The 113,611-nt window shown below is 72.2% G+C and carries 104 protein-coding genes, 1 tRNA gene, 1 pseudogene and 1 riboswitch (1 of these 107 cut by a window edge); of the genes and pseudogenes, 39 read left to right on the top strand and 67 right to left on the bottom strand.

Translation table 11 applies throughout. The features are described from left to right. Nucleotides 1-271: the 3' portion of an NAD(P)H-dependent flavin oxidoreductase gene (locus JK359_RS23040; protein WP_201838778.1), read on the top strand. 788 nt of this gene lie to the left of the window's left edge; only the last 271 of its 1,059 coding nucleotides appear in the window; its start codon lies beyond the left edge, outside the window; its stop codon occupies nt 269-271. A gap of 193 nt (nt 272-464) precedes the next feature. Here the strand turns inward: JK359_RS23040 and JK359_RS23035 are convergent, their stop codons facing one another. Genes JK359_RS23035 through JK359_RS23025 form a run of 3 tightly spaced genes read right to left on the bottom strand, consistent with a single transcriptional unit; the run spans nt 465 to nt 3,120 of the window. Then, nucleotides 465-1,622 carry an acetyl-CoA C-acetyltransferase gene (locus JK359_RS23035; protein WP_201838776.1) on the bottom strand — a complete coding sequence of 386 codons (1,158 nt, stop codon included), beginning with the start codon at nt 1,620-1,622 and terminating at the stop codon, nt 465-467. Nucleotides 1,623-1,651: 29 nt separating this feature from the next. After that, the gene (locus tag JK359_RS23030) at nt 1,652-2,308 is read right to left on the bottom strand and encodes a TetR/AcrR family transcriptional regulator (protein WP_201838774.1); all 657 of its coding nucleotides are present in this window, start codon (nt 2,306-2,308) and stop codon (nt 1,652-1,654) included. A 26-nt stretch (nt 2,309-2,334) separates the two neighbouring features. Beyond that, a complete protein-coding gene (locus tag JK359_RS23025) occupies nt 2,335-3,120 on the bottom strand; it encodes an SDR family oxidoreductase (protein WP_201838772.1) in 786 nt (261 codons plus the stop codon). Nucleotides 3,121-3,179: 59 nt separating this feature from the next. On the opposite strand from JK359_RS23025, the gene JK359_RS23020 reads away from it, so the two are divergent. Together JK359_RS23020 and JK359_RS23015 are read left to right on the top strand one after the other, a co-directional pair. After that, nucleotides 3,180-4,319, top strand: a complete 1,140-nt coding sequence (locus JK359_RS23020) for an acyl-CoA dehydrogenase family protein (RefSeq protein WP_201838770.1) — start codon at nt 3,180-3,182, stop codon at nt 4,317-4,319. Continuing rightward, entirely contained in the window at nt 4,319-5,272 is a 954-nt protein-coding gene (locus JK359_RS23015; RefSeq protein ID WP_201838768.1) for an acyl-CoA dehydrogenase family protein, read from the top strand. The genes JK359_RS23020 and JK359_RS23015 overlap by 1 nt, the downstream gene beginning before the upstream one ends. A 44-nt stretch (nt 5,273-5,316) precedes the next feature. Here JK359_RS23015 and JK359_RS23010 read toward each other — a convergent pair whose 3' ends face one another. The 4 genes from JK359_RS23010 to JK359_RS22995 form a co-directional block, all read right to left on the bottom strand. Further along, nucleotides 5,317-6,042 carry a vWA domain-containing protein gene (locus JK359_RS23010; protein ID WP_201838766.1) on the bottom strand — a complete coding sequence of 242 codons (726 nt, stop codon included), beginning with the start codon at nt 6,040-6,042 and terminating at the stop codon, nt 5,317-5,319. Nucleotides 6,043-6,193: 151 nt separating this feature from the next. After that, a complete protein-coding gene (locus JK359_RS23005) occupies nt 6,194-7,657 on the bottom strand; it encodes a glutamate synthase subunit beta (protein ID WP_201838764.1) in 1,464 nt (487 codons plus the stop codon). After that, complete coding sequence (gene gltB, locus JK359_RS23000; RefSeq protein ID WP_201838756.1) at nt 7,650-12,242, bottom strand: glutamate synthase large subunit; 4,593 nt, start codon at nt 12,240-12,242, stop codon at nt 7,650-7,652. Before gltB ends, JK359_RS23005 begins: the two co-directional genes overlap by 8 nt. 518 nt (nt 12,243-12,760) lie before the next feature. Further along, nucleotides 12,761-13,492: a VIT1/CCC1 transporter family protein gene (locus JK359_RS22995; RefSeq protein WP_201838754.1), complete on the bottom strand. Its 732-nt coding sequence runs from the start codon at nt 13,490-13,492 to the stop codon at nt 12,761-12,763. 265 nt (nt 13,493-13,757) lie between these two features. Here JK359_RS22995 and JK359_RS22990 point away from each other — a divergent pair. The 7 genes and pseudogenes from JK359_RS22990 to JK359_RS22960 all read left to right on the top strand — a co-directional run. Further along, nucleotides 13,758-14,751: pseudogene (locus tag JK359_RS22990) on the top strand (ADP-ribosylglycohydrolase family protein); the annotation flags it as partial. Between the two features lie 391 nt (nt 14,752-15,142). Next, the gene (locus tag JK359_RS22985; RefSeq protein ID WP_201838752.1) at nt 15,143-16,261 is read left to right on the top strand and encodes an ADP-ribosylglycohydrolase family protein; all 1,119 of its coding nucleotides are present in this window, start codon (nt 15,143-15,145) and stop codon (nt 16,259-16,261) included. Nucleotides 16,262-16,269: 8 nt separating this feature from the next. Beyond that, a complete protein-coding gene (locus tag JK359_RS22980; RefSeq protein ID WP_201838744.1) occupies nt 16,270-17,472 on the top strand; it encodes an ADP-ribosylglycohydrolase family protein in 1,203 nt (400 codons plus the stop codon). After that, complete coding sequence (locus JK359_RS22975; protein ID WP_201838742.1) at nt 17,460-18,821, top strand: ADP-ribosylglycohydrolase family protein; 1,362 nt, start codon at nt 17,460-17,462, stop codon at nt 18,819-18,821. Before JK359_RS22980 ends, JK359_RS22975 begins: the two co-directional genes overlap by 13 nt. Further along, a complete protein-coding gene (gene rbsK, locus JK359_RS22970; protein WP_201838740.1) occupies nt 18,818-19,711 on the top strand; it encodes a ribokinase in 894 nt (297 codons plus the stop codon). The genes JK359_RS22975 and rbsK overlap by 4 nt, the downstream gene beginning before the upstream one ends. Further along, nucleotides 19,708-20,913, top strand: a complete 1,206-nt coding sequence (locus JK359_RS22965; RefSeq protein ID WP_201838738.1) for a CaiB/BaiF CoA transferase family protein — start codon at nt 19,708-19,710, stop codon at nt 20,911-20,913. The genes rbsK and JK359_RS22965 overlap by 4 nt, the downstream gene beginning before the upstream one ends. Further along, complete coding sequence (locus JK359_RS22960) at nt 20,910-21,722, top strand: HpcH/HpaI aldolase/citrate lyase family protein (RefSeq protein ID WP_201838736.1); 813 nt, start codon at nt 20,910-20,912, stop codon at nt 21,720-21,722. The genes JK359_RS22965 and JK359_RS22960 overlap by 4 nt, the downstream gene beginning before the upstream one ends. Before the next feature lie 170 nt (nt 21,723-21,892). Here JK359_RS22960 and lgt read toward each other — a convergent pair whose 3' ends face one another. From lgt to hisI, 11 genes are all read right to left on the bottom strand, one after another. Beyond that, nucleotides 21,893-22,882 carry a prolipoprotein diacylglyceryl transferase gene (gene lgt / locus JK359_RS22955; protein ID WP_201838734.1) on the bottom strand — a complete coding sequence of 330 codons (990 nt, stop codon included), beginning with the start codon at nt 22,880-22,882 and terminating at the stop codon, nt 21,893-21,895. Between the two features lie 84 nt (nt 22,883-22,966). Beyond that, nucleotides 22,967-23,746 (bottom strand): DsbA family protein, encoded by a 780-nt coding sequence (locus JK359_RS22950; protein WP_201838732.1) that lies wholly within the window; start codon nt 23,744-23,746, stop codon nt 22,967-22,969. A gap of 96 nt (nt 23,747-23,842) precedes the next feature. Next, a complete protein-coding gene (trpA, locus tag JK359_RS22945) occupies nt 23,843-24,679 on the bottom strand; it encodes a tryptophan synthase subunit alpha (protein WP_201838730.1) in 837 nt (278 codons plus the stop codon). After that, nucleotides 24,676-25,959: a tryptophan synthase subunit beta gene (trpB, locus tag JK359_RS22940; protein ID WP_201838728.1), complete on the bottom strand. Its 1,284-nt coding sequence runs from the start codon at nt 25,957-25,959 to the stop codon at nt 24,676-24,678. The genes trpA and trpB overlap by 4 nt, the downstream gene beginning before the upstream one ends. 69 nt (nt 25,960-26,028) lie before the next feature. Next, nucleotides 26,029-26,229, bottom strand: a complete 201-nt coding sequence (gene trpM, locus JK359_RS22935; protein ID WP_201838726.1) for a tryptophan biosynthesis modulator TrpM — start codon at nt 26,227-26,229, stop codon at nt 26,029-26,031. Nucleotides 26,230-26,251: 22 nt separating this feature from the next. Then, nucleotides 26,252-27,061 carry an indole-3-glycerol phosphate synthase TrpC gene (gene trpC / locus JK359_RS22930; RefSeq protein ID WP_201838718.1) on the bottom strand — a complete coding sequence of 270 codons (810 nt, stop codon included), beginning with the start codon at nt 27,059-27,061 and terminating at the stop codon, nt 26,252-26,254. A 134-nt stretch (nt 27,062-27,195) separates the two neighbouring features. Next, complete coding sequence (locus JK359_RS22925) at nt 27,196-27,663, bottom strand: DUF2752 domain-containing protein (protein ID WP_201838716.1); 468 nt, start codon at nt 27,661-27,663, stop codon at nt 27,196-27,198. A gap of 110 nt (nt 27,664-27,773) precedes the next feature. Continuing rightward, complete coding sequence (locus JK359_RS22920; protein ID WP_201838715.1) at nt 27,774-28,031, bottom strand: HGxxPAAW family protein; 258 nt, start codon at nt 28,029-28,031, stop codon at nt 27,774-27,776. Nucleotides 28,032-28,236: 205 nt separating this feature from the next. Continuing rightward, on the bottom strand, nt 28,237-28,875 hold the full coding sequence (locus JK359_RS22915) for a TIGR02234 family membrane protein (RefSeq protein WP_201838713.1): 639 nt from the start codon (nt 28,873-28,875) through the stop codon (nt 28,237-28,239). Between the two features lie 61 nt (nt 28,876-28,936). Continuing rightward, nucleotides 28,937-30,415 (bottom strand): anthranilate synthase component I, encoded by a 1,479-nt coding sequence (locus JK359_RS22910; protein ID WP_201838711.1) that lies wholly within the window; start codon nt 30,413-30,415, stop codon nt 28,937-28,939. An 11-nt stretch (nt 30,416-30,426) separates the two neighbouring features. Next, the gene (gene hisI / locus JK359_RS22905) at nt 30,427-30,861 is read right to left on the bottom strand and encodes a phosphoribosyl-AMP cyclohydrolase (RefSeq protein WP_201839038.1); all 435 of its coding nucleotides are present in this window, start codon (nt 30,859-30,861) and stop codon (nt 30,427-30,429) included. Nucleotides 30,862-30,998: 137 nt separating this feature from the next. On the opposite strand from hisI, the gene JK359_RS22900 reads away from it, so the two are divergent. Then, nucleotides 30,999-31,634, top strand: a complete 636-nt coding sequence (locus JK359_RS22900) for a TIGR03085 family metal-binding protein (RefSeq protein ID WP_201838709.1) — start codon at nt 30,999-31,001, stop codon at nt 31,632-31,634. Nucleotides 31,635-31,656: 22 nt separating this feature from the next. Beyond that, nucleotides 31,657-32,055, top strand: a complete 399-nt coding sequence (locus tag JK359_RS22895; protein ID WP_201838707.1) for a VOC family protein — start codon at nt 31,657-31,659, stop codon at nt 32,053-32,055. A 3-nt stretch (nt 32,056-32,058) separates the two neighbouring features. On the opposite strand, the gene JK359_RS22890 is transcribed toward JK359_RS22895, so the two are convergent. The 10 genes from JK359_RS22890 to hisD form a co-directional block, all read right to left on the bottom strand. Then, the gene (locus JK359_RS22890; protein WP_201838698.1) at nt 32,059-33,312 is read right to left on the bottom strand and encodes an MFS transporter; all 1,254 of its coding nucleotides are present in this window, start codon (nt 33,310-33,312) and stop codon (nt 32,059-32,061) included. Nucleotides 33,313-33,334: 22 nt separating this feature from the next. Then, on the bottom strand, nt 33,335-33,922 hold the full coding sequence (locus JK359_RS22885) for a helix-turn-helix domain-containing protein (RefSeq protein WP_201838696.1): 588 nt from the start codon (nt 33,920-33,922) through the stop codon (nt 33,335-33,337). 143 nt (nt 33,923-34,065) lie between these two features. Next, nucleotides 34,066-34,821, bottom strand: coding sequence for an imidazole glycerol phosphate synthase subunit HisF (gene hisF / locus JK359_RS22880; protein ID WP_201838694.1), 756 nt, complete (start codon nt 34,819-34,821; stop codon nt 34,066-34,068). Nucleotides 34,822-34,827: 6 nt separating this feature from the next. Then, entirely contained in the window at nt 34,828-35,220 is a 393-nt protein-coding gene (locus tag JK359_RS22875) for a RidA family protein (RefSeq protein WP_201838692.1), read from the bottom strand. After that, complete coding sequence (gene priA / locus JK359_RS22870) at nt 35,217-35,942, bottom strand: bifunctional 1-(5-phosphoribosyl)-5-((5-phosphoribosylamino)methylideneamino)imidazole-4-carboxamide isomerase/phosphoribosylanthranilate isomerase PriA (protein ID WP_201838689.1); 726 nt, start codon at nt 35,940-35,942, stop codon at nt 35,217-35,219. Before priA ends, JK359_RS22875 begins: the two co-directional genes overlap by 4 nt. Before the next feature lie 3 nt (nt 35,943-35,945). Further along, the gene (gene hisH / locus JK359_RS22865; protein ID WP_201838687.1) at nt 35,946-36,590 is read right to left on the bottom strand and encodes an imidazole glycerol phosphate synthase subunit HisH; all 645 of its coding nucleotides are present in this window, start codon (nt 36,588-36,590) and stop codon (nt 35,946-35,948) included. Continuing rightward, on the bottom strand, nt 36,581-36,745 hold the full coding sequence (locus JK359_RS22860) for a CG2302 family histidine operon protein (protein ID WP_201838685.1): 165 nt from the start codon (nt 36,743-36,745) through the stop codon (nt 36,581-36,583). The genes hisH and JK359_RS22860 overlap by 10 nt, the downstream gene beginning before the upstream one ends. A gap of 3 nt (nt 36,746-36,748) precedes the next feature. Continuing rightward, nucleotides 36,749-37,342 carry an imidazoleglycerol-phosphate dehydratase HisB gene (gene hisB, locus JK359_RS22855; RefSeq protein WP_030743584.1) on the bottom strand — a complete coding sequence of 198 codons (594 nt, stop codon included), beginning with the start codon at nt 37,340-37,342 and terminating at the stop codon, nt 36,749-36,751. Beyond that, nucleotides 37,339-38,475 carry a histidinol-phosphate transaminase gene (locus JK359_RS22850; protein WP_201838683.1) on the bottom strand — a complete coding sequence of 379 codons (1,137 nt, stop codon included), beginning with the start codon at nt 38,473-38,475 and terminating at the stop codon, nt 37,339-37,341. The genes hisB and JK359_RS22850 overlap by 4 nt, the downstream gene beginning before the upstream one ends. Continuing rightward, the gene (hisD, locus tag JK359_RS22845) at nt 38,472-39,797 is read right to left on the bottom strand and encodes a histidinol dehydrogenase (protein WP_201838681.1); all 1,326 of its coding nucleotides are present in this window, start codon (nt 39,795-39,797) and stop codon (nt 38,472-38,474) included. Before hisD ends, JK359_RS22850 begins: the two co-directional genes overlap by 4 nt. A gap of 189 nt (nt 39,798-39,986) precedes the next feature. Here hisD and JK359_RS22840 point away from each other — a divergent pair, with 189 nt between their 5' ends. From JK359_RS22840 to ybaK, 4 genes are all read left to right on the top strand, one after another. Beyond that, the gene (locus tag JK359_RS22840; protein WP_201838679.1) at nt 39,987-41,564 is read left to right on the top strand and encodes an oxidoreductase; all 1,578 of its coding nucleotides are present in this window, start codon (nt 39,987-39,989) and stop codon (nt 41,562-41,564) included. 213 nt (nt 41,565-41,777) lie between these two features. Beyond that, the gene (locus tag JK359_RS22835) at nt 41,778-42,830 is read left to right on the top strand and encodes a hypothetical protein (RefSeq protein ID WP_236678278.1); all 1,053 of its coding nucleotides are present in this window, start codon (nt 41,778-41,780) and stop codon (nt 42,828-42,830) included. Between the two features lie 11 nt (nt 42,831-42,841). Continuing rightward, the gene (locus tag JK359_RS22830; RefSeq protein ID WP_201838675.1) at nt 42,842-43,582 is read left to right on the top strand and encodes an LON peptidase substrate-binding domain-containing protein; all 741 of its coding nucleotides are present in this window, start codon (nt 42,842-42,844) and stop codon (nt 43,580-43,582) included. A gap of 16 nt (nt 43,583-43,598) precedes the next feature. Next, nucleotides 43,599-44,102 carry a Cys-tRNA(Pro) deacylase gene (gene ybaK, locus JK359_RS22825; protein WP_201838673.1) on the top strand — a complete coding sequence of 168 codons (504 nt, stop codon included), beginning with the start codon at nt 43,599-43,601 and terminating at the stop codon, nt 44,100-44,102. 109 nt (nt 44,103-44,211) lie between these two features. Here ybaK and JK359_RS22820 read toward each other — a convergent pair whose 3' ends face one another. The 4 genes from JK359_RS22820 to JK359_RS22805 form a co-directional block, all read right to left on the bottom strand. Further along, the gene (locus JK359_RS22820) at nt 44,212-44,850 is read right to left on the bottom strand and encodes an AAA family ATPase (protein WP_201838669.1); all 639 of its coding nucleotides are present in this window, start codon (nt 44,848-44,850) and stop codon (nt 44,212-44,214) included. Nucleotides 44,851-44,884: 34 nt separating this feature from the next. Further along, nucleotides 44,885-45,706 carry an ABC transporter permease gene (locus JK359_RS22815; protein WP_201838667.1) on the bottom strand — a complete coding sequence of 274 codons (822 nt, stop codon included), beginning with the start codon at nt 45,704-45,706 and terminating at the stop codon, nt 44,885-44,887. An 82-nt stretch (nt 45,707-45,788) separates the two neighbouring features. Beyond that, nucleotides 45,789-46,802 carry an ABC transporter ATP-binding protein gene (locus JK359_RS22810; RefSeq protein ID WP_201838665.1) on the bottom strand — a complete coding sequence of 338 codons (1,014 nt, stop codon included), beginning with the start codon at nt 46,800-46,802 and terminating at the stop codon, nt 45,789-45,791. 58 nt (nt 46,803-46,860) lie between these two features. Next, complete coding sequence (locus JK359_RS22805; protein WP_201838663.1) at nt 46,861-48,084, bottom strand: NYN domain-containing protein; 1,224 nt, start codon at nt 48,082-48,084, stop codon at nt 46,861-46,863. A 225-nt stretch (nt 48,085-48,309) separates the two neighbouring features. Between JK359_RS22805 and JK359_RS22800 the strand changes: the two genes are divergently transcribed. Next, nucleotides 48,310-48,483, top strand: a complete 174-nt coding sequence (locus tag JK359_RS22800) for a hypothetical protein (RefSeq protein ID WP_201838661.1) — start codon at nt 48,310-48,312, stop codon at nt 48,481-48,483. A 152-nt stretch (nt 48,484-48,635) separates the two neighbouring features. Here JK359_RS22800 and dnaE read toward each other — a convergent pair whose 3' ends face one another. Continuing rightward, a complete protein-coding gene (gene dnaE / locus JK359_RS22795) occupies nt 48,636-52,175 on the bottom strand; it encodes a DNA polymerase III subunit alpha (protein ID WP_201838659.1) in 3,540 nt (1,179 codons plus the stop codon). Between the two features lie 303 nt (nt 52,176-52,478). Between dnaE and JK359_RS22790 the strand changes: the two genes are divergently transcribed. The 4 genes from JK359_RS22790 (at nt 52,479) to JK359_RS22775 (ending at nt 57,229) form a co-directional block, all read left to right on the top strand. Then, on the top strand, nt 52,479-53,804 hold the full coding sequence (locus tag JK359_RS22790; RefSeq protein WP_201838658.1) for a DUF2252 domain-containing protein: 1,326 nt from the start codon (nt 52,479-52,481) through the stop codon (nt 53,802-53,804). Between the two features lie 68 nt (nt 53,805-53,872). Next, the gene (locus JK359_RS22785; RefSeq protein WP_201839031.1) at nt 53,873-54,553 is read left to right on the top strand and encodes a hypothetical protein; all 681 of its coding nucleotides are present in this window, start codon (nt 53,873-53,875) and stop codon (nt 54,551-54,553) included. Between the two features lie 66 nt (nt 54,554-54,619). After that, nucleotides 54,620-55,468 carry a thioredoxin domain-containing protein gene (locus JK359_RS22780; RefSeq protein ID WP_201838656.1) on the top strand — a complete coding sequence of 283 codons (849 nt, stop codon included), beginning with the start codon at nt 54,620-54,622 and terminating at the stop codon, nt 55,466-55,468. Nucleotides 55,469-55,558: 90 nt separating this feature from the next. Beyond that, nucleotides 55,559-57,229 (top strand): alkaline phosphatase D family protein, encoded by a 1,671-nt coding sequence (locus JK359_RS22775; protein WP_201838654.1) that lies wholly within the window; start codon nt 55,559-55,561, stop codon nt 57,227-57,229. Between the two features lie 64 nt (nt 57,230-57,293). Here JK359_RS22775 and JK359_RS22770 read toward each other — a convergent pair whose 3' ends face one another. Beyond that, nucleotides 57,294-57,863 carry a dienelactone hydrolase family protein gene (locus tag JK359_RS22770; RefSeq protein WP_201838647.1) on the bottom strand — a complete coding sequence of 190 codons (570 nt, stop codon included), beginning with the start codon at nt 57,861-57,863 and terminating at the stop codon, nt 57,294-57,296. Between the two features lie 107 nt (nt 57,864-57,970). Here JK359_RS22770 and JK359_RS22765 point away from each other — a divergent pair, with 107 nt between their 5' ends. Further along, nucleotides 57,971-59,077 (top strand): mechanosensitive ion channel family protein, encoded by a 1,107-nt coding sequence (locus JK359_RS22765; protein ID WP_201838638.1) that lies wholly within the window; start codon nt 57,971-57,973, stop codon nt 59,075-59,077. Nucleotides 59,078-59,177: 100 nt separating this feature from the next. Here JK359_RS22765 and JK359_RS22760 read toward each other — a convergent pair whose 3' ends face one another. The 5 genes from JK359_RS22760 to JK359_RS22740 form a co-directional block, all read right to left on the bottom strand. Beyond that, complete coding sequence (locus tag JK359_RS22760) at nt 59,178-60,764, bottom strand: Na+/H+ antiporter (RefSeq protein WP_201838632.1); 1,587 nt, start codon at nt 60,762-60,764, stop codon at nt 59,178-59,180. 287 nt (nt 60,765-61,051) lie between these two features. Then, nucleotides 61,052-61,519, bottom strand: a complete 468-nt coding sequence (locus tag JK359_RS22755; protein WP_201838625.1) for a GNAT family N-acetyltransferase — start codon at nt 61,517-61,519, stop codon at nt 61,052-61,054. Continuing rightward, nucleotides 61,516-62,460 carry an RluA family pseudouridine synthase gene (locus tag JK359_RS22750; protein ID WP_201838623.1) on the bottom strand — a complete coding sequence of 315 codons (945 nt, stop codon included), beginning with the start codon at nt 62,458-62,460 and terminating at the stop codon, nt 61,516-61,518. Before JK359_RS22750 ends, JK359_RS22755 begins: the two co-directional genes overlap by 4 nt. Nucleotides 62,461-62,571: 111 nt before the next feature. After that, a complete protein-coding gene (gene lspA, locus JK359_RS22745; protein WP_201838621.1) occupies nt 62,572-63,213 on the bottom strand; it encodes a signal peptidase II in 642 nt (213 codons plus the stop codon). A 67-nt stretch (nt 63,214-63,280) separates the two neighbouring features. Continuing rightward, entirely contained in the window at nt 63,281-64,186 is a 906-nt protein-coding gene (locus tag JK359_RS22740; protein ID WP_201838619.1) for a TraR/DksA C4-type zinc finger protein, read from the bottom strand. 606 nt (nt 64,187-64,792) lie between these two features. Between JK359_RS22740 and ileS the strand changes: the two genes are divergently transcribed. Then, nucleotides 64,793-67,936, top strand: coding sequence for an isoleucine--tRNA ligase (gene ileS / locus JK359_RS22735; protein ID WP_201838617.1), 3,144 nt, complete (start codon nt 64,793-64,795; stop codon nt 67,934-67,936). Nucleotides 67,937-68,009: 73 nt separating this feature from the next. Here ileS and JK359_RS22730 read toward each other — a convergent pair. The 17 genes from JK359_RS22730 to rsmH all read right to left on the bottom strand — a co-directional run bounded on the left by JK359_RS22730 (nt 68,010) and on the right by rsmH (nt 86,131). Further along, nucleotides 68,010-68,084: transfer RNA gene (locus tag JK359_RS22730), tRNA-Ala, on the bottom strand. A gap of 291 nt (nt 68,085-68,375) precedes the next feature. Further along, nucleotides 68,376-69,494: a DivIVA domain-containing protein gene (locus JK359_RS22725; RefSeq protein WP_201838609.1), complete on the bottom strand. Its 1,119-nt coding sequence runs from the start codon at nt 69,492-69,494 to the stop codon at nt 68,376-68,378. Between the two features lie 52 nt (nt 69,495-69,546). Continuing rightward, nucleotides 69,547-69,837: a YggT family protein gene (locus tag JK359_RS22720; protein WP_161298001.1), complete on the bottom strand. Its 291-nt coding sequence runs from the start codon at nt 69,835-69,837 to the stop codon at nt 69,547-69,549. Between the two features lie 59 nt (nt 69,838-69,896). Then, nucleotides 69,897-70,538 (bottom strand): cell division protein SepF, encoded by a 642-nt coding sequence (locus JK359_RS22715; RefSeq protein ID WP_201838603.1) that lies wholly within the window; start codon nt 70,536-70,538, stop codon nt 69,897-69,899. Nucleotides 70,539-70,666: 128 nt separating this feature from the next. Continuing rightward, the gene (locus tag JK359_RS22710; RefSeq protein WP_201838601.1) at nt 70,667-71,386 is read right to left on the bottom strand and encodes a YggS family pyridoxal phosphate-dependent enzyme; all 720 of its coding nucleotides are present in this window, start codon (nt 71,384-71,386) and stop codon (nt 70,667-70,669) included. Nucleotides 71,387-71,392: 6 nt separating this feature from the next. Next, on the bottom strand, nt 71,393-72,142 hold the full coding sequence (gene pgeF / locus JK359_RS22705; protein ID WP_201838592.1) for a peptidoglycan editing factor PgeF: 750 nt from the start codon (nt 72,140-72,142) through the stop codon (nt 71,393-71,395). Next, on the bottom strand, nt 72,139-73,347 hold the full coding sequence (ftsZ, locus tag JK359_RS22700; protein ID WP_201838584.1) for a cell division protein FtsZ: 1,209 nt from the start codon (nt 73,345-73,347) through the stop codon (nt 72,139-72,141). Before ftsZ ends, pgeF begins: the two co-directional genes overlap by 4 nt. A gap of 279 nt (nt 73,348-73,626) precedes the next feature. After that, on the bottom strand, nt 73,627-74,421 hold the full coding sequence (locus JK359_RS22695) for a cell division protein FtsQ/DivIB (RefSeq protein WP_201838582.1): 795 nt from the start codon (nt 74,419-74,421) through the stop codon (nt 73,627-73,629). 26 nt (nt 74,422-74,447) lie between these two features. Beyond that, nucleotides 74,448-75,536, bottom strand: a complete 1,089-nt coding sequence (gene murG, locus JK359_RS22690) for an undecaprenyldiphospho-muramoylpentapeptide beta-N-acetylglucosaminyltransferase (protein WP_201838580.1) — start codon at nt 75,534-75,536, stop codon at nt 74,448-74,450. 6 nt (nt 75,537-75,542) lie between these two features. Continuing rightward, nucleotides 75,543-76,904, bottom strand: a complete 1,362-nt coding sequence (gene ftsW / locus JK359_RS22685) for a putative lipid II flippase FtsW (protein ID WP_201838579.1) — start codon at nt 76,902-76,904, stop codon at nt 75,543-75,545. Nucleotides 76,905-76,972: 68 nt separating this feature from the next. Next, complete coding sequence (gene murD / locus JK359_RS22680; protein WP_201838577.1) at nt 76,973-78,406, bottom strand: UDP-N-acetylmuramoyl-L-alanine--D-glutamate ligase; 1,434 nt, start codon at nt 78,404-78,406, stop codon at nt 76,973-76,975. Next, nucleotides 78,388-79,461: a phospho-N-acetylmuramoyl-pentapeptide-transferase gene (gene mraY, locus JK359_RS22675; protein WP_201838575.1), complete on the bottom strand. Its 1,074-nt coding sequence runs from the start codon at nt 79,459-79,461 to the stop codon at nt 78,388-78,390. Before mraY ends, murD begins: the two co-directional genes overlap by 19 nt. Further along, nucleotides 79,458-80,873 (bottom strand): UDP-N-acetylmuramoyl-tripeptide--D-alanyl-D-alanine ligase, encoded by a 1,416-nt coding sequence (locus JK359_RS22670; RefSeq protein WP_201838573.1) that lies wholly within the window; start codon nt 80,871-80,873, stop codon nt 79,458-79,460. Before JK359_RS22670 ends, mraY begins: the two co-directional genes overlap by 4 nt. Before the next feature lie 4 nt (nt 80,874-80,877). Further along, entirely contained in the window at nt 80,878-82,398 is a 1,521-nt protein-coding gene (locus tag JK359_RS22665; protein ID WP_201838571.1) for a UDP-N-acetylmuramoyl-L-alanyl-D-glutamate--2,6-diaminopimelate ligase, read from the bottom strand. A 163-nt stretch (nt 82,399-82,561) separates the two neighbouring features. Continuing rightward, nucleotides 82,562-84,526 (bottom strand): peptidoglycan D,D-transpeptidase FtsI family protein, encoded by a 1,965-nt coding sequence (locus JK359_RS22660; RefSeq protein WP_307788240.1) that lies wholly within the window; start codon nt 84,524-84,526, stop codon nt 82,562-82,564. A 5-nt stretch (nt 84,527-84,531) separates the two neighbouring features. Continuing rightward, the gene (gene ftsL / locus JK359_RS22655) at nt 84,532-85,125 is read right to left on the bottom strand and encodes a cell division protein FtsL (protein WP_201838567.1); all 594 of its coding nucleotides are present in this window, start codon (nt 85,123-85,125) and stop codon (nt 84,532-84,534) included. Nucleotides 85,126-85,174: 49 nt separating this feature from the next. Then, nucleotides 85,175-86,131, bottom strand: coding sequence for a 16S rRNA (cytosine(1402)-N(4))-methyltransferase RsmH (gene rsmH, locus JK359_RS22650; protein WP_201838565.1), 957 nt, complete (start codon nt 86,129-86,131; stop codon nt 85,175-85,177). A 357-nt stretch (nt 86,132-86,488) separates the two neighbouring features. Here rsmH and JK359_RS22645 point away from each other — a divergent pair, with 357 nt between their 5' ends. The 4 genes from JK359_RS22645 (at nt 86,489) to JK359_RS22630 (ending at nt 92,168) form a co-directional block, all read left to right on the top strand. Beyond that, nucleotides 86,489-87,100 carry a beta-class carbonic anhydrase gene (locus tag JK359_RS22645; RefSeq protein ID WP_201838563.1) on the top strand — a complete coding sequence of 204 codons (612 nt, stop codon included), beginning with the start codon at nt 86,489-86,491 and terminating at the stop codon, nt 87,098-87,100. Nucleotides 87,101-87,364: 264 nt separating this feature from the next. Then, on the top strand, nt 87,365-88,441 hold the full coding sequence (locus JK359_RS22640; RefSeq protein WP_372445460.1) for an AAA family ATPase: 1,077 nt from the start codon (nt 87,365-87,367) through the stop codon (nt 88,439-88,441). Further along, nucleotides 88,441-89,802, top strand: a complete 1,362-nt coding sequence (locus JK359_RS22635; RefSeq protein ID WP_201838561.1) for a DUF58 domain-containing protein — start codon at nt 88,441-88,443, stop codon at nt 89,800-89,802. Before JK359_RS22640 ends, JK359_RS22635 begins: the two co-directional genes overlap by 1 nt. Next, a complete protein-coding gene (locus tag JK359_RS22630; RefSeq protein ID WP_201838559.1) occupies nt 89,799-92,168 on the top strand; it encodes a transglutaminase TgpA family protein in 2,370 nt (789 codons plus the stop codon). Before JK359_RS22635 ends, JK359_RS22630 begins: the two co-directional genes overlap by 4 nt. Before the next feature lie 102 nt (nt 92,169-92,270). Here JK359_RS22630 and JK359_RS22625 read toward each other — a convergent pair whose 3' ends face one another. From JK359_RS22625 to JK359_RS22615, 3 genes are all read right to left on the bottom strand, one after another. Further along, entirely contained in the window at nt 92,271-92,654 is a 384-nt protein-coding gene (locus tag JK359_RS22625) for an SCO2097 family morphological protein (RefSeq protein ID WP_201838557.1), read from the bottom strand. Nucleotides 92,655-92,930: 276 nt separating this feature from the next. After that, entirely contained in the window at nt 92,931-93,701 is a 771-nt protein-coding gene (locus tag JK359_RS22620; protein WP_201838555.1) for a class I SAM-dependent methyltransferase, read from the bottom strand. 139 nt (nt 93,702-93,840) lie between these two features. After that, complete coding sequence (locus JK359_RS22615) at nt 93,841-94,407, bottom strand: SAV_6107 family HEPN domain-containing protein (protein ID WP_201838553.1); 567 nt, start codon at nt 94,405-94,407, stop codon at nt 93,841-93,843. A gap of 166 nt (nt 94,408-94,573) precedes the next feature. Here JK359_RS22615 and JK359_RS22610 point away from each other — a divergent pair, with 166 nt between their 5' ends. The 5 genes from JK359_RS22610 to JK359_RS22590 all read left to right on the top strand — a co-directional run bounded on the left by JK359_RS22610 (nt 94,574) and on the right by JK359_RS22590 (nt 100,804). Further along, nucleotides 94,574-95,497 (top strand): ATP-binding cassette domain-containing protein, encoded by a 924-nt coding sequence (locus JK359_RS22610; protein WP_307788238.1) that lies wholly within the window; start codon nt 94,574-94,576, stop codon nt 95,495-95,497. Next, nucleotides 95,469-97,553: a YhgE/Pip domain-containing protein gene (locus tag JK359_RS22605; RefSeq protein ID WP_201838542.1), complete on the top strand. Its 2,085-nt coding sequence runs from the start codon at nt 95,469-95,471 to the stop codon at nt 97,551-97,553. Before JK359_RS22610 ends, JK359_RS22605 begins: the two co-directional genes overlap by 29 nt. A gap of 47 nt (nt 97,554-97,600) precedes the next feature. After that, the gene (locus JK359_RS22600) at nt 97,601-98,230 is read left to right on the top strand and encodes a TetR/AcrR family transcriptional regulator (protein ID WP_201838536.1); all 630 of its coding nucleotides are present in this window, start codon (nt 97,601-97,603) and stop codon (nt 98,228-98,230) included. Between the two features lie 401 nt (nt 98,231-98,631). Further along, a complete protein-coding gene (locus tag JK359_RS22595; RefSeq protein WP_201838534.1) occupies nt 98,632-99,234 on the top strand; it encodes a DUF4126 domain-containing protein in 603 nt (200 codons plus the stop codon). Nucleotides 99,235-99,292: 58 nt separating this feature from the next. Then, nucleotides 99,293-100,804, top strand: coding sequence for a phytoene desaturase family protein (locus JK359_RS22590; RefSeq protein ID WP_201838532.1), 1,512 nt, complete (start codon nt 99,293-99,295; stop codon nt 100,802-100,804). 46 nt (nt 100,805-100,850) lie between these two features. Here the strand turns inward: JK359_RS22590 and JK359_RS22585 are convergent, their stop codons facing one another. The 6 genes from JK359_RS22585 to JK359_RS22560 form a co-directional block, all read right to left on the bottom strand. Beyond that, nucleotides 100,851-101,792 (bottom strand): SCO2102 family sporulation regulator, encoded by a 942-nt coding sequence (locus JK359_RS22585; protein ID WP_201838530.1) that lies wholly within the window; start codon nt 101,790-101,792, stop codon nt 100,851-100,853. 56 nt (nt 101,793-101,848) lie between these two features. After that, entirely contained in the window at nt 101,849-102,772 is a 924-nt protein-coding gene (metF, locus tag JK359_RS22580) for a methylenetetrahydrofolate reductase [NAD(P)H] (protein ID WP_201838528.1), read from the bottom strand. Nucleotides 102,773-102,879: 107 nt separating this feature from the next. Beyond that, nucleotides 102,880-103,527, bottom strand: a complete 648-nt coding sequence (gene thiE / locus JK359_RS22575) for a thiamine phosphate synthase (RefSeq protein ID WP_201838526.1) — start codon at nt 103,525-103,527, stop codon at nt 102,880-102,882. A 91-nt stretch (nt 103,528-103,618) separates the two neighbouring features. Next, nucleotides 103,619-103,984 (bottom strand): Rv2175c family DNA-binding protein, encoded by a 366-nt coding sequence (locus JK359_RS22570; RefSeq protein WP_201838524.1) that lies wholly within the window; start codon nt 103,982-103,984, stop codon nt 103,619-103,621. A 124-nt stretch (nt 103,985-104,108) separates the two neighbouring features. Next, the gene (locus JK359_RS22565) at nt 104,109-105,341 is read right to left on the bottom strand and encodes an NAD(P)/FAD-dependent oxidoreductase (RefSeq protein ID WP_201838523.1); all 1,233 of its coding nucleotides are present in this window, start codon (nt 105,339-105,341) and stop codon (nt 104,109-104,111) included. A gap of 32 nt (nt 105,342-105,373) precedes the next feature. Then, nucleotides 105,374-105,724, bottom strand: a complete 351-nt coding sequence (locus JK359_RS22560) for an avidin-fold protein (protein WP_201838521.1) — start codon at nt 105,722-105,724, stop codon at nt 105,374-105,376. 53 nt (nt 105,725-105,777) lie between these two features. Further along, nucleotides 105,778-105,889: riboswitch (TPP riboswitch) on the top strand. Here JK359_RS22560 and thiO point away from each other — a divergent pair. The 6 genes from thiO (at nt 105,887) to JK359_RS22530 (ending at nt 111,906) form a co-directional block, all read left to right on the top strand. Further along, a complete protein-coding gene (thiO, locus tag JK359_RS22555; protein ID WP_201838519.1) occupies nt 105,887-107,056 on the top strand; it encodes a glycine oxidase ThiO in 1,170 nt (389 codons plus the stop codon). It overlaps the preceding riboswitch by 3 nt. After that, a complete protein-coding gene (thiS, locus tag JK359_RS22550; protein WP_201838517.1) occupies nt 107,053-107,265 on the top strand; it encodes a sulfur carrier protein ThiS in 213 nt (70 codons plus the stop codon). Before thiO ends, thiS begins: the two co-directional genes overlap by 4 nt. 3 nt (nt 107,266-107,268) lie before the next feature. Further along, nucleotides 107,269-108,063, top strand: coding sequence for a thiazole synthase (locus JK359_RS22545; RefSeq protein WP_201838515.1), 795 nt, complete (start codon nt 107,269-107,271; stop codon nt 108,061-108,063). A gap of 239 nt (nt 108,064-108,302) precedes the next feature. Then, nucleotides 108,303-110,231, top strand: coding sequence for a Stk1 family PASTA domain-containing Ser/Thr kinase (gene pknB, locus JK359_RS22540; protein WP_201838509.1), 1,929 nt, complete (start codon nt 108,303-108,305; stop codon nt 110,229-110,231). 178 nt (nt 110,232-110,409) lie between these two features. Continuing rightward, nucleotides 110,410-111,291 carry a deoxyribonuclease IV gene (locus JK359_RS22535; protein WP_201838507.1) on the top strand — a complete coding sequence of 294 codons (882 nt, stop codon included), beginning with the start codon at nt 110,410-110,412 and terminating at the stop codon, nt 111,289-111,291. A 75-nt stretch (nt 111,292-111,366) separates the two neighbouring features. After that, a complete protein-coding gene (locus tag JK359_RS22530; RefSeq protein WP_201839027.1) occupies nt 111,367-111,906 on the top strand; it encodes a DUF4396 domain-containing protein in 540 nt (179 codons plus the stop codon). A gap of 18 nt (nt 111,907-111,924) precedes the next feature. Here the strand turns inward: JK359_RS22530 and JK359_RS22525 are convergent, their stop codons facing one another. Beyond that, nucleotides 111,925-112,557 (bottom strand): sulfite oxidase-like oxidoreductase, encoded by a 633-nt coding sequence (locus JK359_RS22525; protein ID WP_201838505.1) that lies wholly within the window; start codon nt 112,555-112,557, stop codon nt 111,925-111,927. Between the two features lie 176 nt (nt 112,558-112,733). Here JK359_RS22525 and bfr point away from each other — a divergent pair, with 176 nt between their 5' ends. Then, the gene (gene bfr / locus JK359_RS22520; RefSeq protein ID WP_201838503.1) at nt 112,734-113,213 is read left to right on the top strand and encodes a bacterioferritin; all 480 of its coding nucleotides are present in this window, start codon (nt 112,734-112,736) and stop codon (nt 113,211-113,213) included. 10 nt (nt 113,214-113,223) lie between these two features. On the opposite strand, the gene JK359_RS22515 is transcribed toward bfr, so the two are convergent. Next, nucleotides 113,224-113,448, bottom strand: a complete 225-nt coding sequence (locus JK359_RS22515) for a (2Fe-2S)-binding protein (protein ID WP_201838494.1) — start codon at nt 113,446-113,448, stop codon at nt 113,224-113,226. Nucleotides 113,449-113,611: the final 163 nt, after the last annotated feature.

Genomic DNA, 113,611 nt, shown 5'->3' with positions numbered 1-113,611 from the left:
GGGGCTGACCTGGCGGCAGCTGGTCCGTGACGGTCTCGCCCTCCGGCACGGCAAGGAGCTGTCCTGGAGCCAGGTCCTGCTCGCCGCGAACACGCCGATGCTGCTGAGGTCGGCGATGGTGGACGGCCGTACGGACCTCGGGGTGATGGCGGCCGGGCAGGTCGCCGGGGTGATCGACGACCTGCCGTCCTGCGCGGAGCTGGTGGAACGGATCATGAAGGAGGCGGAGGATGTGCTGACCGGACTGGCGGGGCTCGGACCGGTCCGTTGACCGTCACCGTGGTCGGCGGCGTCGTCAGCGGCGCCGGTTTCCGATCCCCGGTCGGGGCGGCGGACGGCCGCGGCGCGGTCCCCGCCGTCCGGCCACCCTTCGCACCGGTCACCGGCGTTCGACGAACGCCTCCCCGTCACCGGCGTTCGACGAACGCGTCACCGTCACCGGCGTTCGGTGAAACGGGTCTCCGTCAGAGGCGTTCGATGACGGTCACGTTGGCCTGGCCGCCGCCTTCGCACATGGTCTGGAGGCCGTACCGGCCGCCGGTGCGCTCCAGTTCGTGCAGGAGGGTCGTCATCAGGCGGGCGCCGGTCGCGCCGAGGGGGTGGCCGAGGGCGATCGCTCCGCCGTTGACGTTGACCTTGCCGGGGTCGGCGCCGGTCTCCTTCAGCCAGGCGAGGACGACCGGGGCGAACGCCTCGTTGATCTCGACGAGGTCGATGTCGTCGAGGGTCAGGCCGGTCTTCTTCAGGGCGTGCGCGGTGGCCGGGATGGGCGCGGAGAGCATGCGGATAGGGTCCTCGCCGCGCGCCGAGAGGTGGTGGACGCGGGCGCGGGGGCGCAGCCCGTGCTGCCGGACGGCCCGCTCGGAGGCGAGCAGCAGCGCCGCTGCCCCGTCGGAGACCTGGGAGGAGCAGGCGGCGGTGATGGTGCCGCCGTCGAGGACGGGCCGCAGTGCGGCCATCTTCTCCGCGGAGGTGTCCCGGCGCGGGCCCTCGTCCACAGTGACCTCACCGTGGGGGACGGTCTCGCGGTCGAAGCGGCCGGTGTCGATCGCCCAGATCGCGCGCCGGTGCGAGCGCAGGGCGAACTCCTCCTGTTCCTCACGGCCGATGCCCCACTGGGCGGCGATCATCTCGGCGCCGGCGAACTGGTTGACGGGCTGGTCGCCGTAGCGGGCGCGCCAGCCGGTGCTGCCGAGGAAGGGACCGTCGGTGAGGCCGAGCGGGACGGCCGCCTGCCGGGAGGCGAAGGCGATGGGGACCTGGGACATGTTCTGCACCCCGCCGGCGACCACCAGGTCCTGGGTGCCGGAGAGCACGGCCTGCGCGGCGAAGTGGACGGCCTGCTGCGAGGAGCCGCACTGCCGGTCGACGGTCACGCCCGGCACCTCCTCGGGAAGGCCGGCGGCCAGCCAGCAGGTGCGGGCGATGTCCCCGGCCTGCGGCCCCACCGTGTCCAGGCAGCCGAAGACCACGTCCTCGACGGCGGCCGGGTCGATCCCGGAGCGCTCGACCAGCGCCGTGAGGACGTGCGCGCCCAGGTCGGCCGGGTGGACCCCGGCGAGCCCTCCCCCGCGCCGCCCGACGGGCGTGCGGACCGCTTCGACGATGTAGGCCTCGGCCATGGCGACTCCCTCGACGGAGAAGGGGGGTGTTATCGGTGCTCTTCCGGTCCGCTCTGTTCGGCTCGGCCGTGCCGCTCGTCGCGCACGGCGATCCCGTCCAGCACCATCGACAGGTACTGGCGGGCGATCTCCTCGGGGGTGTGCCGGCCGCCGGGCCGGTACCAGGAGGCGGCGACCCACACGGTGTCCCGGACGAACCGGTAGGTGAGCCGGACGTCCAGGTCCGCGCGCAAGACGTCCTCGGCGACCCCGCGTTCCAGGGTGCTGAGCCAGGCCTTCTCGAACCGGCGCTGGGACTCGGCGAGGAACGCGAACCGGTCCTGGGCGGCGAGTTGCCTGCTCTCCTTCTGGTAGATGGCGACGGCGGCGCGGTGCCGGTCGATCTCCCGGAAGGACTCGGTGACCAGGGCCTCCAGCGTCTCGCGGGGACCGAGTCCGGAGGCGAGGACGGTGTCGTAGCCGTCCCACAGTTCGTCGAGGAAGGTCCGCAGGATCTCCTCGAGCATCGACTCCTTGGAGTCGAAGTGGTAGTAGAGGCTGCCCGCGAGCATCCCGGCGTGGTCGGCGATCCTGCGGACGGTGGTGGCGTTGTAGCCGTGCTCGGCGAACACCTCGGCAGCGGTGTGGAGGAGTTCGCCGCGCCGGGCCGCAGCCGCGGTCACCTGGGGCTTCTTCTTGGTCGGCACGCACCCATTGTGGTCTGCTCCGCTCGTCAGGCGTGCTGGCTGCTGACGGCGACGACCTCGCCGGTCATGTAGGAGGAGTAGCCGGAGGCCAGGAAGACGATCACGTTGGCGACCTCCCAGGGCTCCGCGTACCGTCCGTAGGCCTCCCGTCCGGTCAGTTCGGCGAGCAGTTCGGCGGAGGTGACCTTCGCCAGGTGCGGATGCATGGCGAGGCTGGGGGCGACCGCGTTGACCCGTACGCCGTACGCGGCGGCCTCGATCGCCGCGCACCGGGTCAGCGCCATCACGCCGGCCTTGGCGGCGGCGTAGTGGGCCTGGCCGGCCTGGGCGCGCCAGCCGATGACGGAGGCGTTGTTGACGATCACCCCGCCGCCGGTCCCGCGCAGGGCGCGCAGGGCGGCGCGGGTGCACCGGAAGGTGCCGTTCAGGGTGACGTCCAGGACCCGGGACCACTGTTCGTCGGTCATGTCGACCAGTGCGGAAGTCCCCCCTAGCCCGGCGTTGTTGACGATGACGTCCAGCCGGCCGTGGGCGGCCACGGCGGCGTCGAACAGCGCCTGCACCTGTGTCTCGTCGGTGACGTCGCACGGTATCGCCGTGACCGCGCCCGGGAACTCCCGGGTCAGTTCGGTCTCGTGCTGCTTCAGCCGGCGCGTGTGGGCGTCGCTGATCAGCACCCGCGCGCCCTCCTCCAGGAAGCGGCGCGCGGTGGCCCCGCCGATGCCGGCGCCGGCCGCCGCGGTGATGACGGCGGTGCGGCCCCGGAGCAGTCCGTGCCCGGGGACGTAGGCCGGGCTCTCGACGCCTGTCATAGGCCCACGCTAACCTACCAAACACTTGTTAGGGAAGGTGCGGAAGGAAGGCGGCGCCCGTGGACCTGACCCACTCACCGGCCGACGAGGAGTTCCGCGCCGAGGCCCGGGCCTGGCTGCGGGCGCACGTCCCGCGCACGCCGCTGCCGTCCCTGGAGACGGAGGAGGGCTTCGCCGCGCACCGCTCGTGGGAGGCCGAACTGGCGGCGGACCGCTGGTCGGTGGTGTCGTGGCCGGAGCGGTTCGGGGGGCGGGACGCCGGGCTGCCGAGGTGGCTGGTGTTCGAGGAGGAGTACTGGGCGGCGGGCGCGCCGGGCCGGGTCGGGCAGAACGGCGTCAGCCTGCTGGCGCCGACGCTCTTCGAGCACGGCACGGAGGAGCAACGCGCACGCGTGCTGCCGCCGATGGCCACGGGCGAGGTGGTCTGGGCGCAGGCCTGGTCGGAGCCGGAGGCCGGCTCGGACCTGGCCGCGCTCACCTCCCGGGCGGTCCGCGCGGACGGCGGCTGGCGGCTGCGCGGGCAGAAGACCTGGTCGTCGCGGGCGGCCTTCGCGGACCGGGCCTTCGGCCTGTTCCGCAGCGACCCGGCGGCGGCCGAGCCGCACCAGGGCCTGACGTACCTGATGTTCGACCTGCGGGCCCCGGGCGTCACCGTCCGCCCGATCGGCCGGCTGGACGGCAGGCCGGCCTTCGCGGAACTGTTCCTGGACGACGTGTTCGTGCCGGACGAGGACGTGATCGGCGCGCCCGGCGACGGCTGGCGGATCGCGATGTCCGCCGCGGGCAACGAGCGCGGGCTCACCCTGCGCTCGCCGGGCCGCTTCCTCGCCTCCGCCGCCCGGCTGCGGGATCTGTGGCGGGCGCAGGGGTCCCCGGAGCACGCCCGCGCCCGGGTGGCCGACGCCCTGATCGCGGCCCGGGCCTACCAGCTGTTCACGTACTCCGCCGCTTCCCGGGTCCTGGACGGCGCCCGGCTCGGCCCGGAGTCCAGCATGAACAAGGTGTTCTGGTCCGAGCTGGACCTCGCCCTGCACGAGACGGCGCTCGACCTGCTCGGCGCGGAGGGCGAACTGGCCGACGGCGCCTGGTCCGAGGGGTACGTCTTCTCCCTGGCCGGACCGATCTACGCGGGCACGAACGAGATCCAGCGGGACATCGTCGCCGAGCGGCTGCTCGGCCTGCCGAAGGGACGCCGCTGATGCGCTTCCTCCTCGACGCCGAGCAGCGTTCCTTCGCGGAGTCGCTGCGTGCGATGCTGACCGCCGCGGGCACTCCGGCGGTGATCCGGGACTGGGGCCGGGGCGAGCACGCGGGCGGGCGGGCGCTGTGGGCGCGGATCGCCGAGGCGGGCGTCTTCGGTCTCGCGGTGCCCGAGGAGTACGGCGGGCTGGGGCCGCACCCGGTGGAACTGGCGGTGGCGTTCGTGGAACTGGGCCGGCACGCGGTGCCGGGGCCGCTCGCGGAGACCGTCGGAGCGGCCGTGCTCCTCGGCGAACCCCCGCTCGCCGAACGCTTCCTGCCCGCGCTGGCGGCGGGAAAGGACCTGGCGACCGTGGCCGCGCCCTGCGGTCACGCCGTCGACGGCGACGCGGCCTCCGTGCGTCTGGCCCCTGCGCCCGAGGGCCTGTACCTGTCCACGGCGGCCGCCGGCCCGGTGCGCCGGTCCCTTGACCCGGCCCGCCGGCTGGCCCGGCTCGCCCCGGGCGGCGAACTCCTCACCCCCCGCCCGCCGTACGCCGAGGCGCTCACCTGGATCCGGCTGGCCACCGCCGCCCAGGCCCTCGGGGTCGGACTCGCCCTGCTCGACCGGACCGTGGCCCATGTGAGGCAGCGCACCCAGTTCGGGGTCTGCGTCGGCTCCTTCCAGGCCGTCAAACACCGTCTGGCCGACGCGAAGACGGCCCTGGAGTTCGCCCGCCCCCTCCTCTTCGGCGCGGCGGTCTCGCTGCGCCCCGCGGAGGTGGCCGCGGCCGAACTCACGGCCTGCGAGGCGGCGTACTCCACGGCCCGCACGGCGCTGCACCTGCACGGAGCCATCGGCTACACGGCGGAGTACGACCTGTCCCTGTGGCTGACCAAGGCACGGGCGCTGCGCTCGGCCTGGGGGACGCCGGAGGAGTGCCGGGACCTGGTACTGGCGGAAGGGCTCTAGGAGACGGCCCGGCCGGCGCACCGCGCCCGGTGCCGGACGGTGGCTCAGCCGGGCCGTACCACGCCCGCCGCTCGTGCGGCCGACAGCCACCTCGGGAACTCGCCGACGAGACGGTCGTACAGCTCGGCGTCGGTCACCTGCCGGGGGTCCTGGCCAGCGTGGAAGAAGCCGGCGTTGTCCACGGCCCGCTTGCCGGGTACCGCCAGTTCGTCCAGCTTCCGCAGGAACTCGAACTGCCGGCTGCCCGGGTCGCCGAAGCCGACGAATTGCCAGAACAGCGGGAGCTTCGCGGCCTTGCACAGGTAGCGCTCGGCGGCGAGCTTGTTGATCGGGCCGCCGTCGGTCTGGAAGACGACGAGGGCGGGGGCGGTGGCGCCGCTGTCCAGGTAGTGGTCGATGACGGCGTCCATGGCCAGGTGGTAGCTGGTCCTGCCCATGTGCCCGAGCCCGGCCGCGATCCGCTCGATACGGCCCTGGTGGCCGTCGAGGGCGATGTCGGTGACCGCGTCGACGTCGGTGGAGAAGAACACCACGGGCACGCGGCCGTCGTCGTCCAGGTGTGCCGACAGGCCCAGCACCCGGTCGGCGAGCGCCTGCACGCTGCCGTCCTTGTAGTACGGCTTCATGGAGCCCGAGTGGTCGACGACGAGGTAGACGGCGGCACGGAGGTCGTCCAGGCCGCGTTTGCGCAGTGACACGCCCGCCGCCCGGTAGGCGCCGACGAGCGCGGGTGCGGTCTCCTCCACCTTGTGCAGGCTGATGGCGGCCATGGTCCCCCCTTGGCTGTTCAGGCGCCCGAGCGTACATGCAACGACGCCTGCCCAGGCGTCCGGTCGGGGACAGGCGGGCAGGCGTCGTCAGTGTTCCGCACGCCTTTGTACGGGACGTCTGTCGGGGGACCCCAGGTCCCCGGTGTGCGCGTCAGACCGCCAGGGCGCGGTCCGTCGGGCGGATCGGGGCCGGCAGGTCGCTGGCTCCGATCAGGTGGCGGTCGACCCCGCGGGCGGCCGAGCGGCCCTCCGCGATCGCCCAGACGATGAGGGACTGGCCGCGGCCGGCGTCACCGGCGACGAACACACCCGGCACGTTGGTCTGGAAGTCGGCGTCGCGGGCGATGTTACCGCGCTCGTCGAGGTCTAGACCAAACTGCTCCACCAGGCCGTTCTCCCGGTCGGTGCCGGTGAAGCCCATGGCCAGGGTCACCAGCTGGGCCGGGATCTTGCGCTCGGTGCCCGGCTTCGAGGTCAGCTTGCCGTCGACGAACTCCACCTCGGCCAGGTGCAGCCACTGCACGTTGCCGTCCTCGTCGCCCTCGAAGTGGGTGGTCGAGGCGGAGTAGATCCGCTCGCCGCCCTCCTCGTGGGCCGAGGTGACCTTGTAGAGGAGCGGGAAGGTCGGCCAGGGCTGGTTCGTCGCGTGCCGCTCGTCGTTCGGGCGGGGCATGATCTCCAGCTGGGTGACGGAGGCCGCGCCCTGGCGGTGGGCGGTGCCCACGCAGTCCGCGCCGGTGTCACCGCCGCCGATGACGACGACGTGCTTGCCCTCGGCCGAGATCGGAGTGGTGACGTAGTCGCCCTCCTGGACCTTGTTGGCCAGCGGCAGGTACTCCATCGCCTGGTGGATGCCCTTCAGCTCGCGGCCCGGCACCGGCAGGTCGCGGGCCGTCGTGGCACCGGCGGCGATCACGATGGCGTCGTACCGCTTCTTCAGGTCGCGGGCGTTGATGTCCCGGCCGACCTCGACACCGGTGCGGAAGCGGGTGCCCTCCGCGCGCATCTGCTCGATACGGCGGTTGATGTGCCGCTTCTCCATCTTGAACTCGGGGATGCCGTAGCGGAGGAGGCCTCCGATGCGGTCCGCGCGCTCGTAGACGGCGACCGTGTGGCCGGCCCGGGTCAGCTGCTGGGCGGCGGCGAGACCCGCCGGGCCGGAGCCGATGACCGCGACCGTCTTGCCGGACAGGCGCTCGGGGATCTGCGGGGCCACGTCCCCGGTCTCCCACGCCTTGTCGATGATCGAGACCTCGACGTTCTTGATGGTGACCGGCTGCTGGTTGATGCCCAGCACACACGCCGACTCACAGGGAGCCGGGCAGAGGCGGCCGGTGAACTCCGGGAAGTTGTTGGTCGCGTGCAGCCGCTCCTGGGCCGCGGCCCAGTCCTCGCGGTAGGCGTAGTCGTTCCACTCGGGGATCAGGTTCCCCAGCGGACAGCCGTTGTGGCAGAACGGGATGCCGCAGTCCATGCACCGGCTGGCCTGCTTGCTGATGATCGGCAGCAGCGAGCCGGGGACGTAGACCTCGTTCCAGTCCTTGACGCGCTCACCGACGGGACGGGTCTTGGCGACCTCACGGCCGTGGTTCAGGAAGCCCTTCGGGTCAGCCATTGATCGCCGCCTCCATCATCTTCTCGGTGATCTCGGTCTCCGTGAGACCGGCTCGCTCGGCGGCGTCCTTGGCGGCGAGCACTGCCTTGTACGTGCTGGGGATGATCTTGCTGAACCGCTCCACGGCCGCGTCCCAGTCGGCGAGCAGCTTCCCGGCGACCGTCGAGCCCGTCTCCTCGGCGTGGCGGCGCACCACGTCGTGCAGCCACTGCTTGTCCGTGTCGTCCAGCGCCTCGACCGACCCGGCGTTGCCGACGTTGACGTTGTCGCGGTCGAGGTCGATCACGTACGCGACACCGCCGGACATGCCCGCCGCGAAGTTGCGGCCGGTCGGGCCGAGGACGACCGCGTGACCGCCGGTCATGTACTCGCAGCCGTGGTCGCCCACGCCCTCGGAGACGACCAGCGCGCCGGAGTTGCGGACGCAGAACCGCTCACCGGTACGGCCGCGCAGGAACAGCTCGCCGCCGGTGGCGCCGTAGGCGATGGTGTTGCCCGCGATGGTGGAGTACTCGGCGAGGTGGTCGGCTGCCCGGTCCGGGCGGACGACGACCCGGCCGCCGGACAGGCCCTTGCCGACGTAGTCGTTGGCGTCGCCCTCCAGGCGCAGCGTGACACCGCGCGGCAGGAACGCGCCGAACGACTGGCCGGCCGAACCCGTGAAGGTGATGTCGATGGTGTCGTCGGGCAGACCCGCGCCACCGAACTTCTTGGTCACCTCGTGGCCGAGCATGGTGCCGACCGTGCGGTTGATGTTGCGGATGGCGACCTGCGCGCGCACCGGCTGTGCCTCGGTCGCGTCGTTCGCGGACAGGGCGTCGGCGGCGAGCTTGATCAGCTCGTTGTCCAGCGCCTTCTCCAGGCCGTGGTCCTGGGCGATCGTCTGGTGGCGGACGGCGCCCTCGGGCAGGTCCGGCACGTGGAAGAGCGGCTCCAGGTCCAGGCCCTGCGCCTTCCAGTGGTCGACGGCACGCTCGACGTCCAGCACCTCGGCGTGGCCGACGGCCTCCTCGATGGAACGGAAGCCCAGCTCGGCGAGCAGTTCGCGGACCTCCTGCGCGATGAACCGGAAGAAGTTCACCACGTACTCGGCCTTGCCGGTGAAGCGGTCGCGCAGGGTCGGGTTCTGGGTGGCGATGCCGACCGGGCAGGTGTCCAGGTGGCAGACGCGCATCATGATGCAGCCGGAGACGACGAGCGGAGCGGTGGCGAAACCGAACTCCTCGGCGCCGAGCAGCGCGGCGATGATCACGTCACGGCCGGTCTTCAGCTGGCCGTCGGTCTGCACGACGATGCGGTCGCGCAGGCCGTTGAGCAGCAGGGTCTGCTGGGTCTCGGCGAGGCCCAGCTCCCAGGGGCCGCCCGCGTGCTTGAGCGAGGTCAGCGGGGAGGCACCGGTGCCGCCGTCGTGACCCGAGATCAGGACCACGTCCGCGTGCGCCTTGGACACACCGGCCGCGACCGTGCCGACGCCGACCTCCGACACCAGCTTCACGTGGATACGCGCCGCCGGGTTGGCGTTCTTGAGGTCGTGGATCAGCTGCGCCAGGTCCTCGATGGAGTAGATGTCGTGGTGCGGCGGCGGCGAGATCAGGCCGACGCCCGGCGTCGAGTGACGCGTCTTCGCGACCCACGGGTAGACCTTGTGGCCGGGCAGCTGGCCGCCCTCGCCGGGCTTGGCGCCCTGGGCCATCTTGATCTGGATGTCGTCCGCGTTGACCAGGTACTCGGAGGTGACGCCGAAGCGGCCGGAGGCGACCTGCTTGATGGAGCTGCGCCGCGCCGGGTCGTACAGGCGCTCCGGGTCCTCGCCGCCCTCACCGGTGTTGGACTTGCCGCCCAGCTGGTTCATGGCGATGGCGAGGGTCTCGTGCGCCTCCTTGGAGATGGAGCCGTACGACATGGCGCCGGTGGAGAAGCGCTTGACGATCTCGCTGACCGGCTCGACCTCGTCGACGGGGATCGGCTGCCGGTCCGACTTGAAGCCGAACAGGCCGCGCAGCGTCATCAGACGCTCGGACTGCTCGTTCACACGGGTCGTGTACTTCTTGAAGATGTCGTACCGGCCGGTGCGCGTGGAGTGCTGGAGCCGGAAGACGGTGTCCGGGTCGAACAGGTGCGGCTCGCCCTCGCGGCGCCACTGGTACTCGCCGCCGATCTCCAGCGCGCGGTGCGCCGGGGCGATGCCGGAGGCCGGGTAGGCCTTGGCGTGGCGGGCGGCGACCTCCTCGGCGATGACGTCGATGCCGACGCCGCCGATCTTGGTGGCGGTGCCGTTGAAGTACTTCTCCACGAAGGCCTCGTCCAGGCCGACGGCCTCGAAGACCTGGGCGCCGCGGTAGGAGGCGACGGTGGAGATGCCCATCTTGGACATGACCTTCAGGACGCCCTTGCCGAGGGCGTAGATCAGGTTCTTGATGGCCTTCTCGGGCTCGATGCCGTTGATGAAGGTGCCGGCGCGCAGCAGGTCCTCGACCGACTCCATCGCCAGGTACGGGTTGACGGCGGCGGCACCGAAACCGATGAGCAGGGCGACGTGGTGGACCTCGCGGACGTCACCGGCCTCGACCAGCAGGCCCACGTGGGTGCGCTGCTTGGTACGGATGAGGTGGTGGTGGACGGCCGCGGTGAGCAGCAGCGAGGGGATCGGCGCGTGCTCGGCGTCCGAGTGCCGGTCCGACAGGACGATCAGCCGGGCGCCGTTGTCGATGGCCGCGTCGGCCTCGGCGCAGATCTCCTCGATGCGCGCGGCCAGCGAGTCACCGCCGCCGGAGACCCGGTACAGACCGGAGAGGGTCGCGGCCTTGAAGCCGGGCATGTCGCCGTCGGCGTTGATGTGGATGAGCTTGGCCAGCTCGTCGTTGTCGATCACCGGGAAAGGCAGCACGACGGACCGGCAGGAGGCGGCGGTCGGGTCCAGCAGGTTGCCCTGCGGGCCGAGCGAGCTGCGCAGGGAAGTGACCAGCTCCTCCCGGATCGCGTCCAGCGGCGGGTTGGTGACCTGCGCGAACAGCTGGGTGAAGTAGTCGAAGAGCAGCCGGGGGCGCTCGGACAGGGCCGCGATCGGCGAGTCGGTGCCCATGGAGCCGATCGGCTCGGCTCCGGCCTTGGCCATCGGGGCGATGATGACGCGCAGCTCCTCCTCGGTGTACCCGAAGGTCTGCTGGCGGCGGGTGACCGAGGCGTGGGTGTGGACGATGTGCTCGCGCTCGGGCAGGTCGCCCAGCTCGATCTCGCCGGCCTCCAGCCATTCGGCGTACGGCTTCTCGCCGGCCAGGGCCGCCTTGATCTCGTCGTCCTCGATGATGCGGTGCTCGGCGGTGTCGACGAGGAACATCTTGCCGGGCTGCAGGCGGCCCTTGCGGACGACCTTGGCCGGGTCGATGTCGAGGACGCCGACCTCGGAGCCGAGGACGACGAGGCCGTCGTCGGTGACCCAGTAGCGGCCCGGGCGCAGACCGTTGCGGTCGAGGACGGCGCCGACCTGGGTGCCGTCGGTGAAGGTGACGCAGGCGGGACCGTCCCAGGGCTCCATCATCGTGGAGTGGAACTGGTAGAAGGCGCGCCGGGCCGGGTCCATGGAGTCGTGGTTCTCCCACGCCTCCGGGATCATCATCAGCACGGAGTGGGGCAGCGAGCGGCCGCCCAGGTGCAGCAGCTCCAGCACCTCGTCGAAGGACGCCGAGTCGGAGGCGTCGGGCGTGCACACCGGGAAGATGCGCTCGAGGCCGCGGTCGCCGAAGAGGTCGGAGACGAGCTGGGACTCGCGGGCGCGCATCCAGTTGCGGTTGCCCTTGACGGTGTTGATCTCACCGTTGTGCGCGACGAAGCGGTACGGGTGCGCGAGCGGCCACGACGGGAAGGTGTTCGTGGAGAACCGGGAGTGCACGAGCGCGACGGCGGAGGCGAAGCGGCGGTCGGACAGGTCCGGGAAGAAGGGCTCCAGCTGGCCGGTGGTCAGCATGCCCTTGTAGACGATGGTGCGCGCGGAGAGGGACGGGAAGTAGACGCCCGCCTCGCGCTCGGCGCGCTTGCGCAGTGCGAACGCCTTGCGGTCCAGCGCGATGCCCTCGCTGGCGCCGTCGCCGACGAAGATCTGCCGGAAGACCGGCATGGTCGAGCGGGCGGTGGCACCGAGCAGTTCCGGGGCGACCGGGACCTGGCGCCAGCCGAGGACGCTGAGGCCCTCCTCGCCCGCGATCGTCTCGATACGTGAGACGGCGTCCTCGGTCCCGCCCTCCGGCAGGAAGGCGATGCCCACGGCGTAGGAGCCTGCCGCGGGCAGGTCGAATCCGGCCACTTCCTGGAAGAAGGCGTCCGGCACCTGGGAGAGGAGACCCGCACCGTCGCCGGAGTCGGGCTCGGAACCGGTGGCACCCCGGTGCTCCAGGTTGCGCAGGACGGTGAGCGCCTGATCGACCAGGGTGTGGGACGCCTCGCCGGTGAGGGTGGCGACGAAACCGACGCCGCACGCGTCGTGTTCGTTGCGGGGGTCGTACATACCCTGCGCAGCAGGGCGAGCATCCATGAAGGACCAGTTCTGGCCATTCGCGGAATGCTGGGACGGCTGGCGCGGCGTACGCATCGGCTCTCCCGTCGTCGTCATGTGGCATGTGGCAGGTGCCGAGGGACGACGTTGGCCCTCTGCGGAGATCAAAATTTCGTGCAGATTACATGATGGGGCGATCCCCGGGAACCGGATACTCCGTTCCATCATGCGGACGCCGCGGTGGCGACGGAGCGCCGCGCGAACGCGGCGGGTGCCGTGCGACGACGGCGGCACCGTACGGGTGCGGCGGCGCCGTACGGGTGCGGCGATGCCGCGTGGTTGCGGCGGCGCCGTGCGGGTGACGGCAGGGGGTGCCGTGCGGTGACGGCGGGTGCCACGCGGTGGCGGCCAACGTTCTGGGGGGCGTGGCGGACAAGATCGGTCGGATCGGTGTCCGTCGGCCCGGGGGGCCGGGGAGAGCGTCATCGCCCACCCCGCAGGGGTGCGGCGGGCGTCGTTGCCCACAGCGCTTACGGCTCATGCCCGGTGGTCACGCACTCGAAACCAGCGAGTAACGGCTACTTATGCGGCCCATCGCATAGGTACCAGTCGGGCTATCCTACGGCCGTTCCGAACAGGCTGCCCAGGGCGTACGTCACACCGGCCGCCGCACCGCCCAGCGCGAGCTGACGGAGACCGCTGTACCACCAGCTGCGTGCGGTCACCTTGGCCACGACGGCACCGCATCCGAAGAGTCCGGCGAGGGCGAGAAGCACCGCGGGCCACAGCGCGGTCGCGCCGAGCAGGTACGGCAGGACGGGAAGCAGCGCGCCGAGTGCGAACGACCCGAAGGACGACACGGCGGCGACCAGCGGCGACGGCAGGTCTCCGGGGTCGATGCCCAGCTCTTCGCGGGCGTGTATCTCCAGGGCCTGCTCGGGATCCCTGGACAGCTGCCGGGCGACCTCGCGGGCCAGCTCCGGCTCGACCCCGCGCGCCACGTACAGCGCGGCCAGCTCGTTCTCCTCGTCCTGGGGATGTCTGCGCAGCTCACGGCGCTCGACGTCCAGCTCGGCCTCGACGAGTTCGCGCTGCGAGGCGACGGAGGTGTACTCGCCGGCCGCCATGGAGAAGGCACCGGCGGCGAGGCCCGCGAGCCCGGTGATGACAATGGTGTGCTGGCTCACCGCTCCGCCGGCCACGCCCGTCATCAGGGCGAGGTTGGAGACCAGTCCGTCCATCGCGCCGAAGACGGCGGGCCGCAGCCAGCCGCCGTTCACGTCCCGGTGGGTGTGGTTGTCGCGGTGCGCCTCGTGCAGCGCGGCCTCGGTCTCGATGATGGCCATGCGGGCCCCCCAGGGAAGCTAAGCCAAAGCTAACTTTGGATCCGTTCTACTTTTCGACAGTGCAGAATCTACGCCGATAATTCCCGTCCCGCCAGCAAGGAAAGGCTGGGCTAACCTGCACCTTTGCCAGTAGAAGCTCACATGTGCGAATGCTGGCTCAGATGCCGAGCGGGTGACACCGGCCCGCGCCGCGTACGCGCGCGCACCTCCCGTGGGACACATCCGCAAAGGGGTCCCGAGCGGCCCGCGCGAAGGAGGCCCGCCCATGGCATCGATCGCCTGCACTCCCCCGGTCCCGGCACCCGGGGACGCCCCAGGCCTCCGCGAGCGGGCCCGGGGTGCGCTGCTCGGCCTGGCCGTCGGCGACGCGCTGGGGGCACCGGCGGAGAACCTCAAACCCTCCGAGATCCGGGCCCGCTGGGGGCGGATCACCGGGTACGTGGCCGAGCGGCCCTGCGGCACGGACGACACCGAGTACGCGATCTTCTCCGGTCTGCTGCTCGCCCGGCACGGCTCGGCGCTCACCCCGGCGCAGGTGGAGGCAGCCTGGCACAAGTGGATCGCCGACCGGGCCGAGGGCCCCTTCCGGGGCGCCGGTTTCAGTGAACGCGGCACCCTGGAGAACCTCCGCCGGGGTCTCGCGGCGCCCATCTCGGCCCAGCACCGGCACGCCTGGAGCGACGGGCTGGCGATGCGGGCGGCGCCCTTCGGGGTCTTCGCCGCCGGGCGCCCCGCCGAGGCGGCCCGCCTGGTCGCCGTCGACGGCTCGGTCAGCCACGAGGGCGAGGGCATCTACGGCGGCCAGGCGGTCGCGGCGGGCGTGGCCGCGGCGATGACGGGCGCGCCGGTGCCGGTGGTGATCGCCGCCGCCCTCGCGGTGGTCCCGGAGGACTCCTGGACGGCCCGCTCCCTGCGGCGCGCGGTGGCCGCGGCCCACCACGGCGAACGTGCGGTCCGCCGCGCGGTCGTCATCGGCGGCTATCCCTGGACCGACCTCGCGCCGGAAGCCGTCGCCCTCGCGTTCGGCGCGTACGCGGCGGCCGACGGCGACTTCCGGGAAGCGGTCCTGACGGCCGTCAACATGGGCCGTGACGCCGACACGACGGCGGCGGTGGCCGGTGCACTGTCCGGAGCGTCCCAGGGCATCTCCGCGATCCCCGCGTCCTGGGCGGCGGCGATCGGACCGGCCCGGGGGCGTTGCCTGCCGTCCATGGCGGGCCACCACGTCCTGGACGTCGCGGAACTGCTCGTGCCGGAGGAGGGCGGGAAGTGGGGGGCGGACGTGGCGATGCCGGATCCGCTGCGGGAACTGCTCCGAACGACGGAAACGGCCCTGCCCCCGCCCCCCGCCCACCCCGACACCAGCACCCCCCAGCCGGCCGAACCACCCGCACTCCACCCCCCGGTTCCCGAGCCGGCCGAACCGGCCCCGCTCCCGCCCGCCGCCACCCCTCACCCCACCGAACCACCCGCCCTCCAACCACCCCTCCAACCCCCAGCCCCGCAGCCGGCCGAGCCGGCCCCGCTCCCGGCCGCCACCGCTCGACCCGGCGAGTCGGGTGAGGGGTGGGCGGAGGGCCGGGGGTCCAGGGGGCGGAGTTCCCTGGTCGGGGCCGGGAACGCCGGGCACCAGGAGAGCGAGGGGCGGCCATGACACGGCGCCGTATCGAGGGCCTCCTCCTCGGCCTCGCCGCCGGGGACGCCGCCGGCTGGCCCGCGGCCCGGCACCGCGCCGCCCGCATGCCCGAGTGGACCCGCAGGCTCACCCGCGAGCTGGACACCTTCGCGGAGCAGAACGCCACCACCACCCTCCCGGTGCCGATCGCGCTCAACCAGCCGCCCGAACCCCTGCGCCTCGGCCCCTCCGACGACGCCGAGTGGGCGGTGTTCGCCGCCGAGGCGGTCCTGCGCGCCGGCGACGACGACGTCCTGGGCGACCTGAGCCGGGCCCGCCGGGTACGCGCCGCCATCGACCTCACCTGGACCGCCGTGGCCTCCGAGGTCGCCGCCGCGGCGGACCGCGCCCCGGAGGTCGAGTCGGCCGTGCTCCCGCTGCGCGCCCGGATCTCCGTCCGCGCCGGACTCGGCAACCTCGCCACCGGTCTGCGCCCGCCCGCCACCGGCCACGACAACCCGCACTACTTCGACGACGCCGCCTGCGTCCGCGCCTGTGTCCTCGCCGTGGCCCACCCCGGCGACCACCGCGAGGCCGCGGCGCTGGCCGAGTTCGACGCCCGGTACACCCAGGACGGCGACGGCGTGCACGGCGCCCGTGCCATGGCCGCCGCCCTCTCGCTGGCCCTCGCGGACGCGGACACGGACACCTGTGTGACGGCCGCGCTCGCCGAGCTTCCCCCGGACACGGAGATCGGCCGCAACGCCCGGCACGCGCTCGCCCTCGCCGAGGACAGCGACTCCGCCTTCGCCCTCGTACCCCTGCTGGAACACCAGATCGTCGACCACGTCTACAGCTACGGCATCGCCGCCGCCGAGACCGTTCCCGTCGCCCTGGCCCTCGCGACCGCCGCCCGGGGCCGTATCGCCGAGGCCGTGCCCGCCGCCGCCTGCCTGTCCCGGGTCGCCGACTCCGCCCCGGCCCTCGCCGGCGCACTGACCGGAGCCCTCAGCGGCGGCGCGGCCGTCCCGCAGCCCTGGCGGGAAGCCTGCCGCACCCTGTCGGGCTGCGCCCTGCCCCGGCTCACCGGCACCGACCTGGTGGAACTCGCCGGACTCCTGGAAGCCGCGCAACCGGCCCGTCCAGGAGGATGATTCGGGGCATGACGCCCAAGGAGCCCAAAGGACTCGAAGAAGAAGAAAACGGTGGGCCCTCCCCGCACGGTCTCGCCGACCGCATCACCGGCGCCCTGGTCGGCGCCGCCGTCGGGGACGCCCTCGGCGGCCCGGTCGAGGGCTACTCCCCCGACCAGATCGCCGAGCGCCACGGCGGCCGCGTCCGCGGCGTCGTCGGCCCCTGGCACGGCGACGCCTGGCGCACCGCCCGCCCCCTCGCGCCGTACCACAAGGGCGACGGCCACGTCACCGACGACACCTTGATGACCCACGCCCTGGTCCGGGTCTACGAACGGGTCCGCGACCACCTCGACGCGTACGCGATCGCCGACCACCTGGTCCCGGACCTGATGACCAACCCGCGCTGGATCCCGGAGCTGGAGGCCGAGGCGCTGCCGCTGCACCGGGTCTTCCTCGCCGAGAAGTGGCTCGTGGCCCGGCTGGCCTACGGACACGCCGACCCCCGGGAAGCGGGCGTCGGCAACATCGTCAACTGCGGCGCGGCGATGTACATGGCCCCGGTCGGGCTGGTCAACGCGGCGAACCCGGCCGCCGCCTACGCGGAGGCGCTGGACGTCGCCGGCGCGCACCAGTCGTCGTACGGCCGTGAGGCGGCCGGTGTCCTGGCCGCGGCCGTCGCCGCCGCGGCCACGCCCGGCGCGACCCCCGACTCGGTCGTGGCCGCCTGTCTGTCCCTGGCGCGGGACGGCACCCGCACGGCGATCGAGAAGGTCTGCGAAGTCGCCTCCCGGCACCGGGACTTCGAGTCGGCGCTCGGTCCGCTGCGTACGGCGGTGGCCCCGTACGACACGGTCGGACCCGACTACCGCGCCCCCTCCCTCGACGCCCGCCGCCCCTCCCGGCTGCACAGCATCGAGGAACTCCCCGTCGCCCTGGGCATGCTGGTCGTCTCCGGGGGCGACTACCGGCACGCCGTCCTCGGCGCGGTCAACTACGGCCGGGACTGCGACTCGATCGCCACCATGGCCGGTGCCCTCGCGGGCGCGCTCGGCTCGCCCGTGCCCGAGGAGTGGGCCAAGACGGTCGCGGACGCCAGCCGCCTGGACCTGTGGGCGCCGGCCCGCGCGCTCACCGAGGTCACCGGTGAGATCTTCGCCCGGGACGTGCGCCGCCGGCGCGCCCACGAGCGGGCCTTCACCGCACTCGGAGGCGGCCCATGCTCCGACTGACCTGGGTGCAGCCGGAGGACCTGCTGGGCCACGAGATCCGCCAGGCCCGGCTGGACGGCCGGGAGCCGTCGCGGATCGAGGCCAGGTGGCGGGCGGCCGGAGGGACCGAGGCCCCGGAACGAGCCGGCGCCTCACCGGTCCCGGCGTCGCGCTATCTCCGCCTCCTGGCCGAGGACCTGCTGGACGAACTGGCGGACCTGCCGAGCAGACTGGCGGACGACGAGCCGACGGACCTGGCCGGGATCAGGGCCCTCTGCCCGGACTGGCCGCCCCGGGCGGGCGCCCCGGCCCCCGCCGCGCGCGCCCTGGAGGCCGCCTGGCTGGGCCGGGCCATCGGCTGTCTGCTCGGCAAACCCGTCGAGAAACTCCCCCTCGACGGCATCCGCGCGCTGGCCCGTGCCGTCGGCAACTGGCCGCTGAACGGCTACTTCACCGCCCGGGGCGTCCCGCGGGAGCTGCTCGACGCCCACCCCTGGAACCGCCGCTCGGCCGCCACTTCACTCGCCGAGAACATCGACGGCATGCCCGAGGACGACGACCTCGACTACCCGCTCCTGAACCTCCTCCTGCTCCAGCGCCACGGCAGGTCCTTCAGCACCGACGACGTCGCCCGGCTGTGGCTGGAGGAACTCCCGCCCGGCCGCACCTTCACCGCCGAGCGCCTCGCCCACCGCAACCTCCTCGCCGGCATCGAGCCCCCGCTCACGGCCCGCCACCGCAACCCGTTCCGCGAGTGGATCGGCGCCCTGATCCGTGCCGACGTGCACGGCTGGACCAACCCGGGCGACCCGGCCGCCGCCGCCTCACAGGCGCACCGCGACGCGGTCCTCACCCACACCGCCAACGGCGTCTACGCGGCGATGTTCACGGCCGCCGTGATCGCCACCGCCGCCACGGGACGCCACGACATCCACGACTGCCTCCGCGCCGGCCGCACCGTGGTACCGCCCCGCTCCCGCCTGGCGCAGGCAATCGACCACGCCGTCCGGCTGGCCCGGGCCGAGGAGAACTTCGACGACGTCGTGGACCAGCTCCACGCCCGCTACGGCCCCACCCACCACTGGGTGCACGCCCTGCCCAACACCGCCCTGATCGCCGCCGCCCTGACCCACGCCGACGGCGACTTCACCGGCTCCGTCTGCCGTGCCGTCTCCGGCGGCTGGGACACCGACTCGAACGGGGCGACCGCGGGCAGCGTCGCCGGCCTCCTCGCCGGCACCCCCACCGCGATCCCCGACCGCTGGCGGACCCCGCTGAAGAACCGGCTCGCCAGCACCGTCGCCGACTTCGACGGCAGCGGCTTCGACACCCTCGCCCACCTCACCCACCTGGAGGCGACCCGCTCATGACCCACATCGCCGTCCTCGGCAGCACGAACATGGACCTCGTCGCCTACGTCGGCAAGGCCCCGCAGCGCGGGGAGACGGTGACGGGACGGGAGTTCCGTACGATTCCCGGCGGCAAGGGCGCCAACCAGGCGATCGCCGCGGCCCGCGCGGGCGCCACCGTCTCGATGATCGGCGCGGTCGGCAACGACGCCTTCGGTGTGCGGCTGCGTGACACCCTCGAACACTCCGGCGTGGACACCGACTTCCTGCGCACGGTCGAGGGCCCCACCGGTACCGCGCACATCGTGGTGGACGACGAGGGCGGCAACGCGATCGTCGTCGTCCCCGGCGCCAACGGCACCGTCGACCACCTATCGCCCGGTGACGAAGGCGTGATCGCCTCCGCCGACGCCCTGCTGCTGCAGCTGGAGATCCCGACGGCCGCGGTCGTCGCGGGCGCCGAGGCCGCCCGCCGGCACGGCGTCCGTACGATCCTCACCCCGGCCCCTGCCCAGCCACTCCCACCCGAACTCCTCGCCGCCACCGACCTGTTGGTGCCGAACGAGTACGAGGCGGTCACCCTCACCGGACGGACCGACCCGCGCGAGGCGGCAGCCGCCCTGGTGGACCTGGTACCGGAGGTCGTCGTCACCCTCGGCGCGACGGGCTGCCTGTACCTGGCCCGGGGCACCGAACCGCTCGTGGTTCCCGCACCCCGGGTGACCGCCGTCGACTCCACCGGGGCGGGCGACACCTTCGCCGGCGCGCTCGCCGTGGCCCTCGCCGAGGAGAAACCGGTACGCGAGGCCCTGTCGTGGGCGGCCGCCGCCGCGGCGATCTCCGTCCAGCGGGCCGGGGCATCGGCGTCGATGCCGTACCGCCCGGAGATCGACGCGCAGTTCACCGCATGAGTACGACGACACGGACGCGCCCCGCCCTGGACGGCCTGCGCGTGCTGGACCTCGCCACTCTCTTCGCCGGCCCGATGGCCGCCACCCTGCTCGGTGACTTCGGCGCCGAGGTGATCAAGGTCGAGCATCCCCGGCGTCCCGACCCGTCCCGGGGCCACGGCCCGGCGAAGCACGGCGTCGGCCTGTGGTGGAAGGTGCTCGGCCGCAACAAGCGGACCGTCACCCTCGACCTGTCCACCGCCGGCGGCCGGACCACCCTGCTCCGGCTCGCCGCCACCGCCGACGTGGTGATCGAGAACTTCCGCCCGGGCACCCTGGAGAAGTGGGACCTCGGCTGGCCGGAGCTGTCGGCGGCCAACGCCCGGCTGGTGCTCGCCCGGGTCACCGCGTTCGGCCAGTTCGGCCCCTACGCGCACCGGCCCGGCTTCGGCACCCTCGCCGAGGCGATGAGCGGCTTCGCCGCGGTCACCGGCGAACCGGACGCGCCCCCGACGCTGCCACCCTTCGGTCTCGCCGACTCGGTCGCCGGCCTGGCGACCGCGTACGCCGTGCTGACGGCGCTGGCCGCGCGCGAGCACACCGGCCGGGGGCAGGTCGTCGACATGGCGATCATCGAGCCGATCCTCGCCGTCCTCGGCCCGCACCCGACCTGGTACGACCAGCTCGGCCACGTCCAGGAACGCACCGGGAACCGGTCCGCGAACAACGCCCCGCGCAACACCTACCGCACTGCCGACGGCTGCTGGGTCGCCGTCTCCACCTCGGCGCAGTCGGTCGCCGAACGAGTGCTGCGGCTCGTGGGCCGCCCCGATCTGGTCGAGGAGCCGTGGTTCGCCACCGGCGCGGACCGGGCCGCCCACGCCGATGTGCTGGACGAGGCCGTCGGCTCCTGGATCGCCGCCCGCGACCGGACCGAGGTGCTCGCGGCCTTCGAGAAGGCGGAGGCAGCGGTGGCTCCGGTCCAGGACGTCCGGGGCGTGCTGGCGGATCCGCAGTACCGGGCGCTGGGCACGGTCACCACGGTCGCCGACCCGGAGCTGGGCCCGGTGCGCATGCAGAACGTCCTCTTCCGGCTCTCCTCGACGCCCGGCGCGATCCGCTGGGCCGGCCGGCCGCACGGTGCCGACACGGAGGCCGTGCTCACCGAGCTGGGCCTGACCCCGGCCGACATCGCGGCGCTGCGCGCGGAGGGTGCCCTGTGACCCGGTTCCCGCTGACCTGGCTCTACGTCCCCGGCGACCGCCCGCACGTGGTGGCCAAGGCGCTGGTGGCGGGCGCCGACGTGGTGGTGGTCGACCTGGAGGACGCGGTCGCCCCGGACCGCAAGGAGTACGCCCGCGCGGCCACCGCGGAACTCCTCGCCGAGCCGCAGCCGGTTCCGGTGCACGTCCGCGTCAACGCCCTGGACACCGACTGGGCGGCCGCGGACCTGACCATGCTGGCGGCCCTGCCGGGCGTGTCCGGACTGCGGCTTCCGAAGGTGACGTCCCCGCGCGAGATCAGGCAGGTCGCCGCGGCGACCCCCCTCCCCCTGTACGCCCTGCTGGAGTCGGCGGTGGGCATCGAATTCGCCTACACCATCGCGACCGCCCACCCGTCGCTGCGGGGCATCGCCCTCGGCGAGGCGGACCTCAGGGCCGACCTGGGGGTGCGGGCCGAGACGGGCCTCGACTGGCCGCGCTCCCGGGTGATCGTCGCCGCGCGGGCGGCGGGCCTGGCCCCACCCCCGCAGACGGTCTACCCGGACATCCGTGACCTCGACGGCCTGTCCTCTTCCTGCGCCCACGGCCGCGCCCTGGGCTTCCTGGGCCGCGCCGCGATCCACCCGCGCCAGCTGCCGGTGATCGAACGGGCCTACCTGCCCACGGAAGCGGAGATCGAGCACGCCGAGACGATCATCAAGGCGGCCTCGACGAACGAGGGCGCCCAGGCCCTCCCCGACGGCCGCTTCATCGACGCGGCGGTGGTGGCCCTGGCCCGGCGGACCCTCTCCCTGACCGCCAGGGACTGAGCCGCGCCCGTGACGGTCGCCGAGAGGGCGCCGGCGTACGAGGTGATCCTGCCGTCGGTGGTGTAGATCAGCTCGGTGGGGCGGTGCCGAAGCCGGCGGGGCACGCACCTCCGTACACGCCGAGGGCGCCCGGAGTGATCCGGGCGCCCTCGGCGTCGTGGAAGCGGCGGTCAGCTCTTCTTCGTCGCCGACTCGGCCTCGTTCTTCGTCCCGGCCTCGGCGTCGGCTCCGCCCGGGTCCGGCTCCGTGGCCTTCTCCTCGTCCTCGGGGGCGGTCTCCGCGCTCTCCGCGGCGGGCTCCACGCCCTCGGCGACAGCCTCCGCGCCGTCGGCCGGACCGCCGGGGGCTCCCGGCTCGACGACCTCTTCCCGGCCCGGACGCTTCTTCGCCGACACCACGATGTACGCGACGGCGAGCAGGAAGACGATCAGCGCGGTCCAGACGTTGAGGCGGAGGCCCAGGATGTGGTGGGCGTCGTCCACCCGCAGGTACTCGATCCAGCCGCGGCCCAGGCAGTACGCGGCGACGTACAGGGCGAACGCCCGGCCGTGGCCCAGCCTGAAGCGGCGGTCGGCCCAGACGACGAGCAGGGCGACACCGACGCACCACAGGGACTCGTAGAGGAACGTCGGGTGGTAGTAGCCCGGTACCCGGCCGCCCTCGGAGGAGGTGATGTGCAGCGCCCACGGCACATGCGTCTCACGGCCGTACAGCTCCTGGTTGAACCAGTTGCCCCAGCGGCCGATGGCCTGTGCGAAGGCGATGCCGGGCGCGACGGCGTCGGCGTACGCCGGCATCGGGATGCCCCGGCGCCGCGCACCGATCCACGCGCCGAGCGCGCCGAGCGCGATGGCGCCCCAGATGCCCAGGCCGCCCTCCCACACCTTGAAGGCGTCCACCCAGTCACGGCCCTCGCTGAAGTACAGCTCGTAGTCCGTGATCACGTGGTAGAGCCGGCCGCCGACGAGGCCGAACGGGACGGCCCAGACGGCGATGTCGGCAACCGTGCCGGACTGCCCGCCGCGGGCGATCCAGCGCTTGTTGCCGAACCAGACGGCGACGAAGACGCCGATGATGATGCAGAAGGCGTAGCCGCGCAGCGGGATGGGGCCGAGATACAGCACCCCGTGCGACGGGCTGGGGATGTAGGCAAGGTTCATGGCAAGTCCGACGCTACCGTGCCGGGCCGCGGGGACGGCAAGCAGCCCGGCTACGGGTCCATAACGGGGGCGTGAGAATCCCCCTTACCCGCGGTTGGCCGCCTCCACCATCTCCTTGAGCTTGGCCGGGGTCATCGACTGGTCCTGGTAGATGTTCTTGCCGCCGAACAGGACCGTGGGCGTGCCGCCGAAGTGCCCGGCCTCGAAGGCCTGGTGCGATTTGTTCACCCAGCTGTTGTGGGTGCCGTCCTTGACGCACTTGCGGAAGGCGGGGGTGTCCAGGCCCTGCACCTTGCCCGCGAGTTCGATCAGCCGGTCGTCGCTGCCGAAGGCGTCGTCGCTCTCCTCGGGCTGGTTCGCGTAGAGCACGTCGTGGTACTCGCGGAACTTTCCGGCGTCCTGGGCGCAGGCCGCGGCGTTGGCCGCGCGCAGCGAGCCGCTGCCACCGAGGTTGCCGTCGATCAGCCGGACCAGGTGGTACTCGACTCTGAGCTTGCCGGCGTCGGCCAGTTCGTGGAGCGTCGGCCGGTACGCCGCCTCGAAGGCCTGGCAGGCCGGGCAGCGGAAGTCCTCCCAGACGGTGAGCGTCGACTTGGCGCCGTCCTTGCCGACCGGGATGGCGAGGCTGTCCTTGCCCTGCGCGCCCGAAGGCGCCACGACCGGGCCCGCCTCCTCGCTTCCCTTCTTGTCCTTGCCGGCGTTCGCGGCGAGCACGCCGATCACCGCCGCGAGGCCGAGGACGCAGACGACACCGGCGCCCACGATCAGCGTGCGCCGCCGCTTCTCCGCGGACTTCTGCTTCTCGCGCTCGACCGCCAGCCGCTCCCGGGCGGTGCGCTTTCCGTCACGGTTCTTCTCGCTCACACCCCCAGAACGAACCGGGGAGGCGCAGCGTGCCTCCCCGGCCCCAGGTCCACCCGATCGGGTGATCGAATCAACCACGGGGGACATCACCGGCGGTCACGCCCGGCCGCGCACGCCCTTCGCCAGCTCACCGGCCAGCTCACGGACCGCCTCGAGGCCGGACGCGTGGTCCGGGGCGTCCAGCATCCGCTTCACGAACGCCGAGCCGACGATGACCCCGTCGGCGAAGCCGGCGACCTCGGCGGCCTGGGCCGCGTTGGAGACGCCGAGTCCGACGCAGACGGGCAGCGGGGTACCGGTCGCACGCGTGCGCTCGACCAGGTTCTGGGCCTGCGTGCCGACGGACTCGCGGGTGCCGGTGACGCCCATCAGGGAGGCCGCGTAGACGAAGCCGCTGCCCGCCGCGGTGATCTCGGTGAGCCGCTCGTCCTTGCTGCTCGGCGCCACGACGAAGACCGTCGCCAGGCCGTGCTTGGTGGCGTGCTCGCGCCACAGCGCCGACTCCTGGACCGGCAGGTCGGGCAGGATGCAGCCCGCGCCGCCCGCCTCGGCCAGCTCGGCGGTGAAGCGCTCCACGCCGTACCGGTCGATCGGGTTCCAGTAGGTCATGACCAGCACGGGCTTCCCGGTGGCCAGGTGCGCCTCGCGGACCGTCCGCATGACGTCGGCGATCTTCACACCGCCGCGCAGGGCGATGTCGTCGGCGGTCTGGATGACCGGGCCGTCGAGCACCGGGTCGCTGTGCGGCAGACCGACCTCGACGATGTCGGCACCGCCGTCGAACACGGCCTTGATCGCCTCGATGCCGCCGTCCACGGTCGGGAAGCCGGCCGGGAGGTAGGCGATGAGCGCCGAGCGGCCCTCGGCCTTGGCACCCGCGAGGGTGTCCGACAGCAGCTGTGCCCTGCCGCCGCTGAATGCGGTCCCGCTCACTTCGCGTCCCCCTCGATCTCGGCGGTGTCGGCCTCGTTGGCGGCCACCTCGGCGTCGGTGTCGTACAGGCCGAAGTAGCGGGCGGCGGTGTCCATGTCCTTGTCGCCGCGGCCGGAGAGGTTGACCAGGATCAGGCCGTCCTTGCCCAGCTCCTTGCCGACCTCCAGGGCGCCGGCCAGGGCGTGGGCGCTCTCGATGGCCGGGATGATGCCCTCGGTGCGCGACAGCAGGCGCAGGGCCTGCATGGCCGCGTCGTCGGTGACCGCGCGGTACTCGCCGCGGCCGGAGTCCTTCAGGTAGGAGTGCTCGGGGCCGATGCCCGGGTAGTCCAGACCGGCCGAGATCGAGTACGGCTCGGTGATCTGGCCCTCCTCGTCCTGCAGGACGTAACTGCGTGAGCCGTGCAGGATGCCCGGCTCGCCCGCGGTCAGGGTGGCCGCGTGCTCGCCGGTCCCGATGCCGTGCCCGGCGGGCTCGCAGCCGATGAGGCGGACGCTCTCGTCGGGGATGAAGGCGTGGAAGAGGCCGATGGCGTTGGAGCCGCCGCCGACGCAGGCGACGGCCGCGTCGGGGAGGCGTCCGGCGCGTTCCAGGAGCTGCCGGCGGGCCTCGACGCCGATGACCCGGTGGAAGTCGCGGACCAGGGCCGGGAAGGGGTGCGGGCCCGCGACCGTACCGAACAGGTAGTGGGTGTCGTCGACGTTGGCGACCCAGTCGCGGAACGCCTCGTTGATGGCGTCCTTGAGGGTGCGGCTGCCGGACTTCACGGCGACGACCTCGGCGCCGAGCATGCGCATCCGGGCGACGTTCAGGGCCTGGCGCCTGGTGTCGACCTCGCCCATGTAGATGGTGCAGCCGAGTCCGAACAGTGCGCAGGCGGTGGCGGTCGCGACACCGTGCTGGCCGGCGCCGGTCTCGGCGATGACCCGGGTCTTGCCCATGCGCTTGGTGAGCAGGGCCTGGCCGAGGACGTTGTTGATCTTGTGGGAGCCGGTGTGGTTGAGGTCCTCGCGCTTGAGGAACACCCGGGCGCCGCCGGCGTGTTCGGCGAACCGCGGCACCTCGGTCAGCGCGCTGGGCCGGCCGGTGTAGTTGACCATCAGCTCGTCGAGTTCCCGGGCGAACTCCGGGTCGGCCTTGGCCTTCTCGTACTCGACGGCGACCTGGTCCACGGCGGCGACGAGGGCCTCCGGGATGAACTTGCCGCCGAATGCGCCGAAGTAGCCCGCGGCGTCGGGCACCTGACCGGCGGGGTCAGGGAAGAAGAAGTTGCTGGGCATACCGAAACCTCACGGTGAGTGCGTGGAAAGACACTGTTCGCCGTGGGGGCGGGGATTCGCTGCGGGCCGTCAGCGGGTGCGCGCGCTGTTCCCCGCGCCCCTGAAGGTCGGCCGCTGCCATCGCATGCCGTTCACCTGCCCGGGCTCGTCACCGATGACGTAGCGCACCCTGCGGCCGTGGACACGCCGGGCCGGGGCACGACAGCCCCTCGGACGGCAGCCGCGCGCCAGGCGGGCGTACCGGTCCACGGTCGTCACGGTGAGAGTCATCGGTGTCAGCCTAGCGGGTGATCTAGCTCCGGCCGTGCCGCAGCGCGGGGTGCTCGCCGGCGGCGACCAGGTCCGCGACGGCGGCCTTCGGGTCGCGGCCGGTCACCAGGGACTCGCCGACCAGGACCGCGTCGGCGCCGGCGTTGGCGTAGGCGATCAGGTCGTGCGGGCCGCGGACGCCGGACTCGGCGACCTTCACCAGGTGGCCGGGGATCTCCGGGGCGACCCGCTCGAACGTGCCGCGGTCGACCTCGAGCGTCTTCAGGTTGCGCGCGTTGACGCCGATGATCTTGGCGCCCGCGTCCACCGCACGCTCGACCTCGTCCTCGTCGTGCACCTCGACGAGGGGGGTCAGGCCGATGGACACCGCACGCTCGATCAGTGACTCCAGGGCCGGCTGGTCCAGGGCGGCCACGATCAGCAGCGCCAGGTCGGCGCCGTAGGCCCGGGCCTCCCAGAGCTGGTACGAGGTGACGATGAAGTCCTTGCGCAGCACCGGGATGTCCACGCGCGCGCGGACGGCCTCCAGGTCCGCGAGCGAGCCGCCGAAGCGGCGCTGTTCGGTGAGGACGGAGATGACGGCCGCGCCGCCCGCCTCGTAGTCCGCGGCCAGCCCTGCCGGGTCGGCGATCGCGGCCAGCGCGCCCTTGGAGGGGCTGGAGCGCTTGACCTCGCAGATCACCTTGACGCCGTCGCCCTTGAGCGCGGCCACCCCGTCCTTGGCGGCGGGAGCCTTGGCCGCGCGCTCCTTGAGCTCGTCGAGGCTGACGCGTGCCTGCCGCTCTGCGAGGTCGGCACGGACTCCGTCGATGATCTCGTCGAGCACACTCACGCGAGCGGCCCCCTTCCGGACGGTGGTTCCTTCAGGTTCTGAAAACCTCTGGTCACTGCGATGGTATCCGCAGCAGAGCCGAGGCCTCGCATCCGGTGGACCACGGTCCCACTACCTGGACGTTCCCTCTTCGATCAAGGGTGGAGCCAGCCCCCGGCCGGCAGGTTCCGGACCACCGTGAACATCGTGAGCAGCGCGCCGGCGGCCCACAGCCGGGCCGGGGTGACGGCGATCCGCAACGGCCGGCCGCGGACCGAACGGACCACCCAGACGGCCCACAGCAGGGCGAAGCCGAGGTAGGCGGCGACGCCCGGCGCGTTGTCGCGCAGGGCGGCGAGCAGGTCGCCGTGGACGAAGGCGTGCGCGCTGCGCAGTCCGCCGCAGCCGGGGCAGTACAGGCCGGTGAGCCGGTACAGGGGGCAGGCCGGGTAGTGGCCGGGCTCGTTGGGGTCGACCGCGCCGACGTAGGCGAAGGCCCCGGCCACGGCCGTGAACGCCGCTGCGGGGAGCGCGAGCCGCCGCCAGAGGGGCGGGCGGGGCGGCTCCGGCTGCGGGAGGGCCCGCCGGGCCTGGGGCGGGACCGTGGGGCTGTCGGCGTTCACGCGGGCATTGTGACCTGCCGGCCGCCGGCCCGCGCGCCCGCCGCCCCGAACGCGAGGGGCGGTCCGTCCCCTCTCCGGGTGACGGACCGCCCCTCGCGGAAAACCCCGGTTCAGCTCTCGGCGCCGGCCGGCTCCCGGGTCACGGCGGGAGCGGTGTGCGGGAGCGCACGGGCCTGCCTGGGCTGGCCGAGGCCCATCGCGCGCATGACGGCGCCGACCACGCCGCCGAGCACCACGATCACCATGCCGGCCCAGAAGCCGAGCGGCTGGGCCATCACCATGAAGGCGCCCGAGACGCAGAAACCGATGAAGGCGATGATGACACCGGTCCAGGCGGCCGGGGTGTGACCGTGGCTGCTGCCCGCCATGACTTGCTCCTCGTTGCTGTGTACGTGTCGTGGTACGCGTCGTACGTCGTGTCCCGTACGGTGCTGAGCCCGCCCGTCACTGTCCGAGCCGGACGCTCGTCCTCCATTGTCCCGTACGCACGGGTGTGCCGGACGCTGGGGTGGGGTCTGTTACGCCACATCCGGCGGACGTCCGGCGGACGTCGGGGGTGTGCCCGGCTCCGGTTCAGGCGCCGGTCGGGTCCTCGCCGCGGTCCAGGGCCTTCCAGATCTCCTCGGGCCGCTCCGGGTCGGCCGGCCGGGCCGTGCGCCGCGGGCGGGCGGTGCCGCGTTCGTAGCGTCCGGACATGGCGGGCCACAGGCTGCCGTAGCGCAGGGCCAGCAGGCCGGCGAGCAGGATCAGCAGGCCGCCGGCGGCCGCGACGTAGGGCCAGCCGGTGTGGCTGAGCGCGTCGACCGTGGCGGAGGTGTCACCGCTGGCCTGGGCGGCCTTCTCGTCCAGGGCGGAGCTGTCGGAGGCGGCCCCGAGGGCCGCGGCGACGATCCCGGCGCCGGACAGCGCGAGCAGCCCGGAGACGACGAGGCGGCCGGCCCTGCGGACGGCGAAGACGGCGACGAGCGCGGCGAGGCCCACTACGGCGAGGGCCGCGGGCACGCCCGTGACGTCGCTGCCCTTGACGGTGAGCGGGAACGCGCCGCCGGCCACCGTCGCGGTGCCCTCCGCCCAGCGCTGCCGGCTCGCGAGCAGCGCCACGGCCGCGCCGAGGGCACCGCACAGGAGGGCCACGGCGAGGCTCCGCCGGCCGGACCGGGCGGGTGCGGCGGCTTCGGAACGGGGGTGAGGTGCAGCAGTCACGTAGTCCACTATCGCCTGAACCCCGGGCGAACCGTCACCCGGGGTTCCGATGAGAGGCGTGAGAAGCGCCCTATTGCGCCAGGCGGTTCGCCGTGTGCACCGCCCGCAGCACCGCGGCCGCCTTGTTGCGGCACTCCTGGTCCTCGGCGACGGGGTCGGAGTCGGCGACGATGCCGGCGCCCGCCTGGACGTAGGCCGTGCCGTCGCGGAGCAGGGCCGTGCGGATGGCGATCGCGGTGTCGGAGTCTCCGGCGAAGTCCAGGTAGCCCACGCAGCCGCCGTACAGCCCGCGCCGGGACGGCTCCAGCTCGTCGATGATCTGCATGGCCCGGGGTTTGGGGGCGCCGGACAGGGTGCCCGCCGGGAAGCACGCGGTGAGCACGTCGAAGGCCGTGCGGCCGGCGGCCACCTTGCCGGTGACGGTCGAGACGATGTGCATCACGTGCGAGTAGCGCTCGACGGACATGAAGTCGACCACCTCGACCGAGCCGGGCTCGCAGACCCGGCCCAGGTCGTTGCGGCCGAGGTCGACCAGCATCAGGTGCTCGGCGCGTTCCTTGGGGTCGGCGAGCAGTTCCTCGGCGAGGGCCTGGTCCTCCTGCGGCGTGGCGCCGCGGTGCCGGGTGCCGGCGATGGGGTGGACCATCGCACGCCCGTCCTCGACCTTGACCAGGGCTTCCGGGGACGAGCCGACGACGTCGAAGCCCTCCAGGCGGAAGAGGTACATGTACGGCGAGGGGTTGGTGGCCCGCAGGACCCGGTAGACGTCCAGGGCGCTCGCCGTGCACGGGGTCTCGAAACGCTGGGAGGGCACGACCTGGAAGGCCTCGCCCGCGCGGATGCGCTCCTTGACGTCCTCGACGGCCCGCTGGAAGTCGGGGCCGCCCCACAGGGCGGTGTACTCGGGCAGCTCGGAGGGCGGCAGGTGGGCCGGGGGCTGGGCGACCGGCCGGGACAGGTCCGCCTCCATGGCGTCCAGCCGGGCCACGGCGTCCGCGTACGCCTCGTCCACGCCGGTGTCGAGGTCGTTGTGGTTGATCGCGTTGGCGATCAGCAGGACCGAGCCCTCCCAGTGGTCCATCACCGCGAGGTCGCTGGTCAGCAGCATGGTCAGCTCGGGCAGCCGGAGGTCGTCGCGCTCGCCGGGGCCGATCTTCTCCAGGCGGCGGACGATGTCGTAGCCCAGGTAGCCGACCATGCCGCCGGTGAAGGGCGGCATGCCCTCCTGGTGCGGGGTGTGCAGGGTCTGGAGGGTGGCGCGCAGGGCGTGCAGGGGGTCGCCGTCCGTGGGGACGCCGACGGGCGGGGTGCCGAGCCAGTGGGCCTGGCCGTCCCGCGCGGTGAGCGTGGCGGCGCTGCGGACGCCGACGAACGAGTACCGGGACCAGGACCGGCCGTTCTCCGCGGACTCCAGCAGGAAGGTGCCGGGGCGCTCGGCGGCGAGCTTGCGGTAGAGCGCGACCGGGGTGTCGCCGTCGGCGAGGAGCTTGCGCGTGACGGGGATGACGCGCCGGTCGGCGGCCAGCTTGCGGAAGGTCTCGAGGTCCATGCCCGCTGACCTTACTGATCGGAGCCGGTCGGGCCGGAACCGGCGTCCTTGACCAGCACGTCCTCGTCGAAGCAGGTGCGCGCGCCGGTGTGGCAGGCCGCGCCGACCTGGTCGACCTTGACGAGCACGGTGTCGGCGTCGCAGTCCAGTGCGACCGACTTCACCCACTGGAAGTGGCCCGAGGTGTCGCCCTTGACCCAGTACTCCCGGCGGCTGCGCGACCAGTAGGTGCAGCGGCCGGTGGTCAGGGTCCGGTGCAGCGCCTCGTCGTCCATCCAGCCGAGCATGAGCACCTCTCCGGTGTCGTACTGCTGGGCGATGGCGGGCAGGAGGCCGTCGGCGCTGCGCTTCAGGCGCGCGGCGATCTCCGGGTCGAGGCTGCTGGGGGGAACACGGTGGTGCGAAGCGCCTCGATCGGGGGCGGTGGCCGGGTGACGGGCGGGCATACCGGTCGGACTGGTCATGGGTGCCATTGTGCCGCGCCGGCCCGGCGGCGACGGTCCGTGTCCACGGGCCGGACCGTCGGACGCTGTTCGGCGGGTGCCCGCTGGGCGGAGCCGGTACCGGGTCGTAGGCTGACTCCATGTCGACCTTCGCCAAGCGTGAACGGCTGCTGCTCGCCGACCTCTTGGAAACCGTCGGTCCGGACGCCGAGACCCTCTGCGAGGGCTGGCGGACCCGGGACCTGGCCGCGCACGTGATCGTGCGCGAGCGACGCCCGGACGCGGCGGGGGGCGCGCTGATCAAGCAGCTCGCGCCGCGCCTCGAGAAGGTGATGGCCGAGTACGCCGCCAAGCCGTACGACGAGCTGATCCAGCTCATCCGTACCGGCCCGCCGCGCTTCTCGCCCTTCCAGCTCAAACAGGTCGACGAGGCGGCCAACATCGTCGAGTTCTACGTCCACACGGAGGACGTCCGCCGCGCCCAGCCGGACTGGAGCCGGCGCGAGCTGGACCCGGTCTTCCAGGACGCGCTGTGGTCCCGGCTGGAGCGCACCGCACGGCTGATGGGCCGGGGGGTGCCGACGGGGCTGGTGCTGCGCCGTCCGGACGGCCAGACGGTGGTGGCGCACCGCGGCACGCCGGTGGTGACGGTGACCGGCGAGCCGTCGGAGCTGCTGCTGTTCGCGTTCGGCCGGCAGAGCGCGGCCAAGGTCGAGGTGGAGGGCGACGCGGAGGCCATCGACAGGCTGCACGAGTCCAAGCGGCTGGGCATCTGACGCATCCGGGAGGGTCTCATCCATGATCAAGGTCGCGATGACCAGCGTGTACGTGGACGACGTGGCCCGGGCCCACGCCTTCTACACGGAGGTCCTGGGCTTCGAGACCCGCCTGCACATGGATCTCGGCGGCGGAACGCTCTTCGTCACGGTCGGGGCGTGCGAGGGGGCCCAGCCGGATCTCCAGCTGCTGCTGGAGCCCGGTGAGGGCCCGATCGCGGAGCCGTACCGCAGGGCGCTGCACGAGGCGGGGCTGCCGTGCATCGTGTTCTCGGTGGACGACATCCGGGCCGAGTACGAGCGGCTGACCGGGCTCGGCGTCAGGTTCACGCATCCGCCGCAGGAGCAGGGGCCGATGCTGGCGGCGGTGTTCGACGACACGGTGGGCAACCTGGTGCAGCTGCTGCAGCCGGTGGGGTGAGGGTCAGCGGGGGAGTTCGGCGTGGCGCAGGGCCGGCACGAGGAGGGCGACGACCCCGCCGAGGCCGCAGACGGCCGCGCTGGCGACGAAGACCGGCGCGAGGCCCCAGGCGCCGATCGCGGCAGCCGCGAACGGCATGCTCAGGGGGGCCAGACCGAGGCTGACCAGGCTGGCGACGGCGCTGACCCGGCCGAGGTAGGCGGGGTCGGACTGGGTCTGCAGCAGGGCCCCGCACAGGGCGCCGCTGAGGCCGGCCAGCAGGCCGACGAGCAGGGCCACGCCGACGGCGGCGGGGAGCGCGGGGACGAAGGCGAGGGCGCCGACGGCGACGGAACCCGCGACGCAGGCGCAGCCGGTGACCAGACCCGCCCGGGGCATCCGGCCACGCACGGTCAGCAGCAGGGAGGCGGCACCCGCACCGACGCCGAAGCCGGCGAGCACCCAGCCCATTCCGGAGGCGCCCCAGCCGCGCCGGTCGGCGAGCAGGGTCAGACCGACGTTCAGCGGGCCGACGAAGCCGAGGTCGCCGAGGGCGATGGCCACCATCAGCGGGGCGAGGACCCGGTGGCGCCGGATGTGCCGCAGACCGGCCGTCAGATCGGCCCAGGCGGTGCCGGGCGTGGCCGTCCCGGAGTCCGCGGGCAGCTCTTTGACGCGCACGGATATCAGCAGCGGTACGGAGACGGCGATGAGCAGGCCGGCGACGGCGAAGGCGGTGGGTGCTCCGCCGACCGCCACACCGAGGCCGCCGAGCGGGGCGCCGGCCACGTTGGAGAACCGGATGGCGAGGCCGCGCATGCCCTGGACGCGGGCGAGCTGGTCCTTACCGGTGATGCGGGCCGGGAGGGCTCCGACGGCGGGCATGAAGACGGCGTCGACGGTGCCGAAGACCAGGGCCAGCCCGGCGAGCGGCCACAGTCCGGGGCTGGTGAGGAACAGCAGGGCGGCCACGGCGAGGACCGCGGCGCAGCGCACGGCGTCGCTGCCGATGACCACCCGGCGCGGCCCCAGCCGGTCGGCGATCACTCCCCCGCCCAGCAGCAGGACGGCTCTCGGCACCGCGCTGACCGACATCACCAGGCCGGCCTGCGCGGGGCTTCCGGCCTGGACGGCGGCCCAGGACAGGGCGATGTAGTAGACGCTGTCGCCGAGCATCGAGGAGGTGTAGGCGCCGAGCCAGCGCAGGACGTTGGGGTCGCGGTGGGCGGCGGGGCCGTCGGTGACGGCGGTGGCCGGGGCTGTGGCGGTGACGGTCATGGCGGGGCCTCTCGGGCTCGGGTCAGACGCGGAAGGGGAAGCCGTACATGTACAGCGCGACGTGTTCGCGCTCCTCGGTCCCGCCCTCGGCTTCGGCGGCCCGGCCCTGCTCGTCGTACCGGCGCAGCAGCGCCACCAGTTCTTCCTTCAGTGCGGTGAGTTCCGCCGGGGTCAGTCGCATCCAGGACTCGTTGTCCATCACCGCGGCGTTCCACTCGGCGCTCCACGTGGGGCGTTCGTCCAGGTAGCGGCTGTAGTGGCGGGCTCGCTGGTCGTGGAAGAGGCGGGTGGCCGCCAGATGGGCCGCGGCCTTGCCCGGCTCCCCGCGGAAGTCGGCGTCCCGGATGGACACGCCGTCCGATGCGGGCTGCCACCAGCGTTCCCGGGCGTCCCCGGTCTGCGGCTGCGCCTCCTCGATCAGCCCGTGCTGGGCGAGCTTGCGCAGGTGGTAGCTGACCAGGGACACGGCCTCGTCGACGTGCTCGGCGAGCTGGGACGCCGTGGCGACGCCCTCGAGGCACAGCAGGCGGTACAGGTCGGCGCGCAAGGGGTGGGCGAGGGCCTTGAGGGTGCCCACGTCCGTGATCCTGCGGTTCTCTTCGCTCGGCATGACTCCAGCCTAGATACGAAAGAAAAGTTGCGCAACAAATTTTGCGCAACTTTCCTTTTGCATCTGGGCGTGGGGCGGGCGTCCGGGCACGAGAAAGCCCCGGTCGCCCGCAGGGGCGGCCGGGGCCGAAACTCGGCGGCGCGTCACCGCACCGGGTGGCCGGCTTCCCGCAGTGTCTGCTTGACCTCGCCGATCCGCAGGTCACCGAAGTGGAACACCGACGCGGCCAGCACCGCGTCCGCGCCCGCCGTGACGGCCGGCGGGAAGTGGGCCAGCTCGCCGGCTCCGCCCGACGCGATCACCGGGACGGTCACGTGCTTGCGGACCGCCGCGATCATCTCCAGGTCGTAGCCGTCCTTCGTGCCGTCCGCGTCCATGGAGTTCAGCAGGATCTCCCCCGCGCCCAGCTCCGCCGCCCGGTGCGCCCACTCCACCGCGTCGATGCCGGTGCCGCGCCGGCCGCCGTGGGTGGTCACCTCGAACGAACCCGACTCGGTGCGCCGGGCGTCCACCGACAGCACCAGCACCTGCCGGCCGAACCGCTCGGCGATCTCGCGGATCAGGTCGGGGCGGGCGATGGCCGCGGTGTTCACGCCGACCTTGTCGGCGCCCGCCCGCAGCAGCTTGTCCACGTCCTCCGCGGTACGGACACCCCCGCCGACCGTCAGCGGGATGAAGACCTGCTCGGCGGTGCGGCGCACCACGTCGTAGGTCGTCTCCCGGTTGCCGGAGGACGCGGTGATGTCCAGGAACGTCAGCTCGTCGGCGCCCTCGGCGTCGTACACCTTGGCCATCTCGACGGGGTCGCCCGCGTCGCGCAGGTTCTGGAAGTTGACGCCCTTGACGACCCGGCCGTCGTCCACGTCCAGGCAGGGGATGACTCGGACCGCCAGGGTCATGACTGCTCAGGCTCCTCTGAATGCTTCGAGTTCTACTTCGACCAGGATGCGGGGATCCACGAACCCCTCCACGACCAGCAGGGTCGAGACGGGGCGCACCGAGTCGAACATCTCCTTGTGCGCCCGGCCCACGGCGTCCACGTCCCGCACATGGCTCAGGTACATCCGCGTACGGATCACGGACCCGATGCCGAGCCCGAACTCGGCGATCGCCTCCAGGGCGCTCGTGAAGGCCACCTTGGCCTGTTCGTACGGGTCGCCCTCCCCGTACAGCACGGTGCCCCTGAAGGACGTCGTGCCCGCCACCAGGACGCGGTCGCCCGCCGCGACGGCGCGCGCGAAACCGAAACTCTCTTCCCAGGGACTTCCGCTCTGCTCGCGCCGTACGGCACCACTCATGACGACACAGCCTCCAAGGCCTCTTCCAGGGTGAACGCCTTCGCGTAAAGGGCCTTCCCGACGATGGAGCCCTCGACACCGAGGGGTACCAGCTCGGCGATGGCCCGCAGGTCGTCCAGCGACGACACGCCGCCGGAGGCCACGACCGGGCGGTCCGTCGCGGCGCAGACGTTCCTGAGCAGCTCCAGGTTCGGGCCCTGGAGCGTGCCGTCCTTGGCGATGTCGGTGACGACGTAGCGGGCGCAGCCCTCCTTGTTCAGCCGCTCCAGCGTCTCGTACAGGTCACCGCCGTCGCGGGTCCAGCCGCGCCCGCGCAGGGTGGTGCCGCGCACGTCCAGGCCGACCGCGATCTTGTCACCGTGCTCGGCGATGACCTTGGCGACCCACTCCGGGGTCTCCAGGGCGGCCGTGCCGAGGTTCACGCGCGTGCAGCCGGTGGCGAGGGCGGCCGCCAGGGAGGCGTCGTCGCGGATACCGCCGGACAGCTCCACCTTGATGTCCATCGCGCGTGCCACCTCGGCGATCAGCTCCCGGTTGTCACCGGTGCCGAACGCGGCGTCCAGGTCGACCAGGTGCAGCCACTCCGCGCCGGAACGCTGCCAGGCGAGGGCGGCCTCCAGCGGGGAGCCGTAGGAGGTCTCGGTCCCGGACTCGCCGTGGACGAGGCGTACGGCCTGGCCGTCGCGGACGTCGACGGCGGGGAGGAGTTCGAGCTTGGCCATGGTCTACAGGCTTCCGATCCAGTTGGTGAGGAGCTGGGCGCCGGCGTCGCCGGACTTCTCGGGGTGGAACTGGGTGGCCCACAGGGCGCCGTTCTCCACGGCGGCCACGAACGGCTTGCCGTGCGTGGACCAGGTGACCTTGGGGGCCTCGATCAGCGGATTGTGGGTCTCCAGGGTCCAGTCGTGGACCGCGTAGGAGTGCACGAAGTAGAAGCGGGCGTCGGTGTCCAGGCCCGCGAACAGCTGGGAGCCGGCCGGGGCGTCGACGGTGTTCCAGCCCATGTGGGGCACGACGTCGGCCTGGAGCGGCTCGACCGTGCCGGGCCACTCGTCCAGGCCCTCGGCCTCCACGCCGTGCTCGATGCCGCGCGCGAACAGGATCTGCATGCCGACGCAGATGCCCATGACCGGGCGTCCGCCGGACAGCCGGCGGTCCACGACCCAGTCACCGCGGGCGGCACGCAGGCCGTCCATGCAGGCCGCGAAGGCGCCGACGCCCGGCACCAGCAGGCCGTCGGCGTCCATCGCCTTGTCGAAGTCGCGCGTGATCTCGACCTCGGCGCCCACCCGCGCGAGGGCGCGCTCGGCGGACCGGACGTTGCCGAAGCCGTAGTCGAAGACCACGACCTTCTTGGTGCTCAATTCCACACCTCCAGCCGCAGGACGCCCGCGACCAGGCACATGCCCGCGCCGATGGAGAGCAGCACGATGAGGCTCGTGGGCATCTTCTGCTTCACGAAGGAGACGATGCCGCCGACCAGGAAGAGGCCGACGACGATCAGGAGGGTCGACAGACCGTTCATGGGTTAGAGCGCGCCCTTCGTGGAGGGGAGGATGCCGGCCGCGCGCGGGTCGCGCTCGGAGGCGTAACGGAGCGCCCGGGCGAGCGCCTTGAACTGGCACTCCACGATGTGGTGCGCGTTGCGCCCGTACGGCACGTGCACGTGCAGCGCGATCTGCGCCTGGGCGACGAAGGACTCCAGGATGTGCCGCGTCATCGTCGTGTCGTACTCGCCGATCATCGGCGCCATCTTCTCGGGCTCGGTGTGCACGAGGTAGGGGCGGCCGGACAGGTCGACGGTGACCTGGGCGAGGGACTCGTCCAGCGGGACCGTGCAGTTGCCGAAGCGGTAGATGCCCACCTTGTCCCCGAGCGCCTGCTTGAAGGCGGCGCCCAGCGCGAGGGCGGTGTCCTCGATGGTGTGGTGGGAGTCGATGTGCAGGTCGCCGTCGGTCTTCACGGTCAGGTCGAACAGACCGTGCCGGCCGAGCTGGTCGAGCATGTGGTCGTAGAAGCCGACGCCGGTGGCGATGTCGGTCCGCCCGGTGCCGTCGAGGTCTATCTCGACCAGGACCGAGGTCTCCTTGGTGGTGCGCTCCACGCGTCCTACGCGGCTCATGCCTCAAGCTCCTTCGGGGGCGTGGGGGTGTCCCCCACAAAACTCTGCACGTCACGGACCGCGTCCAGGAACGCGTCGTTCTCGGCCGGCGTGCCCGCGGAGACCCGCAGCCATCCCGGTACGCCGTTGTCCCGGACCAGGACGCCCCGCTCCAGGATCTTCTGCCAGGCCTCGTGGGCGTCGGCGAACCGGCCGAACTGCACGAAGTTCGCGTCGGACTCCGTGACCTCGAAGCCGATCGCGCGCAGCTCGGCGACCAGCCGGTCCCGTTCCGCCTTCAGCTGCTCCACGTAGCCCAGCAGCGTGTCGGTGTGCTCCAGCGCGGCCAGGGCGGTCGCCTGGGTGATCGCCGACAGGTGGTAGGGCAGCCGGACCAGCTGTACGGCGTCCACGACCGCCGGGTCGGCGGCCAGGTAGCCGAGGCGGAGCCCGGCGGCCCCGAACGCCTTCGACATGGTGCGGGAGACGACCAGGTGCGGGCGGCCCGCCAGCAGCGGCAGCAGCGAGTCGCCGTGGCTGAACTCGACGTACGCCTCGTCCACGACCACCATCGACGGCTTCGCGGCCTGGGCCGCCTCGTACAGCGCGAGGACCGTCTCCGGCGGGACGGCGTTGCCGGTGGGGTTGTTGGGGGTGGTGATGAAGACGACGTCGGGCCTGTGCTCGGCGATGGCACGCTCGGCGGCGGCGAGGTCGATCGTGAAGTCCGCGCCGCGCGGACCGGAGATCCAGCCGGTGCCGGTGCCGCGCGCGATGAGCGCGTGCATCGAGTACGACGGCTCGAAGCCGAGGGCCGTGCGGCCCGGTCCGCCGAAGGTCTGCAGCAGCTGCTGGATGACCTCGTTGGAACCGTTGGCGGCCCACACGTTCTCGGTGCCGAGCGGGTGCTTGCCGGTCTTCGTCAGGTAAGCGGCCAGCTCGGTGCGCAGCTGCACCGCGTCCCGGTCGGGGTAGCGGTTCAGGTCGCGGGCGGCCTCCCGCACCCGCTCCGCGATCCGCTCGACCAGCGGCTCCGGCAGGGGGTAGGGGTTCTCGTTCGTGTTCAGCCGTACGGGGACGTCCAACTGGGGCGCGCCGTAAGGGGACTTGCCGCGCAGCTCGTCCCGTACGGGGAGATCGTCGATGCGGGTCACTTGCTCTCGGGTACCTTCCAGCCGAACCTCGCCTTGATCGCCGCGCCGTGCGCGGGCAGGTCCTCCGCCTCCGCCAGCGTGACCACGTGGTGCGCGACCTCGGCCAGCGCGTCCTTCGTGTAGTCGACGATGTGGATGCCGCGCAGGAAGGACTGGACGGACAGGCCGGAGGAGTGGCAGGCGCAGCCGCCGGTGGGCAGGACGTGGTTGGACCCGGCCGCGTAGTCGCCGAGCGAGACGGGGGCCCAGGGGCCGATGAAGACCGCGCCGGCGTTCTTCACCCGGTCGGCGACGGCGGCGGCGTCGGCGGTCTGGATCTCCAGGTGCTCGGCGCCGTACGCGTCGACCACCCTCAGACCCTCCTCGATGCCGTCCACGAGGACGATCGCGGACTGCGGGCCCTTCAGCGCGGGCACGATCCGGTCCTCGACGTGCTTGGTGGCGGCGACCTGCGGCTGCAGCTCCTGTTCCACGGCGTCCGCCAGCTCGACGGAGTCGGTGACCAGGACGGCCGCCGCGAGCGGGTCGTGCTCGGCCTGGCTGATCAGGTCCGAGGCGACGTGCACCGGGTCGGCGGTGGAGTCCGCGAGGACCGCGATCTCCGTGGGGCCGGCCTCGGCGTCGATGCCGATCTTGCCGGTGAAGTAGCGCTTGGCGGCGGCGACCCAGATGTTGCCGGGGCCGGTGACCATGTTGGCGGGCGGGCAGGACTCGGTCCCGTGCGCGAACATCGCGACGGCGGTGGCCCCGCCGGCCGCGTACACCTCGTCCACGCCGAGCAGTGCGCACGCGGCGAGGATGGTGGGGTGCGGCAGACCGCCGAACTCGGCCTGCGGCGGCGAGGCCAGCGCGATGGACTCGACCCCGGCCTCCTGGGCCGGTACGGCGTTCATGATCACGGACGAGGGGTAGACCGAGCGGCCGCCGGGCGCGTACAGACCGACGCGCTCCACCGGCACCCACTTCTCGGTCACCGAGCCGCCGGGCACGACCTGCGTGGTGTGCGTCGTACGGCGCTGCGCGCGGTGGACCAGACGGGCGCGGCGGATGGACTCCTCCAGCGCGGCGCGCACGGCCGGGTCGAGGGCCGCCAGCGCGTCGGAGAGCGCCTGGGCCGGCACACGGACGGATTCCAGCCGTACTCCGTCGAATTTCTCGGCGAAGTCGATCAGCGCCGCGTCGCCACGATGATGCACGGCTTCGCAGATCGGACGCACCTTCTCCAGGGCGGCCGAGACGTCGAAGTCGGCTCGGGGCAGCAGGTCGCGCAGGGCGGGGCCCTCGGGGAGGGCGTCGCCGCGCAGATCGATTCGGGAAATCACAGTCCCAATTCTCTCAGACCGGTGTCCGCGGCCGTCCGCGCGTATCAATGGCTGATACAGAACGTGGGCCAATGCCTGGTACATAGGCTGGCCGGAACCCGGAAGATCACCTTCACGTGTGGTGTTCCGGGGGTCACGCAGCGGGCATGAACGGCTGTACGAAAACGACTGAACCGGGAGAGGAGTGCGGTGACCGAGGGGGCCGGCATCCGCGCCGGGGACCTGCCGGACGACCTGACCGCGGCCGAGGCGGGCATGTGGCAGGCCTTCCGCAACGGCAGCCTGTACGACCTGAGCAGCGGCGACGCCGTCGTGGACGATCCGCACGGCGGTCATCCCTGGGGTCCCGAGCGGACCGTGCGGGCACGCATGGTCTGCTGGCTGCTGCTGGACGGCCCGCCGGCGCTGGCGGGACGGGTGTCCGCGCTGAAGCTCGTCGGCGTGCGCGTCACCGGCGCGCTGGACCTGGCGGGCGGCCAGGTCACCCCGTACGTGGAGCTGCGCGGCTGCCGTTTCGACGAGGAGATCCGGCTGCCGGAGGCCGGCTTCACGACCGTGCGCCTGGTGGACTGCTCGGCCCCGCGCCTGGAGGCGGCCCGGGTGCACACCGAGGGCGATCTGCACCTGCCCCGCTGCCGCTTCCCGGGCGGCATCCGGCTGACCGACGCGCACATCGGCACCGATCTGCTGCTCAACCAGGCGATCGTGGGCCGGGACCGCGGCGGCCGGTCGATCGCGGGGGACGGCATGACCGTCGGGCAGGACCTGCAGGCGGAGATGCTGGAGTCGCACGGCGAGCTGAGTCTGCGCGGCGCCAAGGTCGGCGTCTCGCTGAGCCTGCGCGGCGCCAAGCTCGCCAATCCGTACGCCCGGCTCGCCCTGAACGCCCCCCAGCTGACCGTCGAACGCACCCTGTACCTGACCCCGGCCGGTGTCGGCAGCCCGCTGCTGAGCGGCACGACACCCGCCCGCGGGACACGCATCCAGCGGTTCGAGTGCCGGGGCGGGATCCGGCTGGACGACGGGCGGTTCGGGGACGCCGTCGACCTGGAGCGGGCGCGGTTCGTCCTCGGCGACGGCCAGGAGCTGTCGCTGCGCCGGGTGCAGACGCCCGAGCTGCGCTTCCTCGGGGACAAGCCGCAGCGCGGCAAGGTGGTGCTGTCCGGAGCCCGGATCGTGACCCTGGTGGACCGGGCGAACAGCTGGCCGGACCCGGGCAACCTGCACATGGGCGGCTTCGCCTACGAGAACCTGGTGCCGCAGGGACCGTTCCCGCTGGCCCGGCGCCTGGACTGGGTGGCGGCGGCCACCGCCGAGTACGCCCCGGAGCCGTACGAGCGGCTGGCCGCGGTGCTGCGCGCCGCCGGCGAGGACGAGGACGCGCGCGAGGTGCTGCTCGCCAAGCAGCGCCGGCGGCGCGAGACGCTGCCGCCGGCCGGCAAGGTCTGGGGGTTCGTGCAGGACTGGACCGTGGCCTACGGCTACCGGCCGGGCCGGGCCGCGGTGTGGATGGCGGTGCTGTGGGCGGCCGGCACCCTGGCGTTCGCCCACGCGGACCATCCACCGGTGAACCCCGGCGGGCATCAGGCCTGGAGCCCGGCGCTGTTCACGCTGGACCTGCTGCTGCCGGTGATCGATCTCGGCCAGGCCGGCCAGTGGCAGCTGCGCGGCGCGTGGCAGTGGCTGGCGGCCGCGATGATCCTGCTCGGCTGGGTCCTGGCCACCACGGTCGCGGCGGGCGCGACCCGCCTGCTGCGCCGGAGCTGATCCGGCTGCTGCCCCATAGCTGATCCGCCTGCCGCGCCGCAGCTGATCCGCCTGCGGCGCCGGAGCTGATCCGGCCGCGGCGCCGGAGCTGGTTCGCCACGCTGAGTCACCAAAAGGCCGGACATCACCTTTTACCCGTCCTTGACCTTGTGCCGTACAACCTTCCGCGACTTCCGCGGGCCCTCTGGCGCGCTCCCGAGCTGCGGACTTTCAATGGTCGACACCATGGCTCTGCTGCCCTCGTTCATCCGCCCCACCCGGATGACCAAACGCTCCGCGTCCCCGGCCGGCCGACCGCCGGCCGGGGACGAGGCCGTGCTCGACGCGCCCGACGACCGGCTCTCGCCCGCGCTGGTCGCGGCCGGCCGGGGCGAGCACACCGCCGCGGCCGGCCTGCTGGCCACCACCCGCACCGCGGCCGAGTGGGAGAACCGGGACCGGTACGCACGGCGCCTGGCCGCCTTCGCCCGCTCGCGCCCGGAGTGGTTCCAGTCCTGGCGCGCGGCCGCCCCCGACGACCCCGACGCGCTGCTCGTCGGGGCCCAGCTGGCGGTGGACCACGCCTGGCCCTCACCGGCCCGCGCCGAGCTGCTGCGCGAGGTCAGCCCGCACATCACCGCCGCCGCCCGCGCCGACGACCGCGACCCCGTCCCCTGGCGCATCGCGCTGGACCACGCGCGCGGCTCCCGGGCCGGGCACCGCTACTTCGAGGAGCTGTGGGAGGCGGCCGTCCGGCGCGCCCCGCACCACTACGGCTGCCACGTCGCCGCCCTGCGCTACCTCGCCGCCTCCTGGCACGGCTCACACCACGCGTGCTTCGACTTCGCCGACACCGCGGCCCAGGACGCCCCGGCCGACTCGCTCGTGCAGGCCCTGCCCGCCCGGGCGGCCTTCGGCTATCTGACCGACGGCTGCGGTCCCGAGGTGCCCCGCGCCCGCCTGGACGCGGCGGCCGACCGCGCCATCGCCCTGTCCGGACGGTTCCCGGCGGCCGACCCGTGGCCCGCCGAGGTCCGCAACAAGCTGCTGTACGTCCTGCTGCGGCTGGACCGCCGGGACGACGCCCGCGCCCAGCTACGCCTGATCGGCCCGTACGCCACGTCGTTCCCCTGGGAGCGGTTCTCGGACGACCCGCTCGGCCACTTCCTGCGGCTGCGCGAGCACCTGCTGGCGGCGGGCCCGCGGCCGGTCCCGGCCGGGCTGATACCCCAGCCGCCGGTCCCGCTGCGTGAGCACGGCGGACACGTCGCCGCCGGTGACCATTAGGCTGGGGCGCCGTGACCACCGTCCGTCTCCCGCTCTTTCCGCTGAACTCGGTGCTGTACCCGGGGCTCGTGCTGCCGCTGAACGTCTTCGAGGAGCGTTATCGCGCCATGATGCGCGAGCTGCTGAAGACCCCCGAGGACGAGCCGCGCCGGTTCGCCGTCGTGGCCATCCGCGACGGCCACGAGGTCGCGCCGAGCGCCCCCGGCATGCCGGATCCCACCGCCCAGCCCGAACGCGGCCCGGCCGCCGGCTTCGGCCCCGACCCGGTCCGTGCCTTGCACGGGGTGGGGTGCGTGGCGGACGCGGCGACCATCCGGGAGCGGGCCGACGGCACGTTCGAGGTGCTGGCGACGGGCACGACCCGGGTCCGCCTGCTCTCCGTGGACGCCTCGGGCCCCTTCCTGACGGCGGAGCTGGAGGAGCTGCCGGAGGAGCCCGGCGACGAGGCCGGCACACTGGCCGAGGGCGTGCTGCGCTCCTTCCGCCAGTACCAGAAGCGCCTCGCCGGTGCCCGGGAGCGCTCCCTGTCCTCGAGTACGGAGCTGCCGGACGATCCGAGCGTGGTGTCGTACCTGGTGGCGGCGGCGATGGTGCTGGACACGCCGACGAAGCAGCGGCTGCTCCAGGCCCCGGACACCGCCTCCCGGCTCCGGGACGAGCTGAAACTCCTGCGCGCCGAGACGGCCATCATCCGTAGTCTGCCGTCGTTGCCCGCGTTCGAGCTGACGCGGACGCCGACCAGCATGAACTGAGGGAACCGCACTCCTGATGGCGAAGAAGCCGAAGAAGCAGCAGCAGTCCGGGGGCACGCCGGCGACGGTGGCCCTGAGCGCGGCGGGCGTGGACTTCATGGTCCACGCCTACGACCACGACCCGTCCCACCCGTCCTACGGCGAGGAGGCGGCCGAGGCGATGGGCGTCTCCCCCGACCGCGTCTTCAAGACCCTGGTGGCCGACGTGGACGGCTCCCTGGTGGTCGGCGTGGTCCCGGTGGCCGGCTCCCTCGACCTCAAAGCCCTCGCGGCGGCCGTGGGCGGCAAGCGCGCCGCCATGGCCGACCCGGCCCTCGCCGAACGCACCACGGGCTACGTCCGCGGCGGCATCTCCCCCCTGGGCCAGCGCAAGAAGCTCCGCACGGTCATCGACGACTCCGCGGACTCGCACGGGACGATCTGCGTCTCGGCGGGCCGCCGGGGCCTGGAGGTCGAACTGTCCCCCGGGGACCTGGCGGTACTGACGAACGCGGTACTGGCCCCCATCGGCAGGGGTTGACACAGCACGCCGCCTCCCGCCAGGGGCCGGCGCCTTGTACGTGCGGGTGGCCGGGGCGGTCTCTCCGTGCGCCACCCGGCCGGCCGAACCGGGCGGGCGGCCCGGAAAGCTACTGCTGCGGGTACGGCGGCTCGGGATCCCGGGGCCCGAACAGCGCGGTCAGTCCGAGGTGCACCAGCAACCCGGCGAACGGCCACGCCAGCAACGCCCCTTTCGCCGACAGCTTCAGCGGCGCCGAGAACGTCACCCCCTTGCCCACGGCCTGCGCACGCGCGAGCACGTCGGACTCCGGTCCGAGCCACACCCCGAGCCGCCACGCCAGCAGCGACCCGAGCAGCCCGCCGACGCCCAGCGCAACGGCCAGCGGCACCCCGCCACGCCGCCGCAGCAGGAACACGGCCACCGCACTGACCAGCCCGAAGGCCAGCCCCAGCAGGGCGAACGTGCCGTCCACCCCGGCCGCCTGCTCCCCCTCGGTGTCCTTGAAGTAGACCACCCAGCTCTTGTCGATCTCGTCACCGACCAGCGGCACGTGCGGCGCCAGCCACCACCACAGCAGCCCCAGCAGCACCCCGCCGAGCGCCACCACCACCGTGATGACGGCGGCCTCCCGCACTTCGGTCTTCATCCCGGGGCCGTCCTGTTCGTACAAGCCCGCGCCCGGCGTCCCGGCGGGCGGCGGGGCCTCCCAGACCTGGTGCGGGGAGTGGTCGTGCGGTGGCGTCGGCGGAGTCAGCGGTGCGGTCACCCTGACATCGTGCCAGGTCGCCCTGTGGGCCGCGTCACCGGACGGCGGCCCTGCGGTACGCCCGGGTCGCCACCGCCAGCGAGATGACTCCGACACCCGCGCACACCCCCAGGTCGGCAAGGACGACTGCCCAGTCCGGGTGTGCCCCGAACGTGCGCGCGTACGCCTCCACGCCGTAGGTGGACGGCAGCAGATCACGGGCCAGCCGTACGACCCCCGGCATCCGGTCGGCCGGCAGCACACCCAGCAGCAGCGCCGCCGACATGCCCAGCTGGCCGAGCAGGGTGGCCAGCTCGGGCCGGGGCGCGAGCAGCCCGCAGGCGGCACCGAGCCCGGCGAGCGCGGCCCCCGCGAGCGGGATGACGGCCACCAGGATCCACAGGTTGGACAGCGGCAGCCCGAACAGCACGCAGCCGAAGACGGCGGTCACCAGCGTCCCCGGCACGGTGAAGGAGGCGTACGCCGCCGCCGCGCCGAGCACCACCGCCGCCGGCGGCACCGGCAGGGTGGCGTAGTGGTCGAGGCCGCCGCTGGCCCGCAGCTGCCCGAAGTACTGGGAGAGCAGGTTCAGTGCGACGTACGCCACCACGAGCACCGAGGAGCCCGCCACCACGGACTGTGCCTCGCCGCCGCTGTCGACGACGCCCCGCATCATCACGGTGATGCCGACGGACTGGAAGGTCGCCACGAACAGCAGCGGGATCCTGGCCACCCGGGCCCGGGACAACTGCGCCCGGTAGACGGCCACCAGCGACGGCCACAGCCGCGCGGGCGGCCCCAGCTCGGCCGCGCCGGGCGCCGTCTGCGGAACGGCCCGGGCGCCGCCCGGCAGAACCTCGGCGGGTACGACACTCACGACGAGCTGCTCCTCTTCCCTACGGCAGTCGCGTTCCCCACGGCAGTCGTGCACATCCTCAGGCGTACGGCGGCCCGCGTGCTCATGCCTTCACCAGACCCTGCCGGGCCGCGCCGCCGAGCGCCAGATAGACGTCCTCCAGGCTGGGCGTGGCGAGCGTGAAGTCGTCCAGGGCGGCGAAGGCGGTCCCGCCGGTCACCGTGGCGACGACGGCGCGGGCCTCCTCGGGCGCGAGCCGGAGCGTCCAGCGCCGGCCGGACTCCACGGCCCGCTCGCGCAGCGCCGCGACCTCGGGCACCTCCAGCGGCGCCCGCTCCCGCCACACCAGCTCCACCCGCACCTCGCCGGCGACCTGCGCCTTGAGCCCGGCCGGGGTGTCGCAGGCGATGACCCGGCCCTGGTCGAGCACGGCGACCCGGTCGAGCACGGTCTCGGCCTCGATGACGTTGTGGGTGACCAGCAGCACGGTCGTGCCGCGCTCGGCCCGCCGCCGGTCGACGGCGGCCCACACGGCGCGCCGGGCCACCGGGTCCATGCCGGTGGTCGGCTCGTCCAGCACGAGCAGCGGCCGCTCCCCGACGAGGGCGGCGGCGAAACAGGCGAGCCGCCGCTGCCCGCCGGACAGCTTCTTCAGGGCCCGTCCGGCGAGCGGGGTGAGTCCCAGCTCCTCCAGTACGGCGTCCCGCTCGGCCCGCGCCCGCCGTACGTCCAGGCCGCGCAGGCGTCCGGTGGTCTCGACGGCGAGCGACACGGTCAGCTCGTCCAGGGCGGAGGACTCCTGGCCCAGGTAGGCGAGGATCCGCGCGGCCCGCTCGGGATGCTTCACGATGTCGTGGCCGAGGATCTCGACGCTGCCCGTGTCCGGCCGCAGCAGCCCGGTGAGCTGCCGTACGAGGGTGGACTTGCCGGCGCCGTTCGGCCCGAGCAGCCCGAAGACCTCCCCGCGCCGCACCTCCAGCCCGACGTCGTCGGTGGCCCGCACCTCGGGCGTCCCGGGCGTGCCCCGGCGGCCCTTCACGGCCGGATAGGTCTTGCCGAGTCCGCGCACGCGTACGACCTCGTCGTACCGAAGTGCCTGTCCCGCGCGCGTACTCACAAGGGACGAGCCTACGGGGTCCCGGGGCCTTGCTCGCCCTCGGGGGCGGCTACCCGGTTCAATCGGCGGCGGGCGCGTGCTGTTCGCCGGCGGCCGGAACATCGATCTCACGCCAGAACCCCGCCCGAATGGCGTAACGGTCGTGCTCGTCGATCTGGTCGTCCTTGTGGGCCAGCAGCCCGAACCGGGCCGCGTACCGCAGCAGCTCCCCGTCGATGCGGTGCGGGATGCGCGGGTAGAGCTGCGCGAGCTTCTGCAGGTGGACCTGGTCGCCGAGCCGGGAGATCCAGCGGCGGGCGAAGACCTGTCCCACCTCGTACGGGTCGCCGCCGACGGTGGTGATGTCCTCCTCGCGGTCGGCCCACCGCTGCTCGGCGGTGGTGAGCTGGGCGAGCGTCGGCATGGAGGCGACGTCGGGCGGCTCGGCGACCACGCCCGGCCGGTCGACCCAGCCCTTGTCCGAGGACCAGCGCAGGGTCGCGGACGCCGGGTGCTGCGCGGGCTGGGCGCCGGGTGCGCGCAGCGCGGCGAGGTCCTTGGGGGTGGGGACACCCTTGGGCGCGGGGACCCGCTCGGGCGTGCCGGTCCCCGCCGCCGTGGCGGCCGGCGGGTGCCCGGGCTGCTCGGCGGGCCGCTCGGCGGTGGTGGCGAGCGCGGACTCGGGCAGCGGCGCGGAGAGGATCGCGGCGATCTCGGGGCGGGGGGCCGGCGGCGGCGCGCAGACGCCGGTCAGTTCCTTGGCGCGGACGGCCTTGGTGATCCAGGCGCGGTCCAGCACGCGCCGTTCGTCGGCCTCGGCGACCAGGTCCTCGGACTGGTTGTAGTCGCCGTCGGCGGCCTGGACGGCCCACAGATGGACGGCGACGCCGTGCTCCTTGGCGGCCATCATGCCGGGCAGCAGGTCGCCGTCGCCGGTGACGAGGACGACGTCGGAGCAGGCGCGGTTACGGGCCAGCTCGGTCAGCTCGGCGTGCATGGCCGCGTCGACGCCCTTCTGGGCCCAGCGTCCGTCGCTGCGGGTCAGGGCGCCAAGCCGGACGGTGACCCGGGGCATCACGCGCAGCCGGCGGTGCTCCGGCTGGGGGACCCGGTCGGGGGCGCCGTCGAACCAGTAGATCCGTAGCAGCGGTCGCTCGGTGTCGGACTCCGCGCGTTCGCGCAGCGCCTGGATCAGTGCGGCATGGTCGACGGTGATCCGGGACCGCGAGGGCTCACCGGCGAGGAGGCTGGCGGCGGCACCCAGCAGATACCCGGCGTCCACCAGGACGATGCAACGGTCCACGCGACTCACCCTCTTCCCGGGAGGTTTTGCTTCGGACTTCCTTCGAGTCTGCCCGACCGCGCGGGGGTTAACGGCCCGAACTCGATCTTCGGCGTGGCGTTTGCGGATCCCGTCCGCCCAGCTGCCCTGTCACACACGGTAATTATCCGACATGCGCTTGATGTCAGCTTATGTGAATCTGGTCCCGGCCCTGGCCCCTAGATCCCCCACAGGAGGCAGATCACCATGGCCAAGAACAAGAACAACCGCAAGCAGGCCGGCCCGCAGAACCGCGCTCAGCAGAACGAGCACGCACAGCGCTCCTCGGCCGAGGAGCACGAGCCGCCGATGGCGCACACTCCGGGCAGCCCGTCTGAAGTTGCGCGTGGCAAGAAGCAGAAGAGCTTCGGCCACAACTAACGGGCAGTTGTAGCCCAGGCACACGGAAGGGGCGCACCCGCCATGGGTGCGCCCCTTCTCGCTGCCGTTTCCGGCGCTGCTCTCGCCGTTGCCCCGGTACTGCTCTCGCCGTTGCCCTCGGTACTGCTCTCGGCGCCGCGTGCCGCGGGGTCTCAGCCGGCCAGACAGGACGGGCCGAGCAGCACCTTCAGGTCGCCGAAGAGCGCCGGGTCGGGCTTGACCCGGTGCCGGTCCAGGCGCAGTACGGTCGTCTTGCGCGGGCCCTGGAGCTTGATCCGGACCTCGCTGTCGCCCTTGTGGTGGCTGAGGATCTCGCCGAGCCGGCTGACCATGGGCGGGGTGACCCGGGTGGCCGGGATGGTGAGGATCACCGGTGCGTTGGTGCCCGCGTTGGACAGGTCCGGGACCATCAGTTCCATCGCCACCAGGCGCGGCACGTCCTCGCGCTTGTCCAGGCGCCCCTTGACGAACACGACGGCGTCCTCGACCAGTTGGGTCGACACCAGCTGGTAGGTCGCCGGGAAGAACATGCACTCGATGGAGCCGGCCAGGTCCTCGACGGTGGCGATCGCCCAGGCGTTGCCCTGCTTGGTCATCTTGCGCTGGAGGCCCGAGATGATGCCGCCGATCGTGACGACCGCGCCGTCCGCGTGCTCGCCGCCGGTGAGCTGCGCGATGCCCGCGTCGGCCTTGTCGGACAGCACGTGCTCCAGGCCGAACAGCGGGTGGTCGGAGACGTACAGACCGAGCATCTCCCGCTCCTGGGCGAGCAGATACGTCTTGTCCCACTCCTCGTCGGTGAACTGCACGTCGAGTCCGAAGCCGGGCTCGCTGCTGGTCTCCTCGCCCATTCCGCCGAAGAGGTCGAACTGGCCCTCGGCCTCCTTGCGCTTGACCGCGACCACGTTGTCGATCATCGGCTCGTACTGCGCGGTGAGCCCCTTGCGGGTGTGGCCCATCTCGTCGAAGGCGCCGGCCTTGATCAGCGACTCCGTGGTGCGCTTGTTGCAGACCACCGCGTCGACCTTGTCGAGGTAGTCGGGGAAGGAGGTGTACTTCCCCTTGGCCTTGCGGCACTTGATGATCGACTCGACGACGTTGGTGCCGACGTTGCGGACGGCGGAGAGGCCGAAGAGGATCACGTCGTCGCCCTGGGCGGCGAAGTTCGCCTCGGACTCGTTGACGTTCGGCGGGAGCACCCGGATGCCCATGCGGCGGCACTCGTTGAGGTAGACCGCGGACTTGTCCTTGTCGTCCTTGACGGAGGTCAGCAGCGCGGCCATGTACTCGGCGGGGTGGTTCGCCTTGAGGTACGCCGTCCAGTAGGAGACGAGGCCGTACGCGGCCGAGTGCGCCTTGTTGAAGGCGTAGCCGGCGAAGGGGACCAGCACGTCCCAGAGCGCCTGGATCGCCTCGTCGCTGTAGCCGTTCTTGCGGGCGCCGGCCTGGAAGATGACGAAGTTCTTCTCCAGCTCCTCGGGCTTCTTCTTGCCCATCACGCGCCGGAGGATGTCGGCCTCGCCGAGCGAGTAGCCGGCGATGATCTGGGCGGCCTTCTGCACCTGCTCCTGGTAGACGATCAGGCCGTAGGTGACGTCCAGGACCTCCCTGAGGGGCTCTTCCAGCTCCTTGTGGATCGGCGTGATCTCCTGCTGCCCGTTCTTGCGCAGCGCGTAGTTCGTGTGGGAGTTCATGCCCATCGGGCCCGGGCGGTACAGGGCCGACACGGCGGAGATGTCTTCGAAGTTGTCGGGCTTCATCAGCCGCAGCAGGGACCGCATGGGGCCGCCGTCGAACTGGAAGACGCCGAGGGTGTCGCCGCGCTGGAGCAGTTCGAAGGTCGTGGGGTCGTCGAGCGGGAGCGACAGCAGGTCGATGTCGAGGCCCTTGTTGGCCTTCACCATCTTGACCGCGTCGTCCATGATCGTGAGGTTGCGCAGGCCCAGGAAGTCCATCTTCAGCAGGCCGAGCGACTCGCAGCTCGGGTAGTCCCACTGCGTGATGGTCACGCCGTCGGTGTGCCGGACCCAGACCGGGACGTGCTCGGTGATGGTCTCGCTGGACATGATCACGCCGGCCGCGTGCACACCCATCTGCCGGACCAGGCCCTCCACACCGCGGGCGGTGTCGATGACCTTCTTCACGTCCGGCTCGTTCTCGTACATCCCGCGGACCTCGCCGGCCTCGCTGTAGCGGGGATGGCTGGAGTCGGTGATGCCGGAGAGCGGGATGCCCTTGCCGAGGACGTCGGCGGGCATGGCCTTGGTGATGCGGTCGCCCATCGCGTACGGGTAGCCCAGCACGCGCGCGGAGTCCTTGATCGCGTTCTTGGCCTTGATGGTGCCGTACGTGCCGATCATGGCGACCTTGTCGGCGCCGTACTTCTCGGTCACGTACCGGATCACCTCGACGCGCCTGCGCTCGTCGAAGTCGATGTCGACATCGGGCATCGAGATGCGCTCGGGGTTGAGGAACCGCTCGAAGATCAGGCCGTGCGGGATGGGGTCGAGGTCGGTGATGCCCATGGCGTAGGCCACGATCGAGCCGGCCGCGGAGCCTCGGCCGGGGCCGACCGCGATGCCCTGCTTCTTGGCCCACATGATGAAGTCGGCGACCACGAGGAAGTATCCGGGGAAGCCCATCGAGATGATGGTGTCCATCTCGTAGTCGGCCTGCTTCTGGCGGTCCTCGGGGACGCCGCCCGGGTAGCGGCGCTCCATGCCGCGGCGGACCTCCTCCTTGAACCAGGTGACCTCGGTGTACCCCTCGGGGATGTCGAACTTGGGCATGAGGTCGCGCTTCTCGAACATGCCGTCGGTGTCCACCATCTCGGCGACGAGGAGCGTGTTGGCGCAGCCCTCCTGCCAGGCGTCCGAGGAGTCGATGGCGTACATCTCGTCCGTGGACTTCAGGTAGTAGCCGGTGCCGTCGAACTTGAAGCGGTCCGGGTCGGAGAGGTTCTTGCCGGTCTGGATGCACAGCAGGGCGTCGTGGGCGCCCGCCTCGTGCGCGTACGTGTAGTGCGAGTCGTTGGTGACCAGCGGGGGGATGCCGAGCTTCTTGCCGATCTCCAGCAGGCCGTCACGGACCCGGCGCTCGATCTCGATGCCGTGGTCCATCAGCTCCAGGAAGTACTTGTCCTTGCCGAAGATGTCCTGGTACTCGGCGGCGGCCTTCAGGGCCTCGTCGAAGTGGCCGAGGCGCAGCCGGGTCTGCACCTCGCCGGAGGGGCAGCCGGTGGAGGCGACGATGCCCTCGGACCACTTCGCGATGGTCTCCTTGTCCATCCGGGGCCACTTCTGCAGCCAGCCCTCGGCGTAGGCGTCGGAGGAGAGCCGGAAGAGGTTGTGCAGGCCGGTCTTGTTCACGGCCCACATCGTCTTGTGGGTGTAACCGCCGGAACCGGAGATGTCGTCCCGCTTCTGGTGCGGCTGGCCCCAGAGGATCTTGCGCTTGTTCCGCCGGGACTCGGGGGCGACATACGCCTCGATCCCGATGATCGGGGTGACTCCGGCCTTCTTCGCGGAGTGGAAGAAGTCGTACGCCCCGTGGAGGTTGCCGTGGTCGGACATGGCGATGTGCGTCATGCCCATTTCATTGCAGGCGTTGAACATGTCCTTGAGCCGCGCGGCACCGTCCAGCAGCGAGTACTGGGTGTGGACGTGCAGGTGCGTGAAGGGCGGCTTTGACACGGTTTCGGCCTCCGAGATCGAACAGGTGCGGCGCGAAGCGCCTCGTTGCGGGGCGGTGGTCGGGAGACGGGCGGGCAGGCGCCGACGATCTTCCGACCGGCTGCTGACCGACTGCGGACAGTCTGGGGGACAACGTCGAATCCTATGCCCCGCCACTGACACCCGCGGGCGATCCGGACGTACCTTCGTGCGGGAACCGGGCACTCCCGCGTGGCGTCGCCCGTTGGAGACGGCGGAAGCGCCGTCCCCACCGTTCCCGCACATTTCACGCACCACCCGTCCTGCACCAGGAGGCACCCCGCGATGTCGTTCCCCCAGCTCAACGAGGAGCAGCGCGGCGAGGAGATCCTCGCCGTCTTCGACACCGCCTTCGGCCGGCTCCTGGCCGCCGACCCGGCCGCGTTCCGGGTGAAGTTCCGGAAGATGGCGGCCTCGGCCTTCGCGTTCTACCGGGGCACGGCGGCCCTCTTCTACCACGATCTCGACGCCGAGAAGCGCGGCGGCCCGTACCTGGACGACCGCACCTCGCGCGTGTGGATCCACGGCGACCTGCACGCCGAGAACTTCGGCACGTACATGGATTCGAACGGCCGTCTGGTCTTCAACGTCAACGACTTCGACGAGGCCTACGTCGGCCCCTTCACCTGGGACCTGAAGCGCTTCGCCGCCTCCGTCGCGCTCATCGGGTACGCGAAGGCGCTCGGCGACGAGCAGATCACCGAGCTGGTGACGGTCTACGCGGCCGCCTACCGCGAGCGCATCCACGCCCTGGCCACGGGCGCCAAGCGGGACGAGGTGCCGCCGTTCACGCTGGACACCGCCCAGGGTCCGCTGCTGGACGCGCTGCGTGACGCCCGCTCGCTGACCCGCTTCGCGCTGCTGGACTCGATGACCGAGATCCGTGACTTCGAGCGCCGCTTCGCCCCGGGCGGCGGCTCCATCGAGCTGGACGCGGCCACCCGCTACAAGGTCCTGGCCGCCTTCGACGGCTACCTGGAGACCCTCCCGGACTCCTCCCTGGCCCGCCCGGACTCGTACCGGGTCAAGGACGTCGTGGGCCGCCGGGGCATCGGCATCGGATCGGCCGGTCTGCCGTCCTACAACATCCTCCTGGAGGGTCACAGCGACGCCCTGGAGAACGACGTCGTGATCTACATCAAGCAGGCCCAGACCCCGGCCGTCTCCCGGCACATCACGGACCCGGCGATCGCGGAGTACTTCCGGCACGAGGGCCACCGCACGGTGATCTCCCAGCGCGCACTGCAGGCGCACGCCGACCCGTGGCTCGGCTGGACCGAGCTGGACGGCGCGGGCCAGCTGGTCGCCGAGGTCTCGCCGTACGCCGTGGACCTGGACTGGGGCGACATCGACGACCCGGAGGAGATCGCCGCCGTCGTCGCCGACCTGGGCCGGGCCACGGCCACGATGCACGCGGCGGCGGACGACACCTCCGGCGAGTCCCTGGTGCCGTTCTCCACCGAGCGGGCCATCGACGCGGCGATCGCGGCCGACGAGGAGGGCTTCGCGCCCCTGCTGGTGGACTTCGCGCACGGCTACGGCGCACGCGCGCGTGCCGACCACCAGATCTTCGTCGACCTGTTCCGCAACGGCCGGATTCCGGGGCTGTAACCCCCGCGCATTCACAGGCACCCTTTAGGGGTCTCTTACTCACGAACGTGACAGACTCTCCTCTCGCTATGGACATGTCCGGGACTCAGCTCAGGGCCGTGCGCGCGGCGCTGTTCACGGCCTTCGTCGTGACGCTCAGCACCGCGTCGCACGTCCTGCTGTCCCGCGCGCCGCTGCCGCCGGTCACGGTGGCCGCGGTCGCGGCGGGAGTGTTCGTCACCGCGTACGCGCTGGCGGGCCGCGAGCGCGGCTTCGGCCGGATCGCGGCCCTGCTGATCCCGCTGGAGCTGGCCGCCGACACGGTGTTCACCACCGGTCAGCACACCTGCTACGGCCGTGCGGGCGGCCCGGTCGCGGGCCCCCTGCGCGCCGTCGGCCTGGACGTGCTGTGCGAGGGCCCGGTCGGCAGCCCGCTGGCCCGGGTCACCGGCGGCCCGGAGCACGCCGGCGCGCTGCTCGCCCACGCCAGCCCGGCCGCCGCCTGGCTGCTGCTCGCCGCGCACGTCGGCGTGGGCCTGCTCGCCGCAGCCTGGCTCCGCCGGGGCGAGCGGGCACTGACCCAGCTGCTGCGTGCGGTCGCCGCCACCACGTTCCGGCCACTGCTGCTGGCGGTGGCCGCGGTCGCGGTACGGCCGCTCCCGACCCGCCGGCCGCCCCGCCCGGCCCCGCGCCGTACGGCAGCCCGCGACCGGCTCCTCGTGCACTCCCTGGGACGGCGTGGACCGCCGTGCTCACCGGCATTCGCCTGAGCACGACCAGTCCCCCGCACGTATCCCGCGTACCAGGTGTGCGCGTCCCCTATGGAGATCACCATCATGAGCAAGCGGAACAGCCAGGCGGCGAAGACGGCGGCCCGGGAGCGGCTGCGCCAGGAGCGCGAGCGGCAGGCCAAGCGCGACAAGGCCAAGCGCCAGGCCGTCGTGGCCGCCTCGGTCGTGGCCGTCCTGGCCGCCGCCGGCGGCATCGGCTACGCCGTCGTCCAGGCCAACAAGCCCGGCTACTGGGAGGGCGTGACGGACGCCAAGGTCACCGCCCCGGCCAACACCACGGGCACGAACGGCACCACGGTCGTCATCGGCAAGGACACCGCGAAGAAGACCCTGAAGCTCTACGAGGACCCGCGCTGCCCGGTGTGCGCGGCGTTCGAGCAGACCGTCGGCCCGACCCTGAAGAAGGATCTCGACGCCGGCAAGTTCAAGGTCCAGTTCATCGGCGGCACCTTCCTCGACGGCGACGGCGACGAGAACGGGAAGATCCGGATCGGCTCGCGCGGCGAGGGTTCCAAGAACGCGATGAGTGCCCTGGGCGCGGCGCTGAACGTGAGCCCCGAGGCCTTCCTCGCGTACAAGGAAGCCCTGTACTCGTCGAAGTATCACCCCGAGGAGTCGGACGACAAGTTCAAGGATGACGACTACCTGATCGAGGTCGCCGACACGGTGGGCGCCCTCAAGGGGAACGCCAAGTTCCAGAACGCCGTGAAGAAGGGCACCTACGACGCCTGGGCGCTGGCCATGTCGCAGACCTTCAACACCAACAAGGACGGCATCAGCGGAACGCCGAACCTCGTCATGGACGGCAAGAAGCTCACCGGCGCGGACGGGCAGAACGCCCCGATGTCGGTGGCCGATTACAACAAGGCGATCGACGCGGCGCTCAAGGGCTAGCGCGCGCCGGGTGGCCCGTCCTTGAAGAGCGGGCGAACTTTTTGCGAGTTCGCCCGCTCTGGCGTGTACCGATCAGTAACCTGATCGGTCGTGACCAGTCGATACAGATCAGCCGAGGCCTCTCGCGGCCTCGACTCGCTTTCGCCCCGCCGCCGTTCGGTCGTCAAGGCCGCGGCGGCGACCGCTGTCCTGGCCGGCCCGTTCGCCGCCGCCCTGCCGGCGCGCGCCGCCACGGACGCCCCCGCCTTCCTGCACGGTGTCGCCTCCGGCGACCCGCTGCCCGACGGCATCCTGCTGTGGACCCGCGTGACCCCGGTCCCGGAGGCGATACCCGGCTCCGGGACCGGCCCGGACACCGAGGTGAGCTGGGTCGTCGCCAAGGACAAGAGCTTCGGCACCGTCGTCGCCAAGGGCTCCACCACCGCGACGGCCGCCACCGACCACACCGTCAAGGCGGACATCCGCGGCCTGGAACCGGCCACCGACTACTGGTTCCGCTTCTCGGCCGGCGGCACCGACTCCCCGGTGGCGCGCACCCGCACCGCGCCGGCGGCGAACGCGGACGTACCGGGTCTGCGCTTCGGCGTGGTCTCCTGCGCCAACTGGGAGGCCGGCTACTTCTCCTCCTACCGCCACCTGGCCGCCCGCAACGACCTGGACGCCTGGCTGCACCTCGGCGACTACATCTACGAGTACAAGTCCGGCGAGTACGGGACCCGGGGCAAGGTCGTCCGACCGCACGCCCCGGCGAACGAGATCCTCACGCTCGCCGACTACCGGATCCGGCACGCGAAGTACAAGACCGACCCCGACCTGCAGGCCCTGCACCTGAAGGCGCCGGTCATCGCGATCTGGGACGACCACGAGTTCGCCGACAACGCCTGGTCGGGCGGCGCGGTCAACCACACCGAGGGCGCCGAGGGAACCTGGGCGGCCCGTCAGGCCGCCGCCAAGCAGGCCTACTTCGAGTGGATGCCGGTCCGTCCGGCCGTCGCCGGCACCACCTACCGGCGACTGCGCTTCGGCAAGCTCGCCGATCTGTCGCTGCTGGACCTGCGTTCCTTCCGGTCCCAGCAGGCGTCCACGGCGAGCGGTTCGGTGGACGACCCCGACCGCACGCTCACCGGCCGCGCCCAGCTCGACTGGCTGAAGGCCGGGCTGAAGGCCTCCGACACCAAGTGGCGGCTGGTCGGCAACTCCGTGATGATCTCGCCGTTCGCCGTCGGCTCGCTCTCCGCCGACCTGCTCAAGCCGCTCGCCAAGCTGCTCGGGCTGCCGCAGGAGGGCATCGCCCTCAACACCGACCAGTGGGACGGCTACACCGACGACCGCCGCGAGCTGCTGGGCCACCTGCGCTCCAACGCCATCGGCAACACCGTCTTCCTGACGGGTGACATCCACATGGCGTGGGCCAACGACGTGCCGGTGGACGCGGGCACCTATCCGCTGTCGGCGTCGGCGGCCACCGAGTTCGTGGTGACCTCGGTGACCTCCGACAACCTGGACGACATCGTGAAGGTGCCCGAGGGCACGGTCTCCGCGGTCGCCTCGCCGCTCATCAAGGCCGCCAACCGGCACGTCCACTGGGTGGACACCGACCGGCACGGCTACGGCATCCTGGACATCAACGCCGCCCGGGCGCAGATGGACTACTACACCGTGTCGGACCGCACCGACCCGAACGCCGGCTCCAGCTGGGCGCGTTCGTACCGCACCCGCAGCGGAACGCAGAAGGTCGAGCGGACTTACGACCCCGTGTGACCGGCCCTCTAGGGCTGGACCGGTGTGACCGGCCCCTACGGGCTGGACCCGTTGTGACCGGCCCCTACAGGCTGTCGAGGAAGCCGAGTGCCACCCGCCAGGTGGCCTCGGCGGCCTCGGCGTCGTAGTCCGGCAGCCCGGGGTCGGTGTAGAGGTGGCCGGCCCCGGCGTACCGGTACACCTCCACATCGGCGCCCGCGCGGCCCATCTGGAGATACCACGCGTTCAGCCAGTCGTCCGTCTCGAACGGGTCCGGCTCGGCCACGTGCAGCTGCACGGGCAGCTCGTCCACGTGCACGTTCGGTGCGATGTCCGACGTGCCGTGCAGGAGCAGCAGACCGCGCGTCTTGTCGTCGCCGAGCGCCAGGGTCTGGGCGACGGACGCACCCAGCGAGAACCCGGCGTACACCAGTCCCCGGTCCGAGTACGGCGCCGCCGCCAGCACGGCGCGCTTCAGCAGCTCCTCCTTGCCGGTCTTCTCCTTGAACTCCATGCCGTCCTCGACGGTGTCGAACGTGCGCCCCTCGAAGAGATCCGGCGTCCACACCTCGTGGCCCGCCTCGCGCAGCCGGTCCGCGGCCTCGCTCACCGCGGGCCTGAGTCCGTACGTCGAGTGAAAGAGCATGATGTTCATGAGGCCATGGTGCCAGCCGGGCCGGCCGGAGCCGTACCGCGACCGTACCCAGGCGCGCCCCGAAGTCACATGTTCATGGTCCGCCGAAGCCGGTTAGGTTCGGAGACATGGAGACCGTACTCCGCCCCGTGATCGTGGTCGGCGGTTCCGTGTTCCTGACCGTACTCATCGGCTGGGCCACGGACGTGCTGCTGCGCAAGGCCGATGCGCGCCACAGCGAGACACCGCTGTGGGGCCTGCTGCGACGTGCCCGCGTGCCGTACCAGATGGTGCTGTGCGCGGCCCTGCTCAGAGGCTCGTACGACCAGGCAGAGCTGCTTCAGGAGCACCGGATCGGCATCGGCCGGACCCTGACCCTGGTGCTGATCGGCGCGGCGGCCTGGCTGGTGATCCGTATCGCGGCGGCCGTGGTCGAGACGACGTACAGCCGCTACGCACGCGCCCACCACGACCCCGCCCGGGTCCGGCGGGTGCGCACCCAGGTGACGCTGATCATGCGCGTCGTGTCGGCGATCGTCGGCGTGGTGGCGGTGGCGGCGATGCTGCTGACGTTCCCGGCGATGCGCGCGGCCGGCGCGTCCCTGCTGGCCTCCGCCGGCGTCCTCGGCATCGTGGCCGGCGTCGCGGCCCAGTCGACCCTGTCGAACATGTTCGCCGGGCTGCAGATCGCCTTCGGGGACATGGTCCGGCTCGGCGACACCGTCGTCGTGGACGGGGAGTGGGGCACGGTCGAGGAGATCACCCTGACCTTTCTGACGGTACGGACCTGGGACGAGCGCCGGATCACCATGCCGGTGTCGTACTTCACGTCCAAACCCTTCGAGAACTGGTCCCGCGGCACCCCGCAGATGACCGGGATCGTCTACTGGCACCTCGACCACAGCGCACCCGTCGAGGCGATGCGCGAGAAGCTGCGGGACATCCTGCGGGCCTGCCCGGCCTGGGACGGCCGTGCCTGCACCCTGCAGGTGACGGACACCACACCGAACACCATCCAGGTGCGGGCCCTGGTGACGGCGAAGGACGCGGACGACATCTGGACGGTACGGGTCGCGGTCCGCGAGCAGATGATCACCTGGCTGTCCACGGAGCACCCGTACGCGCTGCCCCGGGTGAACACCGCGGAGTCGGTGCTCCCGCCGCACCAGATCCCCTCTCCGGACGGCGCCTCACTCCGCCGGGCGTACGACTTCCCCCGCACGGGCCGCCACTGACCCTGCCGGGACCGGGCCGAGCGGAGCCGATCCGAGGGGGGCCGCGCCCGCCGGAGGCGGGCCGGATCCGGGTCGGAGGCGGGCCCGGTCCCGTGGGAGGTCACCGCAGGCTGCGCACGTCGAGATGGCGGAGGACCCGGTCCACGATCTCCGGGTCCGCCCCCGCCTCGCTGCGCGCGGCCAGCACCTCGTGCCGCGCCGCGCTCAGCATCTCCCCCTGGATGCGCCGCACTCTCTTCAGCCGCCTGACCCGCTGGTGCTGCGCCTCCCTCCGCTCCTCCTCCCCCATGTCCGGACTGATCCGGATGCCGATCTCGAAGGCCTGCCGCAGCATCTGCTCCGACAGCTCCTCGGGCAGATCCTCCACCTGCTCGATCTCGCGCAGCCTGCGCTTGGCCGCCTTGGCCGCCCGCACCGCCAGCTCCTTCTCGAACTCCTTCTCCCGCTCGGAGTCGGCCCGCACCCCCAGCCGCCTCACCAGCCAGGGCAACGTCATCCCCTGCAGCACCAGTGTGACGATGATCACCCCGAACGCGATGAAGACGATCTCGTCCCGCTTGGGGAACGGCGCCCCGTCGTCCGTCTTGAGCGGCACGGCCAGCGCCAGCGCCACCGAGGCCACCCCGCGCATCCCGGACCACCACATGACCACGGTCTCCCGCCAGCTCACCGGGATCTCCTCGTCGTAGTCCCGGCGGGCGTGCAGCCGCTTGGTCAGCCAGGTGGCCGGGAGCAGCCACAGCAGCCGTACGACGATCACCACGCCCACGACGGCGGCCGCCCAGCCGAGCATCTCGCCCCACCGGCCCTCTGCCGTGCGGATGGCGATGTGCAGCTCCAGGCCGATCAGCCCGAAGGCGACGCCCGTGACGAGGGTGTCGATGATGTCCCAGAAGGCGTGCCCGGCCAGCCGGGTCATCACGTCGTCGGCGTCGGTGGCGTACTCGGCGAGGAAGAGCGCCGTCGTGAGTACGGCCAGCACCCCGGAGCCCTGCAGCTTCTCGGCCAGCACGTACGAGGCGTACGGCACCAGCAGGGTCATGCCGATCTGCAGGGTCGGGTCGCCCAGCAGGTCCATCAGCCGGTTCGCGCCCCAGCCCAGCGCCAGACCGACGGCCAGCGCGACGACGGCGGACAGCACGAGGTCCAGCCCGGCCTTCCAGGGCGAGAAGCTGCCGCTCACGACCGCGGCGACGGCGACGTGGTACAGCACGATGGCCGTGACGTCGTTGAACAGCCCTTCGCCCTCCAGGATCGACACCAGCCGGCGCGGCAGGCCGAGCTGACCGGCGACGCTGGTCGCGGCGACCGGGTCGGGCGGCGCGATCAGCGCGCCCAGGGCGACGGCGGCGCCGATCGGCAGCCCGGGCACGATCGCGTTGGCGACCAGCGCCACGCAGACCATCGTCACGAACACCAGGGCGACGGCCAGCAGGAAGATCGGCCGCACGTTGGCCGCGAACTGGCGCCAGGAGGTCCGGCGGACCGCGGCGTAGAGCAGCGGCGGCAGCAGGGCGGGCAGGATCAGGTCGGGCGGGATGTCCACGTCGGGCACGAAGGCGGCCACCGCCAGGACCCCGCCGAACAGGGTCATCAGCACCGGCGCCGGCAGCCCGAGCCGGTCCCCCACCGGGACGCTCACCAGGGCCCCGAGCAGCAGTACGAACAACAGAGCCAGCTGATCCACGGACGGCGCTCCGGGGGTTGACGATCACACGGCGGATCTCAAGTCTGCCATCGCGACCTGCGGCTTCCCCGCGATCGACGGCCCCCGTCGACGGGACGCCCCGGCCGGCCGGGCGACGCGCCCACCGCGTACCCCGGCCCCGTGCCGGGCCGCATCCCCGCGGACCCCGGCCCCGTGCCGGGCTGGTCCTCCGCCCGCCCCCTCGGCCGTTCGGAGCCGCTCCTCCGCCCGAACCCTGCCGCCCTTTCCGGCCTGCTCCTCCGCCCCCCGGCGACGGTGCCGGGCCGCTACAGGGCGCGGCGCATCGCGCGGTGCGGTATGCCGGCGTCCGGGAACCGGGGGCCGTAGGCCTCGTAGCCGAGGCGTTCGTAGAAGCCGAGGGCGTGGGTCTGCGCGTGCAGGTCCACCGCCGTGAGACCCCGCGCGCGTGCCACGTCCTCGATGGCGCGGACCAGGGCCGCGCCGACCCCGAGTCCGCGTGCCTCCCGGGAGACGGCGAGCCGCCCCAGGGAGCCCACGTCCGGGTCGCCGCCGGTCTTCGCGGCAGCCGCCGCGCCGTGCAGCAGCCGTCCGGTGCCCAGCGGCACACCGTCCTCGCGGATCGCCAGCACATGGACGGCCACGGCGTCGTAGGCGTCGTACTCGATGTCCTCGGCGACGCCCTGCTCGGCCACGAAGACCTCCTTGCGGACCGCGAAGCACGCCTCACGGTCGGCGAGGTCCCCGGCGATGCGGACGGTGTACGGCCCGCTCACCCGTACGTCTCCTCCCGGACCTGGTCGAGGGCCTTCTGCAGGTCCTCGGGGTAGTCGCTGGCGAACTCCACCCAGGTGCCGTCCGCGGGGTGCTCGAAGCCGAGCCGTACGGCGTGCAGCCACTGGCGGGTCAGGCGGAGCCGCTTGGCGAGGGTCGGATCGGCGCCGTAGGTGAGGTCGCCGACGCAGGGGTGGCGGTGGGCGGACATGTGGACGCGGATCTGGTGGGTGCGGCCGGTCTCCAGCTTCACGTCCAGCAGGGAGGCGGCGCGGAAGGCCTCGATGAGGTCGTAGTGGGTCACGGACGGCTTGCCGTCCGCCGTGACCGCCCACTTGTAGTCGTGGTTCGGGTGGCGGCCGATCGGGGCGTCGATCGTGCCGCTCGTCGGGTCCGGGTGGCCCTGGACCAGCGTGTGGTAGCGCTTGTCGACCGTGCGCTCCTTGAACTGGCGCTTGAGCGACGTGTAGGCACGCTCGGACTTGGCGACCGCCATCAGGCCGGAGGTGCCGACGTCCAGGCGGTGCACGATGCCCTGGCGCTCGGCGGCACCCGAGGTGGAGATCCGGTACCCGGCGGCGGCCAGGCCGCCGATCACGGTCGGCCCGGACCAGCCCGGCGACGGGTGCGCGGCCACGCCGACCGGCTTGACGATCACGACCACGTCGTCGTCGTCGTGCACGATCTCCATGCCCTCGACCGGCTCGGCGACCACCTGCACCGGCGCGGGCGCCTGCGGCATCTCGACCTCGAGCCAGGCGCCACCGCGCACCCGCTCGGACTTGCCGACCACCGCACCGTCGACCTGGACCTTGCCGGCCGCGGCCAGCTCCGCCGCCTTCGTGCGGGAGAAGCCGAACATGCGCGAGATGGCGGCGTCGACGCGCTCGCCCTCCAGGCCGTCGGGCACGGGCAGGGTACGGATCTCGGGAATCGTGCTCACCCGACGAGTATGCCGGACCGCTCGGACACACCCGAACGAGCCTGTGGACAACCGCCCCGGCCCCGGTGCCCGTGGACTCCCGCCCTCGGCCGGCGCGGACGCCCCCGGCGCTCAGTCCTTGTGGACCGTCCCGTCCGGGTCCAGGCCGCGGAAGGACAGCAGCACGATCAGGATGCCGCCGCACACGATCGCCGAGTCGGCCAGGTTGAACACCGCGAAACCCTTGGGCGCGATGAAGTCCACGACCTCACCCTCGAAGATCCCCGGCGCCCGGAAGATCCGGTCGGTGAGGTTGCCGAGCGCACCGCCGAGCAGCAGGCCGAGCGCGATCGCCCAGGGCAGGCTGTACAGCTTGCGGGCCAGCCGGATGATCACCACGATCACGGCCGCCGCGATCAGCGTGAAGATGATCGTGAAGGCCGCGCCGAAGCCGAAGGCGGCGCCCGGGTTGCGGATGGCGTGCAGCTCCAGCCAGTCCCCGACGAGCCGGATCGGCGCGTGGCCCTCCAGCCGGGAGACGACGAGCATCTTGCTGATCAGGTCGAGGGCGTACGCGAACGCGGCCATCGCGAAGAGCACGGCGATCCGGCGCCCGCGGCCGGTCCGCTGCCGCGCCGGGGCCTGCTGCTCGCCCGTGCCGGACGCACCGGCCGTGCCGGACGCGGCCGAGCCGGCGGGTGCTCCGGCCACCGCCTGCTCGTCGCTGTCGTCCGGGGTGTCCGGCGTACCGATGATGCGCTCCGCCTCTGCCACGTGAGTCCCTCAACCTAGGTGCCTGACTGAGGACGAGAGTACGGCACGCCCCTGCGGGCCCTCACGCTCAGGAGCGACGTTCCTGCTTCTGCTTGCACTCCACGCACAGGGTGGCCCTCGGGAACGCCTGCATCCGGGCCTTGCCGATCGGGTTGCCGCAGTTCTCGCACAGGCCGTAGGTGCCCGCGTCCAGCCGCTCCAGGGCACGCTCGGTCTGGGTGAGGGTCTCGCGCGCGTTGGCGGCGAGCGCCAGCTCGTGCTCGCGCGTGATGTTCTTGGTGCCGGTGTCCGCCTGGTCGTCGCCGGCGCCGTCCCCGGAGTCCCGCATCAGGCCGACGAGCGACGCCTCGGACGAGCTGATCTCCTCCCGCAGCCGCTCCATCTCGGACTGCAGCTCCGCGCGGGCCTCCTCGACCTCTTCCGGGGTCCAGGGGTCCTCACCCGGGCGCACCGCCAGGTCGCCGGGCTCCGCCGCGGCGACCCGCGCCTTGGGAACGGGGCTCTGGGCCGCCGTGGCCGTGCCAGGAGTCTTCTTCGCAACCACTGTCGTGGCTCCCGTCTGCTTCGCGGCCCGCGCCGCACCCGCCTTCTTGGCCGTGCTCTTCCCGGCCGCGGTCCTCTTGGCCGCCGTCTTCTTGGCCGCCGTCCTCTTCGCAGCCGTCCCCTCGGTCGGTGCCTTCCCGGTGGCCGCCTTCCCCCCGGCCGCCTTCCTGGTGACCGTCTTCCCGCTGTCGGCCTGTTTCGTCGCGGCTTTCTTCGTCGCCGCCTTCTTCGCCACGGCCTTCTTCGCGGGAGCCTCCTCGACCGCCGTCTTCTTCCCGGCCGTCTTCTTCCCGGCCGCGTTCTTCACGGCCGTGTTCTTGACGGCCGTGTTCTTGACGGCCGTGTTCCCCGCAGCCGTCTTCCTGGTGGCAGGCCTCGCGCCGGTTTTCCCGGTCGCCGGCTGCTGTACGGCGGTCTTCTTCGCCACCATGGCCGCGGCCCCTTCACATATTGTGATCTCGCTCGCGAATCGTGCTGGGACGATAAATCGACTTGAGTCCCGCGGCAACGGGGCACACCGCCCGATTCGCCCGCCCGCACCCCCCGAGCCACGGGCCTGCATCCGTTGTGCCCAGCTCCCCGCCGGGTAATCCGGCCGGGCGGGCCCCACGCGGACCCGAACATCCGCACCCTCGCCATTCGGGTCATCCGGCCCGCTCGCCCGGGCCCGGTCCGCGCCGCGCGGAAAACCGGTCCGCCGCTGTCCGCGCGGCGCCGTACACTGGGCGGAGCGAAAAGCGTGGATGGGGACGAGTAGCGGCGTACGCAGCCCAGAGCGACCCGGGGACGGTGTGAGCCCGGGGGCGAGCGCGACGTGAAGATCACCCCGGAGCCGCCGGAGGAAAACCGCAGCCGACAGGCGCAGGTCAGTAGAACCGGCTTCGCGACCCCAATGAGGGGGCTCACCGGCGCGTACGGCGCGGCGGAGGGCCAAGGAGGGTGGTACCGCGGGAGCGCGCCGCACACGGCGTAGACAGGAACGAAGGCTCTCGTCCCTCCGACGGAAGGCAGCAAGTCCGTTGGAGGATGCTCGCAGATGACAGCGCCGACGTACCGCCAGGTGCCCGCACAGGTCGACCTGCCCGCTCTTGAGCACGCCGTGCTCGACTTCTGGCGCGAGCAGAAGATCTTCGCCAAGAGCCTGGAGCAGTCCGAGGGACGCCCGGAGTGGGTGTTCTACGAGGGCCCGCCCACCGCGAACGGCATGCCCGGCGCCCACCACATCGAGGCACGCGTCTTCAAGGACGTCTTCCCCCGCTTCCGCACCATGCGCGGCTACCACGTGGCCCGCAAGGCCGGCTGGGACTGCCACGGCCTGCCCGTCGAGCTGGCCGTCGAGAAGGAGCTGGGCTTCTCCGGCAAGCAGGACATCGAGGCGTACGGCATCGCCGAGTTCAACGCCAGGTGCCGCGAGTCCGTGACCCGCCACACCGACGCGTTCGCCGAGCTGACGACCCGCATGGGCTACTGGGTCGACCTGGACGACGCCTACCGGACCATGGACCCCGAGTACGTGGAGTCGGTCTGGTGGTCGCTGAAGGAGATCTTCGGCAAGGGCCTGCTGGTCCAGGACCACCGTGTCGCCCCCTGGTGCCCGCGCTGCGGCACCGGCCTGTCCGACCACGAGCTGGCACAGGGCTACGAGACGGTCGTCGACCCGTCCGTGTACGTCCGTTTCCCGCTCACCTCGGGTCCGCTCGCCGGCCAGGCCGCGCTCCTGGTGTGGACGACGACCCCCTGGACTCTCGTGTCCAACACGGCCGTCGCCGCGCACCCGGAGGTCACCTACGTCGTCGCGACCGACGGCGAGGAGAAGCTCGTCGTCGCCGAGCCGCTCGTCGCCAAGGCGCTCGGCGAGGGCTGGGAGACCACGGGCCAGACCTTCACCGGCGCCGAGATGGAGCGCTGGACGTATCAACGTCCGTTCGAGCTGGTCGAGTTCCCGGAGCCGGCGCACTACGTGGTGAACGCCGAGTACGTCACGACCGAGGACGGTACGGGTCTGGTCCACCAGTCCCCCGCCTTCGGTGAGGACGACCTCAAGGTCTGCCGCTCCTACGGCCTGCCGGTCGTGAACCCGGTCCGCCCGGACGGCACCTTCGAGGAGGACGTCCCGCTCGTCGGCGGCGTCTTCTTCAAGAAGGCCGACGAGAAGCTGACCGAGGACCTCCAGCAGCGCGGCCTCCTCTTCAAGCACATCCCGTACGAGCACAGCTACCCGCACTGCTGGCGCTGCCACACCGCGCTGCTCTACTACGCGCAGCCCTCCTGGTACATCCGTACGACGGCGATCAAGGACCGCCTGATCCAGGAGAACGAGAAGACCAACTGGTTCCCGGAGACGGTCAAGCACGGCCGCTTCGGCGACTGGCTGAGCAACAACATCGACTGGGCGCTGTCCCGCAACCGCTACTGGGGCACCCCGCTGCCCATCTGGCGCTGCGAGGACGACCACCTCACCTGCGTCGGCTCCCGCGCGGAGCTGTCCGAGCTGACCGGCACCGACCAGTCCGGCCTGGACCCGCACCGGCCGTACATCGACGACGTCACCTTCGCCTGCCGCCACGACGGCTGCGGGCAGACGGCCACGCGCGTGCCGGAGGTCATCGACGCCTGGTACGACTCGGGTTCCATGCCGTTCGCGCAGTGGGGCTACCCGTACAAGAACAAGGAGCTGTTCGAGAGCCGGTACCCGGCGCAGTTCATCTCCGAGGCGATCGACCAGACCCGCGGCTGGTTCTACACGCTGATGGCCGTCGGCACCCTCGTCTTCGACAAGTCGTCGTACGAGAACGTCGTCTGCCTGGGCCACATCCTCGCCGAGGACGGCCGCAAGATGTCCAAGCACCTGGGCAACATCCTGCAGCCGATCCCGCTCATGGACCAGCACGGCGCCGACGCGGTGCGCTGGTTCATGGCAGCCGGCGGCTCCCCCTGGGCGGCCCGCCGGGTCGGCCACGGCACGATCCAGGAGGTCGTCCGCAAGACCCTCCTGACGTACTGGAACACGGTGGCCTTCCAGGCGCTGTACGCCCGTACGTCCGACTGGGCGCCGTCCGCGGCCGACCCGGCGCCGGCCGAGCGCCCGGTCCTGGACCGCTGGCTGCTCTCCGAACTGCACGCGCTGACCGACCAGGTGACCCAGGCGCTGGAGGCGTACGACACCCAGCGCGCCGGCAAGCTGCTGTCCGCGTTCGTGGACGACCTGTCCAACTGGTACGTCCGCCGCTCGCGCCGCCGCTTCTGGCAGGGCGACAAGGCCGCGCTGCGCACGCTGCACGAAGTGCTGGAGACGGTCACCAAGCTGATGGCGCCGATCACCCCGTTCATCACCGAGCGGGTGTGGCAGGACCTGATCGTTCCGGTGACCCCGGGCGCCCCCGAGTCCGTGCACCTGGCCGGCTGGCCGGAGGCGGACCTGTCGGCGATCGACCCCGAGCTGTCGAAGCAGATGGTCCTGGTCCGCCGGCTGGTGGAGCTGGGCCGCGCCACGCGCGCGGAGTCGGGCGTCAAGACCCGCCAGCCGCTGTCCCGTGCGCTGATCGCGGCGACCGGCTTCGACACCCTGCACCGCGAGCTGCACACGCAGATCACCGAGGAGCTGAACGTCGAGGGGCTCGCCTCCCTCAGCGAGGTCGGCGGCAGCCTGGTCGACACGACCGCGAAGGCCAACTTCCGGGCGCTCGGCAAGCGGTTCGGCAAGCGCGTCCAGGACGTGGCGAAGGCCATCGCGGGCGCGGACGCGGCTGCCCTCTCCGTCGCCCTGCGCGAGGGCACGGCGTCCGTGGAGGTCGACGGGGAGACGGTCGTCCTCGCCCCGGACGAGGTGATCATCACGGAGACCCCGCGGGAAGGCTGGTCGGTGGCCTCCGACTCCGGTGCCACGGTCGCGCTGGACCTGGAGATCACGGAGGAGCTGCGGCAGGCGGGCCTCGCCCGGGACGCGATCCGGCTGATCCAGGAGGCCCGCAAGAACAGCGGCCTGGACGTCGCCGACCGGATCGCCCTGCGCTGGACGTCCACGGACCCGGCGGTCGTCGCGGCCCTCACCGAGCACACCGGGCTGATCGCCGACGAGGTCCTCGCGCCCGACTTCGCCCAGGGCGAGGCGGACGGCACGTTCGGCGAGCCCTTCACCGACGAGGGTCTGTCGCTGACGTTCCGCCTGCGCAAGGCGTAGCCACCGGACGCCCCGAAGGCCCGGCCCACGTGGGGCCGGGCCTTCGGCGTCACGGAAGAGCGAGCGGGTGCGCCGGGGCGGGCCGGATTCGAACCGGCGTCCTCCTAGATGCCATCGAGGCGCGACGACCTTCTGCGCTACGCGCCCCGGCGCACGGAGAAGACTACCGGGAACGATCAGTGCGGCCGACCGGATCCCGGCGGCCGAGCCCTCCGGCCCCTGCGCGCCGGCCCCGGCCGCCGCCGCCCGCGCGGTGGAGCGGCCCGTCGATCGGCCTCGCGCCTCCACCGGCGTGCGACGCGTCCCCGAAGAAGTGCGACGCACCCGGCACACGCGTGGCAACCCGCGTAAAAAGGGCGGGCCCCCGGGACCGAAGTCCAAGGGGCCCGCCCTATTCAGACGCTGCCGACGCCGTTGTCGTACTGGTCTCAGTGACCGGTCAGTTGTCGTCCTCGTCGATCAGGAACCCGCGCATCGGCGAGGGCGCCTGTCCCATCGGGGACGGACCCTGCGGACGGACCGGAGCCATGGGCTGGGTCATGGCCGGGGTCATCTGCTGCTGACCGCCGTAGGACGGGGCGGACGGCGCAGGGGAGCCACCCATCGTCTGGTTGCCGCCGTAGGACGGGGCGCTCGCGCCGGCCGGGGCCATGGAAGGCGCCGGGGACGGCGGGAGGGACGCGGCGGCCGGGGTGCGCGGCGGGGCCAGGGAGTCGTCGGCCTGGGTCTCCAGCTGGCGCAGCTGGGACTCGAGGTACGACTTCAGGCGCGTGCGGTACTCGCGCTCGAAGCCGCGCAGGTCCTCGACCTTGCGCTCCAGCGTGGCGCGGGCGGACTCCAGCGAGCCCATGGCGACGCGGTGCTTCTCCTGCGCGTCCCGCTCCAGGGCGTCGGCCTTGGCACGGGCATCACGCTCCAGACCCTCGGCGCGGCTGCGGGCCTCGCCGACGATCTTGTTGGCCTCGGAGCGGGCCTCGGCGATCGCCTGGTCGGCGGTCTGCTGGGCCAGCGAGAGGACACGGGCGGCGCTGTCGCCGCCGGGACCCTGACCGGGGCCGCCCATCGGACCGCCCATGGGGCCGCCCATCGGACCACCCATCTGCTGCTGCATGGGCGGCTGGCCGCCCATCGGGCCCTGACCCATCGGACCCTGGCCCATCGGGCCGGGACCCTGCGGGCCGCCCTGACCGCCGGGGCCGGCGGGCAGCTGCGGGGCACCGCTCGGCAGCTGGGGCGGGCCACCCATGGGGCCGCCCATCTGCTGCTGCGGCGGGCCCGATATGCCGGCGGGCACCGGCGCGCCGGGACCTCGCATGCCCTGCTGCTGAGGATGCTGCTGGTCCTGCTCCGGGGGCTTGCGCATGTTCTGCTGGTTCTGGGCAGCAGCGCGCGTGGCCGCGGCCAGCTTGGCGCGCAGGTCCTCGTTCTCGCGGAGCAGACGGGTCAGTTCGGCTTCGACCTCGTCGAGGAAGGCATCGACCTCGTCCTCGTCATAGCCTTCTCGGAGGCGGACGGTCGTGAACTGCTTGTTCCGCACGTCCTCGGGGGTCAACGGCATCTCTTCACCTCAACGTAGTCATCGGCAGTCGGCAAGACCGGATCGTCCACCCTCATCTCACGAAATTCTGCGCAATGGAGATGAGAATGTAGACGATGATCATCAGTACGAAGAAGGACAGGTCGAGCGCCACGCCCCCGAGACGCAGCGGCGGGATGAACCGCCGCAGAAGCTTCAGCGGTGGATCGGTGACAGTGTAGGTGGCCTCCAGTACGACCACCATCGCCTTGCCGGGTTGCCACGAGCGGGCGAACTGGAAGACGTAGTCCATGACCAGTCGGAAAATGAGCACGACGAGGAACACCATCAGCGCGATGTAGATCACCTGCGCGAACACGCTCATGGCCTGCTGTTCCCTCTCCCCTGTCCATGCTCTTCCGTACTGCGATCAGGTCGTGCGTCTCAGCTCTGGTTGAAGAACCCGCCCTCTGCGATGCGGGCCTTGTCCTCCGCCGTGACATCGACGTTAGCAGGAGACAACAGGAACACCTTCTGCGTCACCCGCTCGATGCTGCCGTGAAGACCAAACACCAAACCGGCCGCAAAGTCGACAAGTCGCTTCGCGTCTGTGTCATCCATCTCAGTCAGATTCATGATCACCGGGGTGCCTTCACGGAAGTGTTCCCCGATGGTACGGGCCTCGTTGTAGGTCCGGGGGTGAAGTGTGGTGATCCGGTACGGCTCTCGTTCCGACACGACCTTGGGCATGATCACCGGTGCGTTCTTCTCCAGGGACTGGCGTTCTTGTGTGATGGATGCCACGGGCGCGATCCGCGCGGGGCGCCCGGATTCCGCGGCGAGCGAAGTCGCACGGGCCACCGGTTCACGGGGCGCGGGCGGCTGCACGATTCGCACCTCTTCGTCCCTTTGGGACTGATGTGCACCGTGCGACTGGTGTGACGGTTCGTGTCGTCGGTGGTCCCGCTCGGGCTCCGGGTCCAACTCGGGCTCGAAGTCGTCGTCGGGGTCGAATCCGCGGCCGTCGTACCCATCGTCCTCCACGAGGCCGAGGTAGACCGCCATCTTGCGCATCGCGCCGGCCATGCTCTGAGTCCTCCGCTCTGTGGTGGATCGACTGACGACTGCCAAGTGCCCGCGATCCACGTGGTCGTTGTGCCCGACTTGGCGAGCACTGACCATATTTTCTGCTGTGGTCCGACTTCCTGGCGACGTTACCCGAGCCTGGGGCGGACTCCGAGTACCGCGGTGCCGACGCGTACATGTGTCGCACCGGCGGCCACGGCCTGTTCGAGGTCCGCACTCATCCCTGCCGACACCATGGTTGCAGCCGGATGGGTCCGGCGCAGGTCAGTCGACAAATCCATGAGGTACCCGAAGGCCGCCCGTTCGCGTCCCGCGTACTCGCCGGTGAGCGGGGCGACGGTCATCAGCCCGTCGAGCCGCAGCCCGGGCGCGCCGGCGACGAGGTCGGCCAACTCTTCGATTCCCCCGGGCGCCACACCGCCGCGGTCGCCGCGGCCGTTCGCGCCCGCGTCGAGGGCGACCTGGACGAGGCAGCCCACCTCGCGCTCCGCCCGCACCGCCTCCTTCGACAGCGCGGTGACGAGCCGGGAACGGTCGACGGACTGCACGACATCGGCATAACCGACCACGGAGCGCACCTTGTTGGTCTGCAGCTGACCGACGAAGTGCCACTTCAGGGGCAGGTCCGCACAGGCGGCGGCCTTCGGGGCCGCGTCCTGGTCGCGGTTCTCGGCGACGTGGCGCACTCCGAGTTCCGACAGCATCCGCACGTCGCTCGCCGGGTAGGTCTTGGTGACCACGATGAGGGTCACCTCTTCCCGCTCGCGCCCGGCCGCCACGCACGCGGCGGTGATGCGCTCCTCCACCCTCGCCAGGTTTGCGGCGAGTTCTGCCTTACGGTCCGTCATGCCCCATCAGTCCAGCCAGACATAGCCTGCGAGGCGCCCCGTGGTGCGGTCGCGGCGGTACGAGAAGTGGTCGGCCGACTCCAGCGTGCACACCGGCGACTGCGCCCGGTCGCGCACCCCGAGCCGGTCGAGCTGCGCGTGCACGCCGGCGCTCACGTCGACCGCCGGCGTGCCCCAGCTCGTTTCGGCGTGCGCCGCCGGCTCGACCGCCGCCACCTCGGCCCGCATCTGCTCCGGCACCTCGTAGCACCGGCCGCACACGGCCGGTCCGGTGCGGACGACGATCCGCTCGGGTACGGCGCCGAGTCCGGTCATGGCCCGCACGGCGGCCGGGACGACTCCCCCGACCATCCCGGGCCGGCCGGCATGGGCCGCGGCCACGACCCCGGCGACGGGGTCGGCCAGCAGCACCGGCACGCAGTCGGCGGTGAGAACGGCCAGGGCCAGTCCGCGCCGGGTGGTGACGATCGCGTCGACCTCCGGGACCGACTGCCCCCGCTCATGAGGGACCCCCGTGCCCCAGGGTCCGTCCACGACGGCGGCCTCGGCTCCGTGCACCTGGTTCATCCAGACGACCAGGCCCGGGTCCAGGCCGAGCGACTTGGCCGCCAGCTCCCGGTTGGCCCGGACCGTCTCGGGCACGTCGCCGACGGCGCCGCCGAGGTTCAGCTCCTCGTACGGAGCGGCGCTCACCCCGCCCCACCGGTCGGTGAAGGCGAAGTGCGCGCCGCTCACGCTCTCGCGCTGTCCTATCACTTGAGGAAGTCCGGAACGTCCAGTTCCTCGGCCGCGCTGTCCGAGTAGGTCCGGGGCGCCGGAGCCACCGGCGGCGTGACCGGGATGTCGGCCACCGGCTCGGGCGCGGCCTCCGGCTCCTCCTTGGGCGTGACGCTGCCCAGCGAGCCGAAGGACGGACGGCTGGGCTCGCTCGGCCGGGCCGGGGCGGGCTCCTCGCGGCGTGCGGGAGCCGAGCCGGAGGCCGAGCCGAGGACGTTGTCCCGGCGGGCCGGCGGCTGGCCGCCGTCGAAGCCGGCCGCGATCACGGTGACGCGGACCTCGTCGCCGAGGGCGTCGTCGATGACCGCGCCGAAGATGATGTTGGCCTCCGGGTGAGCGGCCTCGCTGACCAGCTGGGCGGCCTCGTTGATCTCGAACAGGCCGAGGTCGGAGCCGCCGGAGATGGAGAGCAGCACGCCCCGGGCGCCGTCGATGGACGCCTCCAGCAGCGGCGAGGAGATCGCCATCTCGGCCGCGGCCACCGCGCGGTCGTCGCCGCGGGCCGAGCCGATGCCCATGAGGGCCGAACCGGCCTCGGACATGACCGACTTGACGTCGGCGAAGTCCAGGTTGATCAGGCCGGGGGTGGTGATGAGGTCGGTGATGCCCTGGACACCGGAGAGCAGGACCTGGTCGGCGGACTTGAAGGCGTCCAGGACCGAGACCTGGCGGTCCGAGATGGACAGCAGCCGGTCGTTGGGGATCACGATGAGGGTGTCGACCTCTTCGCGCAGTTCGGCGATGCCGTCCTCGGCCTGGTTCGCGCGGCGCCGTCCCTCGAAGGTGAACGGGCGCGTGACCACGCCGATGGTCAGGGCGCCGAGCGAGCGCGCGATGTTGGCCACGACGGGTGCGCCGCCGGTGCCGGTGCCGCCGCCTTCACCGGCCGTCACGAAGACCATGTCGGCCCCCTTGAGGACCTCCTCGATCTCCTCGCGGTGGTCCTCGGCGGCCTTGCGGCCGACGGCCGGGTTGGCTCCGGCGCCGAGTCCGCGGGTGAGTTCACGGCCGACGTCGAGCTTCACGTCGGCGTCGCTCATCAACAGCGCCTGTGCGTCCGTGTTGATGGCGATGAACTCGACGCCCTTGAGACCGACCTCGATCATCCGGTTGATGGCATTGACACCACCGCCGCCGACACCGATGACCTTGATGACTGCGAGGTAGTTCTGCGGTGCTGCCACGTCGAAGGCCTCTCGCCTCGAATTACGTTGTCGCCGCCGTGCGGTGCCCCGCACCGGGACGACAGATGCCGAATGGGACGGTCCGTAGCGCCGACCCGAACCCTAACCCTGAAGTTTAGGGTTACCAGTGTGTCTGTTCCCTGGAGTCTTCTGAACAGGACACTAAGTCGACAAGTGGCGCCCGTTCAACGAACACGCCGAACCTCCCGTTTTTCTTTTCACCCTATGTGATCAGCCGTAGCAGTGCCCAACCAGGGTGCTGGCCTGCGCTGATGTGCGTCAACTCCCCGATGACGCAGGGGCGGTGGGCACACTGACATCGAAGTGCCGCGCACGGGGAGCTGCTTTCATGAGAGCCGTGAGGGCTCGTGCCTTGGCGCCGCCGTTCTCGCCGCTTCCCCATGCCACCGTGCGCCCGTCGCCCAACTGCACCGAGATGGCGTCGTAGGAGCGCACTTGGACGGTCCGGGCGGACTGGGCCACGGCGGCGGGCAGGTCACCGGCCACCCGGACGGCCTCGCGCACCAGCCGGCCGGTGCCGAAGCGCCGGAAGCTGGCCGCACCCGGACCCTTGCGGGAAGCGGACAATTCCAGCAGGGGAACGCCTTTCGGCGCCTGCGAAACCGTGGCGAACCGGACACCTTCGTCATCGACTTCGGTGAACTTCCGGGCCTTTTGGACCAGCAGAACCGGAGTGCGCTCGACCACTTTCAGGCCGATTCCCTGAGGCCAGGAACGAACCACGTCTACCGTGTCAATTCGGGGCAATTTCCGGCGAAGACGGGCCTCGATGGCATCCGTGTCGACGGAAATCATGGGTGCCCCGACGGGCACGGCCGCCGCCTTGCGGACCTCCGCCGGCGTCAGCACGAGCACGCCGGACACCGAGACGTGCCGGACGCGCAGCCACTGCGAGCCGTACAACACCCAGGTCCCGCCGCCCCCCAGGAGCGAGACGACGACGGCCAGGACGATGATCGTACGAAGGCGCGGCTTTCTGAGTCCGCGGACGAGCGGCGGGCCGGACGACTCCTGCTGGCGTTCACCGCGCTCGGCGGTCGTCGGTCCGGCCACGCTCACTGCCCTTTCGTCATACGGTCCTATCGGCGCGAGGCGATCGCCTCGTACACCATGCCGACGAGCAGGTCGTCGGCGTCCCGGCGGCCGAACTCGCTTGCCGCGCGGGACATCTCGTACAGCCGGTGCGGGTCGGCGAGCACGGGCAGCACGTTCTGCTGCACCCACTCGGGGGTCAGCTCCGCGTCGTCGACGAGGAGTCCGCCGCCGGCCTTCACCACCGGCTGGGCGTTCAGCCGCTGTTCGCCGTTGCCGATGGGCAGCGGGACGTAGGCGGCCGGGAGCCCGACGGCGGAGAGTTCGGCGACGGTCATCGCGCCCGCGCGGCAGAGCATCATGTCGGCCGCCGCGTACGCGAGGTCCATCCGGTCCAGGTAACTTACCGGGATGTAGGGCGGCATTCCCGGCATCTGGTGCACCTGCGGCAGTTCGTTCTTCGGGCCGACCGCGTGCAGGATCTGGATGCCGGCCTGCTGGAGCCACGGGGCGACCTGCTGGACCACCTCGTTCAGCCGGCGGGCGCCCTGCGAGCCGCCGGAGACGAGCAGCGTGGGCAGGTTCGGGTCGAGACCGAAGCGGTGCCGGGCCTCCGGGCGGGCCGCGGCGCGGTCCAGGGTCGCGATGGAGCGGCGCAGCGGGATGCCGATGTAGCGGGCGTCACGCAGCTTGCTGTCCGGGGTGGAGACGGCGACCCGGGCCGCGTACCGCGAGCCGATCTTGTTGGCCAGGCCCGGGCGGGCGTTGGCCTCGTGGATCACGATGGGCACACCGAGGCGCTTGGCGGCCAGGTAGCCGGGCAGGGCGACGTAGCCGCCGAAGCCGACCACGCAGTCCGCCTTGGTGCGCTCCAGGATCTGCTCGGCGGCCTTGATCGTGCCGCGCAGCCGGCCCGGGACGGTGATCAGCTCGGGTGTGGGCTTGCGGGGCAGCGGCACCGCCGGGATCAGCGCCAGCTCGTAGCCGCGCTCCGGGACGAGCCGCGTCTCCAGGCCGCGTTCCGTGCCCAGGGCCGTGATCCCCACGGTCGGGTCCTGCCTGCGCAGGGCGTCCGCGAGGGCGAGCGCGGGCTCGATGTGGCCGGCGGTCCCCCCGCCGGCGAGTACGACATGCACCGAAATTCACCGCTCTCCGGACGTACGCGCCGCCGAGGCACGCCGTCGCATCGTGTTCCATCTCCGAGGCCCCCGCTCGGCACCGGAGCCTCCCGCCCGCTTTTTACCAAAGCGAGGTTGCCGCATGGCAAGCGCTGCCCGCGCAGCGGGCTCGTCGCGCGCGAAGGCGATCAGCAGCCCGATGGCGAACATGGTCGGCAGCAGGGCGGACCCTCCGTAGGAGAACAGCGGGAGGGGGACGCCGGCGATCGGCAGCAGGCCGAGCACCGCACCGATGTTGATCACCGCCTGGGCGGTGATCCAGGTGGTCACGCCTCCCGCGGCATACCTCACGAAGGGGTCCTCCGTGCGTCCGGCCACGCGGATACCCGCATAGCCTAGAGCCGCGAACAGGGCGAGCACCGACAGCGTCCCCGCCAGGCCCAGTTCCTCACCGGTGACGGCGAAGATGAAGTCGGTGTGGGCCTCCGGGAGTTGGCCCCATTTTTCCACACTCGCGCCGAGCCCGGAGCCGAAGAGTCCGCCGGAGGCGAGGGCGTAGATGCCGTGCACGGCCTGCCAGCAGTCGGCGACCCCGGTCTTGGGCTCGGTGGCGCCGATGCAGGCGAGCCGGGCCATCCGGTTGGGGCTGGTCTTGATCAGGACCACACCGATCAGGGCGGCGATGGAGAACACGCCCGCGAACAGCCGGGTCGGCGCCCCCGCGAGCCACAGCAGGCCGAACAGGATCGCCGTGAGAATGATCGCAGTGCCCATGTCGCCGCCGAGCATGATCAGCCCGAGCAGCATGAAGGCGACCGGGACCAGCGGCACCAGCATGTGCTTCCACTGGGTCAGCAGCTTCTTCTCCTGCTTGCGTGCGATCAGGTCCGCGCCCCACAGCACCAGCGCGAGCTTGCCGAACTCACTGGGCTGGATCTGGAAGGAGCCGCCGAGGGAGATCCAGTTCTGGTTGCCGTTGACCGCCATCCCTATCCCGGGCACCTGGACCAGGGCCATGAGGAAGACGGCGCCGGCCAGGATCGGGTACGCCAGCGCCCGGTGCAGCTTCACCGGCATGCGGGAGGCCACGAACAGCAGTGCACCGCCGATGAGCGCGGCCAGGGCCTGCTTGCGGAAGAAGTAGGACCCGGGCAGCGAGAGCTGCAGCGCGGTGATCTGGGAGGCCGAGTAGACCATCACCAGGCCCAGCACGGTGATCAGGACGCTGCCGCCGAGGATCAGGTAGTAGGCGGTCAGCGGCCGGTCCCAGGCCTTGCGCGCACGCGCGTAGAGCCGCTGGACGGGGTTCTCGCGCGGCGGACGGGAGAGGGCGGGACGGCGGGACGCCCGCTGCACGGGCGGCCGGCCGGTACGGCTACTGGGCATCGGCGCCTCCGGTGAACGTCGACCGTCCCACGCGTCCCTCCCAAGATCCGCCCGGCAGGCGGCCGGGGTCAGGCTCCGAGTTCGCGGACCGCCGCCGCGAACGCGTCACCGCGCTGGTTGTAGTTGGTGAACATGTCCATGGAGGCGCAGGCCGGGGCCAGCAGCACCGTGTCACCGGGCTGAGCGAGCCGCTTCGCTTCCGTCACCGCCTGGAGCATCGCCCCAGTGTCGGTCCGGCCGAGGTCGACCACGGGTACTTCCGGGGCGTGTCGCGTGAGGGCCTCACGGATCAGGGCGCGATCGGCGCCGATCAGGACCACACCGCGCAGCCGCTTCGCCGAACTTGCGACCAGCTCGTCGAAGGACGCGCCCTTCGCCAGACCGCCCGCGATCCATACGATCGGTTCATATGCCGCCAATGAGGCTTGTGCGGCATGGGTGTTGGTCGCCTTGGAGTCGTCCACGTACGCGACGCCGTCGATGTCGGCGACGTGCGCGATGCGGTGGGCGTCCGGACGGAAGGCCCGCAGGCCGTCCCGTACGGCACCGGCGGGCACCCCGAAGGCGCGCGCGAGCGCCGCGGCGGCGAGGGCGTTGGCGATGTTGTGCGGGGCCGGCGGGTCGACGTCGGAGACCTCGGCCAGCTCCTGCGCGTTCTTCTGCCGGTTCTCGACGAAGGCACGGTCGACCAGGATGCCGTCCACCACGCCGAGTTGGGAGGGTCCGGGTGTGCCCAGCGTGAACCCGACGGCCCGGCAGCCCTCCTCGACGTCGGCCTCGCGCACGAGGTCCTCGGTGGCCTGGTCCGCGACGTTGTAGACGCAGGCGACCCGGTTGCCCTCGTAGATCCGGCCCTTGTCGCGGGCGTACGCCTCCATGGAGCCGTGCCAGTCGAGGTGGTCGGGGGCCAGGTTGAGCACGGCCGCCGAGTGGGCGCGCAGGGAGGGCGCCCAGTGGAGCTGGTAACTGGACAGTTCCACGGCGAGCACGTCGTACTGCTCCTCGCCGAGGACCACGTCCAGCAGGGAGACGCCGATGTTGCCGACGGCGGCCGTGCGCAGGCCCGCCGCCCGCAGGATGGAGGCGAGCATCTGGACGGTCGTGGTCTTGCCGTTGGTGCCCGTCACGGCCAGCCAGGGGGCCGCGCCGGGGCCCCGCAGCCGCCAGGCCAGCTCCACGTCGCCCCAGACCGGCACACCGGCCTTGTCGGCGGCGAGGAACAGGGGCTTGTCGGGCTTCCAGCCGGGCGCGGTGACGATCAGCTCGGTGCCCTCCGGCAGGGTCGCCCCGTCGCCCAGGCGCACGGTGATGCCGAGCGCCTCCAGCTCCGCGGCCTGCTCACGCGCGCGTGCGTCGTCGCCGTCGTTGACGACCGTGACGATCGCCCCGCGCGCGTGCAGCACTTTCGCCGCCGGGACGCCGGAGACGCCGAGCCCGGCGACGGTGACGTGCTTGCCCTGGAATTCAGAAGGCACCAAGGAGGTCACTTGTCCGCTGCCCATCCTGCGTAGAAGAGTCCCAGTCCGACGATCACACAGATGCCCTGGATGATCCAGAAGCGGACCACGACCAGGACCTCGGACCAGCCCTTGAGTTCGAAGTGGTGCTGGAGCGGTGCCATCCGGAAGACCCGCTTGCCGGTGAGCCGGAAGGAGCCGACCTGGATGACGACCGACATGGTGATGAGGACGAACAGGCCGCCCATGATGGCCACCAGCAGCTCCGTGCGGGAGAGGATGGCCAGACCCGTGAGGACACCGCCGAGCGCCAGGGAACCGGTGTCACCCATGAAGATCTTCGCCGGCGAGGTGTTCCACCACAGGAAGCCGAGGCAGGCGCCCATCAGTGCGGAGGCGACCACGGCGAGGTCCAGCGGGTCGCGCACCTCGTAGCAGGCGCCCGGGTTGGTGAGGGTCTGCGCGTTGGCGCAGGACTCCTGGAACTGCCAGACGCCGATGAAGGTGTAGGCGCCGAAGACGAGGACCGAGGCGCCGGTGGCGAGGCCGTCCAGACCGTCGGTCAGGTTCACGCCGTTGGACATGGCGAGGATCATGAACAGCGCCCAGACGACGAACAGCACCGGGCCGATCGACCAGCCGAAGTCCGTGATGAACGACAGCTTCGTGGACGCCGGGGTGTTGCCGCGCGCGTCGGAGAACTGCAGCGACAGCACCGCGAAGGCGATGCCGACGATCAGCTGGCCGGCCATCTTGGCCTTGGCCCGCAGACCCAGCGAACGCCGCTTGACGATCTTGATGTAGTCGTCGAGGAAGCCGACCAGGCCCATGCCGAACATCAGGCCGAGGACCAGCAGGCCCGAGTAGGTCGGCGTCTGGCCGGTGATCACCTTGGACAGGAAGTACGCGGCGATCGTCGCCAGGATGAAGGCGATACCGCCCATGGTCGGCGTACCGCGCTTGCTGGCGTGCTCGCGCGGGCCGTCGTCCCGGATGTACTGGCCGTAGCCCTTGCGGGCGAGAAGCTTGATCAGCAGCGGGGTGCCGATCAGCGTCAGGAAGAGACCGATGACGCCCGAGAACAGGATCTGCTTCATCATCGGGCATCAACCCCACGCCCGGCACCGGCCTCGACGAGCGCCTGGGCAACGCTCTCGAGCCCCACCGAACGGGACGCCTTCACGAGTACGACGTCCCCCGGGCGCAACTCGCTGCGCAACAGGTCGATCGCCGCCTGTGCGTCGGACACGTGCACCGACTCCTCACCCCACGAACCCTCGTTATATGCGCCCAGTTGCAGCCAGGAGGCCTCAATCCCCCCGACGGCGACGAGCTTGCTGACGTTGAGCCGGACGGCGAGCCGTCCGACGGCGTCGTGCTCGGCGAGCGCCTCGTCCCCCAGCTCGGCCATCTTGCCGAGCACCGCCCACGTGCGGCGCCCCTTGCCCATGGCCGCGAGCGCCCGGAGGGCGGCCCGCATGGACTCGGGGTTGGCGTTGTAGGCGTCGTTGACGATGGTCACGCCGTCCGGGCGCTCGGTGACCTCCATGCGCCAGCGGGAGAGGGAGCCCGCCTCGGAGAGCGCGAGGGCGATCTCTTCCGCGGACATGCCCAGCTCATGGGCGACGGCGGCCGCGGCGAGCGCGTTCGACACGTGGTGCTCACCGTACAGGCGCATGGTCACATCGCTTGCACCGGAGGGTGTGTGAAGCCTGAAGGCGGGCTGTCCGCTGTCCGTGAGTCGCACGTTCTCGGCGCGTACGTCCGCTTCGGCCGACTCTCCGAAAAGGACCACCTTCGCCTTGGTACGGGAGGCCATGGCCCGGACCAGCGGGTCGTCGGCGTTGAGGATCGCGGCGCCGCCCTCGTCCGCGGCCGGCAGGGCCTCGACGAGTTCGCCCTTGGCCTGGGCGATCTGCTCGCGCCCGCCGAACTCGCCGATGTGGGCGGTGCCGACGTTGAGGACGAGGCCGATCCGCGGCGGGGTCAGCTCGGTGAGGTAGCGGATGTGGCCGATGCCGCGGGCGCCCATCTCCAGCACGAGGAAACGCGTCTCCTCCGTGGCGGACAGGGCGGTCAGCGGCAGCCCGATCTCGTTGTTGAGCGAGCCGGGCGTGAACACGGTCGGCGCCTTGCGCCGGAGCACCTGGGCGATGAGGTCCTTGGTACTGGTCTTGCCGGCCGAGCCGGTCAGGGCGACGAGGGTCGCTCCGAGCCGGCGTACGACGTGCCGGGCGAGGGCGCCGAGGGCGGTCTGTACGTCGTCCACCACGATCGCGGGGACGCCGACCGGGCGGGACGCCAGCACGGCGACCGCGCCGGCCTCGACGACCTGCGGTGCGTAGTCGTGGCCGTCCACGCGCTCGCCGACGAAGGCGGCGAACAGGCTGCCGGGCTCCACCTCACGGGAGTCCCGGACCACCGGGCCCGTCACCTGCGCGGACGGATCCGGTATGTCGTGCGTCTGCCCGCCGACGACTGCTGCGATCTCGGCGAGGGAGAGGGCGATCACAAGTTCATCCCTGGGTCTTCTGGATAGCTTCGCGAAGCACCTGGCGGTCGTCGAAGGGACGGACCACACCGGCGATGTCCTGGCCCTGCTCGTGACCCTTGCCCGCGACCAGCACGGTGTCGCCGGCCTGGGCGCGGCCCACGGCGGCGGCGATGGCGGCGGCCCGGTCCTCGAAGAGGAGCACCTCGCCGCGCTCGTGCGCGGGCACGGAGGCCGCGCCCTGGAGCATGGTCGCGAGGATCGCGAGGGGGTCCTCGGAGCGGGGGTTGTCGGAGGTCAGCACGGCCGTGTCGGAGAGCCGGGCCGCGGCGGCGCCCATCGGGGCGCGCTTGGTCCGGTCGCGGTCGCCGCCGCAGCCCAGGACGACGTGCAGCCGGCCCTTGGTGACCTTGCGCAGCGCCTTGAGCACCGACTCGACCGCGTCGGTCTTGTGGGCGTAGTCGACGACCGCCAGGTAGGGCTGGCCGGCGTCCACGCGCTCCAGTCGGCCGGGCACGCCGGGTACGGCGGCGACGCCGTCGGCGGCGGCCTGCGGGTCGAGGCCGGCCACGGCGAGGGCGACGACGGCGGCGAGGGTGTTCGCCACGTTGAACGGTCCGGGCAGCGGTGACTTGGCGTGCACGCGCTCGCCGTTCGGACCGAGCACGGTGAACGTCGAGTCCATCGGCCCGACCTGGACGTCCTCGGCGCGCCAGTCGGCGTCGGGGTGGCCCTCGGCGGAGAAGGTGACGACCGGCACGGTCGCCTCCTGCGCGAGCCGGCGGCCGTACTCGTCGTCGACGTTGACCACGCCGAGCCTGCTGCGCTCCGGCGTGAACAGCTGTGCCTTGGCCCGGAAGTAGTCCTCCATGCCGGAGTGGAACTCCATGTGTTCCGGGCTGAGGTTGGTGAAGACGGCGATGTCGAAGACACAGCCGTCGACCCGGCCGAGGACCAGTGCGTGGCTGGAGACCTCCATGGCGACCGCCTCCACGCCGCGTTCGCGCATGACGGCGAACAGTGCCTGGAGGTCGGTGGCCTCGGGGGTGGTGCGCTCGGACTTGATGCGCTCGTCGCCGATGCGCATCTCGACGGTGCCGATCAGGCCGGTGGCGCGCGCGGTCTTCAGGCCGCCCTCGACCAGGTAGGCGGTGGTGGTCTTGCCGGAGGTGCCGGTGATGCCGATCTGGAGCAGTTCACGGCCGGGCCGGCCGTAGATCGTCGCCGCCAGTTCGCCCATCCGCGCGCGCGGGTCGTCCACGACCAGCACGGGCAGACCGGTCGCGGCGGCGCGCTCGGCACCGCTCGGGTCGGTGAGCACGGCGACCGCGCCGAGGCCGGCGGCCTGGGTGACGAAGTCGGCGCCGTGCAGGCGGGCGCCCGGCAGGGCGGCGTACAGGTCGCCGGGGCGGACGGCGCGCGAGTCGTGGGTGATCCCCGTGACCTCGGCGGAGCCGGCCGGAGCGGCGGCACCCAGCTGATCGGCGAGTTCCGCGAGGGGTGTGGCGGAGACCTGAACCGGTCGCGGCGGTCCCGGATATGTCACGGAAGCGCCCTTCGGGGTGGTTTGGGACTGATCAGCGTGTGGCACGGCGGTGAGCGTACCGGGCGCACCCGCTCCGGAGCGAAGCGAGGGGCTCGCGGGACCCTGGTTCCCGGGGTTCGGGGTGATCGTTGTCACGGGTTCGTTCCTGGGTCTTTCGGGCCGGTCAGGGCTTGTAGTCGACGGGCAGGTTCGCGGGCTTCGCCCCGGTCGGCGGGATCTGGAGGGTCTTCAGGGCGAACTCCATCACCTGCTTGTAGATGGGACCGCAGATCTGGCCGCCGAAGTAGCTGCCGGAGGTAGCGTTCTGGATGGCGCAGTAGACGGTGACACGGGGCTTGTCCGCGGGGGCGAAACCGGCGAACGACGAGGTGTAGCCGCGGTAGCGGCCGGTGGCCGGATCCACGCGGTTGGCCGTGCCGGTCTTGCCCGCGACCCGGTACCCCGGGATGCGGGCCTTGACTCCGGTGCCCTGCTCGTCGTCCACGACGGACTCCAGCATCCGGGCGAGGGCGGTGGCGGTCTTCTCGCTGACCACCCGTGTCCGCCCGGCCTTCGGCACCGGGGTGAAGCGCCCGTCGGCGCCCTTGGTGCCGCGCACCAGGCTCGGCTCGACCCGGACGCCGCCGTTGGCGATGGTCGAGTACACGGAGGCGGCCTGCATGGCGTTGATGGAGAAGCCCTGGCCGAAAGGGATCGTGTACTGCTGCGAGGTGGACCACTTCTGCGGCGGGGCGAGGATGCCACGGGTCTCGCCGGGGAAGCCGAGCCCGGTGTAGCTGCCGATGCCGAACTTGCGCAGGTACGAGTGGAGGATCCGGTTGGCCTCGGGCTGGGTCCTGCCGAGTTCCCCGGTGGCCAGGATGGTGCCGATGTTGCTGGACTTGGCGAGCACCCCGTTGAGCGTGAGGTTCCAGGTGGGGTGGTCGATGTCGTCCTGGAAGAGCCGGTCGCCGCGGTGCAGCCGGTTGGGTACGACGACGTGGGTCAGCGGGGTCGCCACGTTACGCTCCAGCACGGCGGCCATGGACATCACCTTCGCCGTGGAGCCGGGCTCGTAGGCGTCCTGGAGGGCGGCGTTGCCCATGGCGTCGCCGTCGGCCTTCGACAGGTCGTTCGGGTCGAAGCCGGGCGAGTTGGCCATGGCCAGGATCTGTCCGGTCCGGGTGTCCTGGACGATGACGTAACCGCGGTCCGCCTTGGACTTCCTGACCTGCTCGGTGATGGCGTTCTGGGCGGCCCACTGGATGTCGCGGTCGATGGTCAGCTCGACGTCGGCACCGGGCTCGGCGGGCGTCTCGGTGGACCCTGCCGTGGGCACCTCACGGCCGCCGGACTGGGCGTAGCGGATCTTGCCGTCCTTGCCCGACAGCTGCTTGTCCAGCGCCTGCTCGACACCGCCGCCGCCCTGGCCGTCCGCGTTGACCCAGCCCAGTATCCCGGCGGCGAGGTCGCCGTTCGGGTACACGCGCTGGCTGCTGGGGTCCGCGAAGACGCCGGACAGCACGTTGACGGTGGTGTGGTCGGTGTCGGCCTTGTGGGTGAGCGCGGTCTTCAGGTCCTTGATCTGCTTCCAGACCTGCGGGGTCTGCCGCGCGGCGAGCCGGGTGTAGCGGGAGTTCCTGTTCTCGGGCCGCAGCTTCCTGACGATCGTGGCCTGGTCCTGGCCGAGGATCGGGGCGAGCAGCGCGGCGGCCTGCTCCGGGCCGTCGTCGATCTTCAGCTGCTGGCGGCTGAACATCGACGGGTCGGCCGTGATGTCGTAGGCGTCCTCGCTGATGGCGAGGGCGACGCCGTTGCGGTCGGTGATCCCGCCGCGTTCGGCGGTCAGGGTGTGCACCACGTAGCGGTTCTGCTCGGCCCGGGCCGCGTAGGCGCTCGCGTCGACGGCCTGCACCTGGAGCAGGCGTACCACGAAGGCGAGCAGGACCAGGGTCAGGCCGAGGCTGACCAGGCGGAGCCGGGGCCGCGGGCTGCCGAGCCGGAGCGGGGGCGGAGGCATGGGCCGGGCCCCGCCCGGCCGTCGGGCCGGACGGGCACCGGGCCCGGACTGCCGCCGCACCGCGCCCCGCGGCCGGGGAGGCTTGGCGGGCGCGGGCACACGGCGGCGCGGCGGTTCCCTGTCGGTCACTTCCGTCACCTGCCGGGGGTCGGGGTGGAGGCGGGCTGGGGCGTGGCGGGCGGCACGGCCGCCGGGGCGGCGGCGGTGAGGCTCGCCCGGGGCTGTGCCGGGGCGGCGGCGGTGGGGCTCGCCTGGGGCTGGGGCGGTGTGGTGCCGGGCGTCGTGCCGGCGGCCGGGGCGGCGGACGGGCCGGCGGCCGGGTCCATCGCCTCGGGGGCGGCCGGGCCGGAGAGGGCCGCGGGCTCGGGGGCGACGCCGGGGACGCCCTTGACGGTGCCGTCGGGGCCGAGGAAGGCCGGGTCGCCGCCGGGGACCATGCCGAGTTCACGGGCGCGGCGCTGGAGGGCGTCGGGGGACGAGTAGCCGTCGATGTCCCGTTGCAGGGCCTGTTCCTCGTCGGTGAGGTTCTTCGTCCGTTTCTGCAGGTCGGCGAGTTTGAACGAGCCCTCGCTGAGCGCGGAGTTCAGCACCAGCAGCCCGATGAGGCCGCCGCCGAGGAGCAGGACGACGAGGAGCACGAACGGGGTGCGGGCCGCCCGGGCACGGCCGGCCGGGAAGAGCCGGGCGAGTCGCGCGGCCCTCCCCTTCAGCTGCGGTTTCCTGCTCACCGCTCCCCCGTTCCCCCGTGCTCGGAGGAACCGATCCGACCCGTCCGGCTCACTCGACGTCCTCCCTGATGCGCTCGGCTCCCCGCAACCTGGCCGGCGCGGCCCGGCGGTTCTCGGCGATCTCTTCCTCGGTGGGAAGTTCGGCACCGCGGGTGAGCAGCTTGAGCCGCGGCTGGTACCGCTCGGGCACGACCGGCAGCCCGGGCGGCGCCGTGGAGGCGGCTCCGGCCGCGAACACCTGCTTGACGAGCCGGTCCTCGAGCGAGTGGTACGACAGCACGGCGATCCGTCCGCCGACGTCCAGCGCCTTCACGGCCGCCGGGATCGCCCGCTCCAGGACGGACAGTTCACCGTTGACCTCGATGCGCAGCGCCTGGAAGGTGCGCTTGGCCGGGTTGCCGCCGGTGCGCTTGGCGGCCTGCGGCAGGGCGTCGCGGATCAGCGCCACGAGCCGGGCGCTGTTGGTGAAGGGCTCCTTCTCGCGCTCGCGCACGATCGCGGAGACGATCCGCTTGGCCTGCTTCTCCTCGCCGTACGCCCGCAGGATGCGCACGAGTTCGCCCGCCGGATAGGTGTTGAGGACCTCGGCGGCGCTGATGCCGGTCGTCTGGTCCATGCGCATGTCCAGGGGCGCGTCCTGGGCGTAGGCGAAGCCGCGGTCGGCCTCGTCGAGCTGCATGGAGGAGACGCCGAGGTCGAACAGCACACCCTGCACACGCGGGATGCGGAGCCGGCCGAGCACCTCGGGCAGCTCGTCGTACACGGCGTGCACGAGGGTGGCGCGGTCCTTGTACGGTTCCAGCCGCTCGCCCGACAGGCGCAGTGCCTCCTTGTCCCGGTCGAGGGCGATCAGGCGCGCCTCGGGGAACCGGGTCAGGAGTGCCTCGCTGTGGCCGCCGAGGCCGAGGGTGCAGTCGACGACCAGCGCTCCCGGCCGCTCCAGGGCGGGTGCCAGCAGATCCAGGCACCGCTGGAGCATCACCGGGACGTGTCGACTCTGGCTCAAGGGGGCCTCTCAGGATCCGGCGCAGGATACGCACCGCCACGGGTCCCCGCCAGCTCACGAAGGGGTGGCCTGCCGGCGCCGGAAGCGTCAGCCGACCGGGAGCGGGAGGAGGCCGAGCCGTACGTACGCGCCGCGCACGTGGGGAGACGGTCCGGGCGTGTGCCGGGGTCTCCGGGGGTTTCACCAGCAGGAAGAGCCACGCCTCCCGCTTCGCGCCACTTTAGTCCACCCTGTCTCGCGGTCAATCAACCGGCCTGCGCGTCGCGCAGCCGGGCGGGGCGGGAACGGTGATTCCACGGGATTCATCCGTCCGGTGTAGGTATGCGGTCCGTGTGGGTTAGCTCACAACAACCCGTGATGGCGTTCTTTGTCCCTTCTCACGGCAGGCCGGACCGGAACCCGACCAGTAACGTCATCGGCATGACGACTTCTGCAGCAGTGCCCACTGGATCCGAAGGCGCCATAGCGACTGGCGACACCGTGACCGACCGCCTCGTAGAGGCCAACACGCGCTACGCCGAGGCCTTCACCGACCCCGGCATGGACGCCAGTCCCGTTCTCCACGTCGCCGTGGTGGCGTGCATGGACGCCCGTCTCGATCTGCACAAGGCCCTCGGGCTGCAGCTCGGCGACTGCCACACGATCCGCAACGCCGGCGGCGTGGTGACGGACGACGTCATCCGGTCCCTGACCATCAGCCAGCGCAAGCTCGGCACCCGCAGCGTCGTGCTCATCCATCACACCGGCTGCGGTCTGGAGTCGCTCACCGAGGAGTTCCGCACCGAGCTGGAAATGGAGGTCGGCCAGCGCCCGGCCTGGGCGGTGGAGTCCTTCCGGGACGTGGACCAGGACGTGCGCCAGTCCATACAGCGGGTGCGCACCTCGCCGTTCCTGCTGCACACCGACGACGTCCGCGGGTTCGTCTTCGACGTGCGCACCGGTCTGCTGCGCGAGGTCGACCCGGCCTGAGTTCGCCCCGGCCTGAGCCGGGCTCCGGCCGCCCGCCCCGGAACACATCCCGCCGTTACCGTATCGAAAATTCGGTCGAAAAAGCCGTAAGACCGACATCGTGCGGGCAGTTGTCCACAGGCGAGTGACACGAATCGGTAACGGCAGCAAGAATGCGGGAGTGTGGCGTCACGCGGAACTTTTCCCGCGTGGTGTCCGTGTTTTGGGGTGGGCCGGTTTCGCACCGAGAGCGTCGGCCCGGATGGACGGGCCGAGGAGGGCCGGGTGACGACCTATGACGACCGGGCGAGCCGTGGGGGCACCCCCACCCGAGTGAGTTCGAGGGTGGGGGATGATCTGACCGCCACGGTGGAGCGCGTGCGCGGGTCGGTGGAAGGCGTGATCGAGGGCAAGCCCGAGGTCGTACGACTGGCGCTGACCGTGCTGCTCGCCGAGGGCCACCTGCTGATCGAGGACGTCCCCGGAGTCGGCAAGACGATGCTCGCCAAGGCGCTGGCGCGGTCCATCGACTGCTCGGTGCGGCGCATCCAGTTCACGCCGGACCTGCTGCCCTCCGACATCACCGGTGTGTCGATCTGGGACCAGCAGCGCCGCGACTTCGAGTTCAAGCCGGGCGCCATCTTCGCGCAGATCGTGATCGGCGACGAGATCAACCGCGCCTCGCCGAAGACCCAGTCGGCACTGCTGGAGTCCATGGAGGAGCGGCAGGTCACCATCGACGGGCAGACGTACGAACTGCCCAGCCCCTTCATGGTGGTGGCCACCCAGAACCCGGTCGAGATGGAGGGCACCTATCCGCTGCCCGAGGCCCAGCGCGACCGCTTCATGGCCCGCGTCTCGGTCGGCTATCCGAGCGTGGAGGCCGAGTTGCAGATGCTCGACGTCCACGGCGGGGTCAGCCCGCTGGAGGACCTCCAGCCGGTGGCGCACGCCCACGAGATCGTGAAGCTGATCGAGGCCGTGCGCGGGGTGCACGTCTCCGAGTCGGTCCGGCGCTACGCGGTCGAGCTGGTCGCCGCCACGCGCACGCACCCCGACCTCAGACTCGGCGCCTCCCCCCGTGCGACGCTGCACCTGCTGCGCGCGGCGAAGGCGTCCGCGGCCCTCGCCGGCCGGGACTACGCGCTGCCCGACGACGTCCAGGCACTCGCCTCCGCCGTCCTCGCCCACCGCCTGCTGCCCACCGCCCAGGCCCAGCTGAACCGGCGTACCGCCGAGCAGGTGGTGCTGGAGATCCTCCAGCACACCCCGGTGCCCGCGGTGCCCGGGCAGCAGAGCGGCTTCGGCGGTCTGGGCCGCAACATCCCGGCCTATCCCCAGCAGCCCCCACGGAGTCTGTGATGAGTGCCGGGGGGGACGGACCGGCGGAGGCCGACCGCGGCGAGAAGAGCGGGATCCGCACGGCCCTGGCCGGTCTCACCACCCGCGGCCGCTCCTTCCTGGCGGCCGGTGTCGCCGCCGCGGTCTGCGCGTTCGTTCTGGGCCAGAGCGACCTGCTGCGCGTCGGCCTGCTGCTGGCCGTGCTGCCCCTGATCTGTGCGGCCGTGCTGTACCGCACCCGCTACCGGGTGTCGGCCGGCCGCCGCCTGTCCCCCGCGCGCGTGCCGGCCGGCAGCGAGGCCCGGGTGCACCTGCGCATGGACAACGTCTCCCGGCTGCCCACCGGCCTGCTCATGCTCCAGGACCGGGTGCCCTACGTCCTCGGCCCCCGGCCGCGCTTCGTGCTGGACCGCGTGGAACCGGGCGGCCGGCGCGAGGTGTCCTACCGGGTCCGCTCCGACCTGCGCGGCCGCTATCCGCTGGGCCCGCTGCAACTGCGGCTCACGGACCCGTTCGGGCTGTGCGAACTGACCCGGTCCTTCTCGACGTACGACACCCTGACGGTCATCCCGCGCGTGGAGGCGCTGGCCCCGGTCCGGTTCAGCGGCGAGGCCAAGGGCTACGGCGACGGGCGGCAGCGGTCGCTGGCCCTGGCGGGCGAGGACGACGTGATCCCGCGCGGCTACCGCTACGGCGACGACCTGCGCCGGGTGCACTGGCGCTCCACCGCCCGCTACGGCGAACTGATGGTGCGCCGCGAGGAGCAGCCCCGGCGTTCGCGGTGCACCGTCCTCCTCGACACCCGGGGCGGCGCCTACGAGGGCGCGGGCCCCGACTCGGCCTTCGAGTGGGCCGTCTCCGGTGCCGCCTCGGCGCTGGTGCACATGCTCGAACGGGGCTTCTCGGTACGGCTGCTGACCGACAGCGGCAGTGCGGTGCCGGGCGAGGGCGGTGACGGTTTCGCGGGCACCGGCCAGGAGACCGCGGACGCGGCCGGGCTGATGATGGACACCCTCGCGGTGATCGACTACTCCGACGGCTCCGGCCTGTCCCGCGCGTACGACGTGCTGCGCGGCGGCAACGAGGGGCTGCTGATCGCCTTCCTCGGCGACCTGGACGAGGAGCAGGCCACGACGGTCGCCAAGATGAGCCGGCGCAGCGGAGGCGCCGTCGCCTTCCTGCTGGACCCCGGCATCTGGACCCGGGAGGCGACGGACGTGCCGCGGCCCGGCGACCGGCACGCGGAGCGGCTGCGGCGGCTGCGGGAGGCGGGCTGGACGGCGCTGAGCGTGCCGCGCGGCGCCTCGTTGGACGAACTGTGGCGGCAGGCGGACCGGGAACGCTCCGGGCTGACCGCCGTGAGCGGGGAGGTGCGGGCATGAGCGGGCGGGCGCGACTGGCGCTCTGTGCGGCGGCGGCCACGCTGATGACCTCGTGCGCGCTGCTGCCCCTGGTCGCCGAGCCGACCTGGCTGCTGCTGCTGGTGCCGCTGGTGGCCGTGCAGACCGGGGTAGGCATGGCGGCCCGCCGGGTGCCGCTGGGCCGGCCGCTGACGGTGGCGGCGCAGGCTCTGGCCACCCTGCTGCTGCTCACCTTGGTGTTCGCCCGGCAGCACGCGTTCTTCGGACTCGTCCCGGGCCCCGACGCCCTGCGCCACTTCGCCGATCTGCTCCAGCAGGGCTCCGACGACGTCAGCCGGTACGCGATACCGGCACCGCTGACCGACGGCATCGAACTGCTGCTGATCGGTGGCGCGCTGGTGATCGGGCTGCTGGTGGACACGCTCGCCGTGACGTTCCGCAGCGCGGCCCCGGCCGGACTGCCGCTGCTCGCGCTGTACTCGGTGGCGGCGGGCCTGTCGGACGGCGGCGCGGACTGGCTGTGGTTCCTGGTGGCGGCGGCCGGCTATCTGATGCTGCTGCTCGCCGAGGGCCGGGAGCGGCTCGCGCAGTGGGGCCGGGTCTTCGGCGGGGCGCCCCGCACCCCGGGTGCCCCGGAAGCGGGCGTCGTGGCGCCGGTGCGCACCGGCCGCCGGATCGGCGCGGTCGCGCTCGGCGTGGCCCTGGTCGTGCCGCTCACCCTGCCCGGGCTGCACGGCGGCCTGCTGGACACTGCCGGCACCGGGGCGGGCGCGGGCAACGGCAGCGGGGGCACGATCTCGGCGGTCAATCCGCTGGTGTCGCTGCGCGACAACCTGAACACGGACGACGACCGCCAGGTGCTGTCCCTGCGGACCAGCACGAACGACCTCGCCGACCTGTACCTGCGGATCGTCTCGCTGGACGAGTTCGACGGCACCACCTGGAAGCCGGCCCAGCGGCACATCGTCGGCGTGCCGGACACCCTCCCCACGCCCGTCGGCCTGGGCACGGACGTCAAGCGCAGCAAGGTGCGCACGGTGGTCACGGCGGCGGACACGTACGCCCAGGACTGGCTGCCGATGCCGTATCCGCCGAGCGGTGTGAGGATCAGCGGCCGGTGGCGGTACGAGCCCGTCGGCATGACCCTCGTCGGTGACCACGGGCAGACGACACGTGGCGAGACCTACCAGGTGACGAGCCTGGACGTGGAGCCGACCGCGCGGCAGCTGGCTGCCGCGCCGGAGCCGCCGGCCGCCCTGAGGCGCGAGTACACCAAGGTGCCGTCCTCGCTGCCGAAGGTGGTGGCCCGGACCGCCGGGGAAGTCACCTCGGGGGCGAAAAGCCACTACGAGGAGGCCGTCAAGCTCCAGGACTGGTTCTCGGTCAACGGTGGCTTCCAGTACGACACGCAGGTGGAGGTCGGTCGCGGTCCGGGGGCCATAGCGAACTTCCTGAAGAAGAAGGAGGGCTTCTGCGTCCACTTCTCCTTCGCGATGGCGGCGATGGCCCGCACCCTCGGCATTCCGGCCCGGGTCGCGGTGGGCTTCGCACCCGGCACCCCGCAGGCCGACGGCTCGGTCGCGGTGAACCAGAAGGACGCGCACGCCTGGCCCGAGCTGTACTTCGAGGGCGTCGGCTGGACCCGCTTCGAGCCGACCCCGACGCGCGGCACCACCCCGCCGTACACCCAGTCGGACACGCCCGGATCCTCGCTGCCGGCGGAGACCCTGCCGTCCAAGGGCAGCTCGTCGGCGCCCTCGGCGGCCGCCTCGCCCAGCGAGAGCTGCGCCGGCGAGCTGCGCAGGCTGGAGGCGTGCGGCAGCCAGTCCGCAGCGGCGGTCCCGCAGCACGAGGACGAAGGCAGCGGCCCGTGGTGGTGGCTGCTGATCGGGCTGGGCGCGCTGGTCGCCGTGGCGGTGCCGCTGTCGCCGATGCTGTGGCGGCAGGAGGTGCGCGGGCGCCGGCTGGGCGGACACGCGCGGACCGCGCAGGGCGTGGCGGCGCACACCCTGGCCGCCTGGCAGGAACTGACGGACACCGCCTGGGACCACGGCATCCCGCCCGACGAGTCGCTGACCCCGCGCAAGGCGGCCGACCGGATCGTCCGGCTGGGGCATCTCGACCCGGTGGCCGGAGCTGCCGTGCACCGGGTGGCGGACTCGGTGGAGCAGGTGCTGTACTCGCCCCGACCGCTGCCGGCGGCGGGCGCGGCCGAGGACGTGCGCCGGGTGATCGAGGCGCTGCGTGCCACGGTCGGCACCGGGACGCGGCTACGGGCGCTGTTCCTGCCGCGCTCGGCCGTACGCGTGCTCTGGGCGGTTTCGGCCCGCTGGTCGGCGCTCGCGGCCCGGGCCGCGGCGGCCCGGCCGACGCTGCGCAGGACCTGAGGACAGCGGGGCTGAAGGCATGTGTGAGGGGCGGCCACCATCCGGTGGCCGCCCCTCACACTTGTCTGTACATGTCTGTCGTGGCCGGAGCCACGGGCCGGGTCAGTGACCCTGTTCGTCCCGGCGGCGCTGCCAGCGCTGCTCGATCCGGTCCATCATGGAGCGCTTGGGCCGTGCCTGGCGCCGAGCGGCGCCCTGGGGCTGCTCACCCGGTTTGGGGGCTTTGCGCCAGCCGGTCACGGCGAGTACGGCGCAGCCCAGCATGACGAGGAAACCCACCACGCTGACCCAGATCAGCTGTGCGACCATTCCGGCCATGAGGAGCGCGATACCCACGAGGAAGCCTGCGACCGCCTGGTAGACCCGCCGCCGGGTGTACGTACGCAGTCCGCTTCCCTCAAGCGCCGACGCGAACTTGGGATCTTCGGCGTACAGCGCTCGCTCCATCTGCTCGAGCATGCGCTGCTCGTGCTCCGAGAGCGGCACGGAGTCCTCCTCATCGTGCAGTCGCCGGGGCGACCCGGGGGGTCCCTTCAGGATAGGCAGGGAATCGCCCCCGTGAAACCCGCCCCTCTGCGCCAATTGGCCAACCGGAGTCCGTCATGGTCGTCCGGCTCGCTGAGGCTTGCATTCCCCGGCGGCCGACCCGTCATGCCGGGCGGTGTACCTCGATCATACGGCGCAAACCCCTCGTTCGGGGGGCTTGTGTCCTACTCCATGTGCGGCCAAGGCCCTGATCAGCGACCGATCACGGCGGTGCGCTCAGGCCTCTGCGGCACCCGACGTCTCGCCGAGCACGTGCAACTGGGTGGCCACGGAGTGGAACGCGGGCAACTCGGCCGCCGCGGCCTCCAGCTTCAGCAGCGCGTCGAGGGCACCGGGTTCGGTGTCCACGAGGACGCCGGGCACGAGGTCGGCGAAGACGCGCACGCCGTGCACCGCGCCGACCCGCAGGCCTGCGCCCTCGGCCAGCGCGGTGAGCTGCTCGGCGGTGAACCGGCGGGGCATCGGGTCGCCGGTACCCCAGCGGCCGTCGGGGTCCTTCAGCGCTTGCCGGGCCTCGGTGAAGTGGCCGGCGAGGGCGCGGGCGAGCACGGCTCCGCCGAGGCCGGCCGCGAGGAGGCTGACGACGCCTTCGGCGCGCAGCGCGGCGACCGCGTTGCGGACGCCCTCGGCCGGGTCGTCCACGTACTCCAGGACGCCGTGGCACAGGACGGCGTCGTAGCCGCCGCGCTCGACCACGTCGAACAGGCCGTGCGCGTCGCCCTGGACGCCCCGGACCCGCTCGGCGACGCCGGCCTCGGCGGCCCGGCGCTCCAGCGCGAACAGCGCGTTGGGGCTGGGGTCGACGACGGTGACGCGGTGACCGAGGCGGGCGAGCGGCACGGCGAAGTTGCCGCTGCCGCCGCCGGTGTCGAGGACATCGAGCGAGTCCCGGCCCGTGGCCTTGACCCGGCGGTCGAGGGCGTCCTGCAGGACCTCCCAGACCACGGCGGTACGGAGGGAGGCGCGGGGGCGCATCGGGTCCGGCACGGCAGTTGACTCCTCGGCAGCACGGATCGCTTCAGGCGACCTCCACCCTATTGCCTCCGCGCCGCACATGGTCACCACGGCCGTGCGCGACCGCACGGGTCCCGCCGCCGGGCGCACCGGGCACGGCCGCGGCGTCTCGTCAGCCCGCGTCAGGGAGGCTCCCTCCCGTCTCCGGCCGGTCCCGGCCGGTGCTTGTGTCCTGGCGGGGCTGGGGCAGGACCGGCTGGAGGACCAGCATGCGCTCGACGATGCGGACGAACATCGCCACGTCGCGTATGAGGTCGTCGGCGTCCCGCTGTCCGGCCGCCCCCTGGATGCCCGCCTCGGCACGAGCGCGGCGCGCGGCACCGGCGGCGAACAGGGCGCTCCACTCGGTCAGCTCGGGTGCGATCTCCGGGAGCACCTCCCAGGCGCTGCGGATCCGGGCCCGGCGGCGCGGGGAGGTCTCGGGGCGGCCCCGGGCGGCGAGTACGGCGGCGGCGGTGCGCAGGGCGGCGAGGTGGGCCGTGGCATAGCGTTCGTTCGGTGTTTCCAGGACGGCGGCCTCGTCCAGTCCGGCACGGGCCTGGGCGAGCAGATCGAGGGCGGCGGGCGGGGCCGTGGCCCGGCGGAGCACGGGGTGGACGTCGCTCGCCGGGCCGGTCAGTGAGGGGGCAGGGCCGGTGGCGCGGCGCCGGTGGGCGGCGGCTGCGGACGAGTTGGCCATGACGAACCTCCTGTCGTCTGGGTGACGGCACGGGTGCCGTATGTGCCCATCGTGAGGTATGGCACTGACAATCCGTTCTGACCTGGGACTTTGCCTCGAGCGAAGGTTCGGGCGTATTTTTGCACTGACCAGTCAGTTCAAATACGTCAGGCAGGGGGCGGAGCCAGTGGACGGCGCGGACGGCGCGGAGGTCAGGGCCGAGGGCCTCGGGCTCAAGGGGCCACGCGGGTGGGTGTTCCGCGGTGTCACCCTTGACGCGGAGCCCGGCTCGCTGATCGCGATCGAGGGACCGTCCGGCTCCGGCCGCACGTGTCTGCTGCTCGCGCTCACGGGACGGATGAAGCCCACCGAAGGGGTGGCCACCGTGGGCGGGTTCAAACTCCCCCGGCACCTGGCGGCCCTGCGCCACGTCAGCGCGGTGGCCAACGTGACCGGCGTGACGGACCTGGAGCCCGCGCTGACCGTCGGGGAACACCTGCGGGAGCGGGCCCTGCTGCAGCGCCGCTTCGGCGACTCCCTGCGCGCGCTCCTGCGGCCGCGGTCCCGGCGCGCCCAGGAAGCGCGGCTGCGCGTGGACACCGCCCTGGCCGCCGCCGGACTCGACCTCGACAGCCTTCCCAAGGGTCCCCGGACGGCCGTCCGCGACCTGGAACGGATCGAGGAACTGCGCCTGTCCGTGGCCCTGGCCCTCGTCGGCCGGCCCCGGCTGCTGGGCGTCGACGACGTCGACATGAAGCTCTCGGACGCCGAGCGTGCCGAGGCCTGGGACCTGCTGCGGTCCCTCGCGCGCGCGGGGACGACGGTCGTGGCCGTGTCCCGCACCGCCCCCGGGGACTGCGTGCCCGTCTCGACGCGCCCGGGCGAGGAGAACACGGGCGAGGAGAACACGGGCGAAGGCGCCGGCGAGAGCAGCGGGAACAGCACGGGCGACGAGAGCAGCGAGAGCGACGGGAACGGCGCGAGCGGCGAAAGCTCCGGGAACAGCGAGAGCGGCGAGAGCGGCGGGGACAGCGAGAGCGGCGAGAGCGGCGGGGACAACGACACGAAGGAGGAGGGGGCCGATGCGCTCACCGAGGCTGGCCGCGCTTGAGCTGAGGCGCTTCGGGCGCGGGAAGCTGCCGCGCGCGGCCCTGGTCGCACTGCTCGTGCTGCCCCTGCTCTACGGCGCCCTCTACCTGTGGTCGTTCTGGGACCCGTACGGCCGTCTGGACCGCATCCCGGTGGCCCTGGTGAACGACGACAAGGGCGCCACGGCGGGCGGGAAGAAGCTCACCGCCGGTGACGACATCGTCGACGGGCTGCGCGACAGCCGGACCTTCGAGTGGCACGAGGTGAGCGACGCGGAGGCCCGCAAGGGCGTCGAGGACGGCACCTACTACCTGTCGCTGACCATGCCCGCCGACTTCAGCCGCCGCATCGCCTCCAGTTCGGGCGACTCCCCGGAGACCGGCGCCCTGCGGGTGCGCACCAACGACGCGAACAACTACATCGTCGGCCAGATCTCCCGCACGGTCTTCAACGAGGTGCGCACGGCCGCGTCCACCAAGGCCTCCCGGAACTTCCTGGACAAGATCTTCGTGTCGTTCTCCGACATCCACGACAAGACCGTCACCGCGGCCAAGGGCGCCGACAAGCTCAACACCGGCCTCGGAAAGGCGGAGAAGGGGTCCAAGGACCTCGCCGACGGCCTGAAGGACGCCAAGGGCGGCAGCGGCAAGCTGGCCAAGGGCCTGAACAAGCTCGACACCGGCGCCGGCGACCTGGAGGAGGGGTCGCGGCAGGTCGCCGACGGCACCCAGGCGCTCGCCGACAAGGTCGACGGCGTCTACGCCAAGGCGGGCCCGTTCATCAAGACCAACGAGAAGACCATCGGGGACACCGCCAAGCTGGTCTCCGACTCGGCCAAGGCGGTCAAGGACAACCTGGACGTGCTGGTGAAGCTCGCACCGGGTGCCGCCAAGACCGCGCACGCGTCCGCCGGTGTCCTGGACGAGGTCTACAAGAAGCGCTGCGAGCCGGCGCCCCTCCCCGACCCGGTCTGCCCGGACCTCAAGCGGGCCAAGACCGCCGCCGACGAGGTGGCCACCGTCGCCGACGACCTCAACACGCTCATCGCCGACCAGGACGGCGACCTGAAGACGATGCGGGACAACCTCGGCACGCTGCAGAAGCAGGCCGACGCGCTCGCCGAGCGCGCACCGCACCTCTCCGAGGACGTCGAGGACGCCGTCAAGAAGATCGACAAGCTCAACACCGGTGCGCACAAGGTCGCCACCGGCGCCGAGAAGCTGCACACCGGACTCGGCACCGCCCACACCGGCGCGGTCACCCTGGACAAGGGCCTGGGCACCGCCAAGTCGGGCGCCGAGACGCTGAACGGCGGCCTGTACAAGCTCTCGGACGGCTCGGGGAAGCTGGCCGGCGGGCTGCACTCCGGCGCCGAGAAGATCCCGGACTACGACGAGCAGGACCGCGACCGGCGCACCGGCGTGATGGCCGACCCGGTCCAGCTGGCCTCGCACGACCTGCACAAGGCGCCGAACTACGGCACCGGTTTCGCCCCCTACTTCATCCCGCTGTCCCTCTGGGTCGGCGCGATGGTGGCCTACATGCTGATCCCGCCGCTCAACCGGCGTGCCCTGGCGGCCGGTTCGCCGGCCTGGCGGATCGCGCTCGCGGGCTGGCTGCCCGTGGCCGCGGTGGGTGTCCTCCAAGTGGGGGCCCTGATGGCCGTACTGCACTGGGCGATCGGCCTGCAGATGCTGCGGGCGGCCGGCACGATCGGCTTCCTGTGCCTGGTCACGGCGTGCTTCGCGGCGATCGTGCAGTGGCTGAACGCCCGCTTCGGCGCGGCGGGCCGGATCCTGGTCCTCGCGCTGCTGATGCTCCAGCTGACCTCGGCGGGCGGCACCTACCCGGTGCAGACCAGCCCCCGCTTCTTCAACGCGATCCACCCGTATCTGCCGATGAGCTACATCGTGGAGGCGCTGCGCCGGCTGATCACGGGCGGCGGGCTCGGCCCGGTGTGGCAGGCGTGCGGCGTGCTCGCCGCGTTCACCGCCGGTGCCCTGGCGCTGACCGCCCTCGCGGCCCGGCGCCGCCAGGTGTGGACGCTGGACCGGCTGCACCCGGAGCTGAGCCTTTGATCCCGGGAGAGCCCCTGCACACGCGCGTACCTGTGAGAATCGGGGCCATGGAAAGCAGCAGCACCAGGTCCGGCGGCAGCACGCGCCGCGAGGCCACCCGCCAGAAGCTCTACGAGGCCGCCGTCACGCTCATCGCCGAGCAGGGTTTCTCCGCGACCACGGTGGACGAGATCGCCGAGCGGGCCGGGGTCGCCAAGGGCACGGTGTACTACAACTTCGCGAGCAAGTCCGTCCTCTTCGAGGAGTTGCTGCGGCACGGCGTGGGCCTGCTCACCGCCTCCCTGCAGGAGGCGGCCGAGTCGACCGCGCGCGCGGGCGGCAGCAAGGTGGACGCACTGGACGCGATGGTCCGCGCGGGGCTGGTCTTCATCGACCGCTACCCGGCCTTCACCCAGCTGTACGTCGCCGAGCTGTGGCGCACCAACCGGGCCTGGCAGTCCACCCTGATGGTCGTCCGGCAGGAGGCCGTCGCGGTGGTCGAGGGGGTGCTGCGCGAGGGCGTGGCGGCCGGGGAGTTCAGCGAAGAGATCGACGTCCAGCTGACCGCGGCGGCGCTGGTCGGCATGGTCCTGGTGGCCGCGCTGGACTGGAAGTCCTTCCAGCCGGAGCGTTCTCTGGACGACGTCCACGCGGCCCTGTCCCGGCTGCTCCAGGGCCGGGTCAGCGGCAGGGCCTGAGCGCGGGGAGCCGCTCCGGGCGCACACCGAAGGCGCCGGTCCGCTGCCGGACCGGCGCCTTCCGTTCCCCGTGCTCCCCCGTACTCCCCCGTGCTCCCCCGTGCCGCCCGTACTGCCGTACGGGCTCCCCCGTGCGGACCCCCGTGGTGGTCTTCCCCCCGGGACCCCCGTGTCTCGCTTCCGCCGACGGATCGGCGGAAGGAGCGGCCGGGGGGCGGGCGCCGTTCCGCCGCCCCGTGTCGTCGGTGCCGGGCCACGCCCCCTGCCGTGCCTCCACTCTCTCGTCCCAGGGCCGGCCGTCCCATCCGTGCAGGTACTCAATCGGCTCTCTGAGTACGCGTACTCAGCCGTCCGCGCGCATGCCCACGACTCCGGCCGCCCGGCTGGCTACGATCGCCTTCGTGTCCGTACTCCCCCTGGTCTTCACCAGCGGCTGGGCCAGCGGCATCAACGCCTACGCGGTGGTGCTGCTGCTCGGTCTCTTCGGCGCGACGGGGATGAGCGACGACGTCCCGCAGACGTTGCAGCGCCCCGAGGTGCTGATCGCCGCCGGCGTGCTGTTCCTGTGCGAGGCCGTCGCCGACAAGATCCCCTACGTCGACTCCGTCTGGGACTCGGTCCACACCGTGGTCCGGCCGCTCGCGGGCGCCTGGGTGGGGGCGCTGCTCGCCGGGCACAGCGGCTCGCTCTCGGACGTGACGGCCGGCCTGGTGGGCGGGTCGACGGCGCTGGCCAGCCACACCGTCAAGGCCGGGACCCGGATGGCGGTCAACACCTCGCCCGAGCCGTTCAGCAACTTCGTGCTGAGCGCCGCCGAGGACCTCGGCGTCGGCGCGATCGTCGCGTTCGCGATGTTCCATCCGCGGGCGGCGGCGATCATCGCGGCCGTCCTGCTGGCGGGCGGGCTGCTGACCCTGGTCTTCCTCATCTCCCGCATCCGGCGCTTCCTGCGCCGCCGGGCCCAGCGGCGCGAGGAGCGGCGCCTGGCCTCACGGTCCCCTTGACCTGCGCCGCAGCCGCCCGGCGGCCGGACTGTCGGTGGCGGTCGATAAAGTCGCAGGCATGGCACGGATTGCGGTGATCGGCGCCGGCATGGGCGCGATGGCGGCTGCTGCCCGGCTGGCCGTCGCCGGCCACCGGGTGACGGTGTACGAGCGGACGGAGACGTACGGCGGTGCGGTGCGCCGGTTCGAGCGGGACGGTTTCCGCTTCGACACGGGCCCGGGACTGCTGACCCTGCCTGCGGTGTACCGCGACCTGTTCGTCAAGACCGGCAAGAAGCCGCTGGAGGACTGCGTCGAGCTGGTCCAGGTCGACCCGTCTGCCCGGCACGTCTTCGCGGACGGCACTGAGGTGACGCTGCCGAACGCCTCCCGCGCCGGTGTGGTCGCGGCCCTGGACGAGGCGCTCGGCGCGGGGACGGGCGGGCGGTGGGGCGACTTCCTGGTGCGGGCCCGCGAGGCCTGGGACCGCACGCGCCGGCCGCTGCTGGAGGAACCGCTGTGGCCCAACTGGCGGGTGCTGGCCGACAAGGAGCCGTACCCGGCGGTCCCGCACAAGCGGCTGCTGCGTACCCGGCGGGCCGGGACCCTGGCCGAGATCGGCTCCTGGGAACTGCGTGACGACCGGCTCGAGGGCATCCTCATGAGCCACGCGCTCGCGTACGGCCTCGCGCCCTGGTCCGCTCCGGCCGCCGCGGCCGTGCTGCCGTACATGGAGCATGCCTTCGGCACCTGGTACGTACGCGGCGGGATCCGTGAACTGGCGCGCGCGGTGTACGAGCGCTGCCTGGAACGGCGGGTCGAGTTCGTCTTCGGTGCCGAGGTCACCCGGATCCGCGAGAAGGACGGCCGGGCCGCGGGGGTGGAACTGGCCGACGGCAGTGCCGCCGAAGCGGACCACGTCGTGGCGGACGTGCACCCGGCGCTGCTGCGGGCACTGACGGACCATCACCTGGACGACGAGGGCGACGTCCGGGCCGACCCCGGCGCCACCCCGCCCGCCCGGTTCACGCTGCTGCTCGCCCTGCGCGGCCGGCGGCAGCCAGGAGCCGTCCACCGCACGGTCGTTCATCCGGCGGCCCCCGAGTCGGAGTGGGACTTCCTGGCCTCGCCCGGCGGCGACGAGCCCCGCTGTCCGACGGTGACCGTGCTGCGCCCCGACGACCCGGCACTGCGGCCCGACGAGGAGCACGAGTCGGCGGTGCTGTCCGCCACGGTGTCCGCCGAGGCCGACTGGGACGACGACGAGACGGTCCGGCGGTACACGGACTTCCTCCTCCAGGCGGCCGAGCGCGCGGTGCCGGGACTGCGCGAGCGTGTGCTGTGGCACGAGGTACGAGCGCCCGGCGACACCGAGGCCGAGACGGGCGCCCGGTCCGGGGCCGTGCCCGCGCCCGCCCTCGCCGCCGGCCGAGGCCGCTTCCTGCACCCGTCGAACACCACCCGGCTGCCCGGGCTGTACCGGGTCGGCGGCTGGTCCCACCCGGGCGGCGGCCTCCCGCACGCCGGCATGTCGGGCGCACTGGTGGCCGGCCTGATCGTGGAGGGCCCGGAGTTCCGCGGCTCCCAGTGACCCGGACCCGGTGTGAGCCCGTGGCGGGGCCGGGGCCCCGGAGGGCTCAGAAGCGGTACTGCTCGTCGTATCCGGGGCCGGGCTGCGGTTGCTGTCCGCCCGCCTGGTGCGGGTACGGCTGCTCCTGCGGCAGCTCGCCGCCGTAGGCCTCGTCGGTGCGCTGCTGCGGCACCCACACCCCGCCGGCCGGGGTCTCGCCGTAGCCGCCGGTGGCGTACGGGTCCTGGGCGTAGCCCTGCTGCTGCCCGTACGGCTGGCCGTAGCCCTGGTCGTAGGAGCCGTAGGACTGGCTGCCGATGTACGGGTCGGAGTAGTTGGCGTAGCCCTGCTGGCCCGCGCTGTCGTAGCCGTAGCCCTGCTGGGCGTAGCCGGAGTAGTCGTAGGCGTAGCTCTGCTGGGCGGCGACCTGGGGCTGCTGGGCGTTCGCGTAGGCGGTGTCGCCGTAGACGCCGTAGTTGCCGGTGTCGTCGGGGAGGGGCAGCGGCTCGTAGACGGCGGTGCTCTCGGCGGCCGTGGGCTCGGCCGCCGTGCGCGAGGGTGCCGGCGTGAAGACGTCGTCGCGGTCGTAGTCGTCGTGGTCGCCGTGGTCGCCGTGCGTCTGGCCGCGGCCGTAGCCGTCGGCGGCCTGCTCGTCGGCGGGGTCGCCGAACTCCGGGTCGGTGTCCAGCGGGCCCTCGTCGTGCCGGTCCGCCCGGCCGCGGCGGCGCTTGCTGCCGCCGCCGGCCTCGGCGTCGGGCCGCTTGACCGCCCAGCCGGCGGCGAAGCCGCGGCGGAACGACAGCGTGACCCAGGTCTGGCCGACCGCGAAGGCGATCGCGCCCAGCCCGATCACGATCACCGAGTGCATCAGCACACCGAGCACGACGCCGAGGAAGCCGGCGAAGGCGAGAAGGCGCCAGCGCAGGCGCGCCTTGTACTGCAGCAGCACCTCGCCCAGCAACCACAGCGCGACGATGCCGAACGCGATGTAGAGGACCGTCCAGCCCATGTACGCCCCTCTCCCAGTGACCGCTACGCAGTGTGTCGTATTGCGGGGCGGCCGGTCTAGGCCTGCCGGGTGTGGTGCAGGCCCAGGTTCTCGTAGATCTCCAGGGTCGCCGTGGAGTTGTTGAGCGTGATGAAGTGCAGTCCGGGCACCCCCTCGGCAAGCAGCCGAGCGCAGAACTCCGTGGCGAACTCGATACCGATGGAGCGTACCGCCGCCGGATCGTCCTTCGCTGTGAGGATGCGCTCTTTCAGGGCGTCCGGGAACAGCGCCGTGCTGAGCTTCGGCACCCGTTCCAGCATCTTCACGCTCGTGACCGGCAGGACCTCGGGGATGACCGGGGTGTCGCAGCCCGCGGCCGCCACCCGGTCGCGCAGCCGCAGGTACGACTCCGGCTGGAAGAACATCTGTGTGATGGCGTAGTCGGCACCCGCGCGGCACTTGTCGACGAAGTGCCGGACGTCGGTGTCCCAGTCCGTGGAACGCGGATGCATCTCGGGGAAGGCGGCGACGCCCACGCAGAAGTCGCCCGACTCCTTGATGAGCCGGACGAGTTCCGCCGCGTAGGTCAGGCCCCGCGGGTGCGGGACCCAGTCGCCCATCGGGTCGCCGGGCGGGTCGCCGCGCACGGCGAGGATGTTGCGGATGCCGGCGTCCGCGTACTGGCCGATGATGTTGCGCAGTTCGGCGATGGAGTGGTCGACCGCGGTCAGGTGGGCGACCGGCGTGAGCGTGGTATCGACGACGATCTGCTGCGTCTCGCGGACCGTGGTCGTGCGCGTGGTGCCGCCGGCGCCGTAGGTGACGGAAACGAAGTCGGGGGCCACGGCCTCGACCCTGCGCAGCGCGTTCCACAGGCTCCGCTCGCCCTTGGGCGTCTTCGGCGCGTAGAACTCGAAGGAGTACGTCGTCTTGCCGGAGGCGAGGATGTCGCGCACGGTGCGTGCGCGATCAGTCCTGGTGGATGCGGTTCCGAGGGCCATACCGGCAGGTTAGCCAGGGCAGGGCGGTCCCCCAACCGCACATCGGAAATTTGCCCGAATTGTCGACTTACTGTCCACCCCTTGGACAGATTTCCGGACAGGCGGCGTCAGGCCTGCCGCAGTCGCTTCGCGAACTCCGACGCCGCCGCGCCCGGGTCGTCCGCCTCGGTGATCGCACGGACCACCACCACCCGGCGGGCGCCCGCGTCCAGCACCTGGTCGAGGTTGCCGAGGTCGATGCCGCCGATGGCGAACCAGGGGCGGTCGGTGCCGAGGCCCGCCGTGTGGCGGACCAGGTCGAGGCCGGGGGCGTGCCGGCCCGGCTTGGTCGGCGTGGGCCAGCAGGGGCCGGTGCAGAAGTAGTCCACGCCCTCCTGGGCGGCGGCAGCGGTGGCCTCGGCCTCGGCGTGCGTGGAGCGGCCGATCAGGACGTCCTGGCCGAGGATCGCCCGGGCGGCCGGGACCGGAAGGTCGCCCTGGCCCAGATGCAGCACGTCTGCGCGGGCCGCGTGGGCGACGTCCGCCCGGTCGTTGACCGCGAGCAGCTTGCCGTGCCGGGCGCAGGCGTCGGCGAACACCCGCAGGTGCTCCAGTTCCTCGGCGGCCTCCATGCCCTTGTCGCGCAGCTGCACGATGTCGACACCGCCGGCCAGGACCGCGTCCAGGAACTCGGGCAGATCGCCCTGGCGCCTGCGGGCGTCCGTGCAGAGGTACAGGCGGGCGCCGGCGAGCGCGGCGCGGGCTGTGTCGGACATGCGTGGGTCCCCCCGGGGTCGGTGTACCTGGCGGTGCCGGCGGTGGCGTACGGGCTCCCGGCCCGCACGCCACCTCCTGGTGCGGGTCGCCTCAGACGGCGAGCGCCTGGGCGCGGCGCTTCACCTCCGTGCCGCGATTCTCGCTCAGGGCCTGCGCGGGGGTGCCGGGCAGGGTCGGGTCGGGGGTGAAGAGCCACTCGATCATCTCTTCGACCGTGAAGCCGTCGTCCCGCAGGAGCGTCAGGGTCCCGGCCAGGCCCTTGACGACCTTGTCGCCGTCGATGAAGGCGGCGGGGACGTGCAGCGCCCTGTTCTCACCTCGGCGTACGGCGACGAGCTGGCCCTCCTTGACCAGCTGCCGGACACGCGTCACCTCGACGCCGAGCATCTCGGCGATGTCGGGCAGGGTGAGCCAGGCGGGGACGAGAGCATCGATCTTTGCGTCAATCTCGGTCACGCCACCTAGCGTAGGCGCTCAGCCGGACCGGCCGCGATCGGTCGCCCTTCGGGTGCGGCGCCGTCGTGGCTGGTCGCGCAGGTTCCCCCGGGCCCTTTCGGGGCGCTGCCCCCCGCCGCGTGGGTCAGTCGGCCGTCGCGTCCTTCAGAGGCCGGGCCGGGTCCGCCAGGGCCTCCGGGTTCATGGGGCGGCCCGATTCGATCAGTCTGCGGCCCTGGGCCAGATCGCGGGGGCGGCCCACCGCCAGCAGGGCGACCAGGCGGTCCTCGCGCAGCCAGCACACCGACCAGGACGGGCCCGCCGGGTCGCCCCGCCAGACCATGCGCTCGGCGGCGCCGTGGTGGCCGGCGTACTGCACGAACCGGCCGAACTGCTCGGACCAGAAGTACGGCACCGGGTCGTAGACCGCGGGTGTCTCACCGAGGACGTTCGCGGCGACCGTGCGCGGCCCCTGGAGGGCGTTGTCCCAGTGGTGGACGAGCAGCCGCTCGCCGTAGCGGGCCGAGGGGAAGGAGGCGCAGTCGCCGACGGCGTACACGTCCGGCAGGGAGGCACGCAGATGAGCGTCCGCGAGCACCTCACCGTGCGCGCCCAGCCCGATGCCGGACCCGGCCAGCCAGGCGGTGGCGGGGCGGGCGCCGATGCCGACCACGACGGCGCCCGCGGGCAGCCGGGTGCCGTCGACGAGCACCACCACGCCGGGCTCGATGTGCTCCACGCGCGCACCGGTGCGCAGTTCGATGCCGCTGTCGGCGTACCAGGCGGCCATGGGCGCGGCGACCTCGGCGGGCAGGGCGCCGGCGAGCGGCCGGTCGGCGGCCTCCACGACGGTCACCGTGCAGCCGGCCTCGCGGGCGGCCGTGGCGAACTCCGCGCCGATCCAGCCGGCGCCGACGACCACGACGTCGTGCTGCCGGGCGAGGACCGGCCGCAGCCGTTCGGCGTCGTCCAGGGTGCGCAGCAGGTGGACGCCGGGCACGCCCTCGGTGCCGGGCAGCGTGATCGGTTCGGCGCCGGTCGCGAGGACCAGGACGTCGTACGGCACCGGGCCCGCCTCGGTGTCCAGCTCGCGGGCGGCCGGGCGCAGACCGTACACCTCGCAGCCCAGGCGCAGCTCGACGCCGAGCGACTCGAAGTCGACGTCGAACGCGGAGTCCTCGGCCTTGCCGAGCAGCACGGCCTTCGACAGCGGCGGCCGGTCGTACGGCTGGTGCGGCTCGGCGCCGATGACGGTCACACTGTCCCGGAAGCCCTGCTCCCGCAGGGCGACCGCGGTCTGCACCCCGGCCATGCCGGCACCGACGACGACCACGCGCCGCCCCGGTGACGTGCCCTCTTGCGCTGTCTGCTCGCTCACCCGATCACCATAGACAACTGACGTTCTGTCAGTCAGGGGGCGTGCTCGGTGAGCTGTTCCACAACACTCGTACCGGACCCGGGCCGGGACTCCCACTCCCAGGTCTCCTCCAGGCGCACCCGCCCGTCCGGCAGCTCCACGACCGTGGACACACAGTGTCCCGAGGCGGTCGTCCCGTCGGTCCTGAGCTGGACGTACCGGAAGTCCAGCCGGTCGCCCTCGCGGGTACCGACCAGATGGCCCCGTACGACGTCCCCGCCCGCGTACTCGGCCCAGATCTCGCCGTCCTTCTCGTGGTAGGCGAACCGGGTGCGGGTGCCCACCTGACCTGGGGCTTGGTCCGCGACGGGGGTGAGTGTCAGTCCGTCGAGCGAGCGGGCCATCGAACAGGGGTCCCTTACGAGTGACGAGCGGTGCGGGCTAGGGTGGCCACCGTACAAGCACTCGCGGGAGCCCGGACGCACCGGGCTGAGAGGGAGGCTGGCGGCCTCCGACCGTACGAACCTGATCCGGGTCATGCCGGCGAAGGGAGGGGCTGGACGCCCATGTCGTCACGTACGTCCGACGTCCTCGTCATCGGGGGCGGAATCATCGGCCTGGTCACGGCCTGGCGGGCCGCGCAGCGCGGGTTCGCCACCGCCGTGCTGGACCCCGCGCCCGGTGGCGGGGCCGCGCAGGTCGCGGCCGGGATGCTGGCCGCGGTCACCGAACTGCACTACGGCGAGGAGACGCTGCTCGCCCTGAACCTGGAATCGGCCCGCCGCTATCCCGGCTTCGCGGCCGAGCTGACCGAACTGACGGGCCACGACCTCGGCTACCGCCGCTGCGGCACCCTCGCCGTCGCGCTCGACGCCGACGACCGGGCCGGGCTGCGCGAACTGCACGCCCTGCAGCAGCGTTCGGGCCTTGCGTCGGAGTGGCTGTCCGGGCGGGAGTGCCGGCGCCTGGAACCGATGCTGGCGCCCGGGGTGCGCGGCGGGCTGCGGGTCGACGGCGACCACCAGATCGACCCGCGGCGGCTGGCGGCGGCCCTGGTGACCGCGTGCGAACGCGCCGGCGTGGAGTTCCACCACACGTGGGCCGAACGGCTGGACGTGGTACGGGACCGGGCCGCCGGGGTCACCACCGCGGACGGCACGGCACTGCGCGCGGAGCGGGTGGTGCTGGCGGCGGGAAGCCTCAGCGGACGGCTCGCCGGCGTGCCGGACGAGCTGCTGCCCCCGGTGCGGCCGGTCAAGGGGCAGGTGCTGCGGCTGACCGTGCCGCGCCGGTACGCCCCCTTCCTGAGCCGGACCGTGCGGGCCGTGGTGCGGGGCAGCCACGTCTACCTGGTGCCCCGCGAGAACGGCGAACTGGTCGTCGGCGCCACCAGCGAGGAGCTGGGCTGGGACACCACGGTCACCGCGGGCGGCGTGTACGAGCTGCTGCGCGACGCCCACGAGCTGGTGCCCGGCATCACCGAGCTGCCGCTCACCGAGACCCGGGCCGGACTGCGGCCCGGCTCCCCGGACAACGCCCCGCTGCTCGGCCCGTCCGGCCTGGACGGGCTGCTGCTGGCCACCGGGCACTACCGCAACGGGGTGCTGCTCACCCCGGTCACCGGGGACGTGCTGGCGCACGCCCTGCTCACCGGTGAGCTTCCCGAGGAGGCACGTCCGTTCACCCCGCAGCGCTTCCACGCCGCGGTCCCGGCCCGTCTGGAGCAGCACGCATGAGCGTCTCCGTCACCATCTCCGTCAACGGCGAACCCCGCGAGATCGCTCCCGGCACCGCGCTGGAGGCCCTGGTGCGGACGCTCACCGCGGCACCGCGCGGGGTGGCCGCCGCCGTCAACGAGACCGTCGTCCCGCGTGCGCAGTGGGCGACGACCGCCCTCGCGGAGGGCGACCGGATCGAAGTTCTCACCGCTGTGCAGGGAGGCTGAGCCATGGCCGACGATCCCTTGGTCATCGGAGGGGTGACCTTCTCGTCCCGGCTGATCATGGGCACGGGCGGTGCGCCCAGCCTGGACGTGCTGGAGCGGGCGCTGATCGCCTCCGGCACGGAACTGACGACGGTCGCGATGCGCCGGGTGGACCCTGCCGTGCACGGATCGGTGCTGTCGGTGCTGGACAAGCTCGGCATCCGGGTGCTGCCGAACACCGCGGGCTGTTTCACCGCCGGGGAGGCCGTGCTGACCGCCCGGCTGGCCCGGGAGGCGCTGGGCACGGACCTGGTCAAGCTGGAGGTCATCGCCGACGAGCGGACGCTGCTGCCGGACCCGGTGGAGCTGCTCGAGGCGGCGGAGACGCTGGTGGACGACGGGTTCACGGTGCTGCCCTACACGAACGACGACCCCGTGCTGGCGCGGAAACTGGACGACGTCGGCTGTGCCGCGGTGATGCCGCTCGGCTCGCCGATCGGGTCCGGGCTCGGGATCCGCAACCCGCACAACTTCCAGCTGATCGTGGAGCACGCGCGCGTGCCGGTGATCCTGGACGCGGGGGCCGGTACGGCGTCCGACGCGGCGCTGGCGATGGAGCTGGGGTGTGCGGGGGTCATGCTGGCGTCGGCGGTGACGCGGGCGCAGGAGCCGGAACGGATGGCGGCGGCGATGCGGCTCGCGGTGGAGGCCGGGCGGCTGGCTCGGCTGGCGGGGCGGATTCCGCGGCGGTATCTCGCCGAGGCGTCGTCTCCTGCGGAGGGCCTGGCCGTGCTGGATCCCGAGCGTCCCGCGTTCTGAGCCGGAGCGGCGGCGGGCCATTCCCCTCCCACCCACGCACCGCACATGACCCTCGGCCGAGAGGCGGGACTCTCCCATGGGGCGTCCTCGCCGCCGGCGGCCGCGGGCGGGGGGCCACCGGCCGCGGGGGCGGGTTCGTCGCGTGCTGTCGTGTGTCGCGTCACAGGTCGGCTTCAGTGCCTGGCGGAAAGCGGTCTCGGCGGGGGAAGCGCCGGTCGCTCCTCGTACACTCGCCTCTCGTGGATACGACCCTTCAGGACCCCCTCGTCGGGCAGGTGCTCGACGGCCGTTATCGCGTCGACGCGCGGATCGCGGCCGGCGGGATGGCCACGGTCTACCGGGCCCTGGACACCCGTCTGGACCGTGTGCTCGCGCTGAAGGTGATGCACCCGACACTCGCGTCCGACGGGTCCTTCGTCGAACGCTTCATCCGGGAGGCGAAGTCGGTCGCCCGGCTCGACCACCCCAACGTGGTGCAGGTCTACGACCAGGGTGCCGACGGGTCGTACGTCTACCTGGCGATGGAGTACATCGCCGGGTGCACCCTGCGGGACGTGCTGCGCGAGCGGGGTGCCGTGCAGCCGCGGGCCGCCCTGGACATCCTGGAACCGGTGCTCGCCGCGCTCGGCGCCGCGCACCGGGCCGGGTTCGTGCACCGGGACATGAAGCCCGAGAACGTGCTGATAGGCGACGACGGCCGGGTCAAGGTGGCCGACTTCGGACTGGTGCGGTCCGTGGACACGGTGACCAGCACCACCGGTGCCGTGCTCGGGACCGTGTCGTATCTCGCGCCGGAGCAGATCGAGCAGGGCACCACCGACCCGCGGGTCGACGTGTACGCCTGCGGCGTCGTCCTCTACGAGATGCTGACGGGCGCGAAGCCGCACTCCGGGGACTCCCCGGCCCAGGTGCTCTACAAGCACATGCACGAGGACGTGCCGCCGCCCTCCGCGCTCGTGCCGGGGCTGCCGTACCCGCTGGACGAGCTGGTCGCGTCGGCCACCGCGCGCACCCCCGACATCCGGCCGCATGACGCCGTGGCGCTGCTCGCGCAGGTCCGCGACGCCCGCCAGGGGCTGACCGACGAGCAACTGGACACGCTGCCGCCGCAGGCACTGACGGCGGAGCACGACAACGCGGACGACCGTACGAGCGTGATCCCGCGCGCGCTGACCGTGCCCCGGCCACTGCCCGTCGGCGACGCCGGCCCCGAGGACGGGACGGACCGCACCTCCCGCTTCCAGAGCCCGCCCGTGCCGCCGCGCGCCGGCCCGGCCCGGCCGCGGCGCGCGATGCTGGCGGTGATCGCGGCGGTGCTGGTGCTGCTCGGCGTCGGCACCGGGGTCTGGTACATCAACTCGGGCCAGTTCACGAAGGTCCCGCCGCTGCTGACGAAGACGGAGGCGCAGGCCAGGGAGCGGCTGAAGTCGGCCGGGCTCGACGTCGGGCAGGTCAAGCGCGCCTACAGCGACACCGTCAGACGCGGCACGGTCATGGGCAGCGACCCGGCGCCGGGCGCGCGTATCCGGGACCACGACCCGGTCACGCTGACCGTCTCGCTGGGCCCGGAGACGGTGAACGTGCCGAACGTGGAGGGGCAGCCGCTGGCGAAGGCGCAGGCACGGCTGAAGGCGGACGGCCTGGAGCCGGGCATGGTCACCCGTGAGGTCAGCGAGGACGTCCCGAAGGGCTCGGTGATCGGTACCACGCCGGACGCGGGCACCAAGCGGCACGCGGGCTCGGCGATCGCGCTGACCGTCAGCAAGGGACGCCCGATCGACGTGCCGGACGTGACCGGTGACGACCTGGACAGCGCGAAGCAGGAGCTGACGGACGCCGGGCTGAAGGTGCGGGTCGCCGCCGAGCAGGTCAACTCCTCCGAGTTCGACAAGGGCGAGGTGGCCGCGCAGAGCCCCCGCGAGGGCAACCGGGCCGCCGAGGGCGACACGGTGACGCTGACGGTGTCCAAGGGCCCGGAGATGATCGAGGTCCCGGACGTGGTCGGGGACAGCGTGGACGACGCCCACGAGGCCCTGGAGGGCGCGGGCTTCGAGGTGGACGAGGACCGCGGGCTGCTCGGGCTGTTCGGCGACACCGTCGATAAGCAGTCGGTGGACGGCGGCGACAAGGCGCCCAAGGGGTCGACGATCACGATCACCATCCGGTGACCTGGTGCCCCGTGACCGCGGCCTGCGGTGACCTGGTTCACCGGTGACCGCGGCGGCGACCCGGTGCACCGTGACCGCGGTCCGCGGTGACCTGGTTCGCCGTGACCGCGGCCTGCGGTGACCTGGTTCACCGGTGACCGCGGTCCGGGGGACCGGGGGGACGTGACACCCTGAACGGGTGAGTTCCGATCAGTCCTCCCCCCTCCCCCGCAACCCTGTCGGCGGCCATGTGCCCGTGGCCGGCGGCCTGCACTCCGTGGGGCTGTCGTACGCCCGTGAGCTGGAGGCCGAGACCGTGCAGGTCTTCGTCGCCAACCCGCGCGGCTGGGCGACGCCCGCCGGCAACCCGCGGCAGGACGAGGCGTTCCGCGCGGCCTGCGCCGAGCAGTCGGTCCCGGCGTACGTGCACGCCCCCTACCTGATCAACTTCGGTTCGCACACCGAGGCGACCGTGGAGCGGTCGGTGGAATCGCTGCGGCACTCGCTGCGGCGCGGCCGGGAGATCGGTGCGCTGGGCGTCGTCGTGCACACCGGCAGCGCGACGGGCGGCCGGGCCCGGGACGTGGCGCTGAAGCAGGTGCGCGAGCACATGCTGCCGCTGCTGGACGAGCTGACGCACGAGGACGACCCGTTCCTGCTGCTGGAGTCGACCGCCGGGCAGGGCGCCTCGCTGTGCTCGCGCACCTGGGACTTCGGGCCCTACTTCGATGCCCTGGACGCCCATCCGAAGCTGGGCGTGTGCCTGGACACCTGCCACGTCTTCGCCGCCGGGCACGACCTGACCGGGCCGACCGGGATGCACCAGACGCTGGACCTGCTGGTGGAGACGGTCGGCGAGAACCGGCTGAAGCTGATCCACGCCAACGACTCCAAGGATGTGGTGGGCGCGCACAAGGACCGGCACGAGAACATCGGTGCCGGTCACATCGGCGAGGACCCCTTCCGGGCGCTGATGGCCCACCCGGCGACGGCAGGGGTGCCCCTGATCATCGAGACGCCCGGCGGCAAGGAGGGACATGCGGCGGACGTCGCACGGCTGAAGAGGCTCCGGGATTCCTGACCCGTTGAGGAATACCCCCGGGGGGTATACGGTTCCTGTCAGTCGCAGGAACCGTCGCTCGGCATGGGGGAAACCATGGACCACTCGGCTCACACCGACCACGAGCACCACGAGCAGCACCACGAGCACCGCGAACGCAAGCAGCACGGGCCCCACCAGCACCATGGCCACGCCCCCGTCGCCACCTGGTCGACGGCCGCGCAGGCCACCCTGCACTGCCTCACCGGCTGCGCCGTCGGCGAGGTGCTCGGCATGGTCATCGGCACGGCGCTGGGGTGGGGCAACCTGCCGACCACCCTGCTGGCGATCGTGCTGGCCTTCTTCTTCGGCTACTCGCTCACCCTGCGCGGGGTGCTGCGCGCCGGCGTGGACTTCCGCACCGCCTTCCGGGTGGCGCTGGCCGCGGACACCCTGCCCATCGCCGTGATGGAGCTGATCGACAACGGCGTGATCCTCCTGTGGCCGTCGGCGACCGACGCCATGGTGGGCGACGCGCTGTTCTGGATCTCGCTGGCGGTGTCGCTCGCGATCGCCTTCGTGGTGACCACCCCGGTCAACAAGTGGACCATCGGCCGCGGCAAGGGACACGCCGTGGTGCACCAGTACCACCACTGACCCGCCGCGGGCCAGGGATCACAGCTCGGGGCCGTCCCCGGGCTCTTCCTGGTAGGAGTAGCGCTGTTCCTTCCAGGGGTCGCCGATGTTGTGGTAGCCGCGCTCCTCCCAGAAGCCGCGGCGGTCGGCGGTCATGTACTCCACGCCCCGGACCCACTTGGGCCCCTTCCAGGCGTACAGCTGGGGCACGATCAGACGGACCGGGAAGCCGTGCTCGGCGGTGAGGAGTTCACCGTCCTTGTGGGTGGCGAAGATCGTCCGCTCGGAGGCGAAGTCCGCGAGACGCAGGTTCGAGCTGAAGCCGTACTCCGCCCACACCATCACATGGGTGACGTCCGGAGCCGGCGGGGCGAGGTCCAGGACGGTCCGGGCCGGGACGCCGCCCCACTCCGCACCGACCATGCTGAACTTCGTCACGCAGTGCAGATCGGCCACCACGGTGGTGTACGGCAGGGCCGTGAATTCCTCGTGGTTCCAGGTGTGCTTGTCGCCGTCGGCGGTGGCGCCGAAGACCCGGAACTCCCAGCGCTCGGGCCGGAACTTCGGGACGGGCCCGTAGTGCGTGACCGGCCAGCCTCGCTGGAGCCGCTGACCCGGCGGAAGCTCGGTGCCTGCCGCTGCTCCAGACTCTCGCTCCACCGGATGACCCATGTATCCATCCTGACAGACCTCGGGCAGTGCCCTTGACCACCCACTCACGAACCGGACAACTGCCATCAACTCAGTGCGTACTTACTAAGTACGCACTTACTGGACGATCTTCGTTGCCGGTGCAATCATGCCGCCGCGTACCTCCCCCGTCCCTCCGAGTGGAAGGAGCCGCTGCGATGCAGGGCGACCCCGAGGTCATCGAGTTCCTCAACGAGCAGCTCACCGGCGAGCTGACCGCCATCAACCAGTACTTCCTGCACGCGAAGATGCAGGAGAACTTCGGCTGGACGAAGCTCGCCAAGTACACGCGGCACGAGTCGTTCGACGAGATGAAGCACGCCGAGGTACTCACCGACCGGATCCTGTTCCTGGACGGGCTGCCCAACTACCAGCGGCTGTTCCACGTCCGGGTGGGACAGACGGTCCGGGAGATGTTCGAGGCCGACCGGCAGATCGAGGTGGAGGCGATCGACCGGCTCAAGCGGGGCATCACGGTGATGCGCGAGAAGGGCGACATCACGTCCGCGAACATCTTCGAGGACATCCTCGCCGACGAGGAGCACCACATCGACTACCTGGACACCCAGCTGGAGCTGGTGGAGAAGCTCGGCGAGGCGCTGTACATCGCCCAGCTGATCGAGCAGCCGGACAGCTGACGCGCGGGAGCTAGGCCGCCTCGTCCAGCGAGGTCAGGACGGGCTTGCCACGGTCGGCCAGCTCGCGGCGCGGGCAGGCGCCACGGCCGAGGAGGGCCTGGATCCGGCGGACGCAGGAACCGCAGTCGGTGCCGGCCTTGGAGGCGGAGGCGATCTGGCGCGGGGTGCAGGCGCCGTTCTCCGCGTGCTCCTTGACCTGGGCCTCGGTGATGCCGAAGCAGCTGCAGACGTACACGCGGATTCACCTCCCGCCGGGATCGCTGTCTCTTGCCGTCCCGTGTTCCGGTGAGGCAAACCTAACCTTACCCATCCCGCGGGGCCCGCAAAAGTGGGTGGGGCGCGGATCCGGTGTGATCCGCGCCCCAAGGTGGGTCAACGCCGGCCCGTCACTGGTCCCG

This window comes from Streptomyces actinomycinicus, from assembly GCF_016741775.1.
Taxonomy (GTDB): Bacteria; Actinomycetota; Actinomycetes; order Streptomycetales; family Streptomycetaceae; genus Streptomyces; species Streptomyces actinomycinicus.
The sequence above is the reverse complement of the archived record's forward strand: the minus strand, read 5'-3'. Positions and strand labels throughout refer to the sequence as shown.

Excerpts from the sequence above, each read along its gene's own strand:
- JK359_RS22765 (WP_201838638.1), top strand. The coding sequence starts at position 57,971 with ATGGAGACCGTACTCCGCCCCGTGATCGTGGTCGGCGGTTCCGTGTTC.
- JK359_RS22630 (WP_201838559.1), top strand. The coding sequence starts at position 89,799 with ATGAGCGGGCGGGCGCGACTGGCGCTCTGTGCGGCGGCGGCCACGCTG.
- hisB (WP_030743584.1), bottom strand. The coding sequence starts at position 37,342 with ATGAGCCGCGTAGGACGCGTGGAGCGCACCACCAAGGAGACCTCGGTC.
- JK359_RS22900 (WP_201838709.1), top strand. The coding sequence starts at position 30,999 with ATGTCGACCTTCGCCAAGCGTGAACGGCTGCTGCTCGCCGACCTCTTG.
- JK359_RS22985 (WP_201838752.1), top strand. The coding sequence starts at position 15,143 with ATGACACGGCGCCGTATCGAGGGCCTCCTCCTCGGCCTCGCCGCCGGG.
- JK359_RS22860 (WP_201838685.1), bottom strand. The coding sequence starts at position 36,745 with ATGAACGGTCTGTCGACCCTCCTGATCGTCGTCGGCCTCTTCCTGGTC.
- JK359_RS22525 (WP_201838505.1), bottom strand. The coding sequence starts at position 112,557 with ATGGGTCATCCGGTGGAGCGAGAGTCTGGAGCAGCGGCAGGCACCGAG.
- JK359_RS22605 (WP_201838542.1), top strand. The coding sequence starts at position 95,469 with ATGCGCTCACCGAGGCTGGCCGCGCTTGAGCTGAGGCGCTTCGGGCGC.
- gltB (WP_201838756.1), bottom strand. The coding sequence starts at position 12,242 with ATGCGTACGCCGCGCCAGCCGTCCCAGCATTCCGCGAATGGCCAGAAC.
- murD (WP_201838577.1), bottom strand. The coding sequence starts at position 78,406 with ATGGGCAGCGGACAAGTGACCTCCTTGGTGCCTTCTGAATTCCAGGGC.
- lgt (WP_201838734.1), bottom strand. The coding sequence starts at position 22,882 with ATGAACCTTGCCTACATCCCCAGCCCGTCGCACGGGGTGCTGTATCTC.
- JK359_RS22545 (WP_201838515.1), top strand. The coding sequence starts at position 107,269 with ATGGCCGACGATCCCTTGGTCATCGGAGGGGTGACCTTCTCGTCCCGG.
- JK359_RS22890 (WP_201838698.1), bottom strand. The coding sequence starts at position 33,312 with ATGACCGTCACCGCCACAGCCCCGGCCACCGCCGTCACCGACGGCCCC.
- rbsK (WP_201838740.1), top strand. The coding sequence starts at position 18,818 with ATGACCCACATCGCCGTCCTCGGCAGCACGAACATGGACCTCGTCGCC.
- thiS (WP_201838517.1), top strand. The coding sequence starts at position 107,053 with ATGAGCGTCTCCGTCACCATCTCCGTCAACGGCGAACCCCGCGAGATC.
- thiO (WP_201838519.1), top strand. The coding sequence starts at position 105,887 with ATGTCGTCACGTACGTCCGACGTCCTCGTCATCGGGGGCGGAATCATC.
- JK359_RS22645 (WP_201838563.1), top strand. The coding sequence starts at position 86,489 with ATGGCGTTCTTTGTCCCTTCTCACGGCAGGCCGGACCGGAACCCGACC.
- JK359_RS22770 (WP_201838647.1), bottom strand. The coding sequence starts at position 57,863 with ATGAACATCATGCTCTTTCACTCGACGTACGGACTCAGGCCCGCGGTG.
- bfr (WP_201838503.1), top strand. The coding sequence starts at position 112,734 with ATGCAGGGCGACCCCGAGGTCATCGAGTTCCTCAACGAGCAGCTCACC.
- JK359_RS23010 (WP_201838766.1), bottom strand. The coding sequence starts at position 6,042 with ATGGCCGCCATCAGCCTGCACAAGGTGGAGGAGACCGCACCCGCGCTC.
- ileS (WP_201838617.1), top strand. The coding sequence starts at position 64,793 with ATGACAGCGCCGACGTACCGCCAGGTGCCCGCACAGGTCGACCTGCCC.
- JK359_RS22885 (WP_201838696.1), bottom strand. The coding sequence starts at position 33,922 with ATGCCGAGCGAAGAGAACCGCAGGATCACGGACGTGGGCACCCTCAAG.
- JK359_RS22740 (WP_201838619.1), bottom strand. The coding sequence starts at position 64,186 with ATGGTGGCGAAGAAGACCGCCGTACAGCAGCCGGCGACCGGGAAAACC.
- JK359_RS22615 (WP_201838553.1), bottom strand. The coding sequence starts at position 94,407 with ATGGCCAACTCGTCCGCAGCCGCCGCCCACCGGCGCCGCGCCACCGGC.
- JK359_RS22600 (WP_201838536.1), top strand. The coding sequence starts at position 97,601 with ATGGAAAGCAGCAGCACCAGGTCCGGCGGCAGCACGCGCCGCGAGGCC.
- JK359_RS23005 (WP_201838764.1), bottom strand. The coding sequence starts at position 7,657 with ATGGCTGACCCGAAGGGCTTCCTGAACCACGGCCGTGAGGTCGCCAAG.
- JK359_RS23035 (WP_201838776.1), bottom strand. The coding sequence starts at position 1,622 with ATGGCCGAGGCCTACATCGTCGAAGCGGTCCGCACGCCCGTCGGGCGG.
- JK359_RS22995 (WP_201838754.1), bottom strand. The coding sequence starts at position 13,492 with ATGGCCATCATCGAGACCGAGGCCGCGCTGCACGAGGCGCACCGCGAC.
- JK359_RS22560 (WP_201838521.1), bottom strand. The coding sequence starts at position 105,724 with ATGGCCCGCTCGCTCGACGGACTGACACTCACCCCCGTCGCGGACCAA.
- mraY (WP_201838575.1), bottom strand. The coding sequence starts at position 79,461 with ATGATGAAGCAGATCCTGTTCTCGGGCGTCATCGGTCTCTTCCTGACG.
- JK359_RS22790 (WP_201838658.1), top strand. The coding sequence starts at position 52,479 with ATGTCGTTCCCCCAGCTCAACGAGGAGCAGCGCGGCGAGGAGATCCTC.
- hisI (WP_201839038.1), bottom strand. The coding sequence starts at position 30,861 with ATGCCCGCCCGTCACCCGGCCACCGCCCCCGATCGAGGCGCTTCGCAC.
- thiE (WP_201838526.1), bottom strand. The coding sequence starts at position 103,527 with ATGTCCGACACAGCCCGCGCCGCGCTCGCCGGCGCCCGCCTGTACCTC.
- JK359_RS23025 (WP_201838772.1), bottom strand. The coding sequence starts at position 3,120 with ATGACAGGCGTCGAGAGCCCGGCCTACGTCCCCGGGCACGGACTGCTC.
- JK359_RS22720 (WP_161298001.1), bottom strand. The coding sequence starts at position 69,837 with ATGAGCGTGTTCGCGCAGGTGATCTACATCGCGCTGATGGTGTTCCTC.
- JK359_RS22635 (WP_201838561.1), top strand. The coding sequence starts at position 88,441 with ATGAGTGCCGGGGGGGACGGACCGGCGGAGGCCGACCGCGGCGAGAAG.
- JK359_RS22965 (WP_201838738.1), top strand. The coding sequence starts at position 19,708 with ATGAGTACGACGACACGGACGCGCCCCGCCCTGGACGGCCTGCGCGTG.
- JK359_RS22725 (WP_201838609.1), bottom strand. The coding sequence starts at position 69,494 with ATGCCGTTGACCCCCGAGGACGTGCGGAACAAGCAGTTCACGACCGTC.
- priA (WP_201838689.1), bottom strand. The coding sequence starts at position 35,942 with ATGGCCAAGCTCGAACTCCTCCCCGCCGTCGACGTCCGCGACGGCCAG.
- JK359_RS22875 (WP_201838692.1), bottom strand. The coding sequence starts at position 35,220 with ATGAGTGGTGCCGTACGGCGCGAGCAGAGCGGAAGTCCCTGGGAAGAG.
- JK359_RS22835 (WP_236678278.1), top strand. The coding sequence starts at position 41,778 with ATGGTCGACACCATGGCTCTGCTGCCCTCGTTCATCCGCCCCACCCGG.
- trpM (WP_201838726.1), bottom strand. The coding sequence starts at position 26,229 with ATGACTCTCACCGTGACGACCGTGGACCGGTACGCCCGCCTGGCGCGC.
- JK359_RS22710 (WP_201838601.1), bottom strand. The coding sequence starts at position 71,386 with ATGACGGACCGTAAGGCAGAACTCGCCGCAAACCTGGCGAGGGTGGAG.
- JK359_RS22895 (WP_201838707.1), top strand. The coding sequence starts at position 31,657 with ATGATCAAGGTCGCGATGACCAGCGTGTACGTGGACGACGTGGCCCGG.
- JK359_RS22590 (WP_201838532.1), top strand. The coding sequence starts at position 99,293 with ATGGCACGGATTGCGGTGATCGGCGCCGGCATGGGCGCGATGGCGGCT.
- JK359_RS22715 (WP_201838603.1), bottom strand. The coding sequence starts at position 70,538 with ATGGCCGGCGCGATGCGCAAGATGGCGGTCTACCTCGGCCTCGTGGAG.
- JK359_RS22910 (WP_201838711.1), bottom strand. The coding sequence starts at position 30,415 with ATGGACCTCGAGACCTTCCGCAAGCTGGCCGCCGACCGGCGCGTCATC.
- JK359_RS22975 (WP_201838742.1), top strand. The coding sequence starts at position 17,460 with ATGCTCCGACTGACCTGGGTGCAGCCGGAGGACCTGCTGGGCCACGAG.
- ftsW (WP_201838579.1), bottom strand. The coding sequence starts at position 76,904 with ATGCCCAGTAGCCGTACCGGCCGGCCGCCCGTGCAGCGGGCGTCCCGC.
- JK359_RS22920 (WP_201838715.1), bottom strand. The coding sequence starts at position 28,031 with ATGGCGGGCAGCAGCCACGGTCACACCCCGGCCGCCTGGACCGGTGTC.
- ybaK (WP_201838673.1), top strand. The coding sequence starts at position 43,599 with ATGGCGAAGAAGCCGAAGAAGCAGCAGCAGTCCGGGGGCACGCCGGCG.
- JK359_RS23015 (WP_201838768.1), top strand. The coding sequence starts at position 4,319 with ATGCGCTTCCTCCTCGACGCCGAGCAGCGTTCCTTCGCGGAGTCGCTG.
- JK359_RS22780 (WP_201838656.1), top strand. The coding sequence starts at position 54,620 with ATGAGCAAGCGGAACAGCCAGGCGGCGAAGACGGCGGCCCGGGAGCGG.
- metF (WP_201838528.1), bottom strand. The coding sequence starts at position 102,772 with ATGGCCCTCGGAACCGCATCCACCAGGACTGATCGCGCACGCACCGTG.
- hisF (WP_201838694.1), bottom strand. The coding sequence starts at position 34,821 with ATGACCCTGGCGGTCCGAGTCATCCCCTGCCTGGACGTGGACGACGGC.
- JK359_RS22980 (WP_201838744.1), top strand. The coding sequence starts at position 16,270 with ATGACGCCCAAGGAGCCCAAAGGACTCGAAGAAGAAGAAAACGGTGGG.
- JK359_RS22785 (WP_201839031.1), top strand. The coding sequence starts at position 53,873 with ATGGACATGTCCGGGACTCAGCTCAGGGCCGTGCGCGCGGCGCTGTTC.
- JK359_RS22800 (WP_201838661.1), top strand. The coding sequence starts at position 48,310 with ATGGCCAAGAACAAGAACAACCGCAAGCAGGCCGGCCCGCAGAACCGC.
- JK359_RS22585 (WP_201838530.1), bottom strand. The coding sequence starts at position 101,792 with ATGGGCTGGACGGTCCTCTACATCGCGTTCGGCATCGTCGCGCTGTGG.
- trpB (WP_201838728.1), bottom strand. The coding sequence starts at position 25,959 with ATGCCCAGCAACTTCTTCTTCCCTGACCCCGCCGGTCAGGTGCCCGAC.
- JK359_RS22530 (WP_201839027.1), top strand. The coding sequence starts at position 111,367 with ATGGACCACTCGGCTCACACCGACCACGAGCACCACGAGCAGCACCAC.